General features: G+C 46.1%; 81 protein-coding genes and 4 pseudogenes (1 of these 85 running past the window's edge). 13 read left to right on the forward strand and 72 right to left on the reverse strand.

Annotated features, from left to right (window positions below):
- Positions 1-96: 96 nt before the first annotated feature.
- From M6D81_RS13215 to M6D81_RS13255, 9 genes and pseudogenes are all read right to left on the reverse strand, one after another.
- Positions 97-261: pseudogene (locus M6D81_RS13215) on the reverse strand (iron chaperone); the annotation flags it as partial.
- A gap of 29 nt (positions 262-290) precedes the next feature.
- Positions 291-1286 carry an NADPH:quinone oxidoreductase family protein gene (locus tag M6D81_RS13220; RefSeq protein WP_262677378.1) on the reverse strand — a complete coding sequence of 332 codons (996 nt, stop codon included), beginning with the start codon at positions 1284-1286 and terminating at the stop codon, positions 291-293.
- Positions 1287-1462: 176 nt separating this feature from the next.
- Complete coding sequence (locus tag M6D81_RS13225) at positions 1463-3280, reverse strand: FAD-dependent oxidoreductase (protein ID WP_262677379.1); 1818 nt, start codon at positions 3278-3280, stop codon at positions 1463-1465.
- Between the two features lie 38 nt (positions 3281-3318).
- Complete coding sequence (locus M6D81_RS13230) at positions 3319-4341, reverse strand: zinc-dependent alcohol dehydrogenase (RefSeq protein ID WP_262677380.1); 1023 nt, start codon at positions 4339-4341, stop codon at positions 3319-3321.
- Positions 4338-5942 carry a response regulator transcription factor gene (locus M6D81_RS13235; protein ID WP_262677381.1) on the reverse strand — a complete coding sequence of 535 codons (1605 nt, stop codon included), beginning with the start codon at positions 5940-5942 and terminating at the stop codon, positions 4338-4340. The genes M6D81_RS13230 and M6D81_RS13235 overlap by 4 nt, the downstream gene beginning before the upstream one ends.
- 17 nt (positions 5943-5959) lie before the next feature.
- Positions 5960-7687: a sensor histidine kinase gene (locus tag M6D81_RS13240; RefSeq protein ID WP_262677382.1), complete on the reverse strand. Its 1728-nt coding sequence runs from the start codon at positions 7685-7687 to the stop codon at positions 5960-5962.
- A gap of 76 nt (positions 7688-7763) precedes the next feature.
- The gene (locus M6D81_RS13245) at positions 7764-9332 is read right to left on the reverse strand and encodes an extracellular solute-binding protein (RefSeq protein ID WP_262677383.1); all 1569 of its coding nucleotides are present in this window, start codon (positions 9330-9332) and stop codon (positions 7764-7766) included.
- 30 nt (positions 9333-9362) lie between these two features.
- The gene (locus M6D81_RS13250; protein WP_262677384.1) at positions 9363-10232 is read right to left on the reverse strand and encodes a carbohydrate ABC transporter permease; all 870 of its coding nucleotides are present in this window, start codon (positions 10230-10232) and stop codon (positions 9363-9365) included.
- Positions 10233-10252: 20 nt separating this feature from the next.
- Positions 10253-11167 (reverse strand): ABC transporter permease, encoded by a 915-nt coding sequence (locus M6D81_RS13255; RefSeq protein ID WP_317259122.1) that lies wholly within the window; start codon positions 11165-11167, stop codon positions 10253-10255.
- 273 nt (positions 11168-11440) lie between these two features.
- Between M6D81_RS13255 and M6D81_RS13260 the strand changes: the two genes are divergently transcribed.
- Together M6D81_RS13260 and M6D81_RS13265 are read left to right on the forward strand one after the other, a co-directional pair.
- Positions 11441-12139: an SGNH/GDSL hydrolase family protein gene (locus M6D81_RS13260; RefSeq protein WP_262677385.1), complete on the forward strand. Its 699-nt coding sequence runs from the start codon at positions 11441-11443 to the stop codon at positions 12137-12139.
- Between the two features lie 109 nt (positions 12140-12248).
- Complete coding sequence (locus tag M6D81_RS13265) at positions 12249-15686, forward strand: golvesin C-terminal-like domain-containing protein (protein WP_262677386.1); 3438 nt, start codon at positions 12249-12251, stop codon at positions 15684-15686.
- A gap of 86 nt (positions 15687-15772) precedes the next feature.
- Here M6D81_RS13265 and M6D81_RS13270 read toward each other — a convergent pair whose 3' ends face one another.
- The 5 genes and pseudogenes from M6D81_RS13270 to M6D81_RS31825 all read right to left on the reverse strand — a co-directional run.
- Positions 15773-17893: a motility-associated ABC transporter substrate-binding family protein gene (locus M6D81_RS13270; RefSeq protein WP_262677387.1), complete on the reverse strand. Its 2121-nt coding sequence runs from the start codon at positions 17891-17893 to the stop codon at positions 15773-15775.
- 145 nt (positions 17894-18038) lie between these two features.
- Positions 18039-19040: an NADP-dependent oxidoreductase gene (locus M6D81_RS13275; RefSeq protein ID WP_262677388.1), complete on the reverse strand. Its 1002-nt coding sequence runs from the start codon at positions 19038-19040 to the stop codon at positions 18039-18041.
- Between the two features lie 96 nt (positions 19041-19136).
- Positions 19137-19460, reverse strand: coding sequence for an ArsR/SmtB family transcription factor (locus M6D81_RS13280; RefSeq protein WP_262677389.1), 324 nt, complete (start codon positions 19458-19460; stop codon positions 19137-19139).
- 183 nt (positions 19461-19643) lie between these two features.
- Positions 19644-20258: a methyltransferase domain-containing protein gene (locus M6D81_RS13285; RefSeq protein ID WP_262677390.1), complete on the reverse strand. Its 615-nt coding sequence runs from the start codon at positions 20256-20258 to the stop codon at positions 19644-19646.
- Positions 20259-20369: 111 nt separating this feature from the next.
- Positions 20370-20465, reverse strand: a pseudogene (locus tag M6D81_RS31825) (putative RNA methyltransferase); the annotation flags it as partial.
- Between the two features lie 272 nt (positions 20466-20737).
- On the opposite strand from M6D81_RS31825, the gene M6D81_RS13290 reads away from it, so the two are divergent.
- Entirely contained in the window at positions 20738-21616 is an 879-nt protein-coding gene (locus M6D81_RS13290; protein ID WP_262677391.1) for an alpha/beta fold hydrolase, read from the forward strand.
- A gap of 186 nt (positions 21617-21802) precedes the next feature.
- Here M6D81_RS13290 and M6D81_RS13295 read toward each other — a convergent pair whose 3' ends face one another.
- The 11 genes from M6D81_RS13295 to M6D81_RS13345 all read right to left on the reverse strand — a co-directional run bounded on the left by M6D81_RS13295 (position 21803) and on the right by M6D81_RS13345 (position 36170).
- Positions 21803-24850, reverse strand: coding sequence for a discoidin domain-containing protein (locus tag M6D81_RS13295; protein ID WP_262677392.1), 3048 nt, complete (start codon positions 24848-24850; stop codon positions 21803-21805).
- Positions 24851-24950: 100 nt separating this feature from the next.
- Positions 24951-26498, reverse strand: a complete 1548-nt coding sequence (locus M6D81_RS13300) for an ABC transporter substrate-binding protein (RefSeq protein WP_262677393.1) — start codon at positions 26496-26498, stop codon at positions 24951-24953.
- 31 nt (positions 26499-26529) lie between these two features.
- The gene (locus tag M6D81_RS13305; protein ID WP_262677394.1) at positions 26530-27489 is read right to left on the reverse strand and encodes a carbohydrate ABC transporter permease; all 960 of its coding nucleotides are present in this window, start codon (positions 27487-27489) and stop codon (positions 26530-26532) included.
- A gap of 22 nt (positions 27490-27511) precedes the next feature.
- The gene (locus tag M6D81_RS13310; protein WP_262677395.1) at positions 27512-28420 is read right to left on the reverse strand and encodes an ABC transporter permease; all 909 of its coding nucleotides are present in this window, start codon (positions 28418-28420) and stop codon (positions 27512-27514) included.
- A gap of 167 nt (positions 28421-28587) precedes the next feature.
- The gene (locus tag M6D81_RS13315; protein ID WP_262677396.1) at positions 28588-30321 is read right to left on the reverse strand and encodes a sensor histidine kinase; all 1734 of its coding nucleotides are present in this window, start codon (positions 30319-30321) and stop codon (positions 28588-28590) included.
- Complete coding sequence (locus M6D81_RS13320) at positions 30318-31934, reverse strand: response regulator transcription factor (protein WP_262677397.1); 1617 nt, start codon at positions 31932-31934, stop codon at positions 30318-30320. The genes M6D81_RS13315 and M6D81_RS13320 overlap by 4 nt, the downstream gene beginning before the upstream one ends.
- 108 nt (positions 31935-32042) lie before the next feature.
- Positions 32043-32360: an HAD hydrolase-like protein gene (locus tag M6D81_RS13325; RefSeq protein ID WP_262677398.1), complete on the reverse strand. Its 318-nt coding sequence runs from the start codon at positions 32358-32360 to the stop codon at positions 32043-32045.
- Positions 32287-32517 carry a hypothetical protein gene (locus tag M6D81_RS13330; protein WP_262677399.1) on the reverse strand — a complete coding sequence of 77 codons (231 nt, stop codon included), beginning with the start codon at positions 32515-32517 and terminating at the stop codon, positions 32287-32289. The genes M6D81_RS13325 and M6D81_RS13330 overlap by 74 nt, the downstream gene beginning before the upstream one ends.
- The gene (locus M6D81_RS13335; protein WP_262677400.1) at positions 32514-33485 is read right to left on the reverse strand and encodes a ComEC/Rec2 family competence protein; all 972 of its coding nucleotides are present in this window, start codon (positions 33483-33485) and stop codon (positions 32514-32516) included. Before M6D81_RS13335 ends, M6D81_RS13330 begins: the two co-directional genes overlap by 4 nt.
- A gap of 22 nt (positions 33486-33507) precedes the next feature.
- Positions 33508-34305 (reverse strand): alpha/beta hydrolase, encoded by a 798-nt coding sequence (locus M6D81_RS13340; protein ID WP_262677401.1) that lies wholly within the window; start codon positions 34303-34305, stop codon positions 33508-33510.
- Positions 34302-36170: an ADP-ribosylglycohydrolase family protein gene (locus M6D81_RS13345; protein ID WP_262677402.1), complete on the reverse strand. Its 1869-nt coding sequence runs from the start codon at positions 36168-36170 to the stop codon at positions 34302-34304. Before M6D81_RS13345 ends, M6D81_RS13340 begins: the two co-directional genes overlap by 4 nt.
- A gap of 140 nt (positions 36171-36310) precedes the next feature.
- On the opposite strand from M6D81_RS13345, the gene M6D81_RS13350 reads away from it, so the two are divergent.
- The 3 genes from M6D81_RS13350 (at position 36311) to M6D81_RS31705 (ending at position 38755) form a co-directional block, all read left to right on the forward strand.
- Positions 36311-37213 (forward strand): AraC family transcriptional regulator, encoded by a 903-nt coding sequence (locus tag M6D81_RS13350; protein WP_262677403.1) that lies wholly within the window; start codon positions 36311-36313, stop codon positions 37211-37213.
- Positions 37214-37323: 110 nt separating this feature from the next.
- Positions 37324-37839, forward strand: coding sequence for a MerR family transcriptional regulator (locus M6D81_RS13355; protein WP_262677404.1), 516 nt, complete (start codon positions 37324-37326; stop codon positions 37837-37839).
- 4 nt (positions 37840-37843) lie between these two features.
- Positions 37844-38755, forward strand: coding sequence for an SRPBCC family protein (locus M6D81_RS31705; protein WP_317259123.1), 912 nt, complete (start codon positions 37844-37846; stop codon positions 38753-38755).
- Positions 38756-38858: 103 nt separating this feature from the next.
- On the opposite strand, the gene M6D81_RS13370 is transcribed toward M6D81_RS31705, so the two are convergent.
- Positions 38859-39410: a dihydrofolate reductase family protein gene (locus M6D81_RS13370; RefSeq protein WP_262677405.1), complete on the reverse strand. Its 552-nt coding sequence runs from the start codon at positions 39408-39410 to the stop codon at positions 38859-38861.
- Positions 39411-39745: 335 nt separating this feature from the next.
- On the opposite strand from M6D81_RS13370, the gene M6D81_RS13375 reads away from it, so the two are divergent.
- Positions 39746-40336: a dihydrofolate reductase family protein gene (locus M6D81_RS13375; RefSeq protein WP_262677406.1), complete on the forward strand. Its 591-nt coding sequence runs from the start codon at positions 39746-39748 to the stop codon at positions 40334-40336.
- A gap of 252 nt (positions 40337-40588) precedes the next feature.
- On the opposite strand, the gene M6D81_RS13380 is transcribed toward M6D81_RS13375, so the two are convergent.
- On the reverse strand, positions 40589-41140 hold the full coding sequence (locus tag M6D81_RS13380) for a dihydrofolate reductase family protein (protein ID WP_317259124.1): 552 nt from the start codon (positions 41138-41140) through the stop codon (positions 40589-40591).
- A gap of 320 nt (positions 41141-41460) precedes the next feature.
- Positions 41461-42030 carry a dihydrofolate reductase family protein gene (locus tag M6D81_RS13385; protein WP_262677407.1) on the reverse strand — a complete coding sequence of 190 codons (570 nt, stop codon included), beginning with the start codon at positions 42028-42030 and terminating at the stop codon, positions 41461-41463.
- Positions 42031-42529: 499 nt separating this feature from the next.
- Here M6D81_RS13385 and M6D81_RS13390 point away from each other — a divergent pair.
- Together M6D81_RS13390 and M6D81_RS13395 are read left to right on the forward strand one after the other, a co-directional pair.
- Positions 42530-42955: pseudogene (locus M6D81_RS13390) on the forward strand (zinc-binding dehydrogenase); the annotation flags it as partial.
- Positions 42956-42982: 27 nt separating this feature from the next.
- A pseudogene (locus M6D81_RS13395) lies at positions 42983-43207 on the forward strand (transposase family protein); the annotation flags it as partial.
- 25 nt (positions 43208-43232) lie between these two features.
- Here the strand turns inward: M6D81_RS13395 and M6D81_RS13400 are convergent.
- The 14 genes from M6D81_RS13400 to M6D81_RS13465 all read right to left on the reverse strand — a co-directional run bounded on the left by M6D81_RS13400 (position 43233) and on the right by M6D81_RS13465 (position 59297).
- The gene (locus tag M6D81_RS13400; RefSeq protein WP_262677409.1) at positions 43233-43859 is read right to left on the reverse strand and encodes an SGNH/GDSL hydrolase family protein; all 627 of its coding nucleotides are present in this window, start codon (positions 43857-43859) and stop codon (positions 43233-43235) included.
- Between the two features lie 162 nt (positions 43860-44021).
- Positions 44022-44660 (reverse strand): SGNH/GDSL hydrolase family protein, encoded by a 639-nt coding sequence (locus M6D81_RS13405; protein ID WP_262677410.1) that lies wholly within the window; start codon positions 44658-44660, stop codon positions 44022-44024.
- Positions 44650-46293 carry a sialidase family protein gene (locus tag M6D81_RS13410; RefSeq protein WP_262677411.1) on the reverse strand — a complete coding sequence of 548 codons (1644 nt, stop codon included), beginning with the start codon at positions 46291-46293 and terminating at the stop codon, positions 44650-44652. The genes M6D81_RS13405 and M6D81_RS13410 overlap by 11 nt, the downstream gene beginning before the upstream one ends.
- 39 nt (positions 46294-46332) lie before the next feature.
- Positions 46333-47436, reverse strand: a complete 1104-nt coding sequence (locus M6D81_RS13415) for a sialidase family protein (RefSeq protein WP_262677412.1) — start codon at positions 47434-47436, stop codon at positions 46333-46335.
- A 56-nt stretch (positions 47437-47492) separates the two neighbouring features.
- Positions 47493-48374 (reverse strand): carbohydrate ABC transporter permease, encoded by an 882-nt coding sequence (locus M6D81_RS13420; protein WP_262677413.1) that lies wholly within the window; start codon positions 48372-48374, stop codon positions 47493-47495.
- Between the two features lie 10 nt (positions 48375-48384).
- Positions 48385-49302, reverse strand: coding sequence for an ABC transporter permease (locus M6D81_RS13425; protein WP_262677414.1), 918 nt, complete (start codon positions 49300-49302; stop codon positions 48385-48387).
- 113 nt (positions 49303-49415) lie between these two features.
- Positions 49416-50987: an extracellular solute-binding protein gene (locus tag M6D81_RS13430; protein ID WP_262677415.1), complete on the reverse strand. Its 1572-nt coding sequence runs from the start codon at positions 50985-50987 to the stop codon at positions 49416-49418.
- A 296-nt stretch (positions 50988-51283) separates the two neighbouring features.
- Positions 51284-53692, reverse strand: coding sequence for a helix-turn-helix domain-containing protein (locus M6D81_RS13435; protein WP_262677416.1), 2409 nt, complete (start codon positions 53690-53692; stop codon positions 51284-51286).
- Positions 53693-53883: 191 nt separating this feature from the next.
- Complete coding sequence (locus tag M6D81_RS13440; RefSeq protein ID WP_262677417.1) at positions 53884-54363, reverse strand: NanQ anomerase/TabA/YiaL family protein; 480 nt, start codon at positions 54361-54363, stop codon at positions 53884-53886.
- A gap of 13 nt (positions 54364-54376) precedes the next feature.
- A complete protein-coding gene (locus M6D81_RS13445) occupies positions 54377-55504 on the reverse strand; it encodes a trans-sulfuration enzyme family protein (protein ID WP_262677418.1) in 1128 nt (375 codons plus the stop codon).
- A complete protein-coding gene (locus M6D81_RS13450; protein ID WP_262677419.1) occupies positions 55497-56561 on the reverse strand; it encodes a succinylglutamate desuccinylase/aspartoacylase family protein in 1065 nt (354 codons plus the stop codon). The genes M6D81_RS13445 and M6D81_RS13450 overlap by 8 nt, the downstream gene beginning before the upstream one ends.
- Before the next feature lie 12 nt (positions 56562-56573).
- Positions 56574-57452, reverse strand: a complete 879-nt coding sequence (locus tag M6D81_RS13455) for a dihydrodipicolinate synthase family protein (protein WP_262677420.1) — start codon at positions 57450-57452, stop codon at positions 56574-56576.
- Between the two features lie 42 nt (positions 57453-57494).
- The gene (locus M6D81_RS13460; RefSeq protein WP_262677421.1) at positions 57495-58226 is read right to left on the reverse strand and encodes an MBL fold metallo-hydrolase; all 732 of its coding nucleotides are present in this window, start codon (positions 58224-58226) and stop codon (positions 57495-57497) included.
- Positions 58227-58271: 45 nt separating this feature from the next.
- A complete protein-coding gene (locus M6D81_RS13465) occupies positions 58272-59297 on the reverse strand; it encodes a Gfo/Idh/MocA family protein (RefSeq protein ID WP_262677422.1) in 1026 nt (341 codons plus the stop codon).
- Positions 59298-59552: 255 nt separating this feature from the next.
- Here M6D81_RS13465 and M6D81_RS13470 point away from each other — a divergent pair, with 255 nt between their 5' ends.
- Positions 59553-60650, forward strand: coding sequence for a pyridoxal-phosphate dependent enzyme (locus tag M6D81_RS13470; protein WP_262677423.1), 1098 nt, complete (start codon positions 59553-59555; stop codon positions 60648-60650).
- A 68-nt stretch (positions 60651-60718) separates the two neighbouring features.
- On the forward strand, positions 60719-61405 hold the full coding sequence (locus tag M6D81_RS13475; protein WP_262677424.1) for a FadR/GntR family transcriptional regulator: 687 nt from the start codon (positions 60719-60721) through the stop codon (positions 61403-61405).
- A 508-nt stretch (positions 61406-61913) separates the two neighbouring features.
- Here the strand turns inward: M6D81_RS13475 and M6D81_RS13480 are convergent.
- From M6D81_RS13480 to M6D81_RS13540, 13 genes are all read right to left on the reverse strand, one after another.
- Complete coding sequence (locus tag M6D81_RS13480) at positions 61914-64034, reverse strand: ComEC/Rec2 family competence protein (protein WP_262677425.1); 2121 nt, start codon at positions 64032-64034, stop codon at positions 61914-61916.
- Between the two features lie 139 nt (positions 64035-64173).
- Positions 64174-66315: a tetratricopeptide repeat protein gene (locus tag M6D81_RS13485; RefSeq protein ID WP_262677426.1), complete on the reverse strand. Its 2142-nt coding sequence runs from the start codon at positions 66313-66315 to the stop codon at positions 64174-64176.
- A gap of 91 nt (positions 66316-66406) precedes the next feature.
- Positions 66407-68014: an RNA-directed DNA polymerase gene (locus tag M6D81_RS13490; protein ID WP_262677427.1), complete on the reverse strand. Its 1608-nt coding sequence runs from the start codon at positions 68012-68014 to the stop codon at positions 66407-66409.
- 224 nt (positions 68015-68238) lie between these two features.
- Positions 68239-70482, reverse strand: a complete 2244-nt coding sequence (locus tag M6D81_RS13495; RefSeq protein WP_262677428.1) for an AAA family ATPase — start codon at positions 70480-70482, stop codon at positions 68239-68241.
- A 46-nt stretch (positions 70483-70528) separates the two neighbouring features.
- Positions 70529-71797 (reverse strand): DUF2399 domain-containing protein, encoded by a 1269-nt coding sequence (locus M6D81_RS13500; RefSeq protein WP_262677429.1) that lies wholly within the window; start codon positions 71795-71797, stop codon positions 70529-70531.
- Positions 71784-75998, reverse strand: coding sequence for a TIGR02680 family protein (locus tag M6D81_RS13505; RefSeq protein ID WP_262677430.1), 4215 nt, complete (start codon positions 75996-75998; stop codon positions 71784-71786). The genes M6D81_RS13500 and M6D81_RS13505 overlap by 14 nt, the downstream gene beginning before the upstream one ends.
- On the reverse strand, positions 75985-77181 hold the full coding sequence (locus M6D81_RS13510; RefSeq protein WP_262677431.1) for a TIGR02678 family protein: 1197 nt from the start codon (positions 77179-77181) through the stop codon (positions 75985-75987). The genes M6D81_RS13505 and M6D81_RS13510 overlap by 14 nt, the downstream gene beginning before the upstream one ends.
- 1 nt (position 77182) lies before the next feature.
- Positions 77183-78664, reverse strand: coding sequence for a TIGR02677 family protein (locus M6D81_RS13515; protein WP_262677432.1), 1482 nt, complete (start codon positions 78662-78664; stop codon positions 77183-77185).
- Positions 78665-78898: 234 nt separating this feature from the next.
- Positions 78899-80821, reverse strand: coding sequence for a TnsD family Tn7-like transposition protein (locus tag M6D81_RS13520; RefSeq protein ID WP_262677433.1), 1923 nt, complete (start codon positions 80819-80821; stop codon positions 78899-78901).
- A 19-nt stretch (positions 80822-80840) separates the two neighbouring features.
- Complete coding sequence (locus M6D81_RS13525; protein ID WP_262677434.1) at positions 80841-82568, reverse strand: TnsD family Tn7-like transposition protein; 1728 nt, start codon at positions 82566-82568, stop codon at positions 80841-80843.
- 73 nt (positions 82569-82641) lie between these two features.
- Positions 82642-84393 (reverse strand): ATP-binding protein, encoded by a 1752-nt coding sequence (locus M6D81_RS13530; protein WP_262677435.1) that lies wholly within the window; start codon positions 84391-84393, stop codon positions 82642-82644.
- The gene (locus tag M6D81_RS13535) at positions 84386-86566 is read right to left on the reverse strand and encodes a transposase family protein (RefSeq protein ID WP_262677436.1); all 2181 of its coding nucleotides are present in this window, start codon (positions 86564-86566) and stop codon (positions 84386-84388) included. The genes M6D81_RS13530 and M6D81_RS13535 overlap by 8 nt, the downstream gene beginning before the upstream one ends.
- A 169-nt stretch (positions 86567-86735) precedes the next feature.
- Positions 86736-87602, reverse strand: a complete 867-nt coding sequence (locus M6D81_RS13540; RefSeq protein WP_262677437.1) for a TnsA endonuclease N-terminal domain-containing protein — start codon at positions 87600-87602, stop codon at positions 86736-86738.
- Between the two features lie 191 nt (positions 87603-87793).
- On the opposite strand from M6D81_RS13540, the gene M6D81_RS13545 reads away from it, so the two are divergent.
- Positions 87794-88300 (forward strand): helix-turn-helix domain-containing protein, encoded by a 507-nt coding sequence (locus tag M6D81_RS13545; RefSeq protein ID WP_262677438.1) that lies wholly within the window; start codon positions 87794-87796, stop codon positions 88298-88300.
- 34 nt (positions 88301-88334) lie between these two features.
- On the opposite strand, the gene M6D81_RS13550 is transcribed toward M6D81_RS13545, so the two are convergent.
- The 14 genes from M6D81_RS13550 to M6D81_RS13615 all read right to left on the reverse strand — a co-directional run bounded on the left by M6D81_RS13550 (position 88335) and on the right by M6D81_RS13615 (position 108273).
- Positions 88335-88718, reverse strand: a complete 384-nt coding sequence (locus tag M6D81_RS13550) for a hypothetical protein (protein WP_262677439.1) — start codon at positions 88716-88718, stop codon at positions 88335-88337.
- A 315-nt stretch (positions 88719-89033) separates the two neighbouring features.
- A complete protein-coding gene (locus M6D81_RS13555; protein ID WP_262677440.1) occupies positions 89034-89456 on the reverse strand; it encodes a substrate-binding domain-containing protein in 423 nt (140 codons plus the stop codon).
- Between the two features lie 517 nt (positions 89457-89973).
- Positions 89974-90894: a hypothetical protein gene (locus M6D81_RS13560; RefSeq protein WP_262677441.1), complete on the reverse strand. Its 921-nt coding sequence runs from the start codon at positions 90892-90894 to the stop codon at positions 89974-89976.
- 324 nt (positions 90895-91218) lie between these two features.
- Entirely contained in the window at positions 91219-91896 is a 678-nt protein-coding gene (locus M6D81_RS13565; protein WP_262677442.1) for a DUF4145 domain-containing protein, read from the reverse strand.
- Between the two features lie 136 nt (positions 91897-92032).
- Positions 92033-92587 (reverse strand): hypothetical protein, encoded by a 555-nt coding sequence (locus M6D81_RS13570; protein WP_262677443.1) that lies wholly within the window; start codon positions 92585-92587, stop codon positions 92033-92035.
- On the reverse strand, positions 92571-93410 hold the full coding sequence (locus M6D81_RS13575; RefSeq protein WP_262677444.1) for a TIR domain-containing protein: 840 nt from the start codon (positions 93408-93410) through the stop codon (positions 92571-92573). The genes M6D81_RS13570 and M6D81_RS13575 overlap by 17 nt, the downstream gene beginning before the upstream one ends.
- 267 nt (positions 93411-93677) lie before the next feature.
- The gene (gene pgsA, locus M6D81_RS13580) at positions 93678-94265 is read right to left on the reverse strand and encodes a CDP-diacylglycerol--glycerol-3-phosphate 3-phosphatidyltransferase (protein ID WP_262677445.1); all 588 of its coding nucleotides are present in this window, start codon (positions 94263-94265) and stop codon (positions 93678-93680) included.
- A 255-nt stretch (positions 94266-94520) separates the two neighbouring features.
- Complete coding sequence (locus M6D81_RS13585; protein ID WP_262677446.1) at positions 94521-94850, reverse strand: helix-turn-helix domain-containing protein; 330 nt, start codon at positions 94848-94850, stop codon at positions 94521-94523.
- Between the two features lie 374 nt (positions 94851-95224).
- Positions 95225-97057 carry a glutamine--fructose-6-phosphate transaminase (isomerizing) gene (glmS, locus tag M6D81_RS13590; protein ID WP_262677447.1) on the reverse strand — a complete coding sequence of 611 codons (1833 nt, stop codon included), beginning with the start codon at positions 97055-97057 and terminating at the stop codon, positions 95225-95227.
- Positions 97058-97928: 871 nt separating this feature from the next.
- Complete coding sequence (locus M6D81_RS13595; protein WP_262677448.1) at positions 97929-103112, reverse strand: Ig-like domain-containing protein; 5184 nt, start codon at positions 103110-103112, stop codon at positions 97929-97931.
- Positions 103113-103533: 421 nt separating this feature from the next.
- Entirely contained in the window at positions 103534-104691 is a 1158-nt protein-coding gene (locus M6D81_RS13600; RefSeq protein WP_262677449.1) for a glycoside hydrolase family 88 protein, read from the reverse strand.
- A 35-nt stretch (positions 104692-104726) separates the two neighbouring features.
- Positions 104727-105608: a carbohydrate ABC transporter permease gene (locus M6D81_RS13605; protein ID WP_262677450.1), complete on the reverse strand. Its 882-nt coding sequence runs from the start codon at positions 105606-105608 to the stop codon at positions 104727-104729.
- An 18-nt stretch (positions 105609-105626) separates the two neighbouring features.
- Entirely contained in the window at positions 105627-106586 is a 960-nt protein-coding gene (locus tag M6D81_RS13610) for an ABC transporter permease (protein WP_410795734.1), read from the reverse strand.
- Between the two features lie 43 nt (positions 106587-106629).
- Positions 106630-108273 (reverse strand): extracellular solute-binding protein, encoded by a 1644-nt coding sequence (locus M6D81_RS13615; RefSeq protein WP_262677452.1) that lies wholly within the window; start codon positions 108271-108273, stop codon positions 106630-106632.
- A 286-nt stretch (positions 108274-108559) separates the two neighbouring features.
- On the opposite strand from M6D81_RS13615, the gene M6D81_RS13620 reads away from it, so the two are divergent.
- Positions 108560-110866, forward strand: coding sequence for a helix-turn-helix domain-containing protein (locus tag M6D81_RS13620; protein WP_262677453.1), 2307 nt, complete (start codon positions 108560-108562; stop codon positions 110864-110866).
- A gap of 42 nt (positions 110867-110908) precedes the next feature.
- On the opposite strand, the gene argC is transcribed toward M6D81_RS13620, so the two are convergent.
- From argC to M6D81_RS13635, 3 genes are all read right to left on the reverse strand, one after another.
- The gene (argC, locus tag M6D81_RS13625; RefSeq protein ID WP_262677454.1) at positions 110909-111853 is read right to left on the reverse strand and encodes an N-acetyl-gamma-glutamyl-phosphate reductase; all 945 of its coding nucleotides are present in this window, start codon (positions 111851-111853) and stop codon (positions 110909-110911) included.
- A gap of 862 nt (positions 111854-112715) precedes the next feature.
- Entirely contained in the window at positions 112716-114056 is a 1341-nt protein-coding gene (glmM, locus tag M6D81_RS13630; protein ID WP_262677455.1) for a phosphoglucosamine mutase, read from the reverse strand.
- Positions 114057-114110: 54 nt separating this feature from the next.
- A protein-coding gene (locus M6D81_RS13635; RefSeq protein ID WP_262677456.1) for a CdaR family protein crosses the window boundary here: on the reverse strand, positions 114111-115343 show its 3' portion. Its footprint extends 318 nt past the window's final position; only the last 1233 of its 1551 coding nucleotides appear in the window; its start codon lies off the right edge, out of view; the stop codon is at positions 114111-114113.

A 115343-nucleotide genomic window follows, 5' to 3' on the forward strand; every position in this document is an offset into this window, starting at 1 on the left:
TTATTTTTGCCCTTGTATCCCCGCAAGGGGGATTTCGGGCAAAGCGGACTTTCATCTGCCCCATTGAAATGGGGAGGATTCACGTCCGCTTTTCCTAAAGCCAATGATATATGTGCCGTGATCGGTAAACATAGGCTGATTCCAAGCCACTTTCGGCTCCAGATTCGGAAATTTCCCGGCTACCCAATCCAGAACCTCTTCCATACGCTCCCGATGATGGGGATGAGCAATCTTAGCCAAATATTCTGCAAAAGCCTTCATGTCGTTTTCTCCTTTTCAAACCGATTTGTTCAACCTAGCAGATCCACAACAGTTCTTCCTTTTGCTTTTCCTTGCAAGATGTCAGATAACGCTTTAGGCAGCTCATTTAACGATATTTCATTTTTTATTGCCTCTAATCCTTCAGGCTTCAAATCGGTCGCCATCCGCTTCCAAAGTGTTATTCTTAAATCTCTAGGACAATAAGCCGAATCTATTCCCAATAAATTGACGCCTCTAAGAATAAAGGGAAATACAGTTGTAGGTACTTCTACACCTCCGGTTAATCCACTTACAGCAACAGAACCTCCATATTTCATGTTGCTTAACACAGCAGCTAATGTCTTGCCGCCAACCGGGTCTATAGCGCCTGACCAGCGTTTCTTTCCAATGGGACGAATGTTTTCTGGTGCAACTTCTTCGCGCGATAGGACTTCATTTGCCCCCAATTTCTTTAAGTAGTCATATTCAGATGCTTTGCCTGTACTTGCTGTTACATGATAATTTCGTTCGGCAAGCATCGATACGGCCATACTCCCTACGCCGCCAGTTGCTCCCGTCACTAGCACAGGGCCTTTATCCGGAGTAAGCCCGTTTTTTTCTAATTGGTGAATGGAAAGCGCTGCTGTTAAGCCCGCAGTCCCCAAGATCATCGCCTCTTTTAAAGTCAAATGGTCTGGCAAAGGGATTATCCAGTCCCCTGGAACTCTTGCGTATTCACTGTATCCGCCATAATGAGAAACGCCTAATTCATAGCTTGTCACAATTACTTTATCCCCCGCCTTATAGCGAGAATCATTCGATGTCGTTACTATTCCTGCAAGGTCAATTCCCGGGACAAAAGGGTAGTTGTGAACAATATTCCCGTTTGGGATACTGGCTAATCCATCTTTATAATTTACGCTTGAGTAATGAACTCTTATCGTCACATCTCCATCTGACAGGTCGTCCAAAGATAACGATTCAATATTTATTGAAAACTCTTCCCCCGCCTTATTCACAACAAGAGCACTGAATTCCTTTGACATCCGAATCGTCCCCTTTCTGAATTTGTTATGCCTTTCTCTAATATTGTATATAAAACTTCGACCCTTGGCCGAATTCTCCTACTAGTGCGTAATTTCCTAAACAACGAAAAACCGGAAAACCCGTTTCTTATCGGGCTTCCGGCTTCAGCTTCGGACAGGATTACAGAATGACATGGTTACTCGCAAATGATTTCAACCACTCGCGCATGGTCCAGTCCGTTCGTAGCAGTGACCTCCAGACGGAGTATGTTCAGGTTTTTTAGCGTGATCGGCAAATGCACCATCCGTTGATAATTGTCCTTGATATGAGCGATCTCTCTTTTCCCTTGTTCGTCATGTACAACCAGTTTGAACTCCTTCAGCGTTTCGGCTTGCGGTCGCCCCCACTGCATTTGTTGTTGAATCGCGTCCAAGTGGCACAGCATGAGCAGGCGGTGAAGCCCGGTATCCAGTACGACTGTAATCCGGCTAACCGTTACCGGCTCTTCCCATTGCAGCTCCAGCCAAGGACTGGCGTCTCCTGGCTCCGACATCCAGCGATGCGTGCCGGCCGTGGTCAAGTCGGGACGCACTCCCTTCTCCCCATAAACAGCGCGAGTATGTCCATCCGCAACATTCCCGCATTTCCCTTGTTTTTGCTCGGACGATGCCGATATTCGGGCCAGTCTTGCGAGATTTCCCTCCAGCAAAAGTCCGGGCAAAAAAGCGCCCTGCCGCAGCAACTGCCGCTGAGCCTGCTTTACAACGCCGCGTTCGCGCCACGCCCGCTCCATCGGAAGCTTGTGCTTCACCGCCGTAGCCGCGAACGTGCCAAGCCCCTCTCCCATTAGCGCGCATGTCGCCATGACCCGGGTGCTGGAGAAAGCGATATGAGTAGCAGATAGATTGCGGCCGGCGAACATCAGATTCGAAATGTTTCGGCTAATCATCGAGCGCAGCGGAATGCCATACAGATAAGGCGTATACGGCTGATTGCACGGCTCCTCGTCTTTCGCATCGATGCCTTGGGGCGGATGGGTATCCATCGACCAGCCGCCGTAGGCGATTACATCGTCGAAATCGATGGCCTGTTGAATATCGTTTTGGCTCAGGACGTGCTGGCCGATAAATCTTCTGGACTCTCTTTTGCCCGGCACAAAACCGAACCAATCCAGCGCCCAATTGGCAGAATCGGGGTGATTGCCGCTGTTCTTGATATGATCCCATACCCCGAGCATGATCGCCAGCAGCTCATCTCGGATATGCTCGTTATCCCTGATCGTGTCCATCGTGCCGCCGAATTCCACCCACCAGTAGCCGAACTCCCAGGCGTCGTGGCTTCTGAACTTCAGATCCTCTTCCGTAAACTTGCGGGCCCATGCCGGCGCAGCAAACGGCATCGGGTGTCCCATATCCTTCGAGGTGAACAGCAAGGATGAGCCAAGACGATAGGCATCTCTGTTCAGATTGGCGCCGGATTCGTTATAGTCCGCAGCCGCTTCGCGGCCGTTCGTATAATCGGCACCCGCTTCAAATCCAAGCCTGCCGTCACCCGTACAATCCGCGAAAATTCCAGCCCGGATCGCAAAGCTCTCCTCCGTGCTTTCTCTTACCGCATAAACGGAGCGGATTCGAGAATTCTCGACATCGGCTGCGACGACCGTCGTGTTCAGCAGCAGCGTCAAGTTCGGCTCAGCTCGGCATTTCTCATATAAGATCAAGTCCAGCATGCTTGCGCTCCGTTGCGGATTTCTGACCGAACATTCCAGCACGATCTCTTCTATGATGCCGCTTTCCCTGCGCTCCGTCTCCAGCTCCTTGCCGATTGCGGATGCGCCGGATATATTCATGCGGATCTCCGACGAGGCATTTCCGCCGAGAACGGAACGGTCCTGGCATAGAATGACCCTTGCTCCGTTGCGCGCTGCAGCTATTGCAGCCGCTACTCCTGTCATGCCGCCGCCGGCGATCAATACGTCCGTAACCAACATTTCGGGATCAGTCTTCCTCATCATCCGTTGACTCCTCTTCATTCTATAAACTCTCGCTGTGCCTAGTAACGAATTAGAACTCCCATCGTCTCCGCGGGAGCATCAAGGCACAGCTGATAAGCCCGATCAATTTCAGCGAAATCGAAGCGATGGCGGATTAGCGGCTTCAAAGACATCCGTTTTTCGGACAGAAGCCGAATGAACTTGCCCACATTCCTTCCCTCTGTCCATCTGACATATCCGTCCGGGTAATCGAAGCCTGCCTGCTCATATTTCGCATCATAACGGCCAGGTCCGCCTGCCCGGCAAATCCTGATCTGGGCTTCCTTGACGAACAACGCATTGCGTGCAAAGGTCGTGTCGGGTATACCGACGATAACGATCTTGCCCCTGTCGCGCAGCCATTCTATTCCCTGATCGATCAGACCGTCGTCTTTACCTCCTCCGAACAGCATTACGCTATCCGCTCCGGCGCACTCTGTGTTACGCACTGCGCTTGTCACTTCCTCCACACGGTTGCAAGCGATCGCATTCGGCGCTAACGGCTCCAGCATATTGCATCGCATGGGCTGAATGTCGAAGCCGATTACACGATAAGCGGCCGCATTCGCTATTCGTGCGGCGATCTGGCCAAGAATGCCCAGACCGACGAGAACGGCCGTCTCCCCGAACTGCATCTCTGCTTGGTGCAACGCGTGAATGGCGATAGCGCCCAGTCCAGCGAAAGCCGCCTCTTCAGGGTCGACGCCGTCAGGTACGGGAGCGGCCAGAAATTTGGAAACCAGGCTATAGTCGGCATGCGAACCTTCTCCATAGCAAGCGACACGCTGGCCAATCTCCAGATGCTCCACGCCGGCTCCTTTCTCCACAATGATGCCGACTGCATTGTAGCCCAGTCTGATCCCATTCGATTTGCTTCGCAATGACTTCGTTTCCGTTCCGGTACTAATCACAGCATATTCCGTACGAATGAGTATTTGATGCTCACCGGGTGCAGGCCGCTCCCATTGCTCCACAACCGCTTTTCCCAATCGTGCGACTGTCACATTCACCTTGTTCAAGTTCCTTATCTCTCCTTGATTCAAGCCTTCCCTCCTTCACGCATCCGTTTCCGGTATTTCTGAGGAGGAAGCCCCGTATATTTTTTGAATAACGTGCCGAAATAGCGTTCATTCGCAATGCCAACCGCCTCTCCAAGCTGTACATTGTCGTATGCTCCGGTCTGCAACAGCTCGATCGCCTTATCAATGCGAGTGCGATTGATGTATTCGTTCAAGCCTTCCTTCATTTCTTTTTTGAACAGCAAGCTGAAATACGACGCATTCATGTTGACATGTCCGGCGATTTCGTTCAGGCTCAGCGCCTCAGCCAAGTGGCGGGCGATATACACTCTCGCTTTGTATATCTCGCTTCGTTCTTGCGAGCTTCGGGAAGCCGCAAGCTGCTCGCAGCAGACTCCAACCCATTCCAGAAACCGCTGAGCGGTGTTCATCATTGGAGCATTCGCCAATGCTGCCGGAACCGGTACGCCCCATTGCGCTGCCTTGATCTGAAGCATTTGATTGAATTCCTCTGCCTGTTCCTTTACGATGGAAGGCCGTATGCTTCGCTGCGCAAGCAGCCATCTCAGCTTGCTTAAGCAAGGCTCCCAATCGTCCGGAACAGCGAACGGGGAAAGCTTGTCCGCAGCGCCCCGCAGCGCCAATTGCAGATCCGCTTCCAGGACTCCTTCGTAGGAGAGACGCTGTGTAGGCATGACAACGCTTCCTGCGCCATAGTAATACGAATCTTCGATGCGGCTGTTCGCTTCCCGGCCGGCTCGCGCCAACGCCAGCCAACCGCTGACCTGCGCGCTAAAGCCGATTGTGGTCGCCTGCTTCAAATACGTTAGCAGATTGCTCTGAATCCGGCGGCCAAGCTGCTCATATGCATCGGAAAGGGATGCTGTGCACCGAAATGAAACAAACCCGATCAGAATACCGTCCTTGAGCCAGCTTGCAGATCCACTGCCGGTCTCAGCTATCGATTCCTCCACAATGTTCAGCACGGCAAACTGCAGATTGCGCCGATCGAACGTACTGTGTGCTTGCATTAGCCGATCGTACTCGTCAAGGCGAATGGTCATGCAGCAGTATCGCTGCGGATTGAAGCTCAGCTGCAGTTCCTCGCATCGTTCGGCCAGCCGCTCCGGCTGCAAGTCGCCGAGCACCATATCGGCGATCGCCCGCTGCCGCAAGGCGAACAAGTTCCCCTGAACGGTGCGGCTAAGCTTCTGCAGTGTAACTGCCTGAACCTCCGCCTGCTTCAGCTCTTGTGCCGCTTTTTGCAGCGCGCCCAAGAGCGCCGCCTCGTTCAACGGCACCTTGACGACGTAGTCCAGGACATTCGCAGCAATCGCTTGCTGTGCGAATCGAAAGTCCTGATACGCGCTCAACACGATGAACATCGTGTCCGGCAACTGCTCGCGCAGTTCGGCAATCATCTCGAGACCGTTCTTGCCCGGCATGACAATATCCGTGATGATGATGTCAGGCTTGATTCGTACAGCCAGTCCGATAGCTTCCTCCGATAAACAGGCGGAGCCTGCGAGCCGGAATGGCGAGTGCATCTGCTCGTCAAAAAACTTTTTTAGCATCTCGATAACAGGCGGCTCGTCATCTACAACCATACAAACGTATTCTCGCATGGTGCACCTCCAGTTCGTTAAGCGTTCTTCGGATGATAAGGAAGGGACAGCCGTACGATCGTACCCTTGTCGGGCGCACTGTCCAACTCAACGCCATACTCTGCACCGCATGTGAGCTTGATGCGCTGATCGATATTGAATAAGCCAATTCTCTTGCGGTATCCGGTAGTGGACTCTTCGGCATGGTCAAGCAGCTTCTCCAGTTTGTTCGGAGGTATGCCTACCCCGGTGTCCGCCACTTCGATAACAAGCTTTCCGCCTCTGATCGAAGCGACAATCCGGATCTCCCCCTCAATTTTCCCGCCGGCATAACCATGGAACAGGGCATTTTCAACGACAGGCTGTAAAATCATACGCAAAACCGGAGCGTCCGAGAGTTCCTCCGGAATCTGCTCCTGAAGCTCGAATACCCGATTATAGCGAATACCGGTAATAAACAAATATTCCTTTACATTGCGAATTTCATCGCGCAATAGCACCTTGTCCGAAATATCCGAGATGCCGTATTCGAAAATGGAAATGAGCGCCGCAATGATCAGGTCGACCTTTTCAGACTTGTCGAGCTTGACCGCAATGCTGATCGATCCTAGCGTATTGTATAGAAAATGCGGGTTGATCTGCGACTGCAGCACCTGGATTTCCAACATCCTCTTCATCGCTTCGCTCTTGTTCAGATCGGTAATCAGATGGCGGACTTGTTCCAGCATTGAATCGAAGTTGCTGGCCAGTTCCCCGAATTCGTCGCGGCGATTATTGGCGATCTGCACATTCAGGTCGCCTTGCTGAACGAGATTCATTTTACGGATCAAATAATACACAGGATTACGGATATATCGGGAGATAAGCAGAGAAACGATCAGACTGAGGATCAGCCCGAATCCGATAAGCGCCAAGTAGTAGCCGCGCAACTTATAAAATGACTGCTGCAGCCACTTCTCGCTTACAACCGTATTGACGACCCAATTGAATTTCTCCATTCGCTTCAGAATAATGAGCGAGGAAGTACCGTCCGACATGGTCGCGGGTATCGCTTGAAGCTGGCTGGATGCAACCTCTTGACTTGTCACGTTCCCGATGCGGAACGTCCGCTCGCCCATCCGTTCGAAGTCCGCTTCCGCGTTGGCGCCTGCCACAATTTCACCGCGCGCATCAACGATGGATACATGGAGGGCATCTTGCCTGCTCACCTGGAATAAACGCTCCTCCACTTCCCGCAAATTCATATCGAGCGCTGCGACGATCGGTCCGTCCGGCCACGGAATTTGCTGCAGCATCGTCACGGTCCAGCCGGAATATTGCGACAAGTACGGCTCGCTTACGATAGGCGTCCATCTGCTTGCAAGCGCGCGGTCGTACCAAATTTTTCGATCTAGCAGCGGGTCGTCGAACACCCTTGACAACACCGTACTCCCAACGATAGACAAATCAGGCTTGATCAAATAAATATCGTGAGTATAACTCCCATTCACAGAATACAAATTGGAGAGCTCCCGGCGGGCTACATCGAAGTCCCCGTTCCAAGTTTCTGCGGAGTAATAAATACCGTGCAGCACATTTTGCATCAACAGAAAATACAAATCCAGATTTTGCTCGATCTTGCCCAGCAGCTGCTGGGCATGCGCGATTTCCCGCTCTTCCATCTGACGCTGCGTCCATTGATAGGACAATGCGCCTATCAAGGCGACACTGCCGGTCAGGAAGACGAGACAAAGCAGAAACAGCTTGGCAGATATTCTCCTCCACATGCGCGTCCCTCCCTGTTTCCCATTGACTCGTCCTTTCTTCCACGGTGTCAGCCGTTTCTCCTGCCGGACGGTACGGTTACCCTATCACGCCTTGCTCTTTCAACTGTTCCGTAACGATGTCGAGATAACCCTTCAAGTTAAACTTCGTCTCCAGAGTCTTCACATAGTCGTCCCACTTGTCCAGCGGCTCCTTGCCAGTAATAAATTTCAGCAGCATTTCATTGACGTATTTGATGCGGTCCGCATACAGCGTATCACCCGGATCAGGAACGAGGTACGGCGTCACATTGTTATCCTTTAAATACTTGTTGTTCAATTCCAGATATTCGGCCGTCTTCGGATTTTTGTAAGAGAAGTAGACAGCATCGTCTCCACGCCGCGGAAATTTATAATGATCCAGGAAGCTGTATTTTTTCGCCGTATCGGGATCAAGCCTCACTTTTTCCGCTTTTCCGTCCACTATTCGCCAGTTGATGTCCTGAATGCCGTAAGCGAAAGTTTTGTAGTCTTCCTCATCCGTAAACAGGTACTGAAGCAGATTGACGATACGCTGCGCCTTCTCCGGATCGTCCGCCGACTTCTTGGAAATCGCCCAGGAGTTACCCTGAAATGCGCGGTAAGTCAATATTTGATCTCCGTGCGGTCCCTTCATCGGAGGAATGATGATCCAATCCGGGATGACGCCGTTCTCGTCCGCCATCGCATTTGTCGGATTGTCCATCGCCCTCCAGTTGTATACGACAATCCCTTCCTTCGTCCGGTTCATTTTATCCTTAAGCAGTTTATTTTCAGTAACCGTCTTCCAATCGGGATCGATCACCTTCTCGCTTACCATTTGGTTCAGATAGGCAATGCCTTCCTTCATGCGCGGGTCCGTATTGTAGTAGACGACCTTATTATCGACCACGTCAAAGCCGTGCGGCGTCACCCCGAACATCCAGAGGAGTGTATCCAGTCCGAAATCGTTCAGCATCCCGTCTTTGGTAACGCCCCCTATGAAGCCGTACGTATCGTCCTTCCCGTTGCCGTCCGGATCGCGGAATGTGAACGCTTTCATTACATCCATTAATTGCTCCGGCGTCGTCGGTACATCAAGCTGCAACTTTTTCAGCCAGTTGTCCTGTATCCATATGCCGTTCGGACCGGAGATGAGATCGTAACCGGGAATGCCGACCGTTTTTCCGCCGTATTTCATTTGATCCCAGCTTGTCTGCGGGAAGCGATTCATAAGATCCGGCGCCTTATCGAGATAAGCATCCAGATCAGCCAGCAGACCGTCTTGGTAATACTTGATCATATCTTTGCGGTCGCTGAAAAAAATAAGATCCGGAACGTCCCCTGAAGCAATCATTGTATTTAATTTTTGCAGGGGCTGGTCTGGCGCTACCGTCATCTCCAGGTTGATGTTCATCTTCTTCTCGATCAGCTGGCGAATCGGATCATCTTGCTTCGGCGGAATTGGCGAGGTCGGATTAAAGCTTGCCTGATTGAACATCTTGATCGTAATCGTCTGTTCAGTCGTGTCGTTCCCGTTTTCTACCCCTTCGGCAGACGGCTTCTCGGAATTGGAACAGCCCGCCATGACAAGCCCGCCAAGCAACAGGGCGCTTAACAAGCCGCTTAATGGACGTTGAAGTGATTTCATACAATTGCCCCCTTCGTTTATCTTATCAAATTATCCTTTGATAGAGCCAAGCAATACGCCTTTCGTGAAATGCTTCTGAACGAATGGATAGACGATCAGAATCGGCAGTGTGGCAACGATGACCGCCGCCATCTGGACAGAGAAAGCGTTCATCTGCTCAAGCAGCTCGGGCGAATATTCCGTTATCGCTCTGGTCCCGATCAGGATGTTGCGCAACACCACCTGCAGCGGGTAATTCGCCGGATTGCCAATATACAGGATCGCATCGAAATAACTGTTCCAGTGCGAGACCGCGTAAAACAGTCCCAGCGTAGCAATGATAGGCTTGGAGAGCGGCAGCACGATGCGGACCAATAGCGTCAGCTCTCCCGCTCCGTCGATTCGCGCCGACTCTTCGATGCCATCCGGCAGCTGCTCGAAAAAGCCTTTCATAATGACAAGCAGAAAAACGCTGATCAAGCCTGGCACCATTAACGACCATACCGAGTTGAGCAAGCCCAGCTCTTTCACAAGTATATACAGCGGGATCATGCCGCCGCTGAACAGCATTGTAAACAGGACGTACAGCAATATCAGGTTGCGGCCGGGCAGCATTTTTTTGGCCAGCGGGTAGGCCGTTACAGTTGTAAACAGCAAGTTAAACGCCGTTCCGACGATCGTCACGAACAATGTAATCCGGTACGCTTGCGTGATCGTGCCACTGCTCCATATATCCTGGTATGCCTTGAATGTGACCTTCTCCGGAATGAGAATAATGCTCGTCTGGGCGATCTCATCCGCTGTCGCAATTGACATGCAGAACACGTAAACGAACGGGAACAAGCAGCAGAGGGCCAAGACCGCCAAAGCGGTATAGATAATGGTTTGAACGATGTTCTCCACGATTGCCCGTTTTCTCATTTCCTATTTCTCGACCTCCGTCACCATATTTGTCCGTCCCATTTTTTGGCCACCTTGTTGGCAGTCAGCACCAGGATGAATCCGATTACCGCTTTGAACATGCCAACGGCTGTAGCCACTCCGAACCGCATTTCCTGAAGACCGACACGGTACACCCAGGTATCGATAATGTCCGATTTCTCCTGGTTGAATATATTCGACATCATAAACACTTGATCGAATCCGACATCCAGGATGTGGCTGAGCTTCAGGATCAGCATCAGAATGACAACACTGCGGATACCGGGCAGCGTTACATGCCACAACTGGCGTCTTCTGCCCGCTCCGTCGATAATTGCCGCCTCATATAAGCTTGGATCGATGTTGGCCAGTGCGGCCAAGTATAGAATCGCTCCCCAGCCTGCATCTTTCCATATATCAGTCGATACAAGCAAGGTCCGAATCCATTCCGGCGCGGTTAGAAAAGGAACGGCTTCGAAGCCGAACAGCTTCAGCAATACATTAAGCAAGCCTTCATTCGGGGCAAGGAATGCCATCAATATGCCATATACAATAACCCAGGATAAAAAATGCGGCAAGTACGTTAATGTCTGGACAATCCTTTTGAACCAGTTGACGCGCACCTCGTTCAACAATAAAGCCAGAATAATCGGTGCAGGGAAGCCGAACAGCAATTTGTAGAGAGATATGAGAATCGTATTACGCATAATGGGCCAAAAATAGCTCCCTTGAAAGAAACGCTCGAAATTGGCGAAGCCGTTCCAGGGACTGTCCCAGATGCCGGTCACGACGTTGTACTCCTTGAAGGCAAGCATGATGCCTGCCATCGGCACGTATTTGAACAGCGTAATGTAAGCCAGTCCCGGTAGCAGCAGCAAGTACATCGCCCGATAGTAATACATTTTCTTTAACAAGTTGCGTCCTGTGCTAACCAATTCGTTTAGAATCCTCCTTTCCTTTTTTAGTATGAACATCATGGATAACGCCTTCCCCATTGTTGCGTTCAATCCGCCGACATGGCCATTCTAGCATGAGAGTTTATGTCGAAAGCTCCAATCTCTTTTGCGATTCCTTCAAATCGTTTGGATGTAAATCGGTGTTGAACAAGATCAAAAAAAAGTGTAGTAACCCCCAAATAATTGCGCCATTCTGCCTCATAGCAGCATGATATCCTAGATAGAAATTCATTAAGAGGGGTGTTAACTGGCATGTACGGATTGAAATGGATTCAGCGCTTGCGCCAGGATTTGCGCGAGGGGAATACAGTCTCTATTGTTGCTTATGGGGATAGCTGGACATTCGGAAGTGTGGCGGAGGGCTGGCATGAAGCGAGAGCAAGATTGGACGCGACCTTGATTCATGGTTCCTGGGCGTCTCAATTAGGAGAGGAGCTGTTGCAGAACAACGCTAACCTCTCTTTTTTCAATGAAGGGGTTCGCGGCCGGACTGCGCTGAAGGGGCATGATGCCTTTGCCGACATGATGGATCGATGCAAGCCAGCTTACATCGTGTTGAACTTCGGCATCAACGATTGGAAGGGAGATGTGTCCATTGCCGATTATACAGCTGCGATGGAACGTATGATCAAGCAGGCACTAGCTGCAGATTGCGGAGTTGTCTTGTGGACGAGCGGTCCGCTCTCTACTTGCACAGGTCGAACGTATGGCTGGGACCAGCCTGTAGAAGATCACGCGTTTCCCCATCGTTTCGAGGAATTCAATGCGGTCTTGCACAGCTTGGCCGCCCAATTCGATTTGCCCCTAGCCGACGCGGCTGCTGGCATCGAGAAGCTGTGGGAAGATGGGAGCGACCTGTCGGGCTGGTTTTTTGACGCCTTTCATTTCAAGCAGGAAGGGCATGACTTTATCTATCGCAGTTTGAGCAGCCTGCTGTTGCACGAGAACTGACGATGACAAGTTCCAAAAATTTTATAGTAACCTCCAAATATATTATTATTTCGCCTCATTGTTGCATGATATCCTAGACAGGAAATTCAATTTCAATGAGGAAGGCGGAATGAAAATGGTTTTGGGCAACCGGTTTGCCGCAATACGCGTTTGTACTCACAGGTTTTGGCTGCATCTATCCGTCGGAATACTTGCCGTGGTCGTCTTTTTTTTAATTTGTTCTACGAAAGCGCTTGCATCGCCTCCGTCCGGCGATTACATGCTTGTACCGGAGGTGGGCGACGAGTTCAACGATTCCAGCGTTGACATGGCCAAATGGAATTACCGGTTGGGCAACAGATACTTCTCCACCAATCGAAGCGAAAACGTAACGACCGTCGAAGATCCCGAGCAACCGGCTAACCGCTTGCTAAGCATTCAGTTCAAAAAGGAAGATCCCGCTTCCAACGATGGATATCCTTACTCCAGCGGAGGCATCTACAGCAAAGCGCTGCTCGGCTTCGGCTATTACGAAATCCGCGCCAAGCTATGGGCGGACGGTCCCGGTCTGCACATGTCCTTCTGGAATTATGGGACGAACTACAGCGCCTCGCTGCCGATCAGAAACTCTGTCAATGAAATTGATATGTTCGAGATCGATTCTCACGATCCGACGAGACTGGCGACGAATTTACATTACTATGCACCCGCGTTGTACGATCCTCCCGGCCATGGTCAGAGCGTCACCGTGAGCGACCCGTCCGACTCCTACCACATTTACGGCTTCGAATGGCTGCCGGATAAAGTCATTTGGTATGTCGACGGGGTTGCCGTCCGCACGGCGGCCTATGCCGGTCCACTCGGCATGCAAAATTTGTGGCTAACGGCGCAGCAGTCCTCGGGAGACCCCAACGAGGTTGACGACAGCGTCCTTCCGGGGAGTATGCTGGTAGACTACTTCCGCTATTATCAGACATCCGATTCGCCTGTCCTGCAAGCTCCGTTACAATCGATCATCCTCAATAACGGTTCGACAGGCTACACCGAATCAGCGGACGACTGGAGCAGTCTGGACAATGTGGCATTCGGCTATGAAGATCGGAGCATCCGTTACACCGCCAATACGGATGCATGGGCAAGATGGACGCCCGATCTGCCGGCCACCGGCCAGTATGACGTCTACTTCTGGAACCCCAGCTACTATGAAGAGCCACTCCCTGAAGCGCAAATTACCGTCTCTCACAATGGGACAACCGATCTGATCACAGTAGATCAGTCTACTGCCGGGCAGAACTGGGTGCATCTGGGCACATTCGACTTCTTGGCCGGTACCGGTCATTATGTTCAGGCGTCCAAACCCGGTTCCGGCAGCGGTGTGTTAAGAGTCGACAGCGTAATGTTCGTCCCTGTAACTTCGCTTGTCGACGACGAAGATCCAGTGAGGTTCACCGAAGAGAGCGGCGTCTGGAACGAAACCTATACACCGTCGGGCTGGAACGATTCCGCAAGCAGTCGCTCCGCCTCCCCCGGAGCCGCCGCAACATGGAAGCCCGATCCGGCAGCCAGCGGACCGCATGATCTGTACGTGTGGCTTCCGATCGATTCGGGCAACACAACGGCAGCAGAGTATACAATCTCGCATAATGGCGTAATCGATTCTGTATACCGGGACCAATCGCAAGGCACCAGCCGGTGGACAAAGCTTGGAACGTATTTCTTCGCATCCGGCTCCACCGACTTCATTACTGTGGAGAATTCCTCAGGGACAGGCAATTTGGCCGCCGATGCGATTAAGCTGATTCCGGCCGCAGCTGTCGACTCGACACCTCCTTCAGCACCGTCCGGAATCACCGTGACCCCGTCGTCGGATGAATCGGCAGGCAACCACAAGCTTTCCGTAACATGGAACCCGAATACCGAGACCGACGTGGCAGGCTACAACTTTTATATTAGCGGCACACGAATCAATAGCAATGTTCTAAAGTCGACGCAATACCGCCTTGAGCAGCTGCTTGCCGGAACAGCCTACACGATAGGCGTATCGGCCATTGACAACTCCGGCAATGAATCGGAAGTCACTACCGTCGCCGCTTCCACCCTGACGGACAGCACTGCGCCCGCTATTCCTGTCGGTACGCTTACGGCGGTTCCCGGCGCCAGCGAATCCATATTTTTGAAGGTGACGCCTTCTACCGCGAACAAAGAGCTCGACTTTGCCGGTTACTACTACTATGCCAACGGAATAAAGCTGAATCCCACGCCACGATCCGGTTCCTATACCGCTAGCGGCTTGACGAATGGAACCTCCTATCTCTTTACGGTATCGGGTGTTGATCGTTCGGGCAATGAAACATCGCTTAGCGAGATGTCGGCGGAAGCAAGACCGGTCGAGCAAACGATCGTTGAATACGGTTCGCTGCAGTTCCGAGATATTGCCTATGGCGGAGGCGTATGGAACCGATCGTCGGTAACTCCGTTCAGCGCCAGGACTGCGGCTTCCAATACAACCGGTTCCTGGTTTGAATGGCATCCGTCATTGTCCGATCGTACGTATGAAGTGTTCGCCTATGTACCGTACCATACGACAGGCACAGCTTCCGCGAGCTACACCGTTTATTCCGCAGAAGCAACCCCTCGTACGCTGACCATAAGCCAGCAAGGAACGGAATCCCGCTGGGTATCGCTTGGCCAATATACGTTCACGGGAACTGCCACAGATAAGGTGAGGCTGGAGAACGCTGCGGCAAGCGGATATCTTCGGGCCAATGCCGTCAAATTCGTCCCGCTCGAAATTGACTTCGGAGATTGGCGTTATACGGAGCCTGCCGGCGTGTGGACATCTTCTTCCAACGTGATGGGCTGGGACGGCACAGGCTCACGATTTACGAATACGCCGGGCGCTTCTGCACAATGGCAACCGGAGCTAACGGAGGGCGTCTACGATATATATGCCTGGATTCCTAACCACAGCAATTCAACGACGCAAGCGCGATATACGATTACGCATAATGGCAAGACAGACACCGTCATCAAAGATCAGACAACAGGCGGCAATCAATGGGTGCCCATCGGCACCTACGACTTCGCTTCCGGCACAGACGGACACGTGAAGCTGGACAATGCTCTGACGACAGGTTACTTGCGGTCCGATGCACTTCGCTTCCTGTTCAAGGGGCCTCTGACCGTCACCGTCGATAACGACGATGCCGACTATGCAGAGAGCGGAACGTGGTCAGCCAGCGGCCTGAAGGGGTACAACGACTCTTCGACGCGCTATTCCGGTTCTTCCGCTTCTTACGCGCGCTGGTCGCCCGATCTCCCCTTAGCCGGCACATACACCGTCTTGTTCTACAACGTGGTTCATGCCTATAACGACCCGAATGCGCAAGTAACCGTATCCCATTCCGGCGGTACTTCCTCCATAACCGTAGATCAAGTATCCGGCAATGCGGGTTGGGTCAATCTAGGCAGCTACACATTCGATCCTTCGGAAGATCCCTATGTGCAGCTGACCAATACCGGAGACGGATATGTCAGATCCGATGCCATTCAGTTCGTTCTCCAATAATGCACGTTCGCATGCGCAAGAGACCATCAGCTTTCACGGCGACGGTCTCTTCCTTGTTGTGATGTCTATGCAGCCGGAACATTTTTTTATTCGAACCTTTCGGTCAGCAGCGTCACGCATCCCGAGTTCATAAGCTCAATCGTCGCATTTGCATGCTCCCCGTCACGACAGATCGCAATGGGTCCCTCTTCCGTTCGGGCTTCTACTATTTTCTTGCAAGAATTAATCGTCACACGGGTCGGCCTGTGAACAGCGGCTTCGAATTGCATTCGGTCGTCCGCCATGCGAATGGCGGCAATCGTTATCTCATTGCTTTCCGGCACAATAAGCAGCTCGGGTGCGGAGTAAACGATTCGCATTCCGCAGCTTTCCACAGCAATTAGCGTCTCCATCGTCGTGTTGGCAACGATCGCTTGATGAGCCACCGCATAATCCGTGTTCAGCACATAGACGACGTGCTGGTCGGTCTTTACAGGATAAACCGCATAACGGACACTGTCGCTTGCCGTCACTTGAATTCGCGCATGCCGAACTTCATCGGCGACAACTGCACGCAGAATGATTTCAGTCAGCTTCCGCACGGTTGGAGCGCCGGGGAAATCCCAGGATGTAATCAAAGCGGCCAGTCCGTCGCCATAACGATGCTCCAATAACAGAGGAGGGCTGTCTTCAGGCCACCCCCTGAATCGGTCGGATAGACGGGCTATGACATCTGCTCCCATTAGTTCGACTGATGCGCATTCCACCGGACCTTCTGCACCGAGCGGATCACCAATCCCATTGCCGATAACGGGATAGGCATACCCCTTGTGATGGCTTTCCCGCACAAATTTAATGCCCCAGTTGCGTTTACGGTCGGCGCCGTGTACACGGCAACCGAATAAATCGGACACGTCGCCATCTCTAAATAAAGCGGGGGCATCTCCCCGTGCCGAATTCGTATTGAGATGTGGGACTGCCATGAACAGCTTGCCCCCCTCGTATACATATCTCTTGAGCTTGTCGTACATGTCCTCGTCCATCGTATTCCATCCCAGGAAGATCAATACCTGGTATTCTTTCATAATGGAAAGCGGCGCTTCAATCGGAACGAGATCGTATTGCCCGTATGACGCACTCGTGGTCGCATCCGTAGTAAATACGGTGGGATCTTGCCATTCCCTCCGGCGTCTCATGTGCCCGATCAGCTCCCAGCTTCGCTCGGCTGCACCGTAATGCCAATCCTCTCCGGCGGAGAACTGGTTCCATACGGTAGCGCCTCCCCACCATCCCGTCCACCCGTCATCGGCTCCCTGTACAAAGCCGATCGTCGTTATTGGATTCCCTTCCGGACGAGCATGATAGCGTGTAAAGCTGGAAAATTGGTTCCAAGATGCTCTATACGCTTGTGCCTGCCAGCTTTCCGGCTCGTAATGTTCACCATAGGAATAAATGCCGAAATGGCCACTTTCGGGATAGATCAGGCTGGCGCCGGCCAAAAACGACTGGTAATAGGCCAGCTTGAGACGTTTGTATTTCAAGGGATCATCATTCTTATATCCTCCGTACCATTCGTGGGCAATATGGCTTCCCCATCCGCTTTTCCTATATGCCCGGGAAGCTCCCCGCAACGCGGCAAACAATAATTCCGGATCGGATGCCATCGCTTCCGCAATGCCGAAATTCACACCTCCTTCGAAGAGGTAGCGATACAGCACCGTTGCATCGACAGCCCAGGTTGCGGGAACACCGTTCCGTTCGTTCAAGGCAACTTGCCGGCCCACATGGCGAACCAATCCCCGACTCGCCGACCTCATGTCAGCGACTTGTTCGGGAGCAAGCAGGCCGGGAGAAGTAAAATTCCCTTCCTGCCAAGCGGCTATTCCCCCCCATTCACCAACCATATCGCCAAGGAATAAGGAGCCCGCAATCGCTTTCAACTCATTCACAATATCGGAGGTTAGCTGACTTTCCTTCCCCGCCCCCATTTTGTCCTGACTGTATAGAAAGGCAAAACTGATGTTATGCTTGGCAAAATACTGCACCCACTCCGTCCAAACATGGCGGGGTACCGTTCTCTTATTAAGGAAAATAACAATAAAATCGATGTGGCCCTCATGGAAATACCTCTCCAACAATGCGATATATTGCTCACAGCTTGCTTCATGCTCACCGATTTCGATTCCGGTCAGTACTGTTCGGACGAATGGACTGTCACTTGCACTCATAGGCTCACCTTCCCGAATGGATCTCGTCTGCCTAATATTGTAACGTGCTGTGTCGTCCGGCACTTTCAATTTTTTTGGCTTTTCCTTCAAAAAATTAGCTTCTACCTCATCCCGTGCAAAAATCGAGCATAATCAGAGTCCAAAACTACTTTATCCGAATGACTACCTTTCCTTTGGCCCTTCCGCTTTCCAGGTAATGAAATGCTTGTTCAGCATCTTTCAAATGATACACACTATCTATAACGGGCTTAATGCGACCCTCTTCTATCCATTCCTGTATAACCTTCAATTGCGCTCCGCTCGGTTTCATAAATAGGAAGTGATATCTCGTTTGGCTTTTCTTCTCTAGAGCTTTGATTTTACGGCTCACGATGGACAAAATGGTTGTTTTCATCCAGCCCAATTTTGCTTCCTTTCCAAAACTGGCGTTTGGCAAGCCGGAGATGGATACGATTTGCCCGCCTGGTTTTAGTACGCGAAATGACTTTTCCAAGGCTTCTCCGCCTAATGTATCAAACACAGCATCATATCCGGTAAGCATTTCTTCAAAATTCTCTTTTTTATAATTAATCATTAGATCAGCCCCCAACGATTTGACCAATTCATAGCCTTTATCGCTTGCTGTTGTAGCAACAAAAGCGCCCATCAGCTTGGCCATCTGGATGGCAAAGGTTCCTACGCCACCCGAACCTGCGTGAATCAATATTTTTTGACCTTTTTGAAGGTTTAATATATCGACAAAAGCTTGGTAAGTCGTAAGCCCCACCAGCGGTATCGATGCGGCCTCCTCAAAAGTCAGATTCTGCGGTTTCAGCCAAATATCTTCCTCATGAACAGCAATAAATTCGGCTAATGTTCCGATTCGGTCTTTGCGGGGTCTCCCGTATACTTCATCTCCGGGTTTAAATGTTTTCACCTGATCGCCAACCTTGACTACAACTCCGGAGAAATCATTTCCCAAGATTAGAGGAAACCTGTAATGCAAGAGGAATTTCATTTTTCCTTCCTTAATTTTAAAGTCTATAGGATTTAAGCTGGCTGCATAAATTTTTACTAGCACATCATGCTCTCCGATATCAGGCATTGGTTGTTCTGTCATGATTAATGGAACCTTTTCCCCGTATTTCTCAATGATCATAGCCTTCATCTAAAATCACCTCATATATAGTTATTCGTTTAAACTAATGAACCAAATAGACATAAATAAGTTTCTCTACATGATTCCCATTTATTCGACCGGTAGTCACTGAGGCCCATTGCATTTGTCTTCAATAACAGTAATGAAAGATTTGAGTTGCTCAAGCGGTTTGCGAACAGTCAATACATATATGTTTTCTACGCCTTTTTTGTCGGATTTAATATATCCGGACTGTTTCAACACCTTCAAATGATGGGAGACGGCCGGTCTAGACAAATTGATATGGCCCGAAATCGCATTAACATTAAGTCCCGATTTGTTCTGCGCCAGCAGCATAATAATCGCCTGACGGTTTTCATCGGTCAACACTTCCAATAGGGGGATGCATTCTTTAAATTGTTGCAGAACATGCTCGTCTTGCTGGCTCATACGACCCGCCCTTTCCGTTCGTTAGTTTAATCATTTAAACATAATTATAGTCATTTCATTCGTAAATGCAAGTGCAAGGTTGAGTATTTCTGGAACAGCGACAGCTTAGGACGAGAAAATTAAGTCCTGGACTGTCGCTGTGTGTTACATTGACTTGACTTCACGTTCACGTTAACGATCAAATCATGTCGTTGATTTCTTGCCAATCAAAACTTTAAAAGCCATAGTGACTTGTTTCAGATTCATCTGTAAAACTTTTTCTATCCGCTCCTTGGAAGCTCCCCAGGATAATGGCGTCATACCAAGCAATGGTTCAACTAAGGTTTTATGCAGGTTTACTTGATATCGAATGCTTTCAACCTCTAATAACTTGAAATGTTCGTTGAAGTGGCTAGTTGTATGGAAGTTTGAATAGACCTGTTTATGTGACCCCTCGTAAAAGATTTCTCTTAGTTCTTTTAAATAATCCTGATCAGGGACGACTTTTATCACCAAACCATTGTCACTAATCAACCTCTGGAATTCCGAATAATTGGCCGGTGAAAGAATGCTTAAGATGAATTGGAATTGCTGGCCAGCGAATGGACAGTTTGCAATATCCGCTACACACCAGATTGCATTAGAATATCCAGCTGCAGCAATACTAATTCCCTCTTTCGAAATATCTATGCCTACAGCCAATGTGTTGTGTTTCTTCTGATTTATTTCTAACTGTATGTTATTTAAGTGGTACCCTTCTCCACAGCCTGCATCCAGTATGCTTATACATTCATTGCTTGCTTGTTGATTCCATATCATTTGACTTACCGCGACATGCAAGGGATTATATAAGCCAGCATTGTTGATTAATCTTCTGGACTGGAAGATTTTTTTATCATATTTACTACTGCCGCCGCCTCGGGATAGCAGGTTAACATATCCATGCTTTGCGATATCAAAACAGTGCTGATCGCTGCAAATCAAACTTTGGTAATTGATTACATAGTTAAAATCTCCCTCACATATTACATTTAAGCAATTTGTATCTTAACATGTTTAATACATTTCATGCAATTCTACTTTGATTGCTGTTCATTCACTAGCCATAGGACTTCTTCAAACCTTGAATTTTGAATCATTCTCACCGTTTGTTGACTCCTTCTTTAAAGTAAAACCTTCAAGTGCTTCAATAACATATTTCAAATAAAATCCCAGTATATAAAGGAAGAATGACGGAAAAGCGAAATATTGCATGAATGTTATATGATAATAGCAGAAGCAATCTAGGAGGGATAAATATGGAGAAGAACATAGAGCTTACGGATGAATCCGAATTAAAGGTTGGTTTAGTTGGGAATCCCGACTCTCCAACAATCATGCTTCCAGTTGCTAAAGAATCTGTATATGGACAAGAAGCTGAAAACTTAAAAATGTGGGGAGTAGACCCCGAATTAGGAAAACATTTTATTGAGGGACTCGTAGACAAGTTTCAGATTCTATATTTCGACTACGAAGGACACCGTATGCAAAATCCAGACCCCGAGAATCTCACACCTGAAAATATAGTAAAAGATTTGTTAACAATTGCTGATGAAATGAACGTTAAGAAGTTTAGCTATTATGGATACTCTTGGTTAGCTTTAGTTGGATTACAATTAGCCCTTCGGACAGATAGATTAGAATGCTTAATCATGGGTGGTTTTCCGCCAATAGATGGTCCGTATAAAGAAATGATGGTGGTAACAAATAAAACATACGAACAATCCTTGTATAATCAAAATTCTCCTGTAATTAACGAGCATGATCATATTCATCCAGAAAAGGTTGATTGGGATAACATACAGGTAAAGATCGACACGAATCAAACTAAACAATTTGTTACCATGTACAAATCTTTGATGGGATTTGATGATCGAGAAATTCAGCATAAATTAGTTATTCCAAGATTGGCGTTTGCTGGGGAAAAAGACACTATTGTTTATGGAGAAAACTTTGGCAGTGTGACAGTAGATATTATCGGTATACTTCAAAAAAATAAACAAGAGCTAGAACACCTTGGATGGGATATAGAGATCATAAAGGGAAATGATATGGAACACACCAAAGCAATGCAGCCTGTAACGGTACTATCATCGATAAAGCACTGGTTGATTGAAAATTTGAATGTCACTCGTTAATACAGTAGATGTTTAAAGTGGAAGCAAGCGAACTGAGCATCAGAAATAGAGGTACAGCCTTCTCAATAATGTTAAGGGCTGTACCTCTTTTTAGATCAAATTAACTTTTTCAGTGGCCTCATTGACGGCGACGCTGGTAAGAACAATCCTGATTGCCGCACCCTTAGATCAATGAAAGGATTCAAATTATGGACTGTTCACAACCATAACATCGTCAAAGTAGTAGGCGCCGATCGGCGTTTCACCCGAGGCGAACAGAATGGCTCCCACATTGGACGTCCCTATTTCCAACGCTAAATCGTCCGCTTTAAGAATACCGTCGATATACAGATCATATTTATCTGTCACTGTATCGATAAGAAGCAACAAATCGTACCATTGATTGACATTATAGCTCATAAGCTGTCCCCATGCCGTACCGTTATTCGCATAAATACCTCCACCAACATTAAAACCGACTTGCAGAAGCTCGACGCCGTCCCCATTGTTGACAATCAATGACTTCCAGTTCGTCTTATCCGTTATATTTATCTTCGCCCTGACGGTAACGATGCCGCCCACCGGTATGAAGGCGCGCGAGCTGACAATGGCTCCGCTTCCCGTCTTGTTTACCTTAACGCTCTTATTGGTTAAGCTTGGCATATTCTCAACTGTAATACCGGGGCTGCCGGTCCAGCCGAGAGGTGCCGCGCCTGCGCTTTGATCATCGAATGTTTCGACAAGAAGCGGCGGCACAACTGTTACCTTCACATTGTCAAAGTAATACGTTCCAGTCGGTGTTTCGCCTGAGCCAAATCGGATGAAGCCGATATCGTCACCCGGCGTCTCTAGCCGCCAGTTATTCGCAATGCGAACGCCGTCGACGTATAGATCATAACGACCCGATACGGTATTCATGACAACGCGTACGTCATACCATTGATTAACGTTGTAACTCATCAAGGGCGACCAGCTCGAACCGTCGTTCGCGAAAATGTGCCCCCCGCTGTCAAACCCTACCTGAAGCAGTTCCGCTCCAGCTGAATCGCTTACAATCATCGATTTCCAGTTCGTTTTATCCGCGATATTCATGCTGGCTTCCACCGTAACAATGCCGCGTGATGCTTGTATCGCCCGGGATGCGACAATATCACCGCTTCCGGTCTTACTCACTCGAACGCTTTTGTTGAACACGCTAGGCATATTCTTAACTGTGAACCCTGGACTGCTGGTCCAACCTATCGGCGCCGTCTCTGCCATCTGCTCGTCGAAGCGATCATCCAAAATCGCATCGGACGGAGAAAATTCGATTCCAGACACACTACCCTCGAAGCGCATATTGCCCGACAAGGCATTGGTCACGAACGCCCCGGCTCTCTTATAATCGTTAAATCTGATATCGTTGACAGACGCGCTTGTAGTTCCCTTGATCAAGGACTGCATTTCCCCCGATCCGTAATAATCGACATTCTCCAAAGCGACATCCTGTATGCCCGCCCCATCGCCTTCACCAGGAAAGCGTTCGTCGATCCTAAACTGGAAGATCATTGAATGGGCAGGGTCCCTGAACTGTTCTATACGGATATCCTCGAAATGGATATGTCTGATCTCGTTCCCGCCGTTTGGCCACAGCTTGAGAACGCCGTTGAACTTGTTCAAATCGTAGACGCCCTGCTGAGCGAGTACATCGAGATTATTGACTGTAATGTTCGTAATATCCGCATTGGCGGCGGTTCCGAGTCCGATAAGCACGATATGCGCGTCATCGCCCCACAAGACGCTGTTGCGGAAAATATTATGCGAACCGGCAGCGTAATGGTACATGACCAAATTATCGTCGTTTGACCGAATGAAGACACCTTCCACCAGACCATAACTGCTGCCGCTAAAATGAATGCCGTCCGCATTGATCATATTGCCGAAAATATTAACGTTCCGGACGACCGGTCTGGTTGAAAAATTCATCACGATCGTCCACATCGGAGCATTCATCACCGTAATGCCCTCAACCTTATTGTCTGTTCCGCTGACGATCCAGATCGCCCCTGCGCGGCTTTCCGCCAGCGTGGCCGGATAATGCGTCAACTCGGCGGCATCTACTATGCCTCGTCCGGTTATAGAGATGTTGCTGAGGCCGTCAGCCATAAACGAACCTTTCACAACAGAGCCAGCTTCGAGATACACCTTGTAATTGTCCTCAGACAGGAAGAAGGATTCGCCCGCATGCCAGTTCCCATATTCCGAGCTCGATCTCCATGTCGTATTGAGATTGCCGTCCACAATCCGTTCGTAGCCGGGCAACGCTCCGGCGATCGCGTTGTTCAAAGCCAGGTTCATGGTGCCGCCGCTCGTGTACAGTTCCAGCTCATTGACAAACGCGCTCAGAAAATCGCGACCGGAACCGTTATTGCCTGTCAACATCAGTCGCACATAACGCGCGTTTGTCGCTGCAAACGTCTGATCAACCGTTCCTGCCTCCATATTCCCCCTGCCATCGTAAGCGGTTTCATAATTATCCCCCTCATGCTCCTTTGTCTCAAGAACAAATGAAGGCGGATATACCGTCGATGTCGCTCCTGCTCCCTTTCCCGGATGCAGGACAAGCCTGTTCAACGAATAAACGGAACCTAAATCCAGCTCAACCCACATTCCTCTTGGGAGTTGATGCACGCCGGGCTTGAAATAGTAGGTGTCCTTGCCATCCGGCAGTCGCAACGGAATTTCATCGTTCGGCTCAATGACATAGACATTGGAAGCTATTTCCTGAACGGCATTCGTCTCGATCGGATTGGTCACCAGATGCAGCACTTCTTCTTCCCAGTCGTCGTTGATTCGCAAGACCAGCTTGCGCGGCGAAGCCTCGTTCTGGGTCATGGAGAATAGCAGCGTATTGCCTGATTGGACAGCTGTGATGCCGTACGAAGTCGGCCGAAGGTCATAAGCGGCAAGTGCGCCGCCAGCATAGGTCACCTTCACGTCGACCGTGCCATTAAAGTCGAAACTCACCATCGAGGACGGCGCCTGCGATCCGTCCTGATGACCAACCTTGACATTGTAAACGAACAGATCATTCCAGGCCGTTTCCCCCGCAGCGCGAACCTGAACCTCAAATGTAGCGTTGGCGGCCGTTCCTGCGGGCGGCTCCCAAATCGACAACTCATTGCTCGCAGCCGAAACCCGATCATTATACGAGCCGCCTATTGTCAGACCTGCGGCCAAGCAAAGCGAAGAAATCAAAATCTTGAACCAACTCATCGCTATCCCATCCCCTCATCCGATTCACGAACAGGAGGCATGTTTAACCATGCCCCCGTAATCCATTCTCGAGCCAATAGCAGCGTCTTACTCGCCACTCTTACTTAACTTGCGCCCACTCGTCAAGTTGCCTTTGCTTCTCCGCGATTACCTTGTCCAATCCGGCCGCCTTCATCGCTTCAATGTACTTCGGAATGTACACTTCGGGGTCAACGGAACCCGAGATAATCGCATCTTGATATTGCTGAGTCACGTTGATCAAAGCCGCGATCTCATTTTTGACCGGTTCCGAATCCCACGCGAAACCAAGAGCGATTGACTTTTCCGCTTCTTGATTAAATTCGCGGAAGGCGTTCCACTTGTTCGGGTCTTCACTCGGGAACAGATACGTGTTCATTTGATTACCGAACATCCAAGGTTCATTACGGTATCCGACACTTTGCGCATCCATGCCTTCTGGATAATCGATTACCGCATCCGACACTTTCACAAAGTGTTTGTCTTCAAGACCAAAGTCAAGCATATTGATCAATGTTTTGTCGTGGTACAGCATATTTAGAAACATCATTGCTCTCTCCGGGTCCTCGGACGTTTTGGAAACCGCCAGCATAATGCCCGCCACCGTTCCCGTTGTCGTATATGGTACGTCCAGTTGCTTCTGCACGACAGGGAAGCCCCATGCCATCGACATCTCGGCATCTTTGCCGGGCTTCAGCTCCTGAACGACGGCAAAAGCTTTGCCGGCTTGCATTAATCCCCAATCCTTCACAGTCGCCGCATCTTTATTGATCAGTCCGTCTTTATACCACCGATGTGCTAATTTGGCCGTTTCCATATAAATTGACGAACCGACTTTGTCGATTACCTTCAACTCATTGCTGCTCCGGTCCAGCACACCGTAGCCGTCACCCAGATTGTCGTATTGTCCATTGATGACAAAGGTTCCGAGAAATCGATTATTGCCTTCAAATAGCGGCGTAACGCCAGGCTCCTTATCCTTGATTAAGCGCAATACCGGCTCCAGATCCTCCAGCGTCTGGATTTGGTCCAGATCGATATCGTATTTCTCTACCAGCGCCTTGTTAAATAGAAACCCGTTCGACGCGGCAAACTCCTTGTTGGTCGGTGTCCCGTAAATTTGGCCGTTCACCTTCATTCCGGACAGGATTTCGTCGCCAAGCACTTCCTTAATGTCCTGCCCGTACTGGTTGATCAGTTCATCTAGCGGCTGATACGCACCCTTGGCGACATTGCTGTAGTAACCGAGCGTCGACGCGGACACGACGATATCAAATTTCTCCTTGGATGCAAACATCAGATTCGTTTTTTCCATCCAGGAGCCCCAATCGATTGGCTTCAGCTCTATCGTCGCATTGATTTTTTCCGTCAAATAGTCGCTCATAGCATCCTGGACCAACTGCAAATCCTTAGGTGCGTCTCCCGGGTATACAAGTGTAATCTTGTATGGCTTCAGATCTCCCGAGCCTTCACCCTTCCCGTCATTTGCCGCAGAATTGTTCGGTGAAGAACTCTCGCCTGCATGACTTGAAGACGACTCCGACTTGCTGTTGGCGCAACCCGCCAATATAAGACCGATACTGCATACAATAACCGCCATCATTAGTACTTTCTTTCTTACAACCCGCATCGTGACCCCTCCATTTGATTTGTACATGAACTTAGCCTTTTACAGCCCCGACAGTCAAGCCTTTAACCAAATATTTTTGAAAAAACGGATATGCGAGTACAATGGGACCGATACCTATGATCGCCATTGCCATGCGCACCGTTTCTGTCGGCATCTCCGATAGCAATTTGCCGATATTCGAGTTTTGCGTGTTGCTCTGCAGGAATTGAATGCTAAGCAGCGTCTTCGTCATCAAGTATTGTACGGAAACCAACTCGTTGTCATAAATGAACACCAAGCTGTTAAACCAGTCGTTCCAGAATCCAAGCGTCGTAAACAATCCAATCGTGGCAAGCACGGGGAGTGATAGCGGCATAACAATTCGGAAAAACGTCCGCCACTCCCCTGAGCCGTCAATCTGTGCGGATTCAATAAGCGAACCAGGGATCGAATGACTGAAAAACGTCCTCATAATAAGAATGTAGAAGCCGTTCATCAGTAAGTTCGGCACAATCAGAGCTAAAATCGTATCTTTGATATGAAACAAATTCGTGTATACCAAATACCAGGGAACCAGACCACCATTAAATAAAATCGTGAAGAACACGATAAAGGCGAGCGAATTGCGCTGTGGAAAATCTCTGCGGGACAACGGATATGCGAGCAGAGATGAAATAAGCAGGCTCGTTGTCGTCCCGATGACAGTAACGAAAACGCTGATTCCGTAAGAGCGCAGCAGACGATCGTAATCCGCCAGCAAATAATGGTAGGCATCTAGACTAAACGACTCCGGAAAGAAGGAATATCCGTTTGCCATAATGGCCTGTTCGTTCGTAAACGAAACGATGACGACAAGAACAATCGGGATCAGACAAACCGTGCAAGCCGCAACAAAAAAGAAATGAATCGCAATCTGAGCCAACATGGAGTGCTCGTGTATTTTCCCCTGCGCTCCCGCAGTTGGATCGGACGGCGTTGTTGTGCCTGACGGAGAATGTCGTTTTGCTTTCATGAGATGTCCTCCTCGAAACGCGTCAAAACAACGCTCTCTCTCTATCAAATTTCCTTATGAGCAAATTGGCGGTAAAGACCAACAGAAAACCTACAGCCGACTGGAACAATCCTGCGGCGGATGACATGCCGATATCTCCGCTTTGAATAAGCGCCCTGTACACATACGTATCGATCACGTTCGTCGTTGGCAGTAATATACCGGTATTCAGCGTTACCTGATAGAACAGTCCAAAATCGGCGTAGAAAATGCGTCCGATGTTAAGCAGCGTCAGCACGATAATGACCGGCTTGATGAGCGGCAGCGTGATTTGGGTCATTTGTTTCCAGCGATTCGCTCCATCAAGTCGGGCCGCCTCGTAATATTCCTGACTAATTCCCGTCATCGCCGCGAAATAAATGACGCTAGAGTAGCCGATATACTTCCATGCGTTGACAAGAACAAGAATGTACGGCCAGTACTTGGACTCCATGTACCAGGCAACCGGGGGCAGGCCCAGCTTCGAAAGCACAGCCGAATTGATGAATCCGTATTCCATGCTTAGAAAGCTGTATACAAGGTAGCCGACGATACTGAATGAAATGAGGTAGGGAAGCAACAGCACGCTTTGGTAGAAGCTCTGCATAACCCGCTTTCTGATCTCGTTAAGCAGCAACGCAACGGCCAAGGCGAAGATCAGATTGAAAACGATAAATACCGCATTGTACAACAGTGTATTTCTCGTAATGACGTAAGCATCTTTGGTCCCGAACAGAAATCTGAAGTTCTCGAATCCCGCCCAAGCGCTTCCCCAAAGGCCGTCAGTATAATTAAAGTCCTTAAACGCAATCACGCTGCCGAACATCGGAAGATAGTTATTGATGAACAAATAAATCAATCCTGGCAACACCATGATCCATAAGGACCTGTGCTTGCTTAACGTCTTTGGCATTTGCGGCTCACTCCTTTTCTCTCTGCATTCATCATAAGCGAAAAGTGTTAGCACAAATGTCACCTCCGATAGCACTATTGTTACTCCTACACACCTATCAGTCCCTGCGCAAAAAAACGCCCCGCAATCGGGGGCAAAGCCCGACGTGAGCGCCATCTTGATATTATTTAGTCGATATGGAACTGAAGCGGTATCCGCATTGTAACTTCGGCGCCTCCCTCCGGCTTGTTGCCGAAAAGAAGCGTAGCGCGCGCTCCATAGTGCATACGCAGTCTTTCATAAACATTGCCGATGCCAAGATGCTCCTGATCATGCTTAAAGGAAGCATTGGCGAACGCCCTCAACTGATCTCCCTCAAATCCCGTGCCATTGTCCATTATACGAATCATCAGACCTCCATCCGGCTGATCGGGATCGGATTCTACGGAAATTTGGATGATGAAGCGCTGGCGGCGAATACGAAACCCGTGAATGATCGCGTTCTCGACAAAGGGCTGAAACAATACAGCCGGCAGCGAGGCTTCCTTCAGCTTGTCATCCACTACAACTTCGAAATCAAGAAACTGAGGAAATCTCATCTTCTGAATTTCCAGGTACGTCACAATATGTTGAATTTCATCCTCCAAGCGGACAATCGCAACAGCGGAGCGTGTGACAAAGCGGAAATAATCCATTATATAGCGGATCATACGCTGGGCAAGCTTGATTTCGCCGGATTGTATAAGATGAAAGACGACGTTCAGTGAATTCAGCAGAAAATGCGGGTGAATTTGCAATTGAAGCTGCCTGATCTCCGCCTTGCTCAATCTAAGCTGCTCCTCGTACACATTAATTTTCAAATCTTTAATTTCCGAAACCATCTCATTAAAGTTCCCTGTAATCCATTCAAATTCCATGGTCGCGGAATGCTCCAGACGATAGGCAAGATCGCCGTCCTTGATTTTCCTCATTCCCCGTACCAGTTGAACAATCGGTTTTAACACAACTCTCCTGAGAATAACCAGCAGCAGCAAGAGCAAGATAGCGGCGGCAAACGGCATCAGGTTGATGACCGTCTGAAACGTCACCAGCCGCTGCAGCAGCCGAGACTCCGGAAGCAACGCAACAAGCCGCATATCCGACTGGATGGAGCCTTTTTCTACGACAAGCGTCTTATCGCCTTCTACGAGTATCGTATCGTACAATTTGCCGGATACTTTCGCTAAGTGTAATCCTTTGGCTGCTTCTTGCGAAGCGGGCGGAACGGAATGCAGCAATTGGCCTGTCTCGTTCAATAGAAGCACTTGCCCCATCCCTTCACCTTCGGCCATGACGTTTTGTATCGGCTCCATCAATGAGGAAGCGCTGATCAGCGCGCCCGTATAGACATTGAAATCATTCTGTTCAAGCCGCATCAGCCACAGCGAATCTCTCAACTCGACAACTTGCCAGCTTTGCAGGAACACAGCCCGATTTTCACTCGATCGCATAACTTCCGCAAGTTCTTCCCTGATCGTCTTGGATACGTTGATCCCAGGCTCCGTCGTCATCAGGTCCTCGTTCTGCGTTGCATATACAAAGAGCATCGCCACATTTTTATAATTGGCCATGTCCTTGTTCATTTGATTCAGCACTTGAATTTTCGTCAACGTATATTCATCGCTGCCTTGCTCATTGAGCATGAGCGAGGTAATACCCGCATGCTGGAATGCCGATCCCAGCAAATAATGATTGACCTGGGTTAGCTTCGCATCCATGTCGTTCGCGTGCATGCTGAGCAAGCTCTGCTGCGACTCTGCCACCTGCGTCCTTACAACATCCATTGCATACCGGTTGATGTAGATAAGGAAGAGCAATAACGGCACGGCTGCAGCCGCAAACACTACCGATAACTTGAAACCAAGCGATCGTCTGTGCTTCATGACTCGAGCCTGCCCTGCTCAGCGGCGCCATTACGGAAATCCTGCGGATTCATGCCGTAAAACCGCTTAAACGATTTACCGAAATACGACAGACTATTATAGCCTAGCGACCGCGCGACCTTGCTAATCGGCTCATCACTGTGCGTCAATTCACGCTTCGCCAGCGCCATCCGTTTCCGCAAGATGTAATCCGACAGCGATTCTCCCGTCTCCTTCTTGAACAGTCGGGACAAATAACCAGGGTTCAAATAGACATAGTCGGCAATCTGCTCCCGGCTTATCTCCTCCTTCAGCCGTTCATTGATATAACGCTTGGCCTTGTCGATCGGCGATTCAGCCTCCAATTCGAATTGTATCGCCTCCGCGTAAATGCTCACTGCCATCTCTGCCCATACTCGCAAGGCGCTGATCGACAGGGTGGCGGCATCCTTGTCCGGCAGCCTGCCGCCCTGAAGCTGAGGGGCTGCCGCACGATTTTTGTGGAGGAGATAGTGCAGCATTTGCAGCAGTCCATCATAAAAGCGTTGCAAGGATTCCGCCTTGACGCCCGCTTCCTTCTCAAGCTGTTCAAAATAGTCGTACATTCGTCCAATTAAAAGTCCAGGGTCTTCGGTCTCCAACCATTCGGCCCATTCGTAGAAATCGGGCAGCGCAACGGATGTCTCCGTCCGGGCGGATGAGTCCTCGATATGACAAACAATTTGGGAAGCCCGCCTTACATTATTTTGCACCTCGTACTGAAGCGCCCTATACATGGATCGCAAATGCCGAATGTCCGTTTCCTTACCCAAATAACAGATAACCGTGCTGTAAAAATACAGTTGGCATGCCTCCACGAATGCTCCGCAAATAGTCTTCCATTCTTGAATGGTCCGCTTCCCGCCACCATAGGCTAATATAACCATCATGCCTTCCCTATCTTCGAAGACGATGCCCGCCCCGTCTTTCAGCATAATTTCCTTCGCTGCGCAGCGAAGAGCATATTCCATAATGGCTTCGTCTCGGGTATCAATCTCCTTATGCCACCGTTCAATGCTGACCAGGACGGGAAAAACACGCGACTCCTTCGACAAATTCGTTTCATAGCCGGCTAATTCACGGTCGATCCAGCCTTCTGAAGGCTCATTACGATAATCAAGCAAGTCCTGCCAGAATCGTTCCAGCATCAGCGGTTTCCTGGCTTCCCATAATTGAAGATACTTGTGGTATTCTTTCTGAACAAAGCTCGCTTCCTGCTCCTGCACTCGGTTACGAAGCGCTCTCATAATAATGCTTTCCAATTCAATAAAGTTGACCGGCTTGACCAAATAGTTCAGGCTTCCAAGCTGCAGCGCTTTCTGCGCATAAGCAAACTTGGAATGGCAGGTGAGAAAGATTGTCTCCATCGAATAACCTTGATCGTTTACCCACTCAAGCAATTCCAGACCACTGCTTCCGGGCATCTCGATATCGCAAATCATAACGTCGATCGGCGTGGATTCGATCCGATCACGAGCCATCGTGCTGTCGTAGGCTTCATACACGGCGGTAAAACCCATGACAGACCAGTCGAGTCCGTCCTTGAGCCCGTTAACCGCATAAATTTCATCATCTACAATAAGAAGGCTATACATGGTGATATCATCCTCCCGGAGTCGACAGATCGTCAGCCGGAACTTCCGTCTAAGTGCCCCGATTCTACAGTAACCGCTATCAAAAAGCAATACCGCAGCGTATTGCGTTCAACGCGCAACTAGCTGCAGCAATTCTCCAATATTGGTGACTGTGCAGCCACCGTCCTCTACGCCCGTGCTACACGCAGAAGGAGAGTCGTCCCCGGCTCTCCCATTGCTGATCCAAACCGTCTTCATACCGACGTTCCTCGCGCCGGCAATATCGGTAGACGGATTGTCCCCGATCATTACGGTCGTTGCTGATGCAGAGCCACAACGCTCCATGGCCATCCGGAACATGAGGTCGCCCGGCTTACCCGCATACTCCACTTGCATATCCCCGACTGCCGCGATAATGGCTGCCGCCAGCGCTCCGGTCTCGGGCACCGGGCGTCCCCCCATACCGGGATGCGCGGAGTCCTTTCTCATTCAACAGACAAAGTAATTCCACGGCTCCTTCCGCAAGCCGCTCTCCGTAATAAAGGCAACCGTCAAGATCAAACAGCGCCGCTTCCATCTGGAGGAACCACTCCCACTTGCTCATTCATGATCCCCCGTTATCTTAAATGAATAGGTTGACTTCATATTGCCGTATCCATGCGTATTGCACACGACCATGACTCCATCCGTAGTCAGCTCTGCGTCATAGTCCCAATCTCCTCGAACGACGCGTGCGCCCCTACTCGTAAATCGATGCAAATTTTCCACAAACGACGGTCGATGCTCGACTACGGTCTCATTGCAGGGAATCCATACCAGACGCGGATTGCACAGCTCGATGAGCTCCGGAGTCGTTGACTCGTCCCCTCCATGATGGGCCGCTTTCAGCAGACAAATATTCGCTATCCTCTCCCTGCAACCGGGCTCAAGTAATGCAGCGGTTTGAGCCGCCCCGCAATCACCGGGGAAGAGCGCCGTGAAACGGCCATAATCCAGCAAGAGAATTACATTCAAATTGTTCAGGTTCACCACAGGTTCGTCCGCCCAGGCTAAAGCGTCAGGAACCGCCAGCACCGTTAAGCCCAGCTTATCCCCAAAAGCAAATCTGTGACCGAGATGACGTCCATCAAGCGCGGTCAGTCGGCATCCTGACCCTTCCATGGCCAGCCGGCATTCCTGCCACAGCGAACTATTCAGCTCTCCAGCATCGCCGCGTTCAATAAGCTCTTCACCAATCGGCGCATAAATAATCTCTTCCACCTCCAACTCGGAATCGACGAGCAAGTCGATCATTCCTCCGAAATGGTCATAATGAAAATGGGACAGAATGATGGCATCCAATCGTGTTATGCCCATCTTACGCAGCCATGGGACGATAACAGCAGTTCCTTGCCCTTTCTTCCCTGCATCAAGCAAAATATGCCATGTACGGTGATTGTCAGCCACTCGTATCAGAAAACCATCCGCCGGATTCATACCTGGAACGCCCGTAGCTCCGGTATCCTTGCCGTTCAGATCAAACATCTGGATCCGGCATTGCCCCGGCTCGCAGTTCTCGCTCATAGCTTTCATTCCCTCACGCTCCTGTCGATGTTTAAACTGTGACACCTATACGCTTCAGCCAGCGGGAGCATAGATCCGGCCAAGTCCGGGCCTCCGGATGACTTTCCGCTAATCCCAAACCATGGCTGCCTGTTTGGTAGGAATGCAACTCAAACGGAACTTTGCAGCGGCTAAGAGCTCCGGCAAGCAGCAGCGCATTTTCGACAGGGACTGCCGAATCATCGGAAGTGTGCCACAAAAAAGTTGGCGGTGTATCCTCTGCGACTTGCCGTTCACTGGACAATAACTGGATGCATTCATTCGTTGGGTTTTCGCCTAGCAGATGAAGCCGAGAGCCGTCATGTCCGAATTCCCCCATAGTTATGACGGGGTAACATAGGATCATAAAGTCGGCGCGGCAACTGAATCTATCCACTTCGTCAATAGCATTCATATCGCCATTGTCATATTGAATGCCAACGGTAGATGCCAAATGCCCCCCCGCAGAGAATCCAAGCACCCCCAGCCTGGTCGGGTCAAGGTCCCAGGCCTCCGCCCGAGACCTTATCAAGCGAAGTGCCCGCTTCGCGTCCATCAACGGCACAGGATGCCTATAAGGAGCCACCCGATATTCCAGTACAAATGCAGTGATTCCAAGTGTATTCAGCCATCTCGCGATAGGTTCTCCTTCATGGGGGGCATGTGCGTGGTAGGCTCCTCCTGGAAGAACAACTACTGCCGGTTGCTTGCTTCCTTTCTTCTCTGCGAAATATGCAGTGATGGCAGGACGATCCCCCTGATGATTCCCAAGCGCGTAAGGAGCGCCTTCTGGCCACAGTTCTATTTTCATTCGATTCCTCCGAACAGCATGTCAGTATAATAGTAACAAGGGCCAGGATCTGTTGTTTTCATGATCGCTACAGGCAAGATATACACTTGAAGAGGGACGCCATTCTTCCATGCGGACACATCCAATTCATAACTTCCTGCTGCAAGCGTTAACTCAATCCACTGATCGTTAGGCGCACGGTGATAGGCAGGCATAAACTCGGGGGCTTGCTTGCAGTCAATAATAATCTTCCCGTTAAGCTTTAGCAGAATAGGAGCGTTCGCAGCAGCAATGAGTCTGACTTGCCTGTCTGATGGATTGTAGAGCGACGTTACTGCTCTGTAACAACCGTCCACATCCGTATCCATAATCTTTTCCCAGTCGAGGCGGTTCCCCGGAAACATCACTTTGATTCCTTCGCTGCTCTCAGGTCCCCATACCGTCCAACGGGAGGAGCCAATGAGTGTAAACGTCACCCTCTCCATTGCCCACACCGAATGATCGTGAATCCTTGTCCATAGTAGGGCCAATTCATGGTAAGCTTCTGCTGACGCAGAAGCAGTGATGTCTACGGTCCATTCCACAGTCTCGTTCGACTGTACGATAACTGCAAGCGCGTCCGGCCCCACCCATCCCTCAGGCAGATCAAGTGAAAGCTTCCCTGTTATTGCGGACGGCGCGCGATTAAGCAATGTGACTTGTATGGTCTTCGTTTGGTTCGGGCCGATCGCCGGCCCTTCAGCCCCATAATCAATGATCAACTCGAGAGTAGGGTTCTGTGAAGTCCCCCGCGGCAGCAAGTAATGATTGGATGTCGCTGACCTTTCCCAAAGCTCCTTTACTCCTTGAAGCGAAAACACCTGTCGGTCCCAGCAACTCGGCTCGTTGGGGTGTACTCTAATATCAACTTCGGATGCTGCCAGAACCTGCTTGCCTATACGAATAGTCCGAAGGGTCAATTCATCCAAATTTTTAGGCGCTGGGAATCCATTGATCGGAGGGCTGACGACGACGCGGTCGCCAACCGGCTTTACCCATTTGCCCGGGAGTCCTTCCGGTCCCAGCAGCATGCCCAATATTGCTCCAAGCGTTGCCGCTGTGCAATCCGTGTCATATCCGCAGTTAACCGCCTTCAAGAGCGCATCCTCGAAATCATTGCCGTATAGCCAGCCAAGGATTGTAAACGCAATATTTTGAGGAGCATCTGTGAAGTTGTCGCTGCCATGATGCTCGAGGATTAACGATCGGGCCACCGTCCAGTCTTTTCCTTCTTGGTGCCAACGAATCAAGTCTTGCAGTGCTTTATAGGTGCGGCTATGCGTTGGTATAAATTTCATGCCGATATCAATCAGACGGTCGCGGTCCTTCTCGAAGAAAATTGCGCTTTCGATGGCAGCGAAGAACATTTCCCCGAATACCCCTTCACCTCCTGCATGATCGACGATCGCATCCTGGTACGCATAAGACGCAGCTTTTTCCGGCAGACCTGGAGCGACCATCGCCCATATCTCAGATCGAATTGGCGATCCCATGCAATGAGTGAACGGATTATTGAACGAACCGGCAACAGGCGGAATCAACCCTCTTCGCAGGTTGGTCAATGCGTAACCATATTCATCGAATGGAAAAAAAATATGATCCAGCCATTCCTGCCCAAGCTCTCGAGCAGTTAATCCGGGACCATACTGTTCCAAAGCATGCAGCCATACGAGTTGAAGATCAAGGTCGTCATTCTCGAGCGGGCCGTCTGGCAACTCCGGATAAAATGTTAAAGTAAGCAGTTCTTTCACACCTTCTACCGGCGCGCCAAGGGTGCCCCCGATATTTTTCCCCAACCAGCCGCCATAGACGATTCGATAATAATCTTGTTCATTTAGAATATTCATTCTGCTCCGCCTCCTGATTTCATGATAATTCCCGCAAGCTTGCGAGGAATCACTTTCGTGCTATGATTGTAGCACAAGCATTTCAGCCATTATATGGACGATAATAACGTCCATAAATTTATAAAAATGCGGAGGAATCCATGGAATTCTTGACGATGGCGCATTTATCCAGACTCGATGTGAAATGGGCGAATATTCACAAGGGCAATTCCGATTTCTATCGGTCGACGCACTCCAACCCCTACTATGAGATTCTCATCGTGATTGAAGGCCCCATTTACATGCAGGTCGGCAACGAAAGGCTGGTACTCAAATCTGGCGAGTTGTTCTTACTGCGGCCCTGGGAGGCACATAGCGGATGGAGGGAAACTTCGGAGGAGAGTTGTTTCTTCTGGATACAATTCCAGTGCGATCCGAAGTTGGAGGAATTCAAAGAATGGACAAAAGCAATTGGAGCTATTCATTTTATCCATGATGCTCAAAGTGATTTGCGAACTCATTTCGACGAAAATATCGATAAAGTTCTTTTGCCGCGACGCTTTCGCCCGCAACGTCGACATTTGATACTCTCTCAGTTCGAGAACATCATTCATCAATTTGCCCACCCCACGGGTTATTTCCGATTTCGACTAAGTCTGTTGCTGGGAAATCTGTTTGAAACGATTGCAGATGACTTGCTTGAGGAAGATCGTCATTATCGGACAGTCTCCGCTTCCTTTTTTACATATAGGAATTTGATCTCTATGCTGAACGAGAACTTCGCTAAATCAATCGATAGAAACTGGATTGAACGAGAAACTGGACGTAAATACGAATATCTCTGCCAAGTCTTCAAAAAGAATTCCGGCATTTCCATTTCCTCTTATGTTCAGCAGCTTCGCATTCAAAAGGCGAAATATCTGCTCATAAATACAAGCTTAAGCATACAAGGGATAGGAGAAGAGGTTGGTTATCAGGATGCCCTTTACTTCAGCCGCGTATTTAAAAAATTGTCCGGCGAGAGCCCCTCGCAATACAGGGAACAATCGGGCAATGGGTCTTAAAAACAGCGGAATCAGAACGAGAATTAAAAAACGCTTGCACGTTACGTAACGTAAGGTTTTATAATAAGGCTACCGGTGATCGAGCTAGCGACAAAGAACGGAGATGATCAGTGAAACGATATTGGAAGGTCGGGGAACTGGCCAAGCTGACGGGGTTAACGGTGCGCACGCTGCGCTTCTACGACCAGATCGGACTGCTCTCGCCGTCGGCTGCCACGGAATCGGGACATCGGCTCTACGACGACGAGGATTTGTCACGGCTCTATCGAATTGTATCGCTGAAGGAGTTGGGCCTGTCGCTCGAAGAAGTGAAGGCGGCGCTGACGGGCCGCGGAATCGACCCGCTCGAGGTCGTCGACCTGCAGATGGAGCGGGTGCAGGAGCAGATCCGGCGGCAGCAGAAGCTGCTTGATCAACTGAGGCATGTGTATAAGCTGATGAAAGGAAAGGAGCAGGTGACGGTCGACGATTTCACCACGCTGCTGCAAACGATGAAGAACGACTATGAGAAGCCAATCCTGAATCGTCGACAAAGCTGGGAACATCGTTTTGGCCTGCTGGGGATGTTCTTAGCGGACGGAGATGACAAAACAAAACATAAAAATGAGGAAAACAAGGAGGATTAAGATCATGAAAGAAAAATTTGTAAACCACGGTACATTCGTAATTGAAAAAACATATCCGGCATCCAGGGAGCAGGTGTACGAAGCAATGGCTGACGCTGAAGCCAAAGCACGTTGGTTCACGAAGCCGGAAGTGTTCGAATTCCGGGTAGGCGGACGGGAATTCAGCAGCGGCGAAGCGCCGGACGGCGGATTGTTCACGTTCGACGCGATGTATCAGGAGATTGTGCCGCTCGAGCGGATTGTTTATACGTACGTGTTGGACCTTAACGGTGTGCGGTTCTCTGTATCCATTACGACGATCGAGCTTGCAGATGCGGATGGCGGCACGAGGCTGACCTTTACGGAGCAAGGCGCCTTCTTCGATGGGCTCGATGCGGTGGAGAATCGGGAACACGGGTCGAGGGAACTGCTGGAGCTGCTGGGCAAATCGCTTACTCGGAGCGGAGAAGCCGTTGCGGAGGAGGACGAAGCCGACCTAGCTCCCGACGAATTGGAATTTGCCCATGCGCGTTGGTACGACTCCCCGAAGGAAGCCGTTTACCGGGCGTGGGCGCAGCCGGAGCTGCTGACGCAGTGGTGGGGGCCTAACGGCTTCACGAGTACGTTCCGCGAATTCGACTTCCGCGAAGGCGGCTTCTGGCGTTTTACCTTTCATGGACCGGACGGCAAGGATTATCCGAACGAGAACAAGTTCATCGAGATCGAGCCGGGAGAGCGTATCGTACTGGAGCATCAAGGTGCTCCTGAGTTCCGGTTGACGGCGACATTTACCGAGCATGGCGGTCGGACGCGCGTTACTTTCCGTCAGCAGTTCAAAGACGAGAAGACATTCGAGCAAGTGAAATCATATTGCCCGGACTGCAACGAGCAGAACCTGGACCGTCTTGGGGTTGTGCTTGAGGGACAACGCGTATAATCACTGCGGGGATGCATGCCTCGTGAACAGCAACGGCCTAAGAACGTTGGAGCGTTCTTAGGCCGATTAGACTGACCCCAGTAATTCAAACGGCGGCAGCCAGTTAACGAACGGGCGTGTAGCGAAGCACCACGACGCCGGAGCCGAAGGTTTTGGTCCCGCTCAGCTTCAGATTCAGTCGATCACGAATTCCCCCCAATAATTGGGGACCACGTCCGACAACGATTGGCTGCACCAGGAAGTGATAATCGTCCACCAAGCCCAGTTGTGCCAGGGTGGAACCAAGGCCGGGACCGCCGTTAACGACCAGGTTCTTCCCTTCTGCTGTAAGCTGTGGCACCTCCTCGGAAACATGGCCCTTCAACAAGAAAGAGTTCTGCCACGACACTTGATCCAGCGTCCGCGAGAAAACGTACTTGGGTTTCCGCTCGAGCTTGCGTGCGAAGTCGACCATGAATTGAGGTCCGTCGCCGCTGCTGGCAATGGCCGGCCAAGCACTTTCCATCAGCTGGTAGATTTTACGTCCAAAAAGCAGACCATCGGACTGGTCCATCAGTTCCACCGTATACTGGTGGAGCTCCTCATCCGCAATCACCTGCGTGTGGTCACAGCAACCGTCAAGTGTCACATTCATCATCAGGATTACACGTCCCATATGAAGCCTCCTTATGTCTACATTTTATCATCCAAATGCAGGCCAGGTTTCTCATGGATTGCTAATGTGCACAGTCCGGCCTCCGCCATATTCGTACATGCATTCACCACCTTTTAACCGATAAACTCCGTCATAGATGTCAGCAAACTTCTGGGTTTGCAAAATTATTTTCAAGATTCGGGTTTCCTGAACACTTGGACCGATGAATTTTACAATCAAATTTCGTCTAAATAAATGAGAAGGCTCAACAAAAAGTGATGACACTGAGGGATTTCAAGAGAAGTTTCACTACGTGCTAACGTACACTAAATTAATTTGAAGGGATGAAAAACAAAATGGGAAAACTTGTTGTGCATATGTTAATGACCTTGGATGGTGTTGTTCAAGCTCCCGGAGGGCCCGATGAAGATTGCGAAGACGGTTTCAGCTATGGCGGGTGGCAGGCAACGTATCGCAATGCGGAGTCCGGACAATTGATAGCGGCGGATTACTCAAGTCTCGACGCTCTGCTGTTAGGTCGCAAGACATACGAAATCTTCGCGTCGTCTTGGCCGCAGGCACCAGATACAAACCCGTTCACCAAGCTGATGAACGAGAAACCGAAATATGTCGCATCCCGGACATTGACCAGCGTCGATTGGAACAATACAAAGCTGCTCGACATGGATGTGACCACAAGTGTGCCCTTGTTGAAAGAGCGGTACGCGGAGGTGCATGTGGCCGGCAGCGCCGATCTGGTCCAAACATTGCTGCGTCACGATCTGATTGACCGAATGAACATCTGGCAATTTCCTGTATTACTCGGGAAGGGAAAGCGGTTCTTCGGCGATGGAACGATACCGACAGCCTTGCAATTGCTTGAATCCAGAACGTTCTCCAGCGGCACGGTTCTATTGCGCTATGAGCCCGCAGGAAAACCTAAGTGAGCGAACTTAAATTAACAACAAAAGTCATTTACTATAGAGGATTGTCATGAGAAAGCTTATTGTTGATTATTCAAAAGGCTATGACTTGATCATCCGAGCAATTGAGCATCAAGCAAATTATTATTCATCTAGCTGATTCAAGAACGGCTGTTAATACGCGGATGAAACGGATAATAGCAGAGTAACAAGTACAGCTAGAGCTGCATACCGTTCCAGTTCTTTAAAAAGGAGTCGAGTGTCGCCTTCTTAAAGTCAGACGATCACGCGGTAGTGAAGATGAACAACGCCGCTTCGTAAGCGGCGCTCACCGAGCAGCTCGAGCCGCATGCGGAGGTTGTCCGAGAATGCTCGCTTACCTCCACCCAAGACGATCGGATTAAGAAGCAGATGACACTCGTCGACCAGTCCCGCGCTCATTGCCTGCCCGGCAAGCTCAGGGCCGCCAATCGTAATGTCAGCTCCTGAAGACTCCTTCAGCCTCCGGATCGCATTATGATCGAATTCGCGCTCTATCCTAGTCCTGGCGCTTGACTCCGCCTGAAGCGTCCGGGAATACACGATCTTCTCAGCCGCTCGCCAGATCTGCGCAAATTCCCGCCTTACCTCCGGTTGATCGTCGCTGGTGCTAGCCGTCTCCCAGTACACCATCGACTCGTGCATTCGACGCCCGTAAAGGTAGGTGCCAATCGACCGCTGGAAGTCAGTCCAGAACGCATATGTCTCATCATCGGAGATCGTCCACTCGATGTTGCCGCGCTCGTCCTCAATGTACCCGTCCAAAGATATGTTTGCAGCGTAGATCAGTTAAGCCATATCAATAACCCCTCCAATTTTCAGTTTCCAGCTAGACCAAGGCCGCTTGTTCTGCCAATTCAGATAGTGATGAACGATTTGTATTGAGCAAAATTAAACAAAGAAATATCCATTTTTATAATAACACATATTGGAATAATTTGTTTATTTTACGCGGTTTCAGAGTTTGAAAAAGTTCAGGTATTGGGAAATAAGTTTTAGAGTGACCCCCATATTTTCACTGGTGGTAGCGCTGCACTAGAAAATAAAGTCTTTGACTGCCGCTGCTTTGTTGAACTAAGTGCTCGTTAGTGGAACCTTGTACGGCGTGGCTATTTCTCCAACTCATAGCGGGTCGCGATAATGCCTGACTTGAACGTTCGGCTGGACAGCAGCTTGAGCTTGGTTTTCTCACTGCAGCCGTGGAATACCGATTTTCCGCCGCCCAGAAAGACCGGACAAATCGTCAACAGGAATTCGTCGATCAAGCCAAGCTCAAGCAGCGTCTTCGCCGCCCCCGGGCTGCCGAAGATCACGAGATTTTTGCCAGACTGCTCCTTGAGCGCCTTGATTTCCTCTGCGATATTGTCCTTGATCAGCATCGTATTATTCCATTCAGCCTTGTCCATCGAGCCGGAAATGACGATCTTCTTAACATCCTGCACCCATCTGGCATGCTCCATACTGTGCTTCGACGCATTCGGATTATCCAGTACCGTGGGCCAATAGCCCTCCATCATTCGATACGTCGTGCGTCCGTAAATAGGAGAGCCGACTTCGGCTACGACCTCCTCGGCGTATTTCTCGATTTCCTCGTTGTACGGAATCCAATCCAGTCCGCCGTTCGAATCCGACGCATACCCATCCAGTGACACATGCATGAACAATACAAGTTTCCTCATATTCGTTTCTCCTCCGATTCAGAATTTATTTTGCCGATTGTTTTGGCCTTTGGCCGGCGTTTCGTCTTGCCTTCAAGTTCACTATAAATCATTACGTTACGTTACGTTCAAGTGGAAATCTGGATTTTTTTTAGCTGGGCTTAGATAGAGATCGATCGAGAAAATGAGTCGAGGAAACACCTGAGAAGAGCTTTAATGCAGGAGGAAAAGTCCGAGAACACTGGCGTGATGCGGCATTCCTGAGATTGAGGAGGCGGGGAAGTGTAATAAAGTATTAGACTGGAGTTGGTTATTTGACGCGCTTTTCGTATTTAAAAAGGGTATTCGGATTATGTGGTGGAATGTTTAAGCGCGTTATTATGATATAAAATCGGATTATATGGTGAAACCATGTATAGGTACCCTATACTAATTAAGCATAAAACTTGGTTTCAAACTCTACAATCGGGTAGTAGAGCCAAGAACGGAAAAGAATAGCCCCACTCTCATATACAGATGGGGAAAAGGCGACACTGTATTGATTCATGCCGCCGCTGGTGGGGTTGGTACTATCGCAGTCCAGTTAGCCTTGGCTTGGGGGGCGACGGTCATCGGTACAGCCAGCGAGCGAAATCACGACTATCTTCGTTCGCTCGGGGCGATTCCAGTCAGCTATGGCGATGCCTTGCGCGCCTCGGTACATATTGTTGAAAACAAGTATCGTATCGGCACGATCGTTTCCTTTGACATTGTGGAGCAGCTAGGGGTTCGTTCTATCCGTAGCCAGCGGTCCGCGGCCCGGCTCGCCGAACTCTACGATCTGTATGCCCAAGGGAAACTAAACGTTCACATTAGAAAAACTTTCACGCTGCCCCATGCAGCAGATGCCCATCGAGAAGTCGAAATCGGACATAACCGCGGGAAAGTAGTTCTTTCTGTTGAGTAAATCGTTATAACGAACAGAAGGTTACTAATGGATATACTTAAACTATCACATTTTAAGATTCTTGGTATTTTGGAGAATGAACATGACCTTCAGGTGGAGACAATATCTCCACCTTCTGTTTGCCCTAATTGTGGATGCATAGCCAACTTGTATAAGCATAACAGACGTGTACAGTTTTGTATGGACTTACCGATTCACGGAAATCGAGTAGGGCTTCTCATTAAACGTCAACGGTATAAATGTCTTGAATGTATTCAATAACATCGATTAAATCCACCTATTCAGCGGCAATGCCCAGATATTTGTATAATGCAGAGGCCATTAACTTATGTCCATGTTCGTTAGGATGAATGCTATCATTCATTAGCATCAGATGAGTGTTCGTATTTCCATTTACGTGAGCTGCCCATTCTGCACATAAATCACAAAGGGGGGTTCCAGTATCCGCAGCCACCTCACGAATAACAGCCGTGTATTCCGGATAATCTTTCCTCAATGCGACTGCACCTTCAACTACATTGTAATCCAGCATATTCTGTGTAAGCAGCAACACTTCGCTTCCTGACGATTCGATGTGATGAATAATCATTTGTAGATTTTGTCTAAAATCATCAATGGTTACTCTTGCTGAATCATTCATTCCGATCATTACCATAACAAGATCCGGTTTAAACCGCAGTGCATCCCGCTCCAGCCGCCCCAGAAGCTCCACTGTTGTATGTCCACTCTTCCCCGCATTTACAACCATCGAACGCCGACCATACTGCTCCATCAATCTCTCGGTTAGTTGTCCAACATAGTTCAGCTTGCCATGCAGGTGATAATTCTGTTCAGTAATAGAATCGCCAATGCACACTATTAGAGCATGTTCGCCATTGGCGAGCTTCTCCATCGTTATCGGCATATCGAATCGCTCCTTCAACTTGATTAACAACCATATATATCTTGTGCACCTAGGATTCATTCACAAAAATACCGTCGCTCGGATGGATTCGCAAGGGCGACGACGGCTAATCGCCTTCCACGCGTCGCAAGCGACGGTATAGTTGACAGAATGATTTGACTTCTAAGCCCGCTGCTCGATGCAAATTTGTCTAATAAAGGGCACTAGCCATTTCTGACCTGCTGAATTCAAATGCACTCCGTCATTTTGATCTGTATAGTTATCACGATACAGCTGTCCATCGTGCAGAGTGGCCTCTGCAGTAATGGCATTCACATCTAAGTAACCTGTATCTAGCTCGACACTCATCTCATGAACGGCTCTCACATAGTTCAGCAGTCTAGTCTGACTTGCCTGTGTACCCGCAGAGTTCGTCTCTGTTACAATAAAAGGAGGACTCATCAGCAATATATTCGGTGCCGCATTTCCTCTTTCGTGAGCAGAGACTCTAATTTGACGAACGATTTCACGCAAGTTGGATTTGAACTGGTCTAATGAAACAGCTGGCTCTTCCTTCCCCTTATAGATGGCATGGTCATTCGTTCCCAGCATAATCGAAATAAAATGCGGCTGGTGCTGTAGGCATCTTTCTTCCAGCTTATCCAGCAGGTGAAGCGTGTTCCAACCGCCTATGCCGTTGTTGATCATTCTGCGGAAGCCAAGCGTCTCCCGCTCCTCAAACAGCCATTCCATATAAACCTTGACCTTATTTCGATAAGCAGTAATAGAGTCGCCTAGTGCAACATAGGTTCTATCCTTCATGCTGAACCGCACTGCTTTTAATAGACTTTATTTGCAATCCCCCGCCTGCTTCGGCCATATGCAAACGTGCGTAGGAAATACCGCGGCCTTGCTCTAGCTGAGGAAGAACGCCGACACTCTCTCCATTTAGGAGTACATTGGCATGCTCTTGGCGGCAATCCCACTTTATTGTCAGCTCTGCCCATTGATTGCTTTCGAGCTTCTTAGTTGTTTTCAGTGGGTAATAAGGTCCTTCATTCATGTATTGGACATGTATACTGCCGTCAGAAGTAATCTGAAGTCGGAAATGTCCTCCCTGCCGATCACTTGGCTTCAGGAACGATTCAGATACAGAGAGATAACAACCGCCAAACTGCTCCTCCAGTAAAAGCTTGAAAGTCACGGCACCTTGCTCGGAATACGGGAAATTGCGTGTCAAGCCAACGTTCGTCTCCGCTGCCTCTTTCTTCAGCCTAACAATCTTATCATGGTCAGTCTGCTCAACCATGACACCATCGTTTGTTACAGAAGAGCCCGTGAGGTCATCTTCCCAGTTCTCAAGCTGCTCCTTCTCGCCAACCCACTCCGGGGCGATCTTCACAAGCTTGAAATCTACGGTTCCCATCCAATCACGCAAATGAACGGACAAGTAACCTACCAGCACATTTCCATCCCCTAGCTCAGACAGCCAAGGATAACATACGCTATGATTCTCATGCTCTTCCTGACTCAAATGAACAATTTCCCGATAACCGCTCCATTTGCCATCATGATCGCAGATCGCCGCTACGAGTGATTGACGAGAGTAGCTGACACCATGACTAATCGGCTCACACTTGCTGTGATTCCAGCACATCAGCAACCGATCATCCTTCAGACGGATAATGCCTGCCGGAGCATTAGAAGCAAAAAACGGCGTCGGCTCGGGAACGGACCACGTTTCACCCTGATCTGTGGAATAGGATTCATAGAGTCGACCGGTCTGCGTACGAATAATCATCCAAACGCGGCCATCCGGCAGCTCCACCGTTACAGGCTCGACTGAACCCGATTCCAATGCCCCTCCACCGTTATCAATAACAAGATCCGCATGTGCATTGCGCCACGTAAAGCCCTGATCATCGGACAGGATTACCTCACTGACAAAGCACGCAGATGTTCGATTCGACAAGTACGAAAAGGGCATTACAATCCGGCCACTAGACAATTGTGTAATCGCATTCAACGAGCCTGTGTAACTGTGGCCATAGTCGATCATGTCCGGTCCTTCCCAAGTATGACCGTTGTCTCGGGAATAAAGATGGTACATGTCGATCTTTCTTTCCCGATACGGAATATCATTATCCCAATCCTTCAGAATAAATCCATAGAGATGTACGGTACCATCTGTTGTCACTAGAGGTGCATGATCCAAGTCGATCATTTTTACCGCTCCGGGCTCTGCTGCAAATTCAAACGCCAGCTCAGGATCGCCCCAAGTAAGTCCATGATCTGTTGATCTGCGTACATAAAGTCGCTGAGGGATCGATGTATCCTTCCATTCATTCGGCTTCTTGCCGACCGTATAAATGGATAATACCGTTTGATCCGGTAGAGTTACGAAAGTTCCTAACTTTCCTGAAAAGTTGATCGGTGTTGGCGATTGTGCTGGCATCTCAGTTACATCTCCTTCACGCAATGTATCGTTATTTCATTACTCCGTATATATGTCACTAAGCAACACTTTTGTCATTTTCAAACGAGCTAAGCAAATGCCATCCTCTGGCTCTCCGGCGCAATAAGCAAGGAGTACAGCATCAGAAGTGAAGTGTATGGCCGTATAACAATAACCGCCATTATCCTCTTCCGTCTGTATGGCGAAATGATTTGTCCATGTTTTACCTTCATCCTGGCTGATCGCACCTACGAGGGGCGCTCTTCCCCAAGAATGCTTTCCGATTTTCCGCAGCTGATAGTTCGGAATCGGGTTCCATACCGCAAGCAGATGTCCATTTGATGGATTACGCTTGACACTCAAGGGCGATACCGGGGATGTGAATTGTGATGGAACAGCCTCAGACCATGTTTCTCCCCCATCGCCTGAGAAGCTCTCATATTGTCTGCCAAGATCGGTTCTATGGTACATCCACAGTGCCCCGTTCTTCAACTCAATGATGCCAGGCTCCTGCAGACCGCTGCGGGTGTGAGGGACATTGAGCGAGCAACTGTTAGTCGCTTCACGCCATGTCACCCCATCATCGTCGGAGATCATGACATATACCGTTCCTCGAGAATCAAAGGAATCCCACTTGATTGTATCCGTTGTACGCATTTTATGAAGTGAGGAAGGCACAAGTAGCCGACCAGATGACAATCGAACGACTCGATCGTTGTTCACAACGTAATATCCAAGTCCAGGCACGCAGCACACAGGTTCGCTCCAGGTAAGCCCCTCATCGCTGGAACGGAACAAATGCAGTCTAGCGTCATGCCATCCACGCCTAATGACATAAAACAAGCCGATATCTCCGTTTTGCATGCGCAGCAAGGAGACGCTCATAATATTTAAAGCCCCATGACGATCGGGATGATCGATCACCCTTTCATCCTGCCAGGTTTCGCCGCAATCAGTAGAAAATACTGCGACGATACAGGCCTTGGCATCGTCACTATGGGATTCTCCCATAAAGCGGCTGTACACGAACATGATTCGTCCGTCTTTTAAATCAAGAAAAGCGCCCTCGCTATTCCGCGGATTGTTCACCCCTGGTCTATAATCGAGTACAGGATAACCTTTCTTCTTCATATCGACCAACATATCAATACCCCTCTTCCTTAGTTTGGAACAGCATTCGCTAATGGTCTTAACCCTTATTAACCTTTGACAGAACCAACCATTACCCCTTTAATGAAATGCTTCTGCAAAAACGGATATACGCAAATAATCGGAAGTGTCGTAATCATAATAATGGCACCTCTCAATGCTTGCGGAGTCGCTCTTTCCTCCATGTTGACCAAGAGGGAGGTGTCTAAATCCTGATTTGTCATCGTTAGTACAATTCTTCTCAGCAGAACTTGAACCGGCATCAAATCTGAATTTGTAATATAGATGGTTGCATCGAACCAAGCGTTCCAGTGATTAACGCCGTAGAAAAGTCCGATGGTCACAAGCATAGGCATACTGAGCGGCACAATTATACTGACGAGCACTCTGAATGGAGAAGCACCGTCAATCGTTGCGGACTCCTCCAAGCTTTCAGGGATTTCCTGAAAGAAGCTCTTCATGATGAGAAAGTACCAAGCACTAATTAATGATGGAATAATCATGACCCAGAACGTATTCGTTAAATGAAGGAATTTCATTAATAAATACGTTGGCACAAGTCCACCGCTGAATAACATCGTAATAAATATGAGCGTAATGAAAACACTGCGGCCCGGAAGTGTCCTTCGGGAAATGCCAAATGCCAGCATTGCAGTAAATAGAAGGTTAAGAGCTGTACCGATTATGACTCGCATAATCGTAATTCCATAAGCTTTATATAAGGTAGACCCTTGACTCAATAGTGTCTCATAGGCCGTAAAATCTATCTTCTCTGGAATGAGAATATAGCTGCCCCGTCTAATCAACTCTTGTTCACCGACTAACGAGGTGGATAAAATAACAAAAAAGGGAATGATAAACAACAGAGCAAATAAAACCATCAAGCTGTAGTTAAAATAATTAAAAATCCTTCCTCCTGCCGATTCCTTCAACCTGCATCACCTACCATATTCCTTCATGTCCTAGCTTTTTAGCTAGTCTGTTAGCCCCAATGACTAAAATCAGAGCAATAACTGCTTTAAATACCCCAACTGCCGCAGCGAATGAGTATTGGAGATCAAGCAATCCTTTACGATATACATAAGTATCAATAATATCGGCCACTTCATAAACTGGCGGAGAATAAAGCAGAAAAATTTGTTCAAAGCCTGCATCTAAAATATGACCTATCTGTAAGATAAATAAAATAACAACAATAAAGCTGATACTAGGAAGCGTAATGTTCCACATCTGCCTAAAACGTCCTGCGCCGTCTACTTTCGCGGCCTCGTAAAGCTGTGGGTCTACGCCAGCAATTGCAGCGATGTATATGATACTGCTCCAGCCCACCTCTTTCCATATACCAGATGCCACCAGTACGGTGCGGAAAAATCTTGTATCTCCTAGGAACATAATCGGTTCCATGCCTAGTCGTTGCATTAAACCATTGATAAAGCCTCCATCCGTCGTCAGCAAGACGGTCACCAGCCCTGCCAATACAACCATAGAAATAAAATGAGGCAAATAGGAAATCGTCTGTATTGTATTTTTAAAGTATTTGTTTTTAATTTCATTTATTAACAATGCTAAAATTATCGGTGCCGGAAAACCAAATAGCAGCTTATATGCGCTAATCGTCAGTGTGTTTCCTATAATATTCCAGAAGTAATATGATTGAATAAATGCTTCAAAATGCTTCAAGCCTACCCAGTCGGCGGAAAAAATACCACTCAAGCCATCAAACGGAGATATATCTTTAAATGCAATAATAATTCCATACATCGGTCCATACTGAAAAATGATAAAATAAAGCATTCCTGGGAGTATCAATAAAAAGTAGAGTTTATGTCTTTTGATGCGACCCCATATAGAGCTATTCAAATGCGAATCAACTCACTTCCATTAAGCTTCTCTTGCATATGTTCTTACTAACTACAATGCCGCCTCTGTATGCATGTGGAAAGAGGCGACATTGCGGTAAATTAAAGTTTGTTCTATTGATTCTTCAACGCGTTATATTCTTTCGTATACACTTCAATCCATTTGTTAATTCCAGCATTTTCGAGCTGGCTCAAGAAATTGGGATATTCGCTCAGCGGTCTTGCGCCCATAACAAACTTCGTAACCTCTTGTTCAATCATTCTTTCGATATCACTCAACGTAGGTACTTGTTCACCAATTTTCGCTTTGTCAAACAAATAGCTAACATCGAAGGTTCCTTCATATTTTACCTTTTCAGTTTCAGTCAAGTACTGTGCAAAGAAAGGTCTAACCCATTGGTCATTACTTTTCGGATCCTCTTCGCGGAATTGTACCGTCATTGCAAAAGAGAAGCCTGTCATAAATTCGCCTTGATAATCCTGATTGATTCTGCGATAGACACCTTTTTCTTTGTCTGTCCACTCCCAATGCTTTCCTGGAATTCCCCAGAATGCAGTCAAGTAGTTTTCAACATCGGATAACAGCCAATCCAAATAACGCATAGCGCCTTCCGGATTTTGAGAATTCTTACTAATCATTGTACCGCTTTTGCCAACTGTTCCGACTAACCGCCCATAACCCTTAGGTCCTTGAATATCAGCGGTAACATATTCTGCATCCGGATCAATTTCCCTAATCATTGTTGTATTTGCCAAAGTACGAGAGTGCCATGTAGCAGCCACGCCTACACGATTGGACCTTACAAGCTCGATCACCTTCGTCCCATCAGTTGCAAAGGATTCACGATAAATATAGCCCTTCTTATACCAATCAGCCATAAGAGTGAGGAACTCCAGGTAACCTGGGTGCTGGACAGTAGGTCTCACATTGCCTTCTTCATCTATCCAGTTTCCGTAACCATTCTCCATGAATAGCCCAGACAGCACCGCATTCATTTCATTGAAGGAGGTAATCATCGGGATTGTCTCCCCGTTGCCTACCGGATCCTTCTCCTTGAATGCTTTCATGACTGCTTCCAACTCTTCGAGATTCGTCGGTACACCAAGGCCTACTTCTTCGAGCCAGTCCTTACGAATTGTTATTGCATTCCCTGCCATTGGCGGAGATACAGGCGTCGCCCATTGCTCTCCGTCTTTCTGCAGCGCTTCCCACGAAGCCTTAGACCAGCTTTCAGGCCATACGCCAGTAACGTTCGCCCCGTATTTCTCCAGCAATTCATTAAGAGGGTATGCCGCACCATTTGCTTGATGAAGATCCATAGAACCTGTGAAAATATCAAGCGGCTCGTTACCAGCAAGAAGCAAGTTCAGACGATCTGCTTCCGATCCCTTAGGTGGGACAATTTCAATAACCTCAACGCCAGATTTCTCTTTAATATATTGGCGTACTTCTTCAAGAGCTTCTTTCTTGCTTAGATCAACAACATTACCAAGATGGCCATAGTTTGCATACACATACACTTTGCCGTAATCCTTCACACCATTAACTGCGTCGCTATCACTGCCTGTGTTTGTGCTGCCAGTGCTTGCTGTAGGCTTCGGTTCATTATTATTAGAGGAACAAGCCGCTAACAATGAGCCAAGCATGCATAATGTGAGTAATAGCAATCCGATTTTTTTTGACATATTAACCCTCCTAGATAGTGTATGACACATCCCTCCTGGGCGCTGAAGCAAGGATTGTTAAGCGCTTACATATTGGGCTCAGGGTAAGATTGCTTGATTCAAATTATAGGCTTTAAACGCTTCTATTGGATATGCCTCAATCTTTACAAACATATAAAAATTATGACTTTTTAGCGTTATTACGCGCTTTATGGCCATTCTTAAAAATATAAGGGGAGATTTCCGGATGGAAATCTCCCCTTCATAGTATAATCGCTCATAATCGCTCATCGTTGATCGAAGTAAGCTGTAAAAGATTATCCCACTTCATTGTCCTCTAACTCATTTGCAAACCGATTCGTAAGCTTGCGGTAGTCCCCAGGAGTCAATCCCGTATGCTCCTTGAACAGCTTAATAAAATAATTTGTTTTGCAATAACCCACCTGCTCCCCAATCTCCTTAATCTTGAGATTCGTTTGAGAAATAAGCTGTTTGCTCCGAGCAATTCGAACTTCTGTTAGAAACTCCAGGAAGGTTACTCCCTGCTCATCTTTGAAGATACGGCTCAAGTAAGAAGGATTCAATCCTAATTGCTCAGCCACATTCTGGAGAGTCATCATTTCACCACAGTTGTCGTCTATCATACGCAACACCTGTTCAATATGTCGATTTTTCTTGTCTCGGACAGCATGAACCAAATAATTAGACAGCTTCGTTATGAGCTCATCAAACCAGCTTGTAATTTCAAACCAGTTGTTCTTTTGATGGAGCGAATTGAACAGGTTCCCTTCTTCCTCCAACAGATCATTCAGATCAATCCGTATATCATTGGCCATCTTGACTAGTCTGTTCAGTAATTGAACTAACGCATGCTTCATTTGGTGATAGTAAACTTGCCCCTCATGTGATTTGATATCATGAATCATTTGATTCAAGATTTTCCTCGACTGAGTTAGATCACCGTTAATGAGGGCTTGAATCAATATTTCCTCTTTGTCTTTAGGGTAATTAAAAACAGGTGTCCCGGTCATGCGAACATCCTCGATATAGACAACCTCGCATGAGCCCGCCATTCTCCGATACCAGAGTGCTTCCTTCGCCTGCTCATAGCTGTGCGGCAATTGCATAATGTCCTCGCAAAATTGTGCAATACCAACCGTACAAATGATGCCGAATTTCGATTCCACCGTATTAATAATAAGCTCTGCTAGCTTGAAGCCTTCCTGCAGTTCACTCTTTTCACCATTAAAGAGTACAATGATTTGATTTTCAACAATTTCCATTACGATATTAGGACGATCCGAAGGCAAGCTTTGCTCCACGTAATTAATCATGCGCAGCTTATTCAAGCTTTTTTCTTCTTCATCAGCGTTAAGATCATGGAAACCCTCAATTAATATTAACCATACGTGAATTCCACTAAATTTAAGCTCAAGCTCAAAAAAAGCCATTTTCTCATTCATTTCATCCCTGCTCAAGCTATGATCATGCAGTAAGGTGTATACAAATTTTTCCTGATTTGCTGGCAGGCTTTCTCTCAATTTCTGTTGCAGGCTTTTACGGTCCTCCATAATTTCTTCAAGACTACCTCGAATCAAACGAAGTTCAGACCAATGCGAATCTGCTTTCTTGCCGCCAGACTCGAAATTATGATGAATAAAATCAAGCAAATGGCGAATTGGATTGTATATATTTCTAGTTGCCGCGAAGATCAACAATCCGATGGCCACGACAAGAATGGAGCAGGTTATTAGAATCATATCCCCGATCCTGGATACGGCAGCGTAGACCTCATCAAGTGATGTGATCGTAACAAACTTCCAGCCCAAGCTATTAGATGATTGTACGTTGATCAATACAGTTTCGCCACGATGCACATACTCAATGGAACCCACATTCCCCATTTTATGAATTTGTGTCAGCATAGCTTCATCCACAACCTCATGACGTGTTTGATCCTGATCATTATCTTGCAGAAGCATCTTCCCACTGGATGAAAGTACAAAAAAGGTATTGCCAGGTTTACGTTCAAGCTTGCTGACGAATGCATTCGATAATGCTTCAACATCCAGATTCACAACAACATAATTGTTGCTTTTATCCAACATAAGTGTGTTGGAAACAAACACCATTGGAATAACCGTTTTAAAGCTATGATCTTTTGCCTTAGCAAGTCTTGGCTCCATTATCGTCGGAAAATATTGTATAGATTGAATATCCTTGTCCCAATCGAGATCGTAGAAGAGATTTTTTTGAAATTGCATCTTATCCGAGGTAAGTATCATTTCTTTATCACTGTCATACATATACACGGAATCAATATATTCGTTATATCCTTTAAGCTTGCTTATCGTCTGAATTAACCGTTCCTTTGTTTGGATGTAAAAATAAAGTCCAGGTAAATCCAATGAGCGGTACTCTCCCGACAAGGACTCATAGTAATTTCCTCTAGGATAATTTTCAAATTCTTTTAATGCAGTATCAATGGATAGTTGTCGAAACTGATTGCTGATTTGTCCAATCATAAATTCCATTGTATTGGCAGTCTGCTGGATATGCTGCGAATTGGCAGCGAGAAGCTCTTCCTTCATGGAAGAACGAATATTGCGATCTAGGATCGTCCCGATGATAAGCAGCGGCAGTAAGGAAATAACAAGAAAAAATGAAATTAGCCTGATTAGCATTACGCGCTGCTTGGCTTTAGAAAGTAAGCGCTTACGGAACATAACATTCATCCTCCTATAAATTTCCATTTTAATACTCTTCAATATCATTCTTATTTAGTCATATCCCCTTATTTAACAATATTATAGTAAACCACAATATATCATTTCTATTTCATCAACGTCAAACCTTGTAACGGGGACAAAAAATGACTCCTGTACCATACAGGAATCATCCATTAAGTTCGTAGAGTTTAACTCCGATTCAGCATATAGTTGGTATCAATCTTAAAAATAGCCTTTCTAGCGTAGCCCGGTTGTTCATTAGCACAGCCTGGGCGATGAACATCATGGGGCAAGGTCACAATAAACTCACCTGCACGCAATTTGAGATGCGTCTCATTGTTCAGCTCATTATAAAGCAATGCGTCTTGGTCAGATAAATCCTGTGTAATCACTAATTCCTTCGCGTTGCGAGTGAATCCGATGATCTCTTCACCCTCGATGATATAATGAATATCTGTGTAGCGGAAGTGCCTCTCAGCCTTTCGCTCAGATGCATCCGTTGTTTGTACTTCTCCGATATTGACATAAAATAATTCACCATCCAGCTCCACCCTACCATTAGGCATAGCAGACCAATCCGTTGACTGTATGAATGCTAATGCTTTGCGAATGACTGGCGGATACAAATGCTGCTCTCGCTCGAAATCCTTAAGATCTCCAAATATCATTTATCCTACCTCCTTAAATTCGTCTAAGCCCGTCATCTAAGTCATCCATTAATGTTTGGATATCCTCTAACCCTACAGACATCCGTATAAGTCCAGTGCCTAATGGCAAGCCTGTTGCTTCAGAGAACAGCTCTTGTATAGGTATACCGCTGATCAAGCTTTCAAATCCGCCCCAGCTAGGTCCGATTTCATATAATTGAAGACCTCGAAGCATCGTACTGATCTGATCATAGGTCCGGTCAACGATAAAGCTCATGACTCCTGAATAACCAGAGAGCTGCTTCTTGCCAAGCTCATAATCAGGATGGCTTTTCAAGCCGGGGTACAGCACACGTGTCACCTTCGGATGCCCTTCCAGGAAATTAGCCATAATTAAAGCATTTTCTTGATGCTGCTTCATCCGTACTGGAAGTGTTCGCAAGCTTCGTATAAGCAGCCAAGCCTGATGCGGATCCATAATGGCCCCGAGCATCTCTCGTTCCCTAACACGAATAAGATCTATTCTAGATTTCTTACCCACAATAATGCCGCCTAATATGTCACTATGACCGCCTAAATATTTTGTTGCCGAATGGATAACTAAATCGATTCCATGCTTTAATGGATTTTGAAACAAAGGTGTCGACCAAGTATTATCTATCGCTGTTATGATGCCATGCTGCTGTGCAAGCTTTGCAATTTCAGTCAAGTCCTGCATAGAAAATATAAGCGAGGATGGACTTTCCAAATAAATAAGCTTTGTATTGAATTGAATAGCTGCTTCAAACTGTTCTACAGTTCCTTTACTGATGTAGGTGACACTAATGCCAAATCGATTCATGTATTCATTCAATAATGCTCTTGTTCGCGGATACACGCTGCTTACACAAATGACATGATCATCCTTAGACAATGCATGCAAAATAGCAGCACTTATAGCAGCCATACCGGATGATAAACAAATCGCCGCTTCGCCTTTCTCTAAAGCTGCGATTTTTTGTTCAGCAATTTCAATAGTTGGATTGGATGAACGTGTGTATATATAGCCATGATCCTTTGTTTTGTTCGTGAACAGAGTGTTTTGGAATATAGGAGGTACGATCGCCCCGTGAAAGCGATCGTAATCATCCCCATGATGAAGGCATATATTATGTTTATCCATTACGCAAATCTATCGCTTTCCATAAATCTTTTCCCTCACTCGAAACTACGTTGTCATAATCTTGTGTAATGGCGCAAATTACGCCACCCTTATCGACTTTAGGCATTACGGTAATTCCAATCATGATTCCATCTTGAGGTGAAATCACTTTCTCCTTGATCTCACCAAATAAACCATAGATGATACCTATCAAATCTCCAGCCTTTACCTCGTCAAGAAGCTTAACCGACGGGATAAAAAAGCCTTCTTCCTTACTCGTTAAAGATAAATCAAAATTCCCATCACCATATAGCCTATACTTTATCGCTGGACAAGCTTCCTCCGACAACCAAGCCTCCGGCTCCCGCAGCATATCAAGATGATGAAGCAGTCGATAGGTACCTTTCCGATATTGCTGTTGTCCTTCTATACATACTCGGCGGCCACCTTCTGTCTCCGTATACAGCCATGGAATTCCTCTATCTGTAGCACTCGATACAGTTCGACCAGGTCCTACAGTTGAGTGTGCCCATATCGTATCCACTCCGAATGCTTCTGCAGCTGCTCTCGAGCGTCTTCCATGCTCATGTTTGTCATTGTGATAATAACCAACCAAGGTCGGCACGGATGCAATCATGCCGCCACTATGAAAGTCAAGCAGGAAATCTGCCTTAGCCAGCAGCGTTTGATCCAGATGCCATGCAAGTCGTTGTGTATAGGTTCCCTCTGGGTTTCCAGGAAATTCTCTTGCCAAATTACGTCCATCTAAAGGTGTTTCTCTGGATATTCCTTCGTACGATAGCTTATTCGTAATAGGCACCATCAGTACGGTTCCATTTATTTTTTCTGGAGTCAGCTCATTGCATAATTCAACGACAGTTTGAACCCCATCATATTCATCACCATGTACGGCAGCTAGTATAAGCAGTGTAGGGCCTGCTGAAGCTCCCTTTACTACTCGTAATGGAATCGTTCCTTCTACATCCTCAGCAGTTTCAAAGGTTAGCTGCCAGTTGCTGCACGCCCCCAGAACGATCTGGTCTAGATTAAAATCCGTAACCGAAATGGTATTTGTCATCTTAGTCCTCCACTAAATTAGCTTCAATTGCTGCATGAACGCTTTCACTTTTTCTTGCTGCTCTGCGTTTAATGCAATCGTATAATCCGGAGCAAAGTTGCCTTCAAATCCCAGTAGGTTCATGGCATGTGTAAAGCCACCAAAAACACCTACACTGACAAATAGATCACGAAGGCTCACAATATCATCCAATGCTTTAGACGCTGCTGCCATATCATGATTTGCCAGACTATCATACAGCTTTATATTTAATGGAGTTGTACAAGAAAACATACCGTCTAGCTGTCTATTCAGTCCAAAACCATAGGCGGTATCGAACACATCAAGTCCGCTGAATAAGATGGAGAATGGCGGATCAACCTCGCCCTTCTGACGCTCTAGCATTCTAGCTGTTGGCAAATCGCCTGTTTTGATACCTGCAATGTTGCGATGAGCCATTAACTGCATGGCAGTATCTACTGTAATTTTCGTTTTGGTTACACCTGGCAAATCATACAAATAGACAGGATATGGAGACTTATCAGCAATTTGTTCAAAAAAGGTTTTCACTTCTGCTTGATTCATTCCAAAGTAGAAAGGAGTAGTTGCCACCACACCGCTAACATTCAAGCCGTTAAGACTTTCAATACGGTCAAGCACCCTGCCAATCGAATTATCCATTACACCAACCATAACCGGCAATGTATCCTTCGCAGCCTTAATTGCGATTGAGGCAACCTTGACATATTGCGATTGCCTCACTTGAGCTTCAATTCCCATCGAACCCATAACTAGAAGACCTGATACTTTACCACGAATTTGATCCTCCACGTGAAGGGTCAAGCTTGATTCAATCACATTGCCCATTTCGTCTAGCGGTGTTCCAAGTGCGGGATAAAATCCTTCTCTCATTTTTTTCTCTCCTTTAGAAGTTTAATTTGCATGATAAGTGATTTAAACGATGCTCTCTGGTATGATTCCAGCATCAAACAGTTTAATGGATTGATGTAAAGTAGCGCCTCTATCTTCTGGAAGCGGTTCCCAATGACCAGGATACAGATCTGTTATTTGTAATTTAGACATCTTACGTATCGATTGCTCTAATTCAACTAAGGAAAAGTCAGCTGCTTGCTGTACTGCTATTTTCCCCCCTGCAAATATAACATCACTGCAAAATAATGCTTCAAGCTCAGGACAATACACACTTATTTGATCAAAGCTATGTCCCGGCGTCTCCAAAAACTGAATCGACAGCTCACCTAGCCTGATTTGCTCACCATCACGAACGATCAAATCAGGTGTAATCGGTATAAATTGATAATCTTTAGGATAAATTCCTTGCTCTTTTGCTGCCTTTAAGCCCATGGCACTCTCACCGATTTGAACAATTGATGCAGTACGCTGTGAACAGATAATCTTTGCTCCGGTGCGCAATCTTAGCTCGTGGGCACCACCAGAGTGATCGGCATGATTGTGAGTAACAACGATCCAATTGATGTCAGTTGCTTGATAGCCAAGCCTATTCAAATTGGAAAGGATAGCTTCAACGCCCATGCCCGAGCCGCAATCGATAAGCATCCGTTTACTTCCGCCATCTATGAAGTAAATATTGCAATCGTAAGCATCCGTCTCATTGCATCCAAGGGCGCCACTTCCTACCAAATATACCTGCTCCGTTAGCCGCATATTTATTTCACCCTTTTTCTCTCTAATTAATCTATCCTTGTTCCGTCAGCTCAGCTGAATAGGAAGTCCCGTTTTGCTGGATTGAACTATCGCTTGCGCAACCTTTACTGCTTCAAGCGCATCATAAGGATTTAAAATAGAGGATGGTTTGTTTTGACGAATGCATTCATAAAAATGATTCATTTCATTATGTAAATCGCCATAATATTGACCGTACACTTCATTCCAGGAATAAGAGGCTGGAGCTGTAACAGCATCATCGACCCAAAACTCTAAGGATCGATCTGGCTCTTGGAAATGAATGGTTCCGCTATCTCCAACAATCTCCATACGAATATCCATCTCTGCCGGTGTGTTGTCTGGCATAAGCCAATTATTTTCAATGACACCTATAGTTCCATTCTCATACTTGAGCATTGACCATATTAGATCATGTTCGGAGTCAGAGGAAGAGGAAGAGCGAGCGAACACTTCCACTACACGTGATCCTGTAATCCAGTGCATCAGATCAATGTCATGAATACCTAATATATAGATAGGACTAGAACGGCGATAAATCGGAAAATACTTTTTAGGATTATTTCGTCTTGCATAAATAGAGCGCAGTGGGCCTAGTCGTCCTTCCGTGACCGCTCTCTTAATCTTTAATAAACGAGTATCAAATCTTCCTACATGCCCAACCATTAACAATCTATTGGCTTGTACAGCAGTCTGCACCAGCTTTGCTGCTTCTTCAAGCTCCAATGCCAATGGCTTCTCGACAAAAACATGACAACCCTTAGATAACGCTTTCAAAACGGGCTCAACATGATACATTTCTGGCGTTAATACAATAACCGCATCCATGCTTTCATTGTCAAGCATAACATTCCAATCCAAGTACCCTTTGCAATTCCATTGTTCAACTACTTCATTCACTTGATCCTTGTTTAGATCAGCAACCGCTACTAGCTTTACATCTGTTTGCTGACTTAAGCATATGAGGTGATATCTCGAGAATCTACCTAACCCGATTATGCCTAGACGTATCACTTGTCTAGCCTCTCCCACCGTTTGATCGTTGGCCTGCATCACCTTATCACCTACCTACATGAAATCTTAATGCTTAATTGGTACGCAATATTGGTATTACCAAAATGGTATTACCAAATCGAATATAGCATTTTACTCAGGTCTTGGTCAATATACTTATCTTTAAAAAAAAGGATTGACTGCAGGATAAGAGATCAAGTACATTGAAATTGGTAATACCAATTACCATTGTCTCTTATTCACGCTCATATTTTCATGATGATAATCATTACTCTACGAAAGGAAGAAATTATAATGTCTAACATGGGATCACAAGGCATTTGGAAATATGCGCAATACTTGCCCAGCGTTGCTGAGGAGAACAGAGTAACGTTGGGGGAGGGGCATACTCCTCTTATTCCAAGTGTATCCATTGGAAAAGAGTTGGGATTGACTAACTTATATTTTAAGCTAGAATCACTAAATCCGACTGGCTCCTATAAAGATCGAATTTCTGCTCTCGCTCTATCGCTTGCCAAGCAGGCAGGTAAAACGGCTTGCATCGGTACTACCTCAGGTAACGCAGGTGCATCCCTTGCCGCTTATGCAGCAAGAGCCAGACTTCCTTATTATGTTTATGTGCAAGAAAATATCATTCCTGCAAAGCTGGAGCAAATTGTCGTTCACCAGGCCAAAGTATTTAAGGTAAAGGGCATGGGATATAGCCCGGAGATCGGAACAAAGGTATTTGAGATGGTAAGAGAAAAAGCAGAGCGTAACAATTGGGAGCCTGCTATTACCGCCTTCGCTTATGCGCCTAAAGCTATGGAGGCCGTTAAAACCATTGCTTGGGATATTCAAAAGGAGCTTGGCTTCACACCCGATGCTGTATTCTCACCTGTTGGCGGTGGTGGTCTATTCAGCGGCATATACTATGGATTTCGAGACTTGCTTCTTCGTCATTCCACCGACAAGCTTCCACGTATGGTCGCTTGTCAATCAGCTGGTTGCTCAAATTTAGTTCGTGGCTATAATGAAGGATTGGGTCGACCTGCTTCAGGATCCTCAACCTCGCTCATCTCCGGCATTCAAGTACCGAGTCCACCAGATGCAAGTATTGCATTTGAGGCTCTCCGTGAAAGTAATGGCTTTGGTGAGGTAATTGAAGATACATTAACCTGGAAGTGGCAGGAAGAGCTCGCTGCCAAGGAAGGCATTTATGCTGAGCCTGCTGGCGCTATCGCTCTTGCTAGTGTGGTTCAAGCCATGAAAGCAGGCAAATTAAACCCGCATGACAAAATCGTTTGTATCGTTAGCGGAGCTGGGTACAAAGATGTAGATCGACAGCATAACATGGTTGCTCCTTTCATGGATCAGCCACTTCATGATCTGGAGCAGCTTTTGAATGAATAGATGTGCAGTACAGCATAATTTTGCTACAATAGACTGAAAACGTTTATTGAGGAGGAAGCAAAGCCACAGTGGAGCATTTGAATAAGGAAGACGTTACCTCTCTCTCTCGCATTGTGAGTGATAGAATTAAAGAATATATTGTGACCCATAAGTTAGAGCCAGGTGATCGCCTACCAACTGAAAGAAATCTAGCTGAAACTTTAGCTGTAAGCAGACCTGTCATACGCGAAGCACTTAGTCATTTGGAAACCTTGGGGCTGATTGATAAGAAACAAGGCAAAGGGCTTTTCATTAAAGAACAAAATATGTCACGCTTATTTCAAGAAATGATGTTTATTACAAGAGGGGATCAAGTAAAGTTCACACAGTTACTTGAGTTTCGCACCGTGCTTGAGCAAGCTGCTGTCCTTCAAGCTATGGAGAAGATTACCAGATCAGAACTCGAAGCATTAACTGCTATTATTGATCAAGCAGAGAAAGAGGAAGCCTACAAGGAGTTCACCCAGCTCGATCTACAATTTCACCGAATGATTGTAAGCCTTTCTTCCAATCATTATTTATTAAATTTAACAGAGGTTATTGATAATTATTTCACCCTATTGGATACATCCGAGAAGAACGAGACCGTATCTGAAGAGGTCAAGAAAAAAACGCTTGAAGGGCACCGTCAGCTTGTGGAACTACTGCAAAATCGTGATCGTATCGCAGCTCTTGACCTCTTGAATGAGCATTTGCTGCACAAAACAAACAAGTAATGCTATCTCCTAAGTTTGCTTGCAGGGTTTCCCTCTCCTTTCGAATTAAAAAAAGGGGCTGTTCAATAAGTCCCCAAAATAAAAAGGTTGGACGGAAATCGTCATATTTTCCGTCCAACCTTTTCTATTCTTTCGCTTTTGCAGGAAAGTGGAGAGGCGGATGCCTTTGTAGAAAAGGTCCCGAATGATTTTAATCATCGGGACCACGTCTTGGTAATATTTTATTGTTTTCAGATCAGCTATGGAACACCAACTATAATGTCCGTACACCAACATTAATGTCTAGGCACCAACATTAATGTCACTGGACAAAGTTGTCTTGTGATATAAAAGTCGTGAACTGATTTTGTTGATTTTACTGGGTTTACAAAGGCATGTGATAATGACGAAAAAAAGAATGTCGTGAACCACTAGAAATTACCAAGTAAAGAATGTTGCGAACCAGTTTGACTTACTGTTATTTGATCAAATCAAATATTTATCCTGCTACTTAAGTTTTCCATAATTCTTAATAGGGCGAAATAATATCATACCGATTTGTAGAACCTTCATTGATATGATTAAATGCAACAAATAAATCGTCAACAAATTTAATCCTATTTCCACCCTTTGTTGTTATAAACGAATTCAACATAAAAATATTTGCGTTTCCTTCTGCATACTTATCATAAAGCTCATGATAATATGAATCACTTTCATAATCAGAATATAATTTAAATGGCGCATGCTTCAATTCTTTCTCAATAATAATTTGAAATGATTTTATACTCTTCCGAAACAACAACAAGAAACTTTTGCGATAATCTGAATGCGATACAACATATACTAAATTGAAATATTTTAATGCATTTGGAATTAACACTGGCCATACATACTGATCAATCAATTGTTGTGGATACGCTGTTCTTTTCTCTAAGATTACAGCAAAGTTATCCCTTGACACTTCATTTAATATAGTGCTAGCCCCACCAGTAATCTGAGGAAGTATCGTAATAAGTAGCTCTTTCTTTTCAAGTAAAGCCCACATTTTTTTAATAATATCATTTGTAGGCAGTTTGTATGCCTCCCTCCAGGAATCATACCTTAAGTTTCCATTACTTCTAGACCAGAATTCACCTTTTAGATAACCATGTTTAAAAATTTGTTCAATTTGTCCTTGAGTTAGGTATCTATTATCCTGCAATAACTTAGTATGGATTTCCTCTATAGATACAGGTTTAGATACAAATATATTACCACCATTGATTCTCTCTTTATAAATCTCATTAAGATACTTTTTAATGTACCCTGTACGTTTATCAATTTCTCTTTCACTAAGGTTAGTAAGTATTTTGCTATCCGGAATAAAGTGTTGTTCAAATTGTATAACGGGCAAACTATTAGGGGTATAAGTTCTCTGGCAAGCTTGTTTATTAATTTCTATACTTTTCGAATTAATAGTAAAGGTATTTCCATCTTCTCTTCTCTGACAAGAAAATGTGTCTCTACAACTACGACTATCCTGAATTGGTAAATTTCCATCCAATTTAAACCGTTCACATCCCTTATTAAGTGAACAAAATACTGATGATGACCATCGCACAAGTGCTTCTCGTGTAGCAGCATGAGGAAGGCCATGTTTTCCACTTGCACTGATACTAGAGAAGGTAGGACGAATCGCTTGAAACACCTGGTCTAAACCGTTAGACTCTCCAATAAAGATACGTCCTCCATGATGTGAAACCTTAAAATAATCAGAATATAAATTAGGTTGATGACGTTTAATTACATAAACCCAGTTTTCCAGGTCGCCAGGGAATAGCAAACTAAACCATTGACTTCCCAACCAGAACTCTAATTTAATAACAAGGCTTGTATCGTTCAGTAAGTGGTTTCCAAAAAACTCGGGACCCAAACCTTGTTGTGCACATACTGCAACTTTATCAGCGTCTTCAATTTCAATATTGTTCCGAGTGCTTGCTAGCTCATTTTGTTCATTGACCAGGTTCCTTGTAACTGTATTTCCCAACTTACGTTCTTGGAATCCCCGAACTAGAGGGTTGTTCAGCTCTTCTCTAGAATAATCTAAAAAATCGTAAAATACTGTTCCAATAGGTGTTGGATAGGAACTAAACAGTTCCTCCACATTTCTTCCAGATAGTAATCGCTCATACAACTTAGAAGGAGGTGAATACACACTAATTCTTAAATCCTCAACAGGTGTGGCTATGTAACCATCTAGTGGAGATTGCATCTCCACTTTTAACTTTTCAAGCTTCTTTTCAAGATTTAATGCTCTGTTAACAGCTTTTTGTCCCCTGCTCCCAAATAACCATGAGTATTTTACAAAGGCAGGCGTGTACGGTGACCAGTAGGTCTTTATTTTGACCTTTTCGCAAAGATTACTAAAGCCGCCTATATGATCAGTATCAAAATGGGAGACAATAGCTAGATCGATTGAATTTATTCCGTACTTATCAAGGGTATCTAAAATCGCTTGATTGTTTGATGAATCACCATCACCACCATCGATAATACAATTCCATGCTGATTTCATATTCCCATTGTTCCAACTAATCAACGTGCAATCACCATGACCAACTTGAATTGCTTCAATAATTAGCTTAGGCTCTCCATTTTTCTTTCCCATACAATTTCTCCTTCTAACGGCATTAAGAATCATAGCTTTCACACTCTAAGTTGAATTACTATTTTAATAGTAGATTTTAGCGTAAATGTTTGACCAGAATAGAGCTATAAGTGGGATTCTATTGTTATTATGTTTAAGGTTAAACTGGCAACACAACATCTCTAACATATTTTCTAGGAAAGTTTGCACTTTTTACGATCTTTATAACACCCACGTTGAATTTGATATGTATAATCTCTTTTGATTCTTCACACTCAAGAATCAATACGGCTTCATCATTAGCACTAGAGTTTTCAACCTTACTATTAAACATGAAATAATTCTCTCCACCCTTATTAAACCATCCTGTGATTCTAAAATTTCCGACTTCTATCTGAACATGCATTGCATTTTGCAATTCATCAATTAATACAGATGTTGAGTCATATTCACTGATATACTCCTTAAAATGCCACTGGCCACTTCCATTTACAGTGTTTGTGAGGTAATCTTTGTTCAAATTCGCAGAATGATCTAGACGCATAGATTTGATCACTTTATTAAATTCATTTTTGGAACGATATGCTTTTACTATCGCAGGTATATATTCATAATCATTTGGAATTCCTACATTGTTTTTTCGGAATAAGTTCGCTGACATCCTCAAAAAAGAGTCAGACATACAGCCAATCCCAATAAAACTTTCTTCCCTTTTTGTTAGTATATATTCACTTATTGGAGTGCTGACGATATAATCCTCACCAGACTTTTTACAAACTATAAGTTGTGTATTAAGCCAAGAATTATCCATGATGACGATAATTTCATCATTAACTTTTTTGTTTTTAGACTTGTTATATAATAAATTTATCAGCCAATCATTCATATAAATATACGCTTTTTCATCTCCAAGGCTTAGAAGGCATAATGAAATTTCCTTCAGTACCTCGTCTGATTCTTTATTAAGAATATCTCGAAGAGAAAGATATTTTTGAAAATACTCATTAGCGTCTTTATTCATGCCATAGTACCTTAAAATCTTCCCTTTTTCAAAATATGCTTGATGTATTTCTGGGTTAATCTCTAGCGCTTTGTCCAGAAACGTAATCGCTTCATGATTAAGCAAAAGAGGGCTTATTTCAACTAACAATTCAGCATTTAAAGGTTGTTTCGAAAGACAAAGACGATAATATTTTAAGCTCTCAATTTTATTCTGTGATAAATTATAAAGTTGAGCAAGCCGCAAATTGACGTCAAAAGTGTTGTCATTCAAAAGAGCTTTCTGCAAACAGTCAATCGCTTTGGAATAATCAAATCTCTCCAAAAAAACCAAGCCTTTATAATAATTCGAATAATATGGACAGAGTTCTTGTTTGTTAAATTGATTGCATTGATCCATCAAACGGTTATACTTCCCAGACTGATAAAGAAACCAAAGATAATAATATTTAAACGTATCACCATAGTTAATTAATTCTTCAGCTTTTTGCTGCGCTTCATCCCATCGATCCATTTCTGTATATAATTTAATAAAAGTAAGTTTTTCCGCAAAATGTTTATTCTCAGCTATGTCTTTTGTCAACGCCAGTAAAATTGAATTTTTCGAATGATCGTAATGCATAATGGATTTGGGCGCTATATGATTACTTACTTCTCTTTTAGGGTATTTAATTGCCAGTTCTTCAATCTCTTTCTTTTTGAGAGAACCACGGTGAACACGTAAGTCTAATGAAAGATATGAAATAAGTTTATCAAACCAATCATCAATCTCAACTGCCAAATTTTGCTTACTTGACCAATCATACATATGAAATTTTACTACTTCTGAAATTTGAGCAGACGGGAACTCTTCAAAGACAGTTTCATGAAAAATGTCGGGATTCAGTCCATTTTTATGTAGTAGCTGATTGAATTCATTTCGAACATTTATAATATCTTCTTCGCTTCTTAAAGTTTCACATGCATTCTTCATCCTTTTAAAATCTTCGAGTAAACTTTTTGCTTTGCCATCATATTTAGATGCAATGACAACATGCTTTACTGATTTGCTTTTCGTATTAAACGACTTTGACTCCAAAATTTCTCTTATTTGCGATATGCCTAATTGTGTATTTTTGACTTGCACATACACCTCATGGTCGCTCATTATCATTGTAAAATCATCATGTGATTCAAACGTAATTTCTTTGAATTCTGATATTTTAATATGTATAAACAGATATAGTAAGCCTACCATATCCTGATAGGCAATCCCCCCAGCTAAATTCGAACCACCACTTTTAAGTCGGCTATAATAATCCATTTCCGAAATACACTCCTTCTTTATGTACATCTATACTATAAGCAATAATTTAGTCACATAATAAATACGCTAGAGAGCAACTGTGTTACATCTAGTGTGCTGGAGAAATACCTGAGGTCAAATCCTCATCATCACTTTCTGCTTGTATGCGATCAAATTCTTTCTCATCATCAATATCACTTAAGGTAAATAATTTATTCGTGTCATAGAACGATATACCTTTTTCTCTTAGTAGTGAGAAAAAGTTGTTTCCGGATATATAATCATTCGGTGTCGATAACCAGCCCTTAATATTCGCCTCATATGCGAGAAGCCAGAACTCATTAGTTAAACTACTCTCATTCATTAATGAAAACCAATAGTCGAAATTAGTATCAGCTTTCGCTAACCCTTTGCTGTGTAAGTCAAGAAATACTAAGGCAATAGCTGGATCATCCTGGTTCACAATTTCATCAACAGTGGAATCGTGTATAGACACATTCATAACCATAGCCAGCCACAAAGCCCAACAGACTTCTCTACCGTGATTGAGTCTACTATGATGAAGAATAATTTCATTGATAGTCAAACTGACTCTGCTTACATCGTTCGCATATCCATACCACCTATAGTTCTCAAAGATACTGACTGCTACTTTAATTGCTGTTGGACAATTCAAGATTATATTAAGGATTATAGATTCAAACAACGGCCAATTATCTGGTTCCACTAGTAGCTTCTTGTTTTTGTTAAGTGCATAAACAAGAACATATTCGTCTGGAAACCGTTTATGGTATTCGAATGCTTTACTGAAGTAACTGATAATATGTTTACACTCTTCTTCTACAGAATTACTACTGATCTGATGTAAGCGTAGATCCGATACCCACTGCGGTTCCAGTATTTCTGGCAGCGAAATGATCTTAGATTTATCAGCGTTCATTTCGAGCTCATAGCCTCCAAGAATTAATCGCACCTCAGATAAGGCTGTTTCTGCTTCGGCCTTACTTCCAAAGAACAGGAAATAATCATCCATATATCGAAACCCATCTCGAATACCTTTCACTTTCACATTGATTTCCACATCTATCGCAGATCCAATGATCTCACTAATAATAAGAGAACTATCCGGTCCTGTCGGTATTCCTACAGTCTGGCCATCCTGCATTACTCTGACATCAGAGTCTAGTATGTTACCTAATAACTGGCGATCATTTCGATTACGCTTTGCTTCTAGCTTTGAATGCAATGCCCATGGAATGCTATGTGTGTATATCGATGCATAGAATTTGGAAATATCAATTTTAAGGAGATAGTGTGAATGAATAGAGCGAAGAACACGCTCAACCGAAATATCTGCCAACTCCCTGGCCCGTGAAAAAGCTCTCTTACTATCCTTATTGTAAATTGGCTTGGACAACGATAAATCGCTCAAATTGATATGATTCTCAATAACTTCCCAGTTTTCGACAATAGTCTGGAATAACTTTAATTGGTGAATTGGATTTGGAATCGCAAGTATTCTTCTGGAATGACCCACTCGTGCAATGGAATGCCTACCATAAACACTAGTTTTGCATAAGCGATTAAATTGAACAATAGAGGGAATAATATCTGTGACTGCAATACTGGCTAAGCTCTGCGTAGTAAATGCAGGTACTAACTCTCTTGGGAAAAACCCCTTACTAATTAAATCCTGAAGCATCTCAGTCTTGTCCATAAACCCTCCTTGACAATATATACCTTTTGTTACCTAGATCCGCCTGAGACATTTGATATTATCCTCAAACTTTTCTCATTACCTTCCTGATTGTCTCGGTCTCCTTCATTTCTCCTAGCACATAAAAGTAGGTTTAGCGGTGGAAATACTCATCAGAAGCCTCCACCAGTCGAATCACAGCTACTCGAAGGTGTAGAACTTCACCGTTATTCCATAACCTACCTCTAGGCGCTACCCCCAGCCGCTTCTTTTATTCCTTTAGATAACTCCTCTCCTATACGACGAAGACTTTCATTAGGTATTACCTCGTTCATCATCATTGCATAATGAGCACCGTGATTTGTTTTATTAAAGATTGCTCTAAACACTTCTTTATACCGATCAATTAAATCAATATTACTTTCTACGTATAAGTCTTCATTTATTGAGTGTGAACCGTCATTTAACCAGGAAAGCAACGAGCGGCAGATCATTTTTTCCTCAAACTCAAAATGATCCTCTAACTTATCTAGATCCATATTCCCAAAAAACTTGTAATAATTCTCTATTATTCTTCTCATAGTATTTTGAATAGTGATTAAGCTTTGGTCTTGCACATTTTTTAATTCCTTCCAAAGTAATTCGTAAGAAGTTTTAATTGGATTTTCTGGGTAATACTCAGCAGAGGATATGTTCTCTTTCTTTCGCAGTATCCAAAATGCACCTTCACCAAAACTTTTTTTGCCCTGATTATATGTAACTTCCTTATGAAAATATATATTATGCGTTAATAGAATAATCTGCTTGATATCAGATTTGTTATTCTTCAGATCAAACATTAGCTGCCTTACCAAACTACTGACCATAAATAGAACACTCGTATCTAAGCTTGATATTGGATCATCTATAACTACAACCTTCTCTGTTGAAAACTCCTCCGAATTGTTACTTCCTTTCAACAACTGATAGAAATACAAGAAAGTTATAAATGTCTTTTCACCTTCACTTAGAGTTTCATTAGCGTCCTCTCCATTATCCCTAACAATCTTGTAATTCCCCTTCTCGGATGCTGCTTCTAATTTGAAGTTTTTGAATCCAAACGAAGTAAGAATTCTATTAATCTCTTCTACCGAATATTGAATGCTAGTGACTTCTGCTTGAAATTGTACTAACTCTCTTTTAAAATCGTCCTTGTATTTTACTTTCTTGCGGATACCTTCTGTTAGCGAAGCCAGCGTGCGATCCAACCCGCCCTTAGTCTGCAGGTAGCTCTTTAAATTCTCCGTATTTAGTTCTACTATATATCTCCAAGCAGCCTTTACTAGTTTTTCTTTTTCAGTTTTAGAGTTTGCGATAAGCAAGTTATATTCGTCAACTTTTTTGTTCGATGCCTCAATTTCTTCATTCATGGTAGATACTAATTCACTACTACTTGCCAGCTTTACGGATCTGCTAGGTTCGCGTAATTTTTGTTCAATAAGGAGTTTGTTTTCTTCAAACTTTGCCGTTAGTATGTTTAGAATATCATTCAATTTTTCCTTATTGATAAAGGAATTAATCCCGTTATTTAGTATCCGATTAACATCAGAAATCATTTTTTCGTTATGCTCAATGAAGCGTCTCGAAAAATCTGTAAGATATTCCATTTGTGTCTCATAAGTTTGGTCAAAATACATGCTTAGTTTGTCTTCAAAATGTGACGGTAAATCCTGCTGACAAAATGGGCACACCCGTCCGTCATGTTTTAAAATTAATTTACCTTGGTTGACCCAATCGCTGATCTGTAATTTTTTTATCAATGATGCAATGTCAACGTCTTCTCTTCCGATAATTTTCATTTCAAATATTGGGTCGTTCTCTAATTGTTTTTCAATATTCAAAATAGGTTTCTTCTGCATTTCTTCGGTGGCTCGATTAAAAAGACTTTCCTTTCTTGATATAATTTCATCAAGTGGTAGCAGAGGAAGGCGATTATTTTGAGCTTCCTCCAAACATTTCTGCATGAATCTATCCTGGGAATTTCTAACTCCTTTAATTAGTTCTTTGAATTCCGAATCAATATCATTTTTTATTTTCCAACAAGCTTGAGTGAAATTCTTGACTAAATCCTCTAGTTCTTCTGTTTTTTCTTTGCTCTTTCCTTTCAAATTATCTATTTCTTGGTCATGTGCAGTGATTTTCTCTTTCAACTTAATTATCTTCAATTGTGTTTCAACTGAATCTTTACCTAGCGTAAATATCCCCTTAATTGGTCCTTGTAAAAAGTTCTCCTTAACAAAATTTCTATTGTATACATAAGTATCCATTTTCCTATTCTTCCACTCAATTGTACATTGAGGAGAGTCATCATTTTTTCGCAGAACCTCCGATAAAGTGGTCTTACCAGAACCATTATTTCCATACACTACATTAATTTTTTTTAGGCCTTGGAAAGTCACTCCTACATGATCATAAGTGGCTACGTTTTTGACTGTTACTTTCTCAATCATTTTATCCCTCCCTGTCTAATGTAAAAATCATTTGACGCTTTAACTCTTACATGGAAGTAAGATCGCTATACAAATCGGATATGCGTTTCTCTTGAAATCCAGCCTTTCCTAGTTTTCTCAACATATCTGCCAATTCTGCAAATACAGGAGGGACACTCTTAAGCTTGGCTAAGCGCGTGGCGGCAATGTCCATGCTCGGCTCACTTTTCATATAATCCTCTAAGGAATAACGCCACGCTTTAACATGATCAGGATACCGTCTAATAAGTCGTGCAGCCATCTGGATCCCTTCTGGGTCATAATCACCAGAATAGTAAATAATACAACCGCTCTGCACAAGCTTATTGATGAGAACTAGGCCGGCAAGTTTAAACTGACCATGTGTGCAAAGAAGTGCCACCGATCGTTTGTCCTCGTCAAGCAAATCTTTAAGCGAAGAAAAAACACCTGAATTCTCAACAACAAACACTTGTTTCCCCTTCATAGGGTAAACATGACCTATTGTATTAAGTTCCCGAAGTGGTACATTTTGAACACTACTTTCATGGCATGCATATAACCAGGATTTTAAGGGTTCACCGTCCCTTTCTGCGACAAGCCCAGTACAGGTTGTATAGTTAGCTATATCATCTTTCAAAATACCAAAGTCAAATAGCAATTCATTTACTTCTTCTGCCGTGCTTACAGAGCGATATGGCTCATCTTCTAAATAGGAGTGGATCATTTGCAGCGCAGCTATAAACCGCGGATCATGATCAAAAGCATGAGGGTTTCCTGTGATCTTATTGGCGAAGACAGATAGCCTGACTTTTTTCTGCGCAAAAAGCTGTACCAACGCACGATAAACCTGTTCAATTGATTCGAATTCGCCGCGATTATAGGCCAATATAAATGTAGTTGCATTACGACCCGCAAGAATTTCACTCGTCACAAAAGAAGTAAAGATATTATCGTATTTGATTAGAAGGTCCTTAAAGTAATTTCGTAGCTCTTCCTGTTGCCGATTACGTACAACTCGGTTTGCTACGAGCTCATCCTGCAAGACAGAACGCAGGACATCGAGTAGTGTAACACCCTCAAAGCGTGTACCTTCAAATCGTGCCTCAAACCGCTTTAAATCAACATGAATCGAATTCGTGTATCTTTTCCCCATCCAGCGGCCGATGTCGCGTTTCTCCTCTTCACTTGGCTCGTGTATCGTTACTGAGCCGCCAACGGAACCCAAGCTCTTTACTTTGTCGCCAAAAAGACGCAACAGGTGGGTAAACCCACCTTTTTCCTTAAAGTATTCTATGGCCTCTTCAAGTGGACTCATTCGGATCCTCCCATAGCTCCAACTGCTCCAGCTGACTCATTACCAAGCTCTCCGCCTTGGAGAGCGGCGCAACCTGCCGCGGTGGTAGTTCAGTTTTTCTACGACCATCCCACTCATAATTAAGTACGGTGACATGCTTCGCGTTATTCGGGCGAATGATCTCCGATATGCCGAGAGCAGAGATAGTCTCATAATCACCCCACAGCACTTGAGAGTTGATAATGAAATTAAAATCAAGCTTTTCAATCAGCCCAAACATGTCGGCAATGTTCTCACTATCGACTCCAGCAAAGGCCTCATCCATTGAAATAATATACGGCGCTTCAGGGCTGGCTTCACTATAACGGGAAAATATCGCCGCAAAAAGAGGGATATACATAGCTAATGCCCGTTCGCCGCCGCTAAGTGCCAAATAAGCGTCCTTCGTCAACTCTTTTTCTTTATCCTCACCCTTCTTTATGAACAACTTGAACTCGAACCATTTACGGTAATCCAGCACTTCCTGCATGACATCTTCCATGCTTTTATCTTTATGCGCTTCCGAACTGTCCATAATCGCTTTGACCTCAGCGATCTTGGCATTGAAGTGATTCGTCAACTTTCGGTAATCGGTCTCACGCAATGTCTCAGGATCTTTCTGGAGTAATGAAACAAGCTCCCTAGATGGCAATTCATCTGGGTTCTTGGATTTGCGTGGATTCCATTCCAACCGTAGCTTCAATCCGCTCGATACCACGCGTTCCGCCATGAGTTGATTGATTTCGTCCTTCCATAAGCTGGTCTGTAGCATTAATTCCCGAATCCGTTCGCCGACGTTATTGTAAATGATCTCCTTAAACACGTTTTCATTCTGCTCAGTGATCATTTCCTCTATCGCCATGACTTCCTTCTCAACGTACAGCTTAAGCTCTTGCGGCGTGACAGCTCGTCCCTCCAAGTTCAAAGACAGGTACACTCGGGTAGTAGAAGCTTCCAGCTTATCAATTTCAAATTGAAGTGATTCGCCTACCGCATTTGGCATTTGTACTTCGGCAGTCCGCTCAGACCACAGTGGTGAGTAGTTCATGAGACCGCGTGTCATAGCATGGTATGCATCAGAAAGCTTGTCTCTTTTCCCCATGACATGAGCTCGGTTATTGGAGGAATCGGTGTAGATGATATCCTGCGCCGCCCCGATCAGTTGATTGTAATCGAAAGGCTGTCCTACAATCTGCATCTCCATCTCGAATAAACGCTCGCGAGCATCGTACAATGAGGCATAAAAGTCCTGGTGGCGTTTAAAGCGACTAACGTTCTCCTTTAACTGCCCAGTTTCTCCTTCTGCTCTCGTCCGTTCTTCAACCAATGCGACATTTTCTTTAGGAATCTTTGTAAGCCGGTCATCGACCAGCGCAATCTGATCATCGATTTGATCACCATCTAGCGCGATCAGCGCTTCTTTCATTCCCTTGACTTGCGCGGCGAGCAAGTCTCGCTGTTTTTTGGCGCGAAGCACCTCTTCATGAGCCTCCTGAGCATCCGCCTCCGCCTGTTCGACCGCCATAAATTGCTGCTCTGCTGTTGTTCGCCTATTGATCAGGTCTTTACAGAGGTCACGCAGTTGATTTAACGTCACGCTATAGTGATCGATCGCTTCCATGAGGTTCTGGTATGCGCTCACTCGAAGCGCTATTTTTCGTCCGCGAGAGAGCTCTTCACGTTTCACCTGAAGCGCACGAAGACGCTCAATCTGCTGCTGCAACAAAGCAAGTTGCTCATTTTCTTGTTCCTGCAAAAACTGTATACGATCGTGCAGTCTCTTGTCTTTGTCGTGGAGTTCCACGATGTCGTTCATGGATGGGAACGATCTGTTTTCTTGTGTTAATGTCGAGACACGACGGCTGAGTTGCTCACTTTGTCCCAAAAGCTGATGTTTCTGTTCCTCTAGCTCTTCGAGTTCCTTTGTAAGCTGTTCGAGAAGAAAAAGGCGGTACAAGCGACGTGACTCTTTCCCTATAAACCTGGAAGCGCTCGTTGGAACAGCGGCACCTGTGACAATGCCATGCCGATAGGCTCCCGTAGTTGTAACATAAGGCTCCTGCATCTGCGGTATAACGGCAATTCCCGCCAATACTGCCTCGATTTCAGATGCTGCAATATCTACACCTTCAACAGAGACGGGCCTCAGATATTTTCGTAACGTTTCGACGTTCGTAAGCGGCGCACTTGGCTGCAAAACGGTATCGTTCTCGGTGATCACATGCGTATAAGAAGTTGAAACGATCAGACTGTCGAGCACCCCCATTTCAGCGAGTGATGCTTCTATGCGTTCCCGTTCTTCTCCGTCAACGCCTTCAACAAAATCAACTGCCTCGTAAAAAGGCACAAAGGGCACGCCCGCCATCTGCAACTTCTCTCTGACGTGGACCGTCTCTGGTCTCCGCGTTTCTGGCTCAGGGTCACGCTTGTCGGTGATTGCTTTTTTCTCCTGTTCTTTTCGATTGATCTCCTCTTGGATTCGTTTAAGACCGTTTTTTGCCTCAAGCTGTTGGATCGTCAGTTCCTGTTTGCGCTGTTCGTATCCGTCCTGAATTATTTGGCTCACATCGGTCGGCAGGGTTCCTTCGAAGAGCAGCCCTGTCGCATTCATGATTCGCTCGGTTTCATCCCCATTCAGCACGTATTCTTCGTTCTGATGCGACCATGCATGGATGCATGCGTCCAATGTTTCAATGCTTTCCTCCAAGGCCTCCTCGTTTTGCCGTTTTGCCTCTTCCTCGGTTTTCTTCGTTACCTTTACCTTTTCGAGAGCATCTTTTGCGCCATCAACTTGCACCTGCTGGTCCACTTCCTGCTGTAATACTTGAAGAATCGTGCGCGATACATCCGTATGGTTTTTGAGTCGATCCCGCCACTGGTCTACCGCCATAAGAACCGTTTCATTCTCAAGCAGTGTGGAAGCCTGCATTTGTAACTGTTCATGTTCGGTAAAATCGATCTCTTCTGCGACACTGGCAAGTTCATCGAGCCTACTCATTGTGTCCTTCTTGATTCGTGCTACCTCATCCGTTAGATCGCGGAGCTTTGTGCGCGCTTCGCGCTCACGGGCATCTTTAGTACTTTTTGCGTCTTTACGGCTAACTACCGTTCTCTCACTCTCATCTAGCTCCCGCGCTTTCTGCTGCAGGTCCCGCTTTGTTTTGAACGCGTCGGAATCTCGCATACGTTCCAGCTTTTCTTTCAGTTGCTGTTCTTCCTTGTGTAGCTCTTGTACATGCAAAATGAGCTCGGCGTGCCGCGCCTCTGCCCGCTTGAGCTCATTTAAGGTTTTATTGATCGAGCGCTCGGCTTCTTGCCATTTTCCGCGGGCTTCAAGAAGCTCTTCCGCCTTTTTGGCCAACATGGCCTCATTATAATCGTCATACGCCTTTGCAATTGCCGTAGCATGAGCCAACTCCTGTTTCGTCGTTTCGAGACGCTCTTTATGCTTGTCAATGTTTTGAATCGTTTCCGCGAGCGCTGTCAAATCATCGAGCGCAATCTCCGCCTGAGAGTCCTCCAAAATCTCATAAATACGCTCTGGTTTTAAATCATTCGACAATTTCGGAGTGCGTATCGTAACAATGAGCTTTACTAAATCATAAAAGCCTTTCATGGTTTTAAACTTAAAGATCGATTGGTTGACGAGTTCGGCGTACTCTGCGTTTGTTAGGACGACTTGGCCACAGCCCTCTTCTTCGACACGCGCAATCAGATCCTGCCGTGTGAGTGGAATCAGGATCGGTTCACCCTTCTCATTAAATCCTTCATTATAAAGAAAAAAATCATGCCCCATGCGCCTGTTCTTAATCACAAATCCCCATGACTCCACTTTATCACTTGACGAGGTCACCTTAAGCCCAAGCCCTGTCGTGACATACTCTTCAGTGTTCCTTCGCTTGTACTCCAGGTACAGGTAACCGATGCGATCTCGTCTCTCGCCGTTCTCTCCCAGCAGATAATCAATCATTTTGCGTGACCTGGAGCCAAACGGGTCAAGCCTGGATGGCTCTTTATTGCCGTCAAGAAGTAACGGCAATAAGCTTTGCATAGTAACCGATTTCCCTGAGCCGTTTGAACCCCGCAATAACAGCTTACCACCGCGAAAATCAAATTCGCGATCATCATAGTACCAATAATTGAGCATGCCCGCTCGGGAGAGTTCATACTTATTGATTGTCATCGTCATCGACCTCCAGGCCCTGCATTTTAACTGTAAACTCCCTCGGATATTCACCTGCTACCCGAACGATAGTCGGATAAAGTTCGACAGAGTAGCTCACCTCATCATAGCGGGCCAGCTTCCAATCTTCCAAAAATGCAAGCAACTCCACCGCGAGTTGCTCGGTTTCTCGAAGTCGCCAATTTTTGTGCCACCCATGACGAAACTCATCCTGAAGTTCAGTAACCCATTCATTGAATTCGTGTATTGTAATAAAAATAGAGAAGTCTGGCCGCTCGGTCATATTCAGTACTTTGCCACGTACCAGACTGCCAAAATGAAGAGCAATCTCCGATACGGCTTTCTGATCAGGATATTCTTCGCCGGATGTTCCACGTTGCTCTGCGATTAGTAAGAGTTCTCCACGGTAGATTTCAAGCTGATAGTCTGTGTGTACTTCTATATTCTCGGCAAACGTACGCCACTGATTACTGAAATAACGCTTCTCTTCACCCGTCAGTTCATCACGATAAACGACAGGAGAAAAAAAGAGCTTTCGATTTATTGTGTGCAAGTTCTCACGCGGTCCTGCTTCCTTCTGCTCCTTCCACCCGTCAAGAAGTAACTCTTCGGCTTTGCTGAACTCCGCAAGCGGCTTGGTAAAAAATCTAAGGTAATGCTTAGCGAGCAAAGTCGGCTGGTACAATACTTCCACTGCTTCATCGTCACGATAGCGATCTAGGTTCCCATCCAGCCGCGAAATCAACCCTACCCGCTCCGCGTATTGCAGCGCGTCCACGAAATCGGAACGGTGCTGATGGCTTTCCCACTTCAGGGTGAATGACTCAGAATCATCGGCAAGAAAAAATGACTTGATGTAGTCCGCTGCCGTAGCAATCAAGAAGAGGTCTTCCGGCGACCGTTCTTCTAAAAACGCTAGAAATGCAGTAAATAGGCTATAGGTGTTTTTATTTTTAAAAAACTTGATCCCCATCCATGACATCGCGACATACGGAATTTTTTCTAACTTGAATAGATTGGGCGCATCGACCAGCCGATAACCGAAACGGTTGTGAAAATACTGCTGGACATATGTTTTGTTGCGTTTAATGGCGTGATATTCATCAGGCTGTTTTGTTTTCACGATCCAGAAATTCTCCATCAATGCCGAAATGGCTACGCGAATTTCTTCTGTGATCTCCACACTATCGCTCCTCAAACTTCAGCACCAGATCGGGCAACCTGAGGATACCGTCTGTGCAAACAAGTTCAATTTTTTCCTGACTTTGCTGATGCAGGGTGTACCGCTTCCCCTGATCTGTTTGACCACGCCGCTGTTTATTGGCCATCGCTTTCCCTACCCATTCCAGCAGCGTCTTGCGCACAAAGGGATCAATGACTCCCATCTCCTTCACTGCCAGCACGTCTGATACGATGTAAGATTCCATAATCGCCGCTTCACGTCGTCTTTCTTCCAGAATAGTCTCTGCGCGTTTCATTTCCTCTTCCCGTGATGCAGAGACGAACGATTTTGTTTTACGCCGCTTGTAGATCCGGTTGTGCGGTGATGTCTCGAATATTATTTCATCCTGCTCCCAGATTTCCTCTTCCGTTGAATCGCTCAGCTTCTTACGACCTACTATGTGACGCGTCTGCGCAGCTCCAAAGGCGCTCGCATATAGAACATGGGCTTCATCAAGGCTCTCGCATGCCTGAAACCAGCGAGCCAGCGCCCGAAAGTCTTCTTTTCGACTACGGGTACGTCTTCGCATTTCGGATAACTGCAGGGCGTAGCGACTAAGCAGTTGAATACTTTTTTCCGTTTCGACGAGCAAATTGCTGACATCACTCTCGTCTCCGTTTGTTGTGTTGAACCAAGAGCAGAAAGCCCTCCAGTTATCCCACAGACGTTTACGATTTTTATCAGCGTTAAACTTGGTCCCATCAATCATTGGAATAGATGCGTGGTATTCGACCAATCGATCAATGTATGCCGAAACAAACCCATCATCGATCATTCTAATCTTGGCCGCAATGCGGTATCGTGATAAATTCATCGCACGGATAAACTTATGTAAGTAATCAACAAATTTTTCTTTGTAAACCAGGAACTCCTCAGTCTTGAAAAGCTCCTCTGCTTTTTCACTGCGTAGATGTGCTAGATAGCTTGATGCATTTCTTTTCAACTTGTCATGAAGATTCATCAAGCTAATCCATATCTCTTGGATGACCTCGTTAGTCGTCTCCCGCGCACTGACGGCTTCGAAATCAACCAAAGTCTTTAATATTCTCTCGAAATCTTTACTTTCGAGCGATCCAACCAGCGCCTCTTCCAACTCATCTGCTCTACGAAGCGTCATTTCAATTTCAATGGCAAGAGGCGTAATTTGAAACCGCAAACGCTTTTTTTTGAATTCTTCGATCGTGAAGCCGCTTTGGCGATCCTGCCGAGACAGAACAGCCTCCCACTCTTCCAATTGCTTCATGTCCGCATATAAATCTTCCTCATGATAGTTGCCAGGAATCACTCGGTTATTCTTTAGAAAAGCAAATATTTCTCCTATTTGCGAGTAATGCTTTAAATTCTCGTGTTGTTCCAATAAAAAACGCATGATGGAGCGGTAAATTGGAGCTTTTTTCTCTGTCGCATACTTCAATGTCCCAACGGCTTCAAACTGATATGACACCGAATAGCCTCCTCCCACGTTATATCGTCCTATTACCGAATTCCCGGTCAAATGCATGACTACATTTATTAATTTGCCTAGAATGAATAGAATCATCATAATGGTATCTAGTTCATTTTGTATGTTGTATCTTCAGCCCCATTAATACTAATTACCTAATTTATTATCCCATATTTCAATTGTTAAGTCTTGTAAAAAGAACCAAGCACATAAATCGCTTGGTTCTTTTTACAATCAAAATGACAATACCTCTAACTGACTAATGATTCTTTCGTCCACCTCTTCTGTACTCTTCCTATACATCGGACTGAACGTTTTAATACTGTCAAGGGTGATGACTCTCTTGTTGTATTTTTTCATTTGTTCAATAATTACAGGAAGATGACGTACCAGATAATTTTCGAATGACTCCACTTTGCATTTTAGCAATTCTGTAGTTCTTGGGAATTTTTCAGGCGCATTCTCTAAATGTTCGGTAATAATCTTGGGGGATTGAGCCAGTATTGTGTACTTTTTTATCTGCTCGGCGGGATTTGATCTGTATAGATCATCTGCTGCTTCAGCTAATATCTTGCTGTAGTCAATATCTAACTTTGCCCAATTCTTTCGAATCCGATTTTTCTTACTAGGAGGCAAGTGTTCCTCCATCCAGTCCCGGTCGTTCTTTAACATTTTATGAAACAGATGATTATACTTTTTAGCCAACTCTGTTCTGGATAAGCCACTATTTTCTTTCAATACTGCAAGCATCTTTTCGCGATTCTTTGTTAAAAACGGGCTGCATTCTGATGCTGCAGAAACTTCGCTATTACTATCTATAGATGATCCCCACAACATTTCAAGCGACTGCGCTATTCTCGTGTCTGATGGCGGCTCTTTAAGCCTGTTCAATGCAAGTTTTATTTGGGTTGGGCTCGTCTTTAACCTTTTGGCAATAGCACTTTTACTTAAGCCACTTGAATGAAGATCAAATACAGTTGAATGCCACAATGGACCCATAGTCAATACCGAATAGGGCTTCTCTTTACCATGTTCGCCTATTTTCCATCTTCTTGAGAAACTAAATCCACATATCGGACAACCAAATAATCCTGAGATATATTTTCCATCATGGTCTACACGAACACATTTTTTTATAACGCCTAATCCATATCCCTCACAAACTGGGTTATTGCAAATCCATGGCCCATTCCCAAACGGTATAGGTATAGAAAAGGCTGCTTTCTCCGATATAAAACTTTCAACCGATCCAGATAAAAACATCATAAATAAGATATAGAATAGGATGTTTTTAACCGCCTTGCTTGAAAGAAAGAAACTGTCTGAATTAACCTGGTTTTTTATGTCAGTACTCAAGTACTCCTTTAAGCCATTGTCTTTTAGAAAATCCTCAAAGTGCTGAAAAAGTTGTTTTCTATCAACGCCACCAGAGTACTTCAGGTACCCTTTCAATCCCAATGCATTTTTCATTGTAATAAATATCTCTTCCCGTGATACCTGCTGAGAGTAACTAACCGCCTGATAAAAGTTCTTAAAGATCCGCTGTTCTATATCAAAGTTAGGGGCTGCTGCTTCCTCTTGATAATGTGAGAGATCACAACCACAATCACATTCTATGGAAGACAATAGTTTTCCATCTTTCGCACTAGCCAATTTCTTACTACAGCTAGGACAAGCCATAATTAATTTACTGCGATGGTCTGGACAGCATTTTAAAAAGGCTAATTGATGAGCCTTATGCAAATAGACTTCACCATATTGTTCTCTGTCATTAATCATGCACTTAGGGCAATAACGTAAGTCCTCTGAAATGAGCCAATCTTGACCTCTACCCAGTAATGCAGCAATGTTGGTTTCGCCTACATTTTCTGTGATCTCTCTAACGACCATAGCTAATCGGTCACTAGGTATGAATGGTTTAACCCAGTGAAAATAGGTATGGTTAAACAAAAAATCATCCAGTGACAAAAATCCACTTGGCAGCTGATTAAACAAAAAATTCATATTGCGTGGAAATACGGTTAAACGATAGGCCTTTCTTCCAAACAAATCGGAGTTTGTAGCTGATAAGTCGCTGTTACCCGAATGCACATGGTACCTAAATATGATGGATCTGCTATCTTCATCTGGATAAAAGGTCGGAAAATACGACAACATAAACTTCGTCCCTCTTTCATTACGGACCCTCTAGGAGTTCCAAAAATTTGTCCTCAGTCATTTTCTTTAGCGGCTGATTCAAGCCGGCAAGCTTCAATAGTCTCCAGTCTACTACCCTACCTTCCGTCTCTTTAAGCTTGCTTGCTGCCCATATTAACCTGCGAACTTGAAAGGTCTCTGTGGAATCAATTTGTTTCTTAATGAATTCTTTTGTTCTAGGAAGCTTGTTAAGATTATGCAAGAGCTTATGTGACAGGTTAACTGAGTCCGTATACCTTGCAATAGAGGCCAACGTTATTCTTTGGGGATGAGGCAACTGTTTCATCTGTTCGACAGACTTTACAATTGCATCATACAAAATCTCGTCTCGCTGACTCCAATCCACTCTTGGTTTGATTTTTACTCCTGATGAATTTCGTACTCTACTTCTCTTTCTTCTCGACGTGACAGGTTGACTTTGTTTTTCTATCTGATGCAAAGATGCTTTATTACAATCAAGATACTCCGTTTGATTTTTTACAGTTCCCGGATCGACACCGAGAATTCTAGCTTTTTGACGAAGAGAAGAATTGGTTTCATTCAGATGTTTTAGTTTGTTATACCAAACCGGCCCAAAAGTTCTAATTCTGCCTCTCCGATAACGATCCTCATCACACGTATCTGGACCTCGTCTCGAATATACAAATCCGCAACTGCATTGGAAGGTTCCGACCGGCTTTGAGGTTGTTGAGCAACGAGAAACTACACATTTTTCAACAACACTAAGATTGCAGTGATCAGCCGCATGATTTAGACAAGGCCAAGGTCCGCTTCCAAATGGTTGGTTGTTGGAGGAGATCGAATAACCACCGAAAAATTTTTCAAAAAACCCGAGTAGCAATAGATGCCTTAGTGGATGCGTAATTTCTTCCTGGTTCCTGATAATTTTATGCAGCCACGTATCCGAGCTGTTAGAATCGATACTACAGTCAAGGTAATTAAGTAGTTCATCCGTGTAGAAATTCCGAAAGTCCTGTATCAGACGATTAAAACGTATACGTCCACCTACTGATTGATATTTCTCAATAGATAATCCCCTTTTGTAACATGTAGTCTCCTCTCTAGATTTTAACTGGGACTGTAGAAGTATATTTGATTGAACAGCAATATACTCTAGATGCTCCAACCAGCTAGCATCGATAAGGGGCTCGGTAAAGATTAATTTACTGTGTACTGCCAAGGGTAGATATGAAAATTTGTGATGTAGAGTGGAGTATTCCACCTCACTGATTTTTAATATGCTCTTATGCAATGGACATATAGATACACCGGGCAACTGATGGCAACGATGCCAGTATGGCTCGAATATCTCACTATCTGCTTTATAGCATTCAGTACAAAATCTTAGCTTCTCCGGCAACTTTATAGATGAAGCAAGTAAGCCCAAGGAGGCATGTACTTCACCTTGTTTACTCCCATTCCCCATTAAGGAAAGTACATGATGAAATTTTTTTTGATTCACATAATGAGCGTAATAAGGAAGTAAGGTGTGGTCACTAATAATTTGATCGGTCGTATATTGTCCTTTAAGAATACCGGCAAGACTTGTTAGGTTACTGGGCAGGTCTGCAGTCGCACATCCCATTCGACTTCCAAAAAGGTCCTCAATGGTTTGTTTTTGTGTCTTATTTCCTGAAACTACATGGTACCTAGCTATCCCGCTGTACAGCAATTCATCCTCATAAAGTGTCGGAAAATAAGCTAGCAATAGAATCATCCTCTCAGATAAGTCCTATTGCTAGTTTTCCCTATTTCAGATGTTCCTAGTACTCGACTTACCTTTAAATTATGAGCTTCGACAGCTCGTCTTCCGTCGGAATACTTCCGATATCCACCAGTTTTTCATAGATTGCCTCTGAATTCTTTGTATTGTTTGATACAGCATTTCTTAGGTCATCTTCGTCTAGAATTGGCTGCTGCTTTTTCTTCTTTGTACTCTTCCCCTTCGCTCCCTGAGCCTTTTCCCCCTCGTTACCAGGCTTTTCTTCTTCATCCGTCATCGAATTGAACGTAATTTCCTTAATAAGTTGTTTTCGTAAATGAACCATATCCTTCTCAGCCTCATTAGACTGAAGAACCTTATTTGCTGCTTCATAAGCCCTTTCGTATGAAGCTCCGAAATCTATTGCTGTTTTTACAAGTTCAATTAACTTATCTTCGTCCTGTTCAATTTTTTCATTGCGCAGTACCTTTGTTCTAATCTCACCTTGAACATTAACTTTCTCAGCGGCCGTTTGTAAGTATTGATCCAACACATTCCACTTAGGATAAAGATCATCTATTACCTCTAATACATGGGGATCTTTACTTCTCAATGCCTTTAACATAGGCTGAACTAGTTGCATGTGTTGTTTGGCAACTGTCTCAAGTAGAGCCCCTGTTATTTTTTCATTTTCATTTCCATCCTCGATGGCTTGCCACTGGGCTAACATGTACAACTTAACTGCAATATCTACAATTCCTTGCGAAAGCTCATACATTTTCTTATTCAATTGAGGCTTTAGGAGCGTTACAGCAGCAGTCCACTGATATTTCCACAAAGCATCTAAGAAGAAATCCCATTCCTCGCCTTCACTTAATCTATCCATGATCAGATCTCCTTGTCCCGTGCTTCTTCTTGCTTGACTGAAGGAACCTGAGAGAAGTTTCATTGCTTTAAATGTCCCTACTAATACCACGGGAACACCAATCGTGTTAATCAGTTGAGTGAAGTAATTAAGCATCTTCTCAGCGCCACCACTCTTAAGAAAACTGAGAAATTGGATTTCATCTATGACTAGCACTCCCAACCCATGTAAGGTAGCGATATGAGCCATTATTGGTATTAACATATCCACGGATGTGCCCTTGGTGGCAAATTTCCGATAATAATTTGTACCTAGAATCGAATCTATGGACTGCAAAAAGTTAAAACATAATCCCTTTAAAGACCCATCAAATGGACAATTCAATTTTAACCAGACTATTTGTTTACGGATAAAATGTTGCCCTTTATAAGCCGAGTGGTGGATAACCTGGGGATATAAAAGTAAGGAGCTCTCAATTGCCGTTGTTTTCCCCTGTCCACTTACTCCAAGGATAGCAAATCCGCCAGCGGTAGATCTCACCCCAGAAATGTTCCTCCCTGTTGAATCAACTCCTCCTTCAAGCACTTCTTTAAACCCGACATGAAACTGCCTCATGACTGCAGGGGAGAATGGATTTCTGGCTTTATAACCATGGCGTATTAATCTTGAAAGCCTTTGTTCCACCAGAAAATGTGAAGGCAATGGCTCGACATAATCCGATATCTGCTGAACAAGATGCAGCCTTGTCTGCCGTCCTAATTTACGTTGCCTTTCATCGTAATCAGGATATTTCCTTATCTGTGACGCAACATCTTCATCTTCAAATATTGCCGGTAAAGCTTCTATAAAAGGGTTATCCCTATAGTCAGGAATATCCTGATTGAAATAGCTTGCCTCCTCTTGCCTGCCTATAAGGCTCGGAGAGTACTGATAATATTCAACCTGCTTTTGTGCTTGCTTAACCATGCTTCTTTTCCTCCGATTGCTTTAATTTGGCGAGAAGCTCGAGCTTTGATTTGGGTTTATATGTTTCAAGAGGAACTACATGATCTTCAAAAGCTGTTGGATCGTTCGTTTTCTCATTTGGAGAGCTACCCAACGCATAAGCTTGTTCTTTTCGCAGTTTGTCTCTCTCATCGGTTTTATTTGCTTTAATATTGGACTTACGTTCAGACTTTGTTATGGAATGGTCTTGATTATCAGCACTCCGCTCCAGCGCTGCATTTCTAATGGCTTCTAGCTTAGCGCTTAATGTTACTTCCTCCTGGAGTTCCGTTTCATCATAGTACAGGCTTCTTGACAGTTTCTCTTCGTACATAGTAGACTTAACCTCCTCAAGACTCATATTTATGAATCGGGAAGACTTATCCGATAAGTCGCATTTTATAAAACCCCTGCCATTATCCGTCTTCACATAGACATGATTCATAGATCTTCTGTCATAAGCAATCGGAACCTTCTGTGATTTCCCTTTAACAAACCACCCTTGACGCGTTAACTCCTCACAACCGTAATACATGCCTTCGAAGTATATCCCCTCCCGATTCACAGTAACTTTTGCCTCGGGTAATACATTCAATCGAACGATATCTGGATGAATATTCTTCAAATAGTGATTGTGATTTACACCCCAATTCCATAAATCCCTTGCAATGGGCCGCACTTTGTCCAATGCTTGATCCTTATCTAGAGGGTAGTATTCCATGTAATGATAGTTATTTCTTTGAAGGATCAATTCGATCATCATTTGTGTAAAGTCTTTAAGTGTGAGCTTTGCATCTAATACGTATTCCGGTCCTCCTCGCTTTATATACTCTTTCTTAACAGCACCAGGAGTCCATGGTTGCAACGTCACATTTAATGTTCGGAATTGCTGCTCAACAATGCCTTTTAGGTCAGCCCGATACGGAGGCGCGTTCATTATTTTGATTCCTAACGCTTTCGCAAGCGAGTCGGCATTTTTACTCTCCATCTCACCCCGGTCAGCCATAAAACTGTCTGGCATATGGTGACACGGCCACTCTCCCTCTGTAATGTCTACATCATACTGCTTGCAAAACTCAACCTTATTCTCCACAGTATTTTCAATTGCCATCATAATTCCAAGCCAAGATGGGCCTTCAAACCCAACATACAACCCAACAACCATATGACTGTATACATCAACAACAATGTATACGACGGGCCGACCGACAATAATATTGGGATCAATTGAACTTACCAAATACACATCTGCAACCGTAGCATCAATCTCGAAGATCTGTCCTGGTCCGTTTGCTTTCCTTGTTTCAGACCCTAATAAAGGTCTGAAATCACGATTGAAGGTAACCTCTCCTTCTCGGGCAATTAGTAGCTTGCGTTTGGTATAATACGTTCTGATGTGATATCTCAATTGAGCAATACTTGGTACCTCATGTCCTGGTGGTATTACCGGGGTCTCATATTGGCCCTTCTTAGCAGTACCTATCTGGTAATATTTCTTTAGCATCTCTATATATGTGAATTTGACGGAGTCTCTTCGATTTACTTTTAAGTAAACCTCTCTGATGATCGCATCGAATATTTTTCGATGGCCCTCACTTAATAAGACTCCTTTTAACTTGGGATCTACAGAGATACTTGTTTCTCTGGGTCTGCCCATTTTTTGAGTTGGATTCTTCTTACTGCCCTTTCCTCCGCATTTTCTGAATCTGGGCAATATAGCATTCACCATCTTCCCTCCAGTCCAGTAATAGCGCAAATATTTATAATATTGGTTTTTCCCCATGCCTGTTCTCTTCATTTCTCTTTTAATGATTTCATACCGATCTTTTGGACTGTAAATTTCAGGCTCTAGCTCAACAATATCTTTGATCTTCTCCCAGGCTTCATCTCTAAGACGAATTTCTTTTGGGCTTAGAAGTTCATCCGAAATCATAAATCTAGCATATGGGTCAAGTTCGCGCTTAATCATCGTCCCTTCAGTAAGTTCCTGTTCAATAGAGGAGATCCGCATAAATTCAGGAACACCGGTTTTTTTTATAATGGAAATGGTAATGACGCAATCTTCTGACTGGTTCAGCCACAGGACTCTCACGCAATCAACAAGCTTTGATTCTGAGTCTCTTCTTTCAAGCAATGTATTGATAAATAGTTCCATCTTATTCCCCTCCAATTTCGATTATCGTTGGGATAGGTCTTGTAATTACATTAAGGTTGGACGAATTCATTACGCAGATATCAATAATTGTTGATCTATTTTGATCGCTTGAACGGTTTGGCTTTCTTTTAGTAATTGGGTTTCAAAAACAGATTTTAGTATTGAATCGTTATTTTCTTGGGATGCTAATACGATTATCTTCATGGTTAGCCCTCCAGTTTTGAAAATGATTTGCTTGTATTTCCAATCGTTTTTGTGTAGGAAGAATTCGTTGACTCATATCCACTTTCCATAGACGATTAGCGATCAGATATCGAACAGCATTCATGCTGGTCCCCATTGGTAATTCCATCTTTTCGTCAAGATCTAAGGTGAGTTTTGCCAAGGGCTTGTCTTTATTAATAATCCATTCATACAGTACAGGCTCCATTTCACAAATGAGTTCATTGTTTAAATACGCCAATTCATCCAAAACTTTTGCCGAATGCAGCCATTTCACATTCTCAACAAGATCGTAATTGATTTGATTTTCAGTAATCAGCCTCCATTCAATATCGAGATCTTTAAAGTAATACTTTTCTATTTGAAGTTTGTCTAATACCCTTCGATTTAATTTTTCCGAAGGCTTTATAGAGTGCGCTATAGACTTAAGTTCTCCATTTGATCTTACGGTCAATAACATATCTGAAGTCATTACGATGGGATGCTTGGTTCTTGGATCAATTGGATGTCTGATGCCTAGCTTTTTTGCGATGAAAAGTGTTTTTTCTAAAGGTAACAATGGATATTGCTCCCTAATATCAAAAACGTCCAGAGCCCACTCCATCTGATAATGATGAGCTAATTCAAAGTGCTCGGACAAATAATGGTGTAATCGCCTACTCTTCCACCCTCGCACTCTTGTTACAATCCCTTGAGAAGGGACATCATGAATAGTCAGCCACGGCTTGTAATTTTCTAAATGACCTTTGCCCCTGCCTTCTTTAATTCTCCTTTCTATCGTTCTTGCTGTAGTTGCTCTTCTGCGCTTAGCCATTACACCAACACCCCATTCAAATTCGCATTTATGTTTTACCAACATCAGTTCAATGAGTAAAAACTAAATTTTATTAAACTTTATAACATATATAATTTTTATATTCAACACCACATTAGGTAAAATTCACTTTTACTTTTTTTCGGTTTTTATGCTATATTTAAATAGAAGATATAGGGAGGGAAATTAAAATGGATAGTATGGGTAAAAAAATAAGAAAGCTACGGAAGGAATGTGAGTGGACCCAGGAAGACTTAGCCACTAGAATTGAGGCTACCAAACAAGTGATTTCAAACTGGGAACGGGATATTGCAAAACCGGAGCTTAAACATCTTATCGCCCTGGCAGAAGTATTTAGAATCAAAACAGACTACTTATTAGGCCTCGAAGAACGTACTGCCTATATGCATGCCCAAGGTGGAGAAAAGTCCAAAAGGGGAAAACATTGGGATTGGGTATTCCAAAAATCCTATGATTTAATAGACGTTATTCAGTCAGACTACAGGTTTAAAATTAATGACCGCTTCTTGACCCCCCATGACAAAGATATTATTGTGGATAATATTAATAGACTTTACGAACTCTTAGATCCACTTAAACAAGAATATGAGGATCGCATTAAAGAACTAGAAGATCAACTTAATCAACTAAAAGGTATTACTAATGGTCCGATGGACGGTCAAGAATCTCTATTTTAACGGAGAATGCAGCAGCTTACTGCATTCTTATTTATTATTGACTCTCAAAATCCTTAGAAATGTTTCCGTTAATTTTGCGGCAACCACAATTATCTTTTTCGGATTTCTGATATTGTCTCCTTTTTCTTTTTAGCTTTTGAATGGACAGGAAGTATTTTTCCAATTTAGAATTTTGATACATATGATGTTCAATGAGATCACACCTTTCCATCTCATCTTCATTTTTTGTTTCTAAGAAAATCAATTTAAAATTGACCGGATTGTACAAAATTTTTATATTCCAGCCACCTGAAATTTTAGCAATTTCAAACCAACGCTCGGAAATAGCCCTCGGACATGAATAATATAAGTTCCGAAAACGAATTCCCTTGGGTGTTATCGTGGCCATTCCAGTTACATTTATCGGATTGTCTGACATTAGACTTCCTCCAATTCAACTTATATGGTCTTCTTAACCCTCATTATATCCGTTAAACGATATTTAAAACGTTATAAATATTAATTTTCGGATAATTAAAACAAAAAAAATGAACCAGTTAGCAATAACCGGTCCAACACATTTTATATCAAATAGAGTTCTTGCTTCCAAAGGTTATTAATTAAAGCCGAGATCTAAAATCTCGGCTTTAACCTCGATGTATGTACTTTGTGATAAACGCATTGGAGTAACGTTATGTGGGTTATTGGAGTCATTCTCAAATCATATTTTCATTTAAAACTTAGCAATAACTATCTATTTACCACCTGTCGCCACATACCTAGCATCAAACGATGCAACCGAATCCCTTTCGATTAACGTGCAGAGAGGAGATTGACTTAAGTTAATTTCTTCGCCGCGAATGACTCGTAATAATGCATCAATAGCTTTATATCCCATTTCGTGCAAAGGAAGATCCATCATCGTAATCCGCGGGCTTAAGTACTCGCTAAACTCTCGGTTATCGAAGCGATGATGAACAATTCCTTTGGAATGGATACACCACACTCCAGTGCGGCACGCAAAACGCCGACGACCATAATATCTTTCATCACAAGCAATGCAGATGTTCTTTCTTCTATTAACAGCAACTCTTTTGTTAGTTGGTATCCTGATGAAACTAGTATCAAATAGAAGCTGAAATCCCGCATTCGCTTTAAGGAATCCGTTAATTCTCATTATGGAAGGCATGAAATCCATTTTTTTGGATGATAATGCCGATTCGGGAATGACCCTTTCCTATAAATGATAAAGAATAGAGCGGGAGCGATTCTTTTTACAACAGGCTTATCCGCAATGTATGGCATTGCTATCAATAGGGAACGTCGGAATCGTCATGTCCGGCCTTCGCAATATGCTACAAATCTTTATAATGAACTAAAGGAAAAAGGCATTATGTCGGACACCTACCCATCGGAACCTTCATAGAGGCAGGTACAGCTAGGATCCCAGTCCCATACACGAAAAGAAGAATATCTTTGAAGAAACTTTCCCACGTGGACTTGATCCAACAAAAATGTTTAGTAATCAATGACGTTACGTCAGCAGAAAATAATGTATTAGACTGAATGACTTTGTTTCTTGAAACAGCGACAGCCAAGGGCGAGGAAAAATAATCCTTTATTCTCGCCGTCTTAATAAGCTAACATCTCCAGATAGCGTAACGAATCTTGCGAATAACCCGTTGTCAAATTCCTTAAGTAATACGTCTTATATCTAACACTACATCATTAAAATCTCCCTCTTTTGTTTCTAAGTTATAATTATAACGAGTGTTGATTTCATCATATATAAATGACACTCCAATCCGAGCAATCTTCCCATTATTCTCTCCTATTCCTTCAGCGTACCAGACAAGTGGATTATCAATATCTTGTTGTTTATATTCAAAATATTTCAACTTTAACTTCGAAGCACTAGTTATTACTACAACATCAAATTCAACTGCAACACCTATACAGGGCTCGGAGAATAACATTAATCTCTGATTAAGTGGAATCTCAATTCTAATTTTGTTCTCTCCCTCACTAAGACTAATGTTCATGTTCTTCAAACACTTAAATATTAGTTCTTCTGGAGAATACTGATATCTGTCTCTAACAAATTCGATTCTACCTTCTTCAAGAATACTCATTACCTTTTCTAGATTTTCACTCTCGTCTTCAATTTTTTTAATCCTTACAACGAAACTTTCAAGATCATGGTTAAGTACTGTTATATAATCATTAAGAAAATTGATAATGAAACCATCTTTCATCAACTCATTGAATTTAATTAGTCTAACAGTTGGTCCCAACCGTTGAGCTCTCTTCTTTACTGAAAGAGGAAATTCTTGCTTTGATACTACTATTAAATGTTGAGCTCCTACACTCTTCATTTTAGTAACAAATCCATCAAATGTTGATATGTCAAGTTGACTTTTTCTATCTTGAACTTCAACAATCGTTAGTGATTCCCTTGGATATTTTCCTGATTTTATTATTATATCGCACTGCCGTCCATCACTATCCCCAGATAAATCGGGTAATATTACATTATGCAATATTTGGGATTCTTCCGAAATCCTTTTTTCAATTGCTGCTATAATTTTCTCGGTATCCTTCCACTTGGAACGCATTAGATTATCCCCTTTATACTAATCCTAAGTGAAAATTATCAATCTTTACACCTAACGTTCAGACTTTCAAGAGTCCTCACTAATCACCATTTGATTCTGCTTACCATCAAGCCAAACAAATAATTTCTCGATATATCCTTGCAATACTGTCCCATGGTTTTCCCCCAATACATTTCCGATAACTTTGAGTATATTCACGACGCTCGATGAAGCCGAGTGTGTCCGGCTGATTCGGCTCCCCTGCCAATTGCATCTGTCCAGACCGAGGGGCGAATGCCCCTATGTGTGAATTAGGTGTTATCTGAAGTCACAGGCTTCTATGAATTAACTATTATGTCCTTCTGCAATTGTTTCATTATTTAGCCTTAATTGAGCTTGCTCTATTTTTGCCGGTAGAGAATAAACATAGTCTAGTATTACTTCAGTGAACTCAATCATCAATTTGACAGTTTCATTTGAAAAATCTTTATCATCTGCGTGAGCAGCTGAATTTCCTTCTTTTCTTAAAATGTACGAAATACCTTCCATTATCGGAGGTAAAACATTTTCTGATTGCAGGTTTTTTAATTTTGAAAATAAGTCTTTACCTTTAGCATTTTTTTGTTTACACATCATTTCTAATGTTCTTCTCAAAGCCATAATACAAACTGCCCCATCTAGATTCCTTACTTTTAATGCAGCCTCAAAGGCATCTCTGACAGGTGGAGGGAGATGTTTATTATCAGTTGAACCTGGAGGAAATATAGTATCTAAATACTCAATAGGTTTTCCATTTGGTTCAGTCTCTTCACTAAATGAGGTAATTCTTTGAATAGTTATCTCAGTACAAACTGGGCACAAGTACATGTCCCAATGTTTATAATTCGACACTACATAGTCGGGATTATCGTACTTATATGAACTCTGCCAAATTTCATCATGCTCTGCCACGTCATGACTAGCTACAACTTTCATAGAAGTTTTATTGCCACAATGAAGGCACGTAATAATTTTTTCTTTCATGTACTTTCATCCTTTACTGTGATTTCCAATAACGTTCCTGTATTCACGACCCGACGCATGTCGGGTGTCCGGCGAACGCCGGGCCAAGGGCGTATGCCTGCAGTGTTAATATTTTGTTATGTGAAGGCTTTTGTTTTTATTCATGTTGAATATAAAACAGTTCTATCATATCCATTATTAAGTCGGAGGGGTCTTCATTTCTTTCTTTCATTGCTAACATTTCCTTCAGGTGTTCCTTTTTAAGGAATATAATAACTTTTCCTTCTTGAGTATAAGCAATGTTTCTTTGGCGCATAGCCGAATCTTCTGGATCTTTAGTAGATATTATTATCCCTAACTTTCCAATTGTAGATACAAGATAATTTCGAGTTTGGTTTACTTCTTCATGGCTAAGTAATGTTGAATTATAGTTCTTAAATTCAAATAATATAAATCTTGCATTTAATTCAACATAAAGATGATGCCAATTGAGGCAATTTTCAATACCAGTATTAGTAATATTTCTATTTGGAAAAATTGCGTCTCGTCTATTCACACCAGAATATGTACGTGATTGTCTATTAGGCCTGGTTAAAGGAGGTACAAAAAGAAACTCAAGAACTCGCGTACAAATCTCTTCAAATTGTGACCATCCTTCTCGACCCACAGGACAATCATCAATTTCCCTTATTAACTCATTGATTTGAATCATATAACACCTCTACTATACGATTCACTAATCTTGTTCTCTTATAGATCAATCTTTCAAAGGCCGGGCCATCAATTACTCTGACTTGTGTTGTCCCACTCTCTCTTAGATCATTCAAATACTCCATTGCCGCAGAATTTAAAATACTATTGGTTATCATAAGCAAATTAGCACCCTTTGGAGATGAAGTTTTCATATAATGATAAAGCTTTTTAATTTCGTTAATACTAAAACGTTCATTCTTATAAAATTTCACTTCTATAAACCAAACCTCTTTTACTTTTTGACCAAATGGATCTTTAGCATAATATTCGCAAATATAATCCACACCCATGTCACGATCACTTTTACCTTGAAGAATTTTAAACCCATACTCTTTAAGAAAAATTTCCACTATTTTTTCGTATAGAAATGGACTAATTACTTCGAGATCAATTTTCTTTTTAATTGTTAATTTGGTTAACAACTTTTCCATACCTTTTTCGAAAGATTTTGAAAAATCAATAATACCAAATTCTAAAAGTTCACTGGGGATTGAACAATTTTCTATTAGAATAGGTATAATATTAATCTTTCGTATTCTTAATTCGTTAAGAGCTTCTGACAATTCTAGCATTGAGTAATTAGAACTTAAAAAGTTATTAGTTATAAAGAAAATGACATAGTCACTCTTACGTATGTTATATCTTAATTCATCTAAAATATGGTCTTCTTTTGCATATAATTCATAATTATTTATACTTCCTACATTTTTTTCTTTTATCAGCGTACTTACATGCTCTACTATTTCCTTGTCTTTAAAACTATACGACAAAAATATATCCATTTTATCCCTCTATTCTATATGGTTTATTAAATCAAAAAGCTTTCACATAACGTTCTTGTATTCACGAACCTTCACTGCCTTAAACGACCGGAGGGAGTGGCCGCGACGCGGTTAGGCAGTGCAAGGTTGTCCGGCTGAATAGGCTTCTCTGCTACTGAATCCACATCTTCGAAACCACTTCTTCCTACTTCGGCCGGACCAAGGAGCGATAGCGACGCAGCGTGAATACGGTGTTATATGAAGTCTTATGCCATCTTTGAATTACAATCAAAATCTTAAATCTAGTTTTTTATAGTTCATTTTTATATAATTAAACCCTGAAAAGATGGTCAAGGCTACAGCAATAACCATCAATATCATATCAATTGGTAAATTCGTTATAAAAGAAAATGGATAGTTGTTGAGCATTACTGCTGTTATAGCGACAACCTGAAAAACCATTTTTATCTTTCCATGTTTATCAGCTGCTAACACTATTTTCTTAGACGTTGCTGCAACTCTAATTGCAGTAATTATTATCTCTCTTCCAATAATAATCAATGCCATCCATGCAGGAACTAACTGTAATAATACGAGCATTATAAGAGCTACTGATATTAGTAATTTATCAGCCAGAGGATCTAATAATTTACCTAAGTTAGTTACCATATTGTATTTCCTTGCAATATATCCGTCTAATTTGTCAGTTGCTGCAGTAAATAAAAATAGGACCACAGCACAATAAATACCCCATTGATTTAAAAATGAAAAAATGGGGTATTTGTTCTCCATCCATTGAGGATATGGTTGTAACAGAACGATTAGAAATGGAATAAGGAATATTCTAAAAACAGTGATCTTATTTGCCAGGTTCATTAGATGGCTCCTTTTGGTTTATTGTCTTTGCATAAGATTTCATATAACATCATATTTACGATCTTTGTAAATAACACCTTATATAGAGTATTCGTGGATGTATTTAGCTATCCTCCCTCTATGGTGAATCATTTTCCTCCTATTTGGCTGAGATAGTGCTTTAACATCTTCTATATGAAATAAAAAATCCCGAGCATCGTCGGGACCTGATTACGCTAGATTAACATAGGTTTATTCGATTGATACGAAGAGTTACTATTTATACCGTTTTTGTTTAATCTCAATAATCTCTATAATTTCATCTTGATCATCGGTATTAAGTTTTCTAAAAACAGAATTCAATTTATCTTCTTTCTCACTAAGAATGATGCTATATGTATGTTGGGCTGAACCGATAATTAACCATTGTAGATCAACCTTAAAATTATTATAGATAGCAATAAGTGTATCCATAGACGGCTTGTACTTGTCCTGTTCCAGTTCACTAAGCGTTCCTTGTGACACACCGATTATATTGGCAAAATCAATTTGGTTTAATTGGTTGGTCTTTCTTATTCGCTTAATTCTCTCCCCTAATGTTGTCATTTCATCATCCACCTTTCGTTCTTATTAAAATTATCAAGAATTCTAAAAACCTCAATTAGCCTTGGTTCGTACTCGCCTTCGATTAATAATTAATTTAAGTTCACGTTGTTTGGTGCTCGAATGGATATTAATTAATGTTTCCGCTTCGCTCAATTATTTCATCACCATTCATTTCATTTTTAAATTTATGTAGATTAAAAAGGGAGTCCTGCATCATACCCAGGCTCCCTTCTAGATGTTTAATCAAATCATCCTGCATTTCGGTTCACGACATCTTTTACTGGTTCACAACCTTGTTTACTGGTTCAAGACATCTTTTACTGGTTCAAGACATCTTTATCAGTTGACAAAAGTTTTCTTCAGACACCCATCTCCTACTCCACCGTCACGCTCTTCGCCAAGTTTCGCGGCTTATCCACGTCATGGCCCAGAGCCAATGAGGCGTAGTAGGATAGCAGCTGCAATGGGACTACCGCGAGAGCCGGCGTAAGGAGAGGCAGCGTCTTCGGAATGGCGAATACTTCGTCGACCGACTTCGCCGCTTCCAACTCGAAGCCGCTGTTCACGATGCTCAGGACATGCGCTCCGCGCGCCTTCACTTCCTTAATGTTGCTAAGCGTCTTCTCATACAGCGCTTCCTGTGTCACCAATGCGATGACCGGCACGTCATCCTCAATAAGCGCCAGCGTGCCATGCTTCAGCTCGCCCGCTGCATACGCCTCCGAATGAATGTAAGAAATTTCCTTTAATTTCAGCGAGCCTTCCTGCGCGACGCCGTAATCCACGCCGCGGCCGATGAAGAACAGACTCCGATGATGGGCGATCGATTCCGCCACCTGCTTCAAGATAGCCGCCTGCTGCAAAATCTCTTCCACTTGCTCCGGAAGCCGCTGCAGTGCAGTGATCAGCTCTTCTGCCTGCGATGGCTCCTGCGTGCCAAGTACGCGAGTCATATGCAGCCCCAGCAAATAGAAGGCAATGAGCTGCGATGTATATGCTTTCGTGGACGCGACGGCAATCTCTGGTCCGGCCCATGTCACCAGCACATCATCCGCTTCGCGAGCGACAGAGCTGCCCACTACATTCGTAATCGCGAGTACGCGCGCGCCATTGCGCTGGGCTTCCCGCAGCGCTGCGAGCGTATCCGCCGTCTCGCCGGATTGACTGACGACGATGACAAGAGTATCCGGCGTAATAATCGGCGATCGGTAGCGATACTCCGATGCGACATCGGTCTCCACCGGAATACGCACGAGCGACTCGATCACGGTCTTGCCGACCAATCCGGCATGATAAGCGGTGCCGCAAGCGACGATCTGAACTTTGCGAATCGACTTCACGTACTCATCGGTCATCTGCAATTCCTTCAGCAGAACGGACTTGCCATCCTCCCCGATTCTGCCCCGCATCGTATCGCGATAAGCCTTCGGCTGCTCGTATATTTCCTTGAGCATGAAGTGGTCGAAGCCCGCCTTCTCCGCTGTCACCAGATCCCATTCGACACGGGTTATTTCCTTGGAAATATTGTCGCCGTCCGTCGTCATCAGTTCGACACCTTCGCGTGTAAGAACCGCCATTTCCCCATCATTCAGTATAAATACGTTACGCGTGTGCTCCAGAATGGCCGGTATATCGGAGCCGATGAAGTTCTCCCCATCCCCCACTCCAATGACGAGAGGGCTGGCGAACCGCACCGCCACAAGCTTCTCGGGCTCATAGGAACACAATACGCCTAGCGCGAATGCCCCGCGCATACACTTCACCGCGCGCTGCACCGCTTCGACAATATTGCCTGTATATTGTTCCGCAATGAGATGCGAGATGACCTCCGTATCCGTCTCCGACACGAATACGTGGCCCTTTTCGATCAGCTCGTCTTTCAGCTCCAAATAATTTTCGACAATCCCGTTATGCACGACTGAGAATTGAGCCGAGTTGTCCGTATGCGGATGAGAGTTCACATCGGACGGCTTGCCATGAGTCGCCCAGCGCGTATGTCCGATGCCGACCGAGCCGGCAAGCGGCTCGCCGCGAAGAATGTCCTCCAGCACAGCAAGCCTTCCCTTGGACTTCTTCAGCTGCAGCCCGTCTCCCGTGAACACGGCGATGCCCGCAGAATCGTATCCCCGGTACTCTAATTTCTTCAGTCCTTCCAGCAAAATAGCCTGAGAGTCGCGTTTTCCAATATATCCAACAATACCACACATAATTTAATAGACCTCCGTTAACGGTAAATTTTCTCCCGTCCGACGGATGCCAGCGAATGCGCGGCTCAGGCCATATGAAGTTGTCACTGTTTCGATAAGTTAAGGATCATGTTCATATTGAAGACACCGAATGAATCGGTTCTAATTGAACAACCTGTATAAGTGCGTAGTCGTGCAACTCTTCTCCCGTACCTGGTGCCCGCCCCGCAAGCGGCATCGTGGACAATTGGGAGTATCACTTGCTTCATTAACGGCAGCCCGCCGTACGTTTGTGCGATCGGTCGCCCAATCGTTTTGCGTAGCGGCTTTCGGTCGGCCAGCCTATAACCGGAAGGTCCCCGCCGAATACTTCGAACACCTTCACCTCGTCAGCTTCCCGTATGAATCGCCGGCAGCAAGCCTTCCCTCAGGACGGCACTGCGGCATTCATCACGCAAGCTCTGGCGCTTATGAATCCCGTACAACCTCTATCCTCGCTCTCCTTCTTGAATCATACTACCTATCATATTCATAATTGGCATAAGATGCAACTATCTTTTCGTTCTGACCGGATAGGCACCCGCTTCCTGTGTCCCCCTCTTCCTGTACCAGATAGAGGAAACACCCCAAAGGTAAAAACAGGTGACGGCATCTCTGCCATCACCTGTTCCTTCACAGCGCGAACCTTTAAGCCCACTTACAATTCCACTTCCAATAACCCTCTCGTCAGCGATGCATTGGATGGAATGGCTACTGGTTGTTCATTTGATTATATATTTCGTTGACATTGGCTTGTTCAGCTTCGCTTCATCGGTTCAACATTCAATCATTCTCTTCCACATCATGATCATCGCCATACTCTTCGTCCTCATTCTCATCATTGTCACTCTCATCATCTTCGGTCGTCTTCATCTTCATCTTCATCTTCATCATACCCATTTTTCTTGATCACATTTACCGGATATAGAGCGGAAGCAACCGTCTCTCCCTCATAGTCGGCTTCTACCCATATTTGAACTTCACCCCTCTCCTGGGTATAGATGATCCCGTCAATAATATTTGCGACTTTCTCATCCGAGCTGTAGTAACGAAGCTCCGCCCTCTCAGAATCGATCATCGCGCCGTTATCCAGCAGCAGCGTAACGTGCAGAGGCACCGAATCCTTCTGTTTAATCGCACCGCAGTCACACTGCAGCAAGACCTCACTCAGCTTGGGTTGAATTTGAGGGCCGTATATTTTCACTTCCGTGATGCTGTTCCAGTGGTTCTGGGTGTTGCCGTAGCCCGTAATGCGTACATAACGGGCATTGCTGACAGGGAATGCATACACCTCATGGTTCAGCGTCTCGCCCGAGCTCTCTCCTGCGTACACGGGCTGCCACACTTCACCGTCACCTGACACCTCGACCTTGAAATAGCCGGAGCGCAGATGACCGTTGAAATATGCGATGCTTACCGCTTCAATGTCCCTGTTCTCGCCCAGGTCATATTGAATCCACTGCTCTCCCGCCGCAGACCAGCGGCTTTCCAGATCGTCATCGACAGTATTCTCCGGAACATTGCCATCATCTTCGCTCGCCGTCACCAGCACCGGCTGCCAGACGGGACGATTGTCCGGAATGCCGTAGACGACCGGATGCTTCATCTCCACAAAATATACCGTACTGCCTGCGATTCCGGTCGGGTCCGTCACTGCAATGCGTGCCATCCCCGGCACACTTCCAGCTTGTTGGATCACGACTTCATCATTACCGGATGCCGCGGCCGCTCCAACGACCGCCGCTTGTTCGTCGGCAGGAACTGTCACTTCATATACGTATCGATTCGGCTTGAATTCCGCAAGCGGCTGTCCGTTCACCGTCAGCCCCGCAAGCGCCGCCAGCTCTTGACTCTCTATCTGCCATGCCGAAAGCGGCTGAACTTGAAGCATAGTGTCCGGCGGCGATTCGCCCGGCATAAGCGGCACCATCCAGATGCTGATCGTCTCGTTCAGTACCCCTTCCCGCTTCACGGTCAACTTCTTCACACCATAATTGCCCGTCTGATCGGCCGGATTCGGAGATGTCGCCAGCGGCGCCGCATCCATTACCGAGAAGCTGGCATCCGCAGGTGTCAGCAGCTTCACCCACAGCTGCCGTCCATCCTGACTGAGCAGTGCGCTCGTTCCATCCGCACTAATAGCTATGGCAGCGCGGGTATGCATGAACCAAAGCACATCCGAAGGCACTTTCATCTGTATCTCGTCCTGCACGAGGAACTGCCGCCGCTCATCCAGCAGCTTCACGCCGCGCATAATGGAAGCGGCCTTGTCATATGCCGAAGTGAGATCGGAGATCGCATACGCTCCGCCGCTTGCATTGAAAGCTGTGGCCGTTATTTCCGATATGCTGTCTACCTTCTGATCCGCGCCGGGAGACGGAGAGATATGCAGCGTGTTGTGCCCTTCCGCCCGCTTCCGATAATACGTCCAGCGCGCTCCGTTCTCATCCCTGTTCCAGTAGCCCGGCAAGTTGTAATCCTCCTTGCCCAGATCCAGCGCCCAGCGTACGCCGTATGCGTCCAGTACGAATGAGCCCGTGTCCAGATCTCCGTGAGGAGCACCGTTCACCCCGCCCTTGAAGCCGACGAACAAGGCGCCAGGGTCATCCCAGTCGCTTCTCATCGTGACGGCATGCGGAATCCCGAAAGCCCGATCCAGCTCCGCGGGGCCAACTCCTCCGTACAGCTCCGGTCTATACCATAGCGCATCGTATAAGGACGGCTGCATTCCGCGCTCGCTTGCGAATTGATGGTACCAGGTATATTCCGGCTTATTGTCATGATCTGCGAACCATAGCAGCGCCTTGCCCGGAATGAGGCTTTCCGTATTATCAGAATAGTTGAAGGAGCCTTGCGGCCCTGCGATATGCATCGGGTACAACGGCGTCTCGGCAAGACCGTCGCGGTCGGAAAAGCCGAAGTCATGGCCGAATGCCGTGTCCAGTGCAGATACATATTGAATGAGATAGACCGTCCCGTATTCCCAATACCCCGGCCCCTCAATGGCGGAGCCGTCCGGCGCATATTGCGTCAGTCCGTATTGAATCGACTTGAACGCTTCCTGCAACACTTGTCCGGCCAGCTGTTCCAGCTCATCCGCAGCGGCCATCGCCGCGATCGCCATACCGGAATTGCAGACGAAATTCCAATTGTCCCGGTTGTATACCCACCAGCTTTTACTCTGGTACATCTGAAGAGCCGGCGTAAGCCCTTTGTCTGCAATGGCTTGAACGATGACTGCTCTCTGCCCCTCGCTCAGATAGGAATAAAGCCAGTCATAGCCGATTCCGACGCCATAAGACATCGTCGCCGTATCCAGGAAGTGCCCCGGACTCCAATCCGGATAAGCCGTTCCCGACACATGCTCCAGCTCCTGCCATGCCCGTTCCGCATAACGCTCATCGCCGGTCAGCCTGTAGACGAATGCCAACGTCACGATGCTCCGCGAAGCCTCCGTATTCAGCCGGAGACCGTCCGGCTTGGCATAATCCTGCACCGGCGCCGTCAGCAAGAAGTCGGCGCGTTCCTTCGCATGGTCCACCCATTCACTGAATCGGGTATCGCTCCCGTACAGACCGACCATCCGCTGGAAATCACTCTCCGCCGCCAACAGGCGAGGATGCTGATAAGCCGGATTGGCCGCCGTCAGCTCGCTTATAAGGTCGGCTGCAGTAGGCGCTGTGTATAAGCGAATAAGGGTCTCGACAACGCCGCCGCGGCCGTCATCCACTCGCACCGTGAACTGATCGGCGCCCGTATAGTCCGTGTCCGGCACATAGCTCCAGTTACCGTTCGCTTGCATGGTCGCTTGACCGTGCAGCGGCTGTGCGGCGATCGAATAAAGAAGTGTATCTCCGTCCGCATCGGATGCCGTTACCTTGCCGCCGACAGGCGTATTCTTATCTGTCGGGAATATGCCCACTGACGCCTCCGGCACAGCGTTCCCTTCATTCACAGTGATCGCGATGCGCGCGATGGCGAAGCCTCCCTGTCCGTCATTGACTGCGATCATGAAGGCGTCCCCGCCCGAATAATCGTCATTGGGATAATACGACCATGCTCCGCTGCCGGACACATTCGCAAGCCCATTGCCCGGCTGTGTCAGCAGTTGGTAGCCAAGCTGCGCTCCCGTGGAGGAATAAGCGACGACTTGGCCGTGTACAGCTCCGTTCTCTTCCACCGTTACCGTATCGTCTTCCGCCCCAATCGTATCCGTCTGTCCGATAATCACTGCTGCATCCGCAGCAAGACCGCCATCGGCGGCTGCCGCCGTTATCACCGCGACGCCTTCCGTGTGCGCCGTAACCGTCCCGTTATTCACTGACGCAATCTCGGGATGACTGCTGCTCCATATGACCGAAGAATCGCTTGCGTCAGCAGGAGCCGTATAGACAGACAAGGCGACGGTCCCACCAATATCCATCGTAAGCCTGTCTTGATCCAGTTCAATCGATTGGACCGGGGTCCATGGCAGCAGCCGGACATCATCGAACCAGGCCGTTCCTGTCCCTTGCTCGAAGAAATGCTCCACTCTGACAAAAGCTATGGAAGGATCATCAGGGAAAGTCACCAGCTTCTCCGTCTTCGTCCAATCCTTCGTGCCGTTCACAGCTCCAAGGGTAATCAGATCGCCAATCCGCTGCGATGCGCTGTCCGTGAACTGCAGCCTGGTCAGCGCGCCGCTGCCGATAACATTGTCGGCCTTCAGCCAGCTTTGCGCCTTGAACGTCTTGCCGTGATCGCTGGAGGTTACCGGAATAATCTGAATAATGCCCGCTCTTCCCTGCTCTTGCGAAGTCACCTTCAAAGAAACAAGGCCTTCGGTATATTGACTGCTATCCAATTCCAGAGAAGGAGAACCTAGCGGAATCCACGTCCGCCAATCGGCAGGCTTGCCGGCTGCCATGCCTTCCTCAAAGCTGCCATTGCGAATCCACTGATCGGGCAGCGCCGTGGACACCGGAGACACCTCCACATCGTCGAACCATGCTTGTCCCGTTCCCGTCTCCACCACTTGCTCAATCCGGATATTGTCCATGTCGACCGTATCCGGAACCTGGACTGTCTGCTCCAGTCTGGTCCAATCCTGGGTTCTGCTTAAGGAGCCGATCGTCACGATGTTGCCGATCCGGGTATTGTCCTTGGTCATGAATTGAATGCGCAGCAGCGCCTGATTGCTAACATCCTGTGTCCGCAGCCAAGCTCCGATACGAAGCTCCTGCCCCAGATTGGCAGAAGTGACCGGCACATTCTGTACAATGAACAGTCTGCCCGTCTCCGCCATATTCACATGAAGCGAGCTTGTCCCTCCATGATATACATTGCTGTCCATTCCGATCACCGGCGAGCCTGTCGGCGCCCAAGTCCGCCATCCAGTTGGCTTGCCGTCCGTCATCTTGTCTTCATATCCGCCGTTCGTCACATCATTCGCGCCTTCATTCCATGGCAGCAGGGAAGCATCGTCGAACCAGGCCGTCCCCGTACCTCTCTCCAGCAGATTCTCGATCGTTATGCCGGCGATTCTCTCATCTTCCGGAATAAATACCATGCCCTCTACAAGTGTCCAATCCTGGGTTCCCGTCAGCTTGCGCAGCGAATGGATGTCGCCGATCCGAGCCCCTTTGCTGTTCACCAGGTACAGCCGGTTGAATGCTCCTTCGCCCGTTACGGCATCCGTTTTGATCCATTGGCTTAGCTTATACGTCTTCCCCCTCTGGGACGGCTGCAGCGGAATGTGCTGCACAAGCGCTCCTCGCCCCTCGAATTCGGAAGTAAGCTGGAATGCTCTTACCCCACTTTTGTACACGCTTTCAGAAATGGAAAAAGAAGGTGTTCCACTGGATACCCAGTCGTTCCATCCTGCCGGAATCCCCCCACTTGCCAGCTCGTAATCGCCATTTAGCAGCAACGATCCCTCATGATCAGCTGCTTGTACAACGATGGAAGCTTTTCCACCGCCAATCGATGCTGCCAGGCTGAACAGCAAGGCTATACTGAGCATCATCGCTATTTTTCGTTTCACTCCGTTTATCTTCACCAAGAACCTCTCCTTTCAACGATTAATAGGACATGAATCGACATTAAAACGCTTTCATTCTATCTCATTCATCACCCCCTTTCATCAAAATTAGACATGGATAGCTTCATTTATATGCTATCAACGCTTGCCCTCTCACTCCATGAACGATTATTTGATCATGATGCCAAATATTTCGACAATGACGCTGCAAGACGTGATTAGGCATCTGTTCAGAGGTGAATACACTTGCGAAACAGCGTCAGACATAGTCTCACCTTAATACAGCCGCCATCCCTTTATCCATTAACACTTTTTCATATCGTCACCATTCCTTACAGACTTGCGCTTGGTGGAAGCATAAAAAACCGCAAGCCGCACTCCATAAAGAAGTGCAGCTTGCGGATTCAAATAATCGTTGCTTTATGATGCCTTTTAATCGTTACTTTACGCCTGTCTTGGCTTCCTTCCGCTCGTACCAGTAGCCTGGAACGCCCTTCTCCAAGCGCATGAGCGCTTCCATGTAGTAATAATCGCCCCAGATCATGTAATCGTCCGGGCCGAGATCGCCCCTGATATGATAGGAGCCATGATCGATCAGCCCTTCCGCATCCGGCTCTCCCATCGTGGAGTAGTTCGTCACGAGCGAGCGCATAGAGCGCTCCACCGCGTCCTGGAAGTAAGCGCGGTCCTCGTCGTCCTCCGCCAGATGCTCCAGCAGCTCCAGCATGCCGCAGGCGGCAATGGCGGAAGCCGAGGAATCGCGAAGCGTATCCGCATTCACTTCTACATTGAAGTCCCAGTAGACGACATCGTCCTCAGGGAAGCGGTCCACGAAGTAACGGGCGAGCCTTCGCGACGTCTCCAAATATTGCTTATCCCCCGTATAGCGATAGGACAAGGCGAACCCGTAGATGCCCCATGCCTGCCCTCTCGTCCAGGTAGAACCGTCGTGATAGCCTTGATGCGTCCCGCCGCCGATCGGAATGCCGGTCGAAGGCTCGAAGTAGAACGTATGATACGAGGAGTCGTCGCCCCGTACAAGGTAACGTCTGCTCTTGTCCGCATGCTTCACCGCCACTTCGCGGTACTTGGGATCGCCTGTCTGCTCCGAAGCCCAATACAGCAGCGGAATGTTCATCAGGCAGTCGATAATGATGCGTCCGCCGTTCTTTGCGTCGCCCTTCGGTCCCCACGCCTGAATATATTCCCCTTCCGGCCGCCACCGCTTCATCAGCTTGTCGGCCGCATCCAGCGCAAGCCGCTTCGCCGACTCATCACCTTCGATCATCCAGGCCGCCATGGCAGACGGACTGTAGAGGAAGCCGATATCGTGATGGTCCAGCGCGACGTCTTCATCCAGCCGGCGGCGATAATCCTTCACTTGCGCTTGCGCCATTTCGCGGAACGCCTTATCGCCGCTGTATTCATAGGACAGCCACATCATGCCGGTATAGAAGCCTTCGATCCAATCTGTGCTCTCCCTCCACTCATAGCATTTGCCTTCCGCATGACGCCGGATGTGCGGGAATTGCAGGCCATGCTTCTCACCATTTCGCTTCGTCTTCTTCATCGCATCTTCCATTGCCGCTTGCCACACTTCGCTAACACTCCTTTCCCCTGACGGGGGATATCCTATCCTTTAATGGCGCCGATCATGACCCCTTTGACGAAATACTTCTGCAAGAACGGATACAAGCACAGAATCGGAACGGTTGCCACAATGATCGTCGCATATTTGATTGTCTCGCCGACCGGCATCTTGTCGCCGCCGCCAACACCCGTCAGCATGGAATCCGTCGAGTTCGAGATCAGAATCTCCCGCAAAATAAGCTGCAGCGGATACAGATCTCTCGTCCGGATATAGATGAGCGCCTGGAACCAGGAGTTCCAATGCTGGACCCCGTAGAAGAGAATCATAACCGCGATGACGGGCATCGACAGCGGCATAATGATCCGGAACAAGACGGTGAAGTCGTTGGCGCCGTCCAGCTTCGCGGACTCCTCCAGGCTGACCGGAATCGCTTGGAAAGATGTACGCATAATGATCAGGTTGTACGCGCTCATCGCCGTAGGAAGAATTAGCGCCCATCTGCTGTCGACAAGTCCCATACTCTCCACCAGCAAGTAAGTTGTAATAATACCGCCGTTGAAGAACATCGTGAATACGATCATGAACATAATAGGGTTTTTCCACATGACATTTTGTCGGGACAGAGCATACGCACCGAGTGAAGTCATCAGGATGTTCAGTGAAGTACCAGCCACTACATAGATAAGGGTATTCAAGTAGCCTGATAGAATGCTCGGGTTCTGGAACACCAGCTTATAGGCTTCCAGTGTAACGCCTTCCGGGTACCAGATGATCCCCCTGACCTTCACAAGCCAGGCAGGATCACTGAGGGAGGCGAACAGGACGTAGAGGAACGGATACAAGGTGACGACCGACAACAACAACAGGAAGAATACATTAGCGCCGTCGAATATCCGCTCGCCAATACTGCGATGTGACAACATAAGCCTTTCGCCTCCTTATTACCAAAGTTTATTGTCGCTTGTTTTTCTGCTGATCGCATTCGCCACGACAAGCAGCGTAAAGTTAATGATTGAATTGAACAGACCGACAGCCGCACTGTAGCTGAAGTTCGCCTCCAGAATACCTTTCCGGTACACGAATGTGCCAATGACGTCCGCTGTCTCATACGTCGTGCTGTTGTACAGAAGCAAGATCTTCTCCATGCCCACCATCATGAAGTTGCCGATCTGCAAGATAAGCAAGATCACGATCGTTGGCATAATGCCCGGCAGCGTAATATGGAACACCTGCTTGAAGCGGCTGGCGCCATCCACCTTGGACGCTTCATAGAGCGCAGGATCGATGCCTGACATTGCAGACAAGTAAATGATGGAACCCCAACCTATATTCTGCCAAATATTCGAGGAGACGAACACCGTACGGAACCATTCCGCCTCCATCAGGAATATGATGGGCTCCCCGCCGAACCATACGATAATGTTGTTGATGAGCCCATCTTGCGACAGAAAGTCGACCATGATCCCCGAGATGACCACAATGGAAATAAAATGCGGCATATATGTTATCGTCTGTACAGTTCGTCTGATCATTACGCTGCGCAGCTCGTTCAGCAGCAAGGCGAGTAAGATCGATGCCGGGAATCCGAACAACAGCTCATAGGAGCTGAGCAGCAGCGTGTTGCGCAGCAGCCGCCAGAAGTAATAGCTGTTGAAGAAATCCGCGAAGTGCTGGAATCCTACCCACTCGCTAGCCCACATGCCGAGCCCGACGGAATAATCCTTGAAGGCGATCTGCAGCCCATAGATTGGCAAGTAAAGAAAAATAATATAATAAGCAACTACGGGCACAAGCATGAGATAGACATATTTGTTCATCATCAGGTCACGGAACGCACGGTAGCGGAAGGCGTTCTTATCGACTCTTGCTTGCGGGAGACCCGGCTTCTTATTCAGCATCATTGACATATCGAGTCCTCCTGTCGGTTAGTACGTCATTCCGGTCTTACCGGTTTTTGTAACGGTCAAGCGCGGCTTGCTGAGCGGCAATTGCGTCGTCGATGTTCATCTTGTTGATTGTATCCACGAACTTGTCGAAGTTGTCGATCGGCTCTTCGCCCATAATGAAGCGGTTAATCATCTCGTCGCGATACGTCTTCACGTCATTCATAATGGAGGACACTTTGGAACTCTCATCTGCAGTCAGCGTAACAGGCGGCATCAGCTTGGAATGGTCTGCCTGCGCCCATGTTTTTTGTGCTTCCTTCTGCGTATCCAGCTGCAGGTACTGCTCCAGGTAACGCTTATCCTGTACGATCGGACCGCTCCAGCTTGCAACGAAGTTTTGCGCCATCGCTTGCGTAACAGGCAGGCCGTCCGGATTTTTCAGAATCTTGTCCGTATATTTCGGATAGCCGTCGACCATCTCGTAACTGTCGCCCTCGATACCGAAGTTGAACAGCATATGGCCTTCCTCGCCGTACTTATAGTCGAGCCATTTCACGATTTCTTCCGGATTCTTCGCGCTAGTGGAGATCGCCGCGCCGATGGTGCGGAACGGATGCGAGTAGAAACCGATCGCATTGTCACCGCCGTCCAGAGTCGGATACGGGGCGCCAATGAACGATACTTCCGGAATGTCGCCCTTCATCAAGTCCGTGTAACGGCCGATGCCGCTACCTGGGTAGGTGGACAATGAGCCCAGACGGTTGCCGGTTACTTTCGCGTCCTTCAGCTTCGCATCAATAGTCGTCGGATACTCCTTGTCGATCAGCCCATCCTTATACCATCTTGCCATCGTCGCCAGGAATTCCTTGAACTCCGGCTGAATCGGACCGTAGTTGACTTTCCCGTCCACTTGATAGAAATCGGACATGATGCCCCAAGCTCCCAGGAACAATTGGCCTGTATCCAGGGCGCCGATTTCGAACAGGTAAGGAATCTCATCCTTCTCGCCGTTCTTGTTCGGGTCCTGGTCGCGGAACGCCGTCAGCACCGTCTCCCATTCGCTGACTGTTTTCGGCACTTCCAGATTCAGATTTTCCAGCCAGTCGCCGCGAAGCACGGGACCATAGAAGACGGAGAGCATGGGGTCGCCAAGCAAGAATGGCATGACGTAGATATTGCCCTCGTCCGTCGTGATCATCTTTCTGAATTCCGGATTATCGTTCAGCACCTTCGTCAAGTTCGGCGCATTCTCCTCGATCAGCTCGTTCAGGCGGATAATGCGCTTCTCTTTAATGAGGCTGTCTGCGCCCTTGGGAGCCGCGCTCCATGTATATTCAATAACATCGGGCATTTTGCCGGAAGCGATCATCAGGTTGAACTGGTCTTTCTCCTGTCCTGTCGGCGGATGCTGGAACTCTACTTTAGTACCTGTTATTTTCTCCAGCTCTTTATAAGCGGCAATGCCGTTGTAGTCCTTCATTGTCGCTCCCGCGTTGCCGTTCAGACCAACCCAGTAGGATACCTTCTCCGGATAGCCGACTTCCTTCGGCGTAGACGTCGCTTCCGACCCCGTCCCTTTATTACCATCATTATTAGATTTTACGTTCTCGTTGCCGCTGTTGCTGCTGCAGCCGGTTACTACCATGGCACTGATCGTTAATGTCGTCAACACAGTTGAAAGCGTCTTCTTTTTATTATGCATAGATTTGAACCCTCCCAATTTTATAATGTGTATCGCGGCGCTAGGCCATGTGTTAAGTATAGATGGGTTCTCCTATTATCGCCTATAATCTACCCTTGCAATCCCCTTACCAGATTTCATTTCGGGCACTAACCGATCTTCATATCCGCTAATATTTCTTCATTTCCCCCCTCTTTTGGGCAATAATTACGCCGTTTGGCATATAGCTTCAATTGAACGACAGAATGGATTGTGCTACGATTATAACACTAAAAAAGTACGTTACAGCTTTTAGGGGGTGTGAACGGTGAATCAACGCAAGACGGTGTTTCTAACCTTATGGCTGTCCTACTTGCTTATTCTGGCCATTCCGGTCGCGGTATCCGCTTACCTGTACCATAATATGAAGGACGCCTTGGTAGACAATGCGAACCGTTCCAATATGGCGATGCTTGAGCAGGTAAGAGAAGTTGTGGAGAATCATCTGACGGATCTGGATCAGCTATCCATGCAAGTCGCCAATCACCCCAAGCTTCAGACATTATGGAACATGAAAGATGGAGAGCGCTATATCGAATACTGGGAAGCCATGAAAGTGATGAACAACATGCAGCTGGGCAGCAAGTTCATTCATAACTTCTTCCTCTATTTGCACGATCAGGACGTTATCCTTTCGCAAAACATGAAAACGGATACAAATACCTATTTCAGCGATATTCTGCCTTATAAAGATAAAACGACCGAGGAAGTGAAGGAGCTGCTGCTCACGGGCTACCACTTCAATTCCTTCTGGCCGTCCATGACGGTATACGATCAATCGAAAGAGAAGAACATGATTACCTCGGCTGTCACCTTTCCGTTGGGGGAAGGCCAGAATGTACGGGCCACACTGGTCATGTATATCGATGAACAGCATATCTTCAACCTGCTGAATCAAATCAAATGGGCAAACTCCGCTTCCATGTACATCGTGGATGCGACCGGCGAGACGATCCTGTCCTATTCCGAGCACGGGATGGAGCTTGGTCAGGGCATGTTGTCCCGCATACAGGGTGCCAACAATTACGAGACAACGGCCTATAACGGCGAGAAAATGCTTCTGTCCCATACGAGGGGAAACAGCGGCTGGACCTATGTCTCGCTGGCGCCGGAGAAGGTCGTACTCAGCCGGGTAACGGAGCTGCAGAAGCAAGCGATCATGCTGCTTATTCTGGCCGTTCTAATCGGTACCGCGATTGCTTACGGAATGGCCTATCGCAGCTACAGCCCGATTCGGGACATGGTGTTGTCGCTGATGAACGGCAATGGGGATGCAGCGCCCGCTTCTGCAGCCAAGCGGATGAACGAATACGAGTTCATCAAGTCTTCCATTAAGCACAATCTGGAAGAAGGGAAGAAATTGCGTCAGGCGCTTGAAGGGCATACGCCCGTTGTCCGGGCCCATTATCTGTCCCGTCTGCTGAAGGGGCAGGTAACGACGAGTACGTTCAAGCAGGATTCCCTCGACTTCATCGATGTGAAGTTTCACACCGACTACTTGAGCGTCGCGCTCATCGAAGTAGACGACTGCAGCCGCTTCGTCAGGAACAACAATGAGGAAGAATGGGCGCTCGTACGCTTCATTCTGGCCAACCTGAGCCAGGAGCTGATCAAGGAGAAGGGACATGTCATCGAGACGGAGCATAATCAGCTGGCGCTGCTGCTGCAGTCGCCGGACGCATCTAGCGCCTCCAGAGCGGAACGGGACAACATAATTGCAGAGCTGAAGGACTTGATTGAGTCCCGCTTCAATATGGACATCACCATCGCTTACAGCTCGATACGCGAAGGAATGGAAGAAGTAGGACGATGTTATAGCGAAGCGTTAAGCGCGCTGGATTACCGAATCGTGCATGGCATCGGGAAGATGATCAACTACGAGGACATTAAAGGGCTGGAGCGTCAATATTACCACTATCCGATGGATGTCGAGACCCAGCTGATGAATATGCTGAAGGCAGGGGATTATGCGGGAACCGAGAAGCTGCTGAACGAATTATATACGCAGAACATTACGTCTGGCACCATGACACCGGAGATGGGCAAGTGCCTATTCTTCGATCTGCTGAGCACCGTGCTGAAGGTGATGAATGCGCTGAAGCTGGACACCGGTCCCGATGACGGCTCCGGTTCCTTCGATCCCGCCAAGGAGTTCCTGAACAGCACGTCGGCCAGCGATATGCAGAACAGGCTGAAGGAGCTATGCCACGGCATTTGCAGCAGCGTACAGGAAGCGCGCTCGGCACAAGGCGACCGCTTGAACAACGAGCTGCTCGCCTTCATTGCGAAGCATTACAAGGACAACAGCCTTAGTCTAACGATGCTGGCTGACCACTTCAACATGACGCCGCAATATATATCCGGCTACTTCAAGAAGCACAACAATCGCAATCTGACGGATTACATCGTCGATATCCGTCTGACGGAAGCGAAGCGGCTGCTGGCGGAGAGCGGCTGTACCGTGCTGCAGGTCGCTCAGCAGGTAGGCTATGCGACGGACATCGGCTTTATCCGCGTCTTCAAGAAGCAGGAAGGCATCACGCCGGGCAAATACAGGGAAATGAACGCCAGCTAGGGGCTCTGCTTCTGCAGAAGCCCGGCTGGCTTCTTTATTCCCCTACTCCAATCCCGTACCTTCGTCAAGTCCAAGCATAATGTTCATGATCTGAATAGCCGCCCCAGACGCTCCTTTTCCCAAATTATCGAATCTGGAAACAAGCAACACTTCATCCTGATGACCAAAAACAAAAATATCCAAATTATTGGTGTTATTGCATCGCATGAGATTAAAGAACCCGTCTTCAAGGTACGCCTCAGAATCGAATGGGATAACTCGGATAAATCGCTCGTCTCTATAATACGAGGCAAGCAGTTCTTGAATATCTCTAGCGTTCAGCTTTCTTGTGAACATTTTTGGGAAGAGTGGAATAGTTACTGCATCTCCCTGATAATAATTTCCGACTATTGGCGTGAATAGTGGCGCCGAGTTTAGCCCTGAATAGTGTTGCATTTCCGGAAGATGCTTATGTTCAAGATGAAGTGCATATTGTCTTGGCGCATAAAGCTGTTTTCTGTTTGAGTTCTGATATTCCGCTATCAGCCCTTTGCCTCCTCCGCTATATCCTGTCAGTGAATAACACGTCATAGGATAATCCTTCGGTATTACGCCCTCGCCTACCAGAGGTTGAATAGGTAAAATAAACCCTGTCGCATGACATCCCGGGACAGATACCCTTGCCGAATTTCGGATTTTATCTCTCTGATCTTCATTCAGTTCTGGCAATCCGTAAGTCCACTCGGGATTCGTTCTAAACGCCGTACTTGCATCAATTACTTTTGTTTTACTATTGCTGATCATGGATACGGATTCTCTTGAAGCGGAATCTGGAAGACAAAGAAATACGACATCAGCTTCGTTTATTAGTGCCTTGCGCGTTTCATAGTCTTTTCGCCGATCCGACTCAATTTTGATGACTTCAACGTTGGGAATCATGGATAAGTATTCATGGATTTTTAACCCCGTTGTCTCTTCTTGTCCATCCACAAATATGTTATAGCTCAAATTCTCCACCCCTTGCCAATCTGCTTTATGAATAATAATACAATTTATATTATATTTATACAATAATATTTAATGTGTTTTTCTCTTTCAAGAAGCGTGAACTCACACCAAGCTTTTTTCTGACCCCCGATTGTGACAGTGTAGGATTCCTACACTATTCTGGCTCACATGCCCCTTTTCGGCGCTCCAGTGTAGGATTCATACACTATCCTGGCTCGTATGCCCCTTTTCGGCGCTCTAGTGTAGGATTCCTACACTAGTCCGGCTCGCACGCCCCTTTTCGGCGCTCCAGTGTAGGATTCCTACACTAGTCCGGCTCGCACGCCCCTTTTCAGCGCTCCAGTGTAGGATTCCTACACTAGCTCGCACGCCCCTTTTCGGCGCTCCAGTGTAGGATTCCTACACTATTCTGGCTCACATGCCCCTTTTCGGCGCTCCAGTGTGGGATTCCTACACTAATCCGGCTCGCACGCCCCTCTTCGGCGCTCCAGTGTAGGATTCCTACACTATTCTGGCTCACATGCCCCTTTTTGGTGCTCCAGTGTAGGATTCCTACACTAGTCCGGCTCGCATGCCCCTCTTCGGCGCTCCAGTGTAGGATTCCTACACTAGTCCGGCTCGCACGCTCCTTTTCGGCGCTCCAGTGTAGGATTCCTACACTAGTCCGGCTCGCACGCCCCTTTTCGGCGCTCCAGTGTAGGATTCCTATACTTGTTCGGCTCACACGAGTCTATTCATGAGCATCAGATATTCAACTCGAAATTTATGAACTCGATATCATGAAAAAGGGCATGCCCGCCGCAATTCATTGCAGCAGTCATGCCTCTTCTTACACTACATATATAATAAGTCCTGTTAATGATTAACCCAGTTCACGCTTTACAACATTAGCGATTCGATCGACATAAGCCTCTACCTGCTCCTTATCCGGTCCTTCCGCCATCACGCGAATGAGCGACTCCGTACCGGAGGGACGCACCAGCACGCGCCCGTTGTCGCCGAGCTCCGCCTCCACCTGCTGTACAGCCTCCTGAATCGCGGCATTCCCCTTGTACAAGCTCTTGTCCGCTACGCGAACGTTGACCAGCTTCTGCGGGTACTTGCGCATAAGCCCCTTCAGCGCACCCAGCTTCCTGCCCGAGGAAGCGACGGTATCCACCAGTTGCAGAGCCGTCAGGATGCCATCGCCTGTCGTAATGTATTCCAGGAAGATCACATGACCCGACTGCTCCCCACCCAGATTATAGCCGCCGCGGCGCATCTCCTCCATTACGTAACGGTCGCCGACAGCCGTCTGGGCCGTCCTGAGGCCAATACTCTCCGCACCCTTGAAGAAGCCGATGTTGGCCATGACGGTCGTGACGACCGTATCATGCTTCAGCTTGCCCTCGCGCTTCAAGCGGTCGCCGATAATGCACAGCACATAATCGCCATCCACTTCCTCGCCCCGTTCGTCTATGGCGATTAAGCGGTCTGCGTCACCGTCGAAGCTAAGCCCCAGGTCCGCGCCATGCTGCAGCACCTGCTCCTTCACATATTCCGGATGCGTTGAGCCGACTCCCGCATTAATGTTGCGGCCGTCCGGCTCTGCGCCTACGGAGATGACTGTCGCACCTAGCTCCCCGAACAGGACGGGTGCCATCTCGTAGGCTGATCCATTCGCACAGTCCAGCACGATCTTCATCCCGTCGAAGCGGCTCGCCACCGTTGTTTTCAAGTAATCCATGTACTTCCGCTTCGCATCCAGATCCGTCACGACCGTACCGATGTCACCACCAGCCGGGCGAGGCAGCTCATCCTGCTCCGCATCGATCAGGCTCTCGATCTCCAGCTCCGTCTCATCGGACAGTTTGAAGCCGTCTCCTGCGAAGAACTTAATGCCGTTATCCTCTACCGGGTTATGGGAAGCGGAGATCATAACACCCGCATCCGCCTCCAGTTCCTTCGTCAAGTACGCTACTGCCGGCGTAGATACAACACCGAGACGGACAACGCTTGCACCAATGGACAACAACCCTGCAACTAAAGCCGCCTCCAGCATGGGACCGGAGATGCGCGTATCCTGCCCGATCACCACTTTCGGCTTGCTAGCCGTTCTTGTCAGTACATATCCTCCGCAGCGCCCGATCTTGTATGCCAGCTCAGGCGTCAGCTCTTTATTGGCGATGCCGCGAACGCCATCCGTTCCGAAATATTTCCCCATAGCTCTTAACCCCTTTAATGTTCATTGTTCATTCCCACTTCACGCTTTATCCAATTATACGGTTACAGTCGTTCGGTTGTTCTGAACGCTTCCTCCGAATTTCTCCTTGTTCCCACCGCTGCTGCTATTGCTATCACTCTTGCTTCTTCCTTCATCGTCATCGCCGTTGTCGGATGGCAATGCATCCTTGGAACCGGCATCTGCCGTACTGCCGGAACTATCGGCAGCCGTCGTACGCGGCTGATCGCCTTCCGCATCCTCTCCGGCTTGCGGCTGACCTCCGTCGTCCTCAGACCTATCCGGCGAATCGGTCGGATTCGCCCCGACTTCGACGTCTTCCGTCCCCTCGCTCGTCTCCAGCGACTCATCTATGATCTCGATAGTTGCGGTAAGCGGCTGTCCCCCGTCAAGCACGGGCTGAACATAAGGCGGAAGGTCGATCTCCAGCGGCACTTTATGTATGCCGGCATCAAGCCCGTCCACATTGGCCGCGATTCTTACCTCCGATGCGTTCAAATCCTGGAGGACGGATGCCGCGCCGCTCACGACGAGATCCATCCTGCCCCCTACAGGCAGGCGGATCTCTGCGCGGAATCCTTCCGCCACACCGTTCAAGTCGACGTCAATACCGCTTAATGTACGGTTAATCGCCCGCTCCACGACGACCTGAAGCGCGACCTCACCCGGAGCTACTGCTTGAATACCATCCAGCGGCGGAGCTTTCACCTCGATTACACCGGATTCCTTCACCTTCGACAGGTCCAGAACAGCGCCGTCATACACCTGGATGCGATCCAGTTCCTCCCGCTGGGCGAACACCGTCACTTGATCAAGCTCCGGCTTTACCGATACCAGGCTCAAATTTTCCGGCAAGGTGCCGGTATATCGGACCTGGAGCGGAACCTGCTTGAACGGAAGCGTCACCTTCACCTCCACATGCAGCGATTCCGGCTTTACGATCGCCTCCGGCATTTCGTTGCCGTCCTTGTCGTAGACGATGATTTTGGCGCGTTTGTTGGATACGGTCTTGTCTGCACCCTCCACGTTCATCGTAACGGCTGCCGTACCGACTCTGCTCATATCGTCTCTCGGCAGCGTTATTTCGACTGCGCCCCCGCCTTCAGTCATAATTTCAGGCTCGCCCATCACATAGCCTGCCGCCGGATTCCCTTCCGTAATGACTCCGACATCAAAGGAGTTCGTTACAATCTCCTCGATTCGGACCGTCACCGTACGTGGAGAAAGCTCAATTTCTTTTATCCCCTTCGGCAAAGTCACGCTCAGCGG

The organism is Paenibacillus sp. J5C2022 (assembly GCF_025567625.1).
Classification (GTDB): Bacteria; Bacillota; Bacilli; order Paenibacillales; family Paenibacillaceae; genus Pristimantibacillus.

Coding starts and splice junctions, on each gene's coding strand:
- M6D81_RS13220 (WP_262677378.1), bottom strand. CDS start 1,286: ATGTCAAAGGAATTCAGTGCTCTTGTTGTGAATAAGGCGGGGGAAGAG.
- M6D81_RS13225 (WP_262677379.1), bottom strand. CDS start 3,280: ATGATGAGGAAGACTGATCCCGAAATGTTGGTTACGGACGTATTGATC.
- M6D81_RS13235 (WP_262677381.1), bottom strand. CDS start 5,942: ATGCGAGAATACGTTTGTATGGTTGTAGATGACGAGCCGCCTGTTATC.
- M6D81_RS13240 (WP_262677382.1), bottom strand. CDS start 7,687: ATGTGGAGGAGAATATCTGCCAAGCTGTTTCTGCTTTGTCTCGTCTTC.
- M6D81_RS13245 (WP_262677383.1), bottom strand. CDS start 9,332: ATGAAATCACTTCAACGTCCATTAAGCGGCTTGTTAAGCGCCCTGTTG.
- M6D81_RS13250 (WP_262677384.1), bottom strand. CDS start 10,232: ATGAGAAAACGGGCAATCGTGGAGAACATCGTTCAAACCATTATCTAT.
- M6D81_RS13260 (WP_262677385.1), top strand. CDS start 11,441: ATGTACGGATTGAAATGGATTCAGCGCTTGCGCCAGGATTTGCGCGAG.
- M6D81_RS13265 (WP_262677386.1), top strand. CDS start 12,249: ATGAAAATGGTTTTGGGCAACCGGTTTGCCGCAATACGCGTTTGTACT.
- M6D81_RS13270 (WP_262677387.1), bottom strand. CDS start 17,893: ATGAGTGCAAGTGACAGTCCATTCGTCCGAACAGTACTGACCGGAATC.
- M6D81_RS13275 (WP_262677388.1), bottom strand. CDS start 19,040: ATGAAGGCTATGATCATTGAGAAATACGGGGAAAAGGTTCCATTAATC.
- M6D81_RS13280 (WP_262677389.1), bottom strand. CDS start 19,460: ATGAGCCAGCAAGACGAGCATGTTCTGCAACAATTTAAAGAATGCATC.
- M6D81_RS13285 (WP_262677390.1), bottom strand. CDS start 20,258: ATGATATGGAATCAACAAGCAAGCAATGAATGTATAAGCATACTGGAT.
- M6D81_RS13290 (WP_262677391.1), top strand. CDS start 20,738: ATGGAGAAGAACATAGAGCTTACGGATGAATCCGAATTAAAGGTTGGT.
- M6D81_RS13295 (WP_262677392.1), bottom strand. CDS start 24,850: ATGAGTTGGTTCAAGATTTTGATTTCTTCGCTTTGCTTGGCCGCAGGT.
- M6D81_RS13300 (WP_262677393.1), bottom strand. CDS start 26,498: ATGCGGGTTGTAAGAAAGAAAGTACTAATGATGGCGGTTATTGTATGC.
- M6D81_RS13305 (WP_262677394.1), bottom strand. CDS start 27,489: ATGAAAGCAAAACGACATTCTCCGTCAGGCACAACAACGCCGTCCGAT.
- M6D81_RS13310 (WP_262677395.1), bottom strand. CDS start 28,420: ATGCCAAAGACGTTAAGCAAGCACAGGTCCTTATGGATCATGGTGTTG.
- M6D81_RS13315 (WP_262677396.1), bottom strand. CDS start 30,321: ATGAAGCACAGACGATCGCTTGGTTTCAAGTTATCGGTAGTGTTTGCG.
- M6D81_RS13320 (WP_262677397.1), bottom strand. CDS start 31,934: ATGTATAGCCTTCTTATTGTAGATGATGAAATTTATGCGGTTAACGGG.
- M6D81_RS13330 (WP_262677399.1), bottom strand. CDS start 32,517: ATGAGCAAGTGGGAGTGGTTCCTCCAGATGGAAGCGGCGCTGTTTGAT.
- M6D81_RS13335 (WP_262677400.1), bottom strand. CDS start 33,485: ATGAAAGCTATGAGCGAGAACTGCGAGCCGGGGCAATGCCGGATCCAG.
- M6D81_RS13340 (WP_262677401.1), bottom strand. CDS start 34,305: ATGAAAATAGAACTGTGGCCAGAAGGCGCTCCTTACGCGCTTGGGAAT.
- M6D81_RS13345 (WP_262677402.1), bottom strand. CDS start 36,170: ATGAATATTCTAAATGAACAAGATTATTATCGAATCGTCTATGGCGGC.
- M6D81_RS13350 (WP_262677403.1), top strand. CDS start 36,311: ATGGAATTCTTGACGATGGCGCATTTATCCAGACTCGATGTGAAATGG.
- M6D81_RS31705 (WP_317259123.1), top strand. CDS start 37,844: ATGAAAGAAAAATTTGTAAACCACGGTACATTCGTAATTGAAAAAACA.
- M6D81_RS13370 (WP_262677405.1), bottom strand. CDS start 39,410: ATGGGACGTGTAATCCTGATGATGAATGTGACACTTGACGGTTGCTGT.
- M6D81_RS13375 (WP_262677406.1), top strand. CDS start 39,746: ATGGGAAAACTTGTTGTGCATATGTTAATGACCTTGGATGGTGTTGTT.
- M6D81_RS13385 (WP_262677407.1), bottom strand. CDS start 42,030: ATGAGGAAACTTGTATTGTTCATGCATGTGTCACTGGATGGGTATGCG.
- M6D81_RS13400 (WP_262677409.1), bottom strand. CDS start 43,859: ATGCCGATAACGATGGAGAAGCTCGCCAATGGCGAACATGCTCTAATA.
- M6D81_RS13405 (WP_262677410.1), bottom strand. CDS start 44,660: ATGAAGGATAGAACCTATGTTGCACTAGGCGACTCTATTACTGCTTAT.
- M6D81_RS13410 (WP_262677411.1), bottom strand. CDS start 46,293: ATGCCAGCACAATCGCCAACACCGATCAACTTTTCAGGAAAGTTAGGA.
- M6D81_RS13415 (WP_262677412.1), bottom strand. CDS start 47,436: ATGTTGGTCGATATGAAGAAGAAAGGTTATCCTGTACTCGATTATAGA.
- M6D81_RS13430 (WP_262677415.1), bottom strand. CDS start 50,987: ATGTCAAAAAAAATCGGATTGCTATTACTCACATTATGCATGCTTGGC.
- M6D81_RS13435 (WP_262677416.1), bottom strand. CDS start 53,692: ATGTTCCGTAAGCGCTTACTTTCTAAAGCCAAGCAGCGCGTAATGCTA.
- M6D81_RS13440 (WP_262677417.1), bottom strand. CDS start 54,363: ATGATATTTGGAGATCTTAAGGATTTCGAGCGAGAGCAGCATTTGTAT.
- M6D81_RS13445 (WP_262677418.1), bottom strand. CDS start 55,504: ATGGATAAACATAATATATGCCTTCATCATGGGGATGATTACGATCGC.
- M6D81_RS13450 (WP_262677419.1), bottom strand. CDS start 56,561: ATGACAAATACCATTTCGGTTACGGATTTTAATCTAGACCAGATCGTT.
- M6D81_RS13455 (WP_262677420.1), bottom strand. CDS start 57,452: ATGAGAGAAGGATTTTATCCCGCACTTGGAACACCGCTAGACGAAATG.
- M6D81_RS13460 (WP_262677421.1), bottom strand. CDS start 58,226: ATGCGGCTAACGGAGCAGGTATATTTGGTAGGAAGTGGCGCCCTTGGA.
- M6D81_RS13465 (WP_262677422.1), bottom strand. CDS start 59,297: ATGCAGGCCAACGATCAAACGGTGGGAGAGGCTAGACAAGTGATACGT.
- M6D81_RS13470 (WP_262677423.1), top strand. CDS start 59,553: ATGTCTAACATGGGATCACAAGGCATTTGGAAATATGCGCAATACTTG.
- M6D81_RS13480 (WP_262677425.1), bottom strand. CDS start 64,034: ATGGGAAAGAAAAATGGAGAGCCTAAGCTAATTATTGAAGCAATTCAA.
- M6D81_RS13485 (WP_262677426.1), bottom strand. CDS start 66,315: ATGGATTATTATAGCCGACTTAAAAGTGGTGGTTCGAATTTAGCTGGG.
- M6D81_RS13490 (WP_262677427.1), bottom strand. CDS start 68,014: ATGGACAAGACTGAGATGCTTCAGGATTTAATTAGTAAGGGGTTTTTC.
- M6D81_RS13495 (WP_262677428.1), bottom strand. CDS start 70,482: ATGATTGAGAAAGTAACAGTCAAAAACGTAGCCACTTATGATCATGTA.
- M6D81_RS13500 (WP_262677429.1), bottom strand. CDS start 71,797: ATGAGTCCACTTGAAGAGGCCATAGAATACTTTAAGGAAAAAGGTGGG.
- M6D81_RS13505 (WP_262677430.1), bottom strand. CDS start 75,998: ATGACAATCAATAAGTATGAACTCTCCCGAGCGGGCATGCTCAATTAT.
- M6D81_RS13520 (WP_262677433.1), bottom strand. CDS start 80,821: ATGTTGTCGTATTTTCCGACCTTTTATCCAGATGAAGATAGCAGATCC.
- M6D81_RS13530 (WP_262677435.1), bottom strand. CDS start 84,393: ATGGTTAAGCAAGCACAAAAGCAGGTTGAATATTATCAGTACTCTCCG.
- M6D81_RS13535 (WP_262677436.1), bottom strand. CDS start 86,566: ATGGAACTATTTATCAATACATTGCTTGAAAGAAGAGACTCAGAATCA.
- M6D81_RS13540 (WP_262677437.1), bottom strand. CDS start 87,602: ATGGCTAAGCGCAGAAGAGCAACTACAGCAAGAACGATAGAAAGGAGA.
- M6D81_RS13545 (WP_262677438.1), top strand. CDS start 87,794: ATGGATAGTATGGGTAAAAAAATAAGAAAGCTACGGAAGGAATGTGAG.
- M6D81_RS13550 (WP_262677439.1), bottom strand. CDS start 88,718: ATGTCAGACAATCCGATAAATGTAACTGGAATGGCCACGATAACACCC.
- M6D81_RS13555 (WP_262677440.1), bottom strand. CDS start 89,456: ATGAGAATTAACGGATTCCTTAAAGCGAATGCGGGATTTCAGCTTCTA.
- M6D81_RS13560 (WP_262677441.1), bottom strand. CDS start 90,894: ATGCGTTCCAAGTGGAAGGATACCGAGAAAATTATAGCAGCAATTGAA.
- M6D81_RS13565 (WP_262677442.1), bottom strand. CDS start 91,896: ATGAAAGAAAAAATTATTACGTGCCTTCATTGTGGCAATAAAACTTCT.
- M6D81_RS13570 (WP_262677443.1), bottom strand. CDS start 92,587: ATGATTCAAATCAATGAGTTAATAAGGGAAATTGATGATTGTCCTGTG.
- M6D81_RS13575 (WP_262677444.1), bottom strand. CDS start 93,410: ATGGATATATTTTTGTCGTATAGTTTTAAAGACAAGGAAATAGTAGAG.
- pgsA (WP_262677445.1), bottom strand. CDS start 94,265: ATGAACCTGGCAAATAAGATCACTGTTTTTAGAATATTCCTTATTCCA.
- M6D81_RS13585 (WP_262677446.1), bottom strand. CDS start 94,850: ATGACAACATTAGGGGAGAGAATTAAGCGAATAAGAAAGACCAACCAA.
- glmS (WP_262677447.1), bottom strand. CDS start 97,057: ATGTGTGGTATTGTTGGATATATTGGAAAACGCGACTCTCAGGCTATT.
- M6D81_RS13605 (WP_262677450.1), bottom strand. CDS start 105,608: ATGTTGTCACATCGCAGTATTGGCGAGCGGATATTCGACGGCGCTAAT.
- M6D81_RS13610 (WP_410795734.1), bottom strand. CDS start 106,586: ATGATGCTGAATAAGAAGCCGGGTCTCCCGCAAGCAAGAGTCGATAAG.
- M6D81_RS13615 (WP_262677452.1), bottom strand. CDS start 108,273: ATGCATAATAAAAAGAAGACGCTTTCAACTGTGTTGACGACATTAACG.
- glmM (WP_262677455.1), bottom strand. CDS start 114,056: ATGGGGAAATATTTCGGAACGGATGGCGTTCGCGGCATCGCCAATAAA.